We start from the raw sequence: 115343 nt of genomic DNA, 5'->3' as shown, positions 1-115343 counted from the left end.
TGAGAAGACGGCGCAGCGCAGTTCGCTGGTGTACCGGTGGCCGTCCACCTCCAGCCAGCGCTGGTCGGGGGCGGGCAGCATCTCGGAGACCTCCAGGGTGCCGTCGGCCCCGCCGGCCAGCCGGACCAACTGCCGTACCAGCAGCGGGGAGTCCCAGTCGACGTAGACCGGCTTGGGCTCGCCGGGGACCTTGACGAAGACGTGCCGGGGCAGCCGGTGCTCGGCGCGCAGCCGGCAGGCGGCGACGAACCGGGCGGCGTCGTCCCGGCCCTTCTGCCGGCCGAGGGCGCCGGTGTCGCGCAGCCGTTCGGCGGGGATCCGCCAGGTCTCGCGCTGCAGCACGACCCGGCCGCAGCGGATCCGCGGGATGTGCGCCAGCTCGGGCGCGTCCAGCCCGGCGCCGCCGAAGTGCCGGGGGAAGGCGAACGGGGAGAGCGGGTCCTGCCGGATGCTCGGACCGCCGGCCGGGGGCGCCATCAGGCGCAGCCGGCCGGCGACGCCGTGGGCGCGCAGTTCCAGCCGGTCGCCGCGCAGCACCAGGTACAGCTGGGAGGGCTGCAGCACCCGGTCGCGGGACTGCCCGGAGCGGCCGTAGACCTCCAGGTCGTGGCAGGGGTAGACGAGTTGGGTGGAGGACTTGTCGGGGTGGCCGCGGGACAGGTTGGCGAGCACCTCGTCGTCCGCGAGCAGGGACCGGTAGCCGCGGTACACCTCGGGGAGCAGCTCGGGGACGTGCTCCTGGACCAGCGGGCCGAAGCTGGTGTGGGTGATGACCTCGCGCACCGCGTGGCAGTCGCCGATGACGGCGGTGAACCGGCCCTCGGCCAGGTCCTCCCGGCTCCGCGCGGCGAACAGGATGTCCGGGTCGCAGAGCGCCGGCGGGCCGCCGGGCCGCGCGGCGAGGACGGCCGCCACCCGCTCCCGGTCCACCACGACCTCGGAGCGGTCCGGGTCCGTCGCGGCCTCGCCGAGCAGGGCCGCGCCGATCGCCCGGTCGAGTTCGGCGAGTTCGGCCTCGACGGCGAGGCACTCCCGGGCGATGGCGTCCCGGTCGCGGAAGAACTCGGCGTAGAGCAGGTCGAGCGGGATCTCCACCCCGGGGCCGAACCGTTCGGCCACCCACCGGGTGAGGACGGCCAGTTCGCGCCGCATCCGCAGGCGCGGGCCGGCCAGCACGGTCTCGTACACGACGGCCAGCTCGTCGGTGATGAAGCGGGCGAGGTCCGGGCCGACGGTCAGGTCGGCCGGCCGGCCGAGCGCCTCCTCGAACAGGATGCTGCGGTCGGCGTAGTGCAGGCCGCTGTTGCGGTTCGCGGGGCCGCCGGTCAGCTGCTCGAACCGGGCCTTGGTGGCGGCGAGCGCGGCCGCGCGCTCGGGCAGCGGCAGCCGGGCGAAGCGGGTCAGGTCCGCCTCGAAGCCGTCGATCGCGGTGAGCAGCGGGGCGGCCAGGTCGGCGGGGGCGGCGAGCAGCTGCTCGCGCAGGGCGGCCAGCGGGCGGTGGTCGCCGATCGGGATCTCGAACTCGACGACCACCCATTCGTGGTCGGCGAGCGCGGCGAGCACCCGGTCGAACGGGGCGGGGCAGCGCAGCTCGTCCTGCCAGGCCTGCCGCAGTTCGCGCAGGGTGCGTTCGCCGTCGCAGTGCCGCCACAGCCAGGCCTCGTACGGTTCCACCGGCCGCCCGCCGAGGTGCCGGAAGTCCCAGTCGGTGTCCAGGCCGTCGCGGGTGGTGAAGGCGTAGAGGTCGATCCTCCCGTCGCGCAGGAAGGACAGCGGGCGGCGCCGGGGCCGGGCGTGGTCGAGCAGGCCGGGAACGGCGGCGGCGCTCCGGGCGAGCCGCTCCGCGGCCCAGTGGCTGAACAGCGCCCGCCGGTCCAGCTCCCGTTCACCGGACCAGGCGATGCCGGGGGCGGTGCCCAGGCGGCCGGGGGTGAAGGGGCCGAAGTGCGAGTGGGTCTCGTTCTTGGTGGTGACCCGCTGGAGGTACATGGTCAGCAGGTCGGTCATCTTACGGGTGCGCCGGCCCGTCCCGCCGTCGTGGCCGTCGAGCCAGGCCGCGAAGGTGGGGTAGGCGGAGTCGTTGGAGAGCAGCAGGACCTGCCGCAGCCGCTCGTCGGCGAAGGCCTCGACCACGGCGGCCCCGGCCCGGTCGAGGCGGTCCCGGTGCCGGGCGGAGAAGCGCTCCTGTTCCTCGGCGAAGTGCCGGGCGGCGTCCTGGTAGGCGTGCAGGACGGTGGCGGCGTCGGCGGGTACGGCGGCGGCCGCGGCGGCCAGTGCGGGCCCGGGGACGGGCAGCAGGAAGCCGGCCGTGGAGGACAGCCGGGCGGCGCCGGGCACCGGGTGCCGGCGCAGGACGGCCTTCAACTCCTCGGCCAGCTCCCGCAGTCGACGGCCGTGGGCGACGAGTGCGTGGGCCTCCTCGGCGGCGGCCGGGTCCACCAGGGGCGCGAGCAGCTCCATCGGGAAGCCGGCCTGGCGGAGCACGACGACCGGCGCGAGCTGCCAGGCGGCGTGCCCGGAGCCGGTCTGGGGGTCGTTGACGGTGGTCACAGCCTCACCTGGGAGTGGAGTGGACGGGCGGACGGCGGTCGTGCAGGGCGTCCAGGACGGCGAGCGGATCGGCGGGGAGCGCGGGCAGCAGGCCGGGGCGCGGCGCCCAGGGCTTGACCCGCGCCCCGTGGTAGTCGGACCCGGCGGTGGCGACCAGGCCGAGCCGCCCGGCCGCCTCGGCGAGCCGGGCGCTGTCGGCCGGGGTGTGCCAGCTGGTCCACACCTCCAGGCCGGCCAGCCCGGCGGCGCGCAGCGGCTCCAGCAGCGCGGCGCACTCCGGGGCGTTCAGACCGGCGGTGAGCGGGCCGGGGTGGGCGAGCACGGCGACCCCGCCCGCCTGCTCGATCCAGCGCAGCACGTCCACCAGGTCGGGGTAGCAGGGGTGTTCGACGTGCAGCGGCCGGCCGGGCCGGCACCAGTCGGCGGCGAGGCGGGCGAACCGGTCGCCGCCCTCGGTGTACGGGGCGAACCTGGGGTCGCCCCGCGCGGCGTCCAGCAGCAGGGCCAGGTAGTCGTCGACGTGGGCCACCCGGTCGCCGCCGATCCACCGTTCGACCCCGGCCCGGTCCAGCGGCACGCCCAGGGCCCGCACCCGCTCGGCCCAGCCGCGCCACCACGCCAGCTCGGCGTCGTGGACGCGCCCGATCCGCCGCCGGAACGGCCCGTCGCCGGGGTCGACGAAGTAGGCCAGGCAGTGGGCCTCGCCGCCGCGCCAGACGGTGGTGATCTCGCAGGCCGGCACCACGGTGAGGCGCCCGTCGGCCGCCCGCTCGAAGGCGGCGACGCCCGCGAGGGTGTTGTGGTCCGTCACGGCGGCGACCCTCAGCCCGGCCTCCACGCACCGCCGGGCCAGGTCGGCCGGCGCCTCGTCCCCGTCCGAGTGCCGGGTGTGCAGGTGCAGGTCGACCGGGGTGGCCAGGGTGGCGGGCGCCCCCCGCGTCGGCGGGCTCCCGGCCATCAGCGAGCTCCGGGCAGGGTGCGCCGCCAGGATGCGGCCAGCCAGCGCTCGTACGCGGGGCCGGACGGCTCGTCCACGACCAGGCAGAGCGGCTCGATGATCCGCCCCGCGCCGCCGGCCAGGCCGCCGTGCAGCATGGTCAGGTTGTGGCCGAGCAGCAGGTCGCACTGCTCGCCCGGGGCGAGCACCTCCCAGCGGCGGCGGAACCGCGCCCAGGTCAGGCCGGTGGCCATCAGTACCAGGTGGCAGAAGAGCCGGGCGGCCTCGCCCCGGCACTCGCCGCAGGGGCAGTCGCGGGCCAGTGGCGCGGCGGCCGGGTAGCGACGGCGCTCCTCCTTCGTCAGCTCCGCCTCGCCGTGGTGGAAGGACAGGCCGTGCCAGAGCGGCTCCTCCAGCCCGAGCATGGCGCCCACCGAGGGGTAGGCGCAGCCGTGCTCGGGCTGGCGCTCCAGGCCGCGGTTCAGGTTGTCGCCGAGCCAGCGCGCGGCGGACGCCACCGGGTCCGCGCCCCGGTCGACGCCGCGCCGCTCCAGCACCTCGCTGATCACGCCGAGCCAGTCGTAGTACGTGGTGACGCTCAGCCCCTCGCCGACCTCGGGCAGGAAGATGCCCTGGTACATCTTGTGCGCGGGGGTGGTGGTGTACCCGGAGTCACCGTAGGTGCGCCGGGCCGGGTCCCAGTCGGGGGCGTCCCGGAGGCTGGGCGTCAGGTACGAGCAGTGCTGCCCGTCGTGGTGGGGCAGCAGGGTCCGGGTGGGGTAGCCCTCGGGCACGTACGTCTGCTGCGCCCGGTCGACCTCCAGCCGCATCCGTTCGGGGGCGCCGCGGGCGATCAGCGCGGTGCGGACGCGCTCGACGATCCCGGTGGACAGCCGGCGGCTGTCCTCGACCCCGAGCCGCAGCCGGCCGATCCGGAAGACCGCGTAGCCGACCCGGTGGACGACCTCGACGGCCTCGGCGGCGAGCGCGTCCAGCGCGCGCTCGCGCTCGGCGGGGGCGCCGGAGACCAGCGGGGTGCAGTCGAACTGCGCTTCGTGGGGCGTGAATCTCACCGGTGCTCCCGGGGTGCGGAGGGGGTGCCGCCGGTGGCCCAGGGCGCGAGTTCGGCCGGGGCCACCTCGGTGCGGAACAGGAACTCGAAGAGCAGCCGGGCGGCGATCTGCGCGGTGCCGCCGGACGGGTCGTAGCGGGGCGCGATCTCGGCGACGTCGAGGGCGCCGACGGGCAGCGCCCGCAGCTCCTCGTAGACGTCGAGGAGGTCGCCGATGGTGATGCCGCCCATGGTGACGTGCCCGGTGCCGGTCGCGGCGGCGCTGTCGAGCACGTCGATGTCGAGGGAGACGTAGACGGTGTCGCAGCGCGAGCCGAGCTCCTCGATCACCGGGCGCAGCGCCGCGGCGGCGCCGTCCCGGGTGATCGCGGAGCCGGGCACGACGTGGAAGCCGCGTTCGAGCAGGCCGCGGAACTGGTCGTACTTCGTCACGTCCCCGACACCGACGAAGGCGATGTCCTCGGGGCGCATCCGCGGGATCTCGCTGATCCGGCGGGAGTTGGAGCCGTGGTAGAGCGGGCCGTGCAGGGTGCTCCAGTTGCCGAAGTCGAAGTGGTGGTCGATGTTGACGAACCCGACCCGGCCGGCGCCGCGGTCGAGGCGTCCGGCGCGGAAGCCGGCGAAGGTGGGGAAGGTGCAGGAGTGGTCGCCGTTGAGGAAGACCAGGCGCGGGGCGTCGCGGCTCAGGCGGCGGCTCTCGGCGGCCACGGCCTGGAAGGTCTTCACCGTGTCGGTCGGGTAGACGTGCAGGTCGCCGGCGTCCGCGACGCGGGGCGCGCGGTAGCGGAAGGTCCGGCCGGTGCGGGTGTCCAGCATCCGCCACTGGCCGAGGCTGGTGAGGTAGCTGGAGAAGACCAGGCTGGCCTGGCGGACGGCGCGCGGCCCCTCCGCGGCGCCCGGCCGGGAGCTGGCGGTGGCGTCGAACGGAACGCCGGACACCACCCAGCCCGCCCCGCCGACGTCCACCCGGTCGGCGGTGGTGGTCGGGGCGCCGAACAGGGTGCCGACGCCGGCCCAGCCCGGCAGCGGGTCCTGCTCGAAGTCCTCGGGCGAGACGCTGTGCTGCAGGGCCTCGAAGTCGGGGAGTTCGGTCATGTCAGTCCTTCCGCACGGCGGGCACGGGGACGGGTGCGGGCCGGGGGCCGCGGATGACGTCGTGGGCGGTGGCGATCTTCTCCTGGAACAGGTCCCAGCTGTCCTGCGGGGACAGGTGCCGCGGCCGGTAGACGACCGGGGCGTCCTCCCGCCAGTCGGCGAAGTCCCAGTTGAAGATGCGCTCGCGCAGCCTGGGGAAGTCCGGGGTCAGCGGGTACGGCACGAAGTTGTACAGGTTGAAGAGCCACAGCGCCGATTCGTTCTCCCGCATCCAGGTGACGGTCTGGCCGTGCGAGGCCTCCGTCTCCTCGTCGAGGCCGCCCATCATGTTGAGGACGACCTTCAGCCCGGCGTCGCTGAGTTGACGGATCTTCGAAGTGTAGTCGTCCAGGCCGCGGGAGAGCTTGTCGAGCCGCTTCAGCATCTGCGAGTCGGCCGACTCGAAGCCGAGTTCGACGGCGACGACGCCGAGTTCGAGCATGGCGTCGACGATCCACTCCTTCACCTGCATCACGTGGGTCTGCACGATGAACCGGTGGCCGGGGCGGTCGCGGAAGACGTCCAGCAGGTTGCCGACGGCCTCGCGGGACTGGCCGAAGGTCTTGTCGCCGATGTAGAAGAGCCGGGTGTCCGGGAACCGGGCGGTCAGCTCGTCCACCTCCCGGGCGAGCGCGTCCCTGGCGACCAGCGTCAGCTGCCTGCTCCAGGCGTCGCCGCAGAACGAGCACTGGTACAGGCAGCCGTGGCTGGCGTTGAGCCGCAGCAGCGGCACGCGGCCCTGGTAGCCGGCGAGGTGGCGGTAGTCCGGCGCCCAGGTGATCCGGTCGGACACCAGCCCGGGCAGCAGGGGCTTCTCCAGGCTTCCGCCGGAGCCGGAGGCGAGTTCGACCAGCCGGTGTACGAAGGCGGCGTCGAGCTGGCCGCGGTGGACGGCGTGCACGGCACCGTCCGGGGCCAGCGGGGCCATGTTGCCGCCGAGGACGACGCGCCGGCGGGCTCGTTCCAGCCGCTCGGCCACCTCCAGCGCGAGGCGCAGGTTCTGGGCGAGCGGGGACATCAGCACGAGGTCTCCGGCGGCGGTCGCGTCCAGGAGCGGCTCGGCGCACCGCTCCGGCTCGGCGGGGGTCCGGGACAGGTCGCGGAAGACGGAGTCCAGGCCCGCGGTGTCCAGCAGGGCGGTCAGGTGGGCGACCCACAGCGGCATCTCCCACAGGCCGTCGGTCGGGATGAAGTACTCGGGCAGCATCGCCCGGAAGCGCCGGTCGTAGTCGTCGTAGTAGCGCGCCAGCTTCGGGTCGGGGTCGTGGCTGGAGGGGAAGGGCAACTGGACGATGCAGCTCTTGGTCATGGCGGTGCCTTCGGTCGGTGAGGGCGTGGCGTCCTCGACGTGGAGCACTGGTGGTGGAGCACGGGAGACGGAGCGCTCGGCGTGGAGCGCTCAGGGGGAACGGCGTGAGAAGACCGCACAGCGCAGCTCGCTGGTGTAGCGTTCGCCGCCGATGTCGAGCCAGAGGTGTTCCGGGGCGGGGAGCATCTCGGTGAACTCCAGGGCGGCGGCCGTCCTCCGGGCGAGCCGGAAGACCTGCCGGACGACGAGGGGCGATTCCCAGTCGACGTAGACCGGTTTCGGCTCGCCGGGGATCTTCAGGAAGCCGCGGCGCGGCAGGCCGAGTTCGCGGCGCAGCCCGCGGGCGGCGGCGAACTCGGCGGCGTCGCCCCTGGACCGGTGGACGCCCGGGCTCCAGCCGCGCAGCGCCCCGGCGGGGATGCGCCAGCGCTCCCGGTGCAGCACGACCCGGCCGCAGCGGATGCGGGGCAGGTGGTCGCGGTCCCGGTCCCGGACTCCGACGCCGCCGAAGTGCCGGGGGAAGGCGAACGGGGAGAGCGGGTCCTGGCGGATGCCGGGGCCGCCGGCGAGCGGGGCGAGCAGCTTCAGCCGGCCCGTCAGGCCGTGGGCGCGCAGCTCCACCCGGTCGGCGGTGGCCACCAGGTACAGCCGGTCGGGCCGCAGGACGTCGCCGCGGGCTTTCGGGGAGCGCCCGTACACCTCCAGGTCCGGGCAGGGGTAGGTGAGTTGGGCGGCGGTCTTGTCGGGGTGCGAGCGGGAGAGGTCGACCAGCACCTCGTCCTCGTCGAGCAGCCCCCGGTACCGGGCGTGGATCCCGTCGAGCAGCTCCGGCGCCTCGGCCTGGAGCAGCGGGGCGAAGCTCGAGTGGGTGAGCGCCTCGCGGACGGCGTGGCAGTCGCCGACGACGGCGAGGAACTCGCCACGCCCGATCGCCGCGGCGTCCGGCGCGGCGAGCATGACGTCCGGGTTGCACAGCGCGGGCGGGGCGGCCGGGTGGCGGGCGAGCAGCTCCTCCAGCCCGGCCCGCTCGACGACGCTCTCCGGTCGGCCGTCCTCGGCGCCGTCCAGCAGCAGGGCGACGACCTCCCGGTCGAGCGCCGCGATCTCCCGGTCCACCTCCTCGCACCGGGCGGCGAGCAGCGGCCGGTCGGCGAAGAAGGCGGCGTAGAAGTCCGCCAGCGGTACGGGCGTGCCGAGGCCGAAGCGCCGCGCCGTCCAGTGGTGCAGGATCGCCAGTTCGCGGCGGACGCGCAGTCGGGGGACGAGCAGCGTCAGGTCGTAGACGGGGGAGAGCTCGCGGCTGACCAGTTCGGCGACGTCCGGGCCGAGGACGACGTCCCGCACCGGGCTGTAGGCCTCCTCGTGGAGGATGCCGCGGTCGGCGTAGTGCCGGCCGCCGGAGCGGTGGGCCGGCGTCCCGGCGACCTCCTCGAAGGCTTCCTTGAGTTCGCCGAGCAGGGCCGCGCGGCCCGCCGTCGGGCCCTCGGCGAAGCGGCGCAGCCCGTCCTCGAAGCGGCGCACCACGGCGAGGTCGGGGGAGCCGTCGGGGAGGTGCCCGGCGAGCGAGCGCAGCACGTCGGTGGATCCGATCGGGATCTCCCAGCGCCCGACCAGCCAGTCCTGGTCGACGAGTTCGGCGAGCACCCGGTCGAAGGTGCGGTCGGCCGGGCGGTCCGGCCGTCCGGCCCAGTCGGCGCGCAGCCGCGCCACCGTGCGCTCGCCGTCGCAGCGCTCCCAGAGCCAGCGTCGGTGGGCGTCGAAGGTGTCGGTCCTCACCGCGACGAAGCACCAGCCGTCCGGCATGCCGGTGGTGGCCTCGAACGCGTACAGCCGCACCACCGGGCCCTCGGCGAAGGCCAGCGGGCGCCGGCGGGGGCGCACCGTCTCGAAGGCCTCCGGCCGGGCGCTGAAGACCGCGGCCATCGCCTCGCCCGCCCAGTGGCTGAGCCGGGCGACCCGGCGCAGCGGGCCGGTGGACCAGGTGATGCCGGCGGGGCCCCGCGGGGACGTTCGGGCGACGGCGAGCGGGCCGAAGTGCGCGTGGGTCTCGTTCTTGGTGGTGACCCGCTGGAGGTACATGGCGAGCAGGTCGGTCATCCGCCTGACGTGTCCGTCCGAGCCGGCGCCGCCGGAGGCGATCCAGGCGGTGAACTCCCCGAAGCGGGCGTCGTTGGACAGCAGCAGGACCTGCTGGAGGGAGGGCTCGCGGAAGAGGTCCAGGACCGCCCCGCGGGCGGCGGCGAGGGCGGCGCCGTGCTGCTGCTCGAACGCCGCCCAGTGGGTGTCCAGGGCCCGTACCGCGTCCTGGTAGCGCTTGGCCGAGTCCAGGGCGGCCGGGCCGAGTTCGGCCTCGAGCCGGGCGAGGTCGGCGGGCGGGAAAGGGCGGAGCATGCCGACACCGGAGGCGAGGTCGCCCCGGGTGCCGGCCCGCTCCGCACGCAGGGCGGCCTTCAACCGCCGCCCCAGCTCGACGGCTTCGTCGCGCAGGGCGAGCACGGTGTCGGCGGCCCGGGCGGTCGGGGAGTCGACGACGCGGTCCAGCAGGGAGAGCGGGTAGCCCGCGTGGCGCAGCATCGCGACCGGGGCGAGCGACCACCCGCCGCCGCCCCGGAGGTTCCGAGCCTCGTCCATGATCGCCCCCAACGGCCGTTCCGGTCACGACGGTTCGCGACCAGACCATTCTGGCGGCAATCCTTCGTGTCGGCACCGTCCGGACGGGGGAAAGCGGCCGCGGTCGGTGCGTCGGGAGATCCGCGCGCGGGTGGCCGTCGGACGCGGTGGTCGGTCAGTCGGCGGCGACCGCTCGACGCGTACGCCGGAAGGGGCGCCCTCGACGGGACGCCCCTTCCGGGTGGGCCGGGGCCCCGCGGGTCAGGAGTGCGCGGTGAGCAGCGCGGCCAGCCCGTCCAGCCCCCGGTCGACGGTGGCCGGGTCGACCTGGCTGACGGAGAGCCGCAGTTGGTGCTCCCCGCCCGCCCCCGGGTAGAAGTGCGACATCGGCGTCCAGATCACCCCGTACTCCGAGGCCGAGCGCTCCAGCAGCGCGTCGTCCACCACGCACGGCACCGTGAGCACCAGGAAGAACCCGCCGCGCGGCTCGTTCCAGGTCACCCCGCTGCCGGGCGGGAAGCGCCGGGCCAGGCCCTCCAGCACCAGCGCGAGGTTGCGCCGGTAGAGCGCGGCCACCTCCGTGTTGGCGGCCCGCAGGCTGTGGCCGTGCTCCAGCAGCGCGCCGCCGATCACCGCCTGGGCGATCGGCGAGGTGTTCACCGTGGTCATGCTCTTGACCATGCCGAGCAGGTCGGCGAACAGCGCGGTGCCGCCCTGCCCGTCCGCCACCAGCTGGTCCGCCACCACGTACCCGACCCGGGCACCCGGCAGGGCCGTCTTGGCGAAGGAGCCGAGGTGGACCACCCGCCGCCCGGTGTCCAGCGCCTTGAGCGAGGGCAGCCGCTCCTCACCGGCGAAGACGCAGTACGGGTTGTCCTCCAGCAGCAGGAAGTCCTCCTCGCCGGCCAGCGCCAGCAGCTCCCGGCGCAGCTCCAGCGGCAGGCTGGCCCCGCTCGGGTTGGCCACGTCCGGCACCAGGTACAGCGCCCGCGGGCGCAGTCCCTCGGCCCGGGCGGCGGCCAGCTGCCGGCGCAGGTCGGCGAGGTCCACGCCGTCCGGGCCGTCGGCGACGGCCCGCACCGGCAGGTCGGCCAGCAGCGCCGCGCCGGTCAGCCCCACGTAGGTGGGGGAGACGGCCAGCACCACGTCCTCGGGGCCGCGGCGCAGCGCCCGCAGCACCAGGAACATCGCCTCCTGGCAGCCCACCGTCACCACGATCGACTCGGCGGGCACCTCGATGCCCTCGTCCGTCGCGAGGTGGGTGGCGATCAGGTCGTGGATGATCCCCTTGGTCCGCCCGTACTGGAGCACCTGGCGGCGGGCTTGCTCCTCGGTCAGCCCGCGCTCGGTGCGCAGGTGGTCGAGGTAGCGGTCCAGGTGGCGGTGGACGGCGTCCGTCTCGAAGAACTGCTCGGCCGGGCGGCCGGCCGCGAAGGAGACCGCCTCCGGGTAGCGGATGGAGATCTCGTTGAGCAGGTTCATCGAGGTCATCGCCGGGTCGGCGAGCGAGGTGTGCAGGCCCGCCAGCAGCAGGTCGTGCGGTGCGGAGGTGGTGGTCACGGGGTGCTCCAGGTGGTGCAGGGCAGGGTGGTGGTGCGCAGTTCGGCGGCGGTCCGGAGGTCGGCGCAGCCCGCGAGGCCGAGCGCGTGCCGCAGTTCGGCGGCGAGCAGGTCGAGGACCTCGGTGCAGCCCGCCTCGCCGCCGGCCGCCAGGCCCCAGATCAGCGGGCGTCCCAGCAGCACCCCGGTGGCGCCGAGGGCCAGCGCGGTCAGCACGTCCGAGCCGCCGCGCACCCCGCTGTCCATCAGTACCTGGCAGTCCTCGCCGGCCAGCGCCTCGGCGACGGCGGGCAGGACCGTGAGCGCGGGCACGGCCCGGTCGAGCTGGCGGCCGCCGTGGTTGGAGACCACCACGGCCGCGGCGCCGATGCCGGCGGCCCGCCGCGCGTCGGCCGGGTCGAGCACGCCCTTGACCACCAGTGGCAGCTCGGTCTCCCCGCGCAGCCACTCGAGATCGGCCCAGGTGACGCCGGGGGAGAGCAGCTCGGCGGTGTGCGCGGCCACCGCCGAGACGGCGGTGGTGGACCGGTGCGCCCGCCCGGCGGCGCCGCCCTCCAGCAGCGCCGCGCGGACGCCGTCTGGCAGCGCGAAGGCGTTCCTGGCGTCACGCAGCCGGCGCCCCATGTACGGCACGTCGGCGGTGACCACCAGGGCCTCGCAGCCGGCCTCCTCGGCCGCCCTGACCAGGTCGAGCAGCCGGCCGCGGTCGCGCAGCCAGTACAGCTGGAACCAGAGCGTGGCACCGGTCTTCGCCAGCTCCTCGAAGCCGACGCTGCTGAGCGTGCCGACGGTGAACGGCACGCCGGCGGCGGCCGAGGCGCGGGCCGAGGCCAGCTCGCCCTCGGGGTGGAACAGCCGGTGGTAGGCGACGGGTGCCACCGCCACCGGCAGCGCCGCCCGGCTGCGCACCAGGGTGGCGGCGGTGTCCCGGGTGCCGACGTCGGTCAGCACCCGGGGCACCAGGCCCACCCGGTCGAAGGCGGCCCGGTTGGCGGCGAGGGTCAACTCGCGCTCGGCGCCGCCCTCCAGCCACTCCCAGACCTCGGGCGCGAGCACGGCCCGGGCCCGGTCGGCGTACTCCGCGACGGACAGCGCCGGGCGCACGTCGGCCGGGGGTTCGCTGCGGACGGACGCGCTCATCCGGCCACTTCGCCGGCGTTGCGCTGGAGTTCCACGGCCTCGTAGAGGGCGCGGATGTTGTTGCTGCCGAAGTTGCGGGCCCGGATGCGCTCGATCACCTCGAAGAAGAAGGTGTTCCGCGGGTGCTGGGAGCGGGTGAAGATCTGGAACAGCTGGCCGTCGTGGTCCTGGTCGACCAGCAGGTTCAGCTCGCGCAGCTGCTCGAAGGAGTGCCGCAGCGGCGTCAGGCGGTCCGGCAGCGCGTCGTAGTAGGTCTGCGGGGTGCGCAGGAACGGCACGCCGCGCTCGGCCATGACGGAGACGGAGTGCACCGCGTCCTCGGCGGCGAAGGCGACGTGCTGCACCCCGGCGCCGTCGTGGCCGGCCAGGAAGGAGGCGATCTGGCCGCCCGCGTCGGCGGTGAGCGGCTCGATCAGGGTGAGGGTGACGCTGCGGTCGGCGCTCTGCACGACGGCCGAGTCCATGCCGAGCGCGCCGACCTCGACCCGCTCCTCGAAGATCGTCCGGAAGCCGAAGACCTCGCGGTAGCGGTGCTCGGTCTTGCGCAGCTCGCCGAACGGGACCAGGACGGCGAAGTGGTCGACGGAGCGCAGGCCGACCTGGCCCTCGCCGGTCAGCGGGGCCGGGTCGGGCAGGCCGGGGATGCGGCCGGCCGGGACCTCGGGGCCGCGCTCGATCAGGGTGTGCACCACGTCGCCGAAGGCGTCGACCACCGCGGTGACGCAGCCGTCGGCGGCCTGCGGCTCGCGCAGGGCGGCGGCGCCGCGCGCGGTCAGGACGTGGAAGGCGTCGGCGGCGTCCGACACCCGCAGGCCGAGGGCGCCCACGCCGTCGCCGTGGCGCTCCAGGTAGTCGGTGGCCGGGTGGCCGGCGGCCAGCGGCTGGGTGACCAGCAGCCGGATGTCGGCCTGGCCGAACAGTGCGGAGAGGCAGCGCTCGGCGGCGTCGCCGCGCTCGGTCGGCGGGACGAGCAGCTCGAAGCCGTACTCCGCGGTCAGCCGGGTGGTCTCGGCGCCCAGGTCGGCCACGTAGAACTCGACGTGGTCCAGCGCGACGGGGATCGGGGTGGCGGCGGGAGAAGAACGGTCGGTCATCGGAGGAGCTCTCTCGTGAGGAGGACGGGAGGTGCTGAGGGGTGATCGGGTGATCGGACGTGCGGGGTCGTGCAGGTATGTGGGGTGGGGCGGGGCGGGTACGCCGGGGCCGGTCAGCCGGCCTGGAGGTCCTTGGCGTCCTGCCGCTCGGCCGGGCCCTCGGGCGCGGGCGCGCCCTCGGGCCGGGGCTCGGATGCGGATTCGGGCCGGGGCCGGGGTTCGGGCAGGGGTTCCGGCCGGGGCTCGGTTTGGGGTTCGGTCCGGGGCTCGTCCTTGTCCTCGTCCTTGTCCTCGGACTTGGACTCGGACTCGGCGCCCGGCGGCTCCGTCGGGGCCTCCGGCTTGCCGATCAGGTGGGCGGCCGCGAGCAGCGCGCCGACCACCATCACGCCCAGCACCACCCGGAAGTCCAGGGCGGCCACCAGGCCGGAGCCGACGCCGACGGCCAGCGCCTGCGGTGCGGTGAGCGAGAGGTTGACGGCCGCCTGGGCGCGCCCCATCAGCTGCGGCGGGGTGGACGCCTGGGCGGCGGTGGCCAGCCCGACCATGGCGGCCGGGATGCCCGCGCCCGCGATCACCAGGCCGACCTCCACCACGTACAGCGACGAGGCGAGCAGCAGGACGGTCCCGAGGCCGAACACCGCCGACCCCGCCATGACCGTCCGGCGCGGCCCGAGCCGGCCGATCAGCAGACCGCCGACCACCGAGCCGCCCAGCGCGCCGACCGCCTCGGTGGTCTCCAGCACGCCGAGGAACTGCGGCGAGCGGTGCAGCCCGTGCTGGGTCAGCGCGAACAGCACCGGCTGGAGCAGGCTCAGCACGAAGCCGGAGACGGCGGTGGCCGCCACCAGCGACCGCAGCCCGACCGAGGCGCGCAGGTGGACGAAGCCGGCCAGCACCTCGCGGCGCCACCGCAGGCCCGAGGGTTCCGGCTTGACCTCCTCCACCCGCAGGGTGAGGAAGCTCAGCGCCGCCAGCAGCAGCACGAGGAGGTCGGCCACGGCCACCGCGTGCCCGCCGAACCAGCCGTAGAGCCCCGAGCCGACCAACGGCGCCACCAGGGTGGTGCCGGCCCGAGCGCTCTGGGTCAGCCCGGCCGCCGCGCCGAAGTCCTGACGCTCCGTCAGTATGCTGCGCAGCAGCGCGCTCTGCGCCGGAGCCAGGACGGCCCCGGCCAGACCGCAGACCGTGGCGGTGCAGTAGATGATCCAGACCGTGTCCCGGCCGTCGACCAGCAGCAGCGGCAGCAGCGACAGCGCCACCGCCAGGTTGACCCCGACCAGCAGCGGCCTGCGGCGGACCCGGTCGGCGAGCAGGCCGCCGAGCGGCAGCAGCAGCAGCGGCGCGGAGAAGCAGAACAGCACCAGACCGGCGGCGGAGTTGCTGCCGGTCAGCACCTTGGCCCAGATGCCGAGGGCGATGGAGAGGGCGCTGTCACCGAGGACGGACAGGGTCTGCCCGACGAGGTAGCGCCGGAACTCCGGGCGGGCCAACAGCGGGTGCATGGCGGTTCCTTCGCTGCGCCGACGGCGGCGCTTCGGGGTGTGCGTGGGTGTGCGGTGGTGCGGCGTGCGGGAGGTGCAGGACGTGCCTCAGGTGCGGGCAGTTCCGCAGGCGCGGGCGGTTCCGCAGGTGCGGGGAGTGCCCGGGGTGCGCCCTGACGCACCCGGGGTGCTCAGGGCGCCGGGCGTCAGGGTGCGACGGGGTGGGCCGGGGCGAGCGGGGCGACGGCGGCGAAACCCTCGATCACCGCGTCGTTGGCGTCCTTCTCGCCGATGGCGACCCGGATGCCGAGGCCCGGGTAGTAGCGGACGGCCACGCCCAGGCGCTCCAGCTCCGCGCGCAGCGGCAGCTGGTCCCCGGGGGCGTCGACCCACAGGAAGTTGGTGACGCTGGGCGCCACCGTCCAGCCGAGCCGCAGCAGTTCGGCCCCGGTGCGCTCCCGCTCCGCGGCGATCTCGGCGATCCGGTGCGCCATCTCGTCCCCGGCGGCGACGGAGGCGAGCAGGCCCGCCTCCTGGAGCCGGTTCACCGCGTACGGCACCTGGTGGTCCCGCACCCGCTGGGCCACGGACTCCTCCGCCAGCGCGTAGCCGACCCGCAGCGCCGCGATGCCGTGCGACTTGGACAGCGTGCGCAGCACCACCAGGTTCGGCCACTCGGCGATCCGGGCCGGCACGTCCGGGGCCTGCCAGCCCTGGGCGAAGTCGACGTACGCCTCGTCGAGCAGGATCAGCGCGGTGGACGGCACCCGGCGGAAGAACTCCGTCAGCTCGGCCCAGGAGTAGACCGTGCCGGTCGGGTTGTGCGGGTTGCACAGCACGACGATCCGGGTGCGCCCGTCCATCCGCTCGGCCATCGCCGCCAGGTCGTGCCGGGCGTCGGGGCCGAGCGGGACCGGCCGGGCCTCGGCCCGGGCGATCTCGCAGAACAGCGGGTACGCGTCGAAGCAGGGGTCCGAGTGCACCACGTTGTCGCCGGGCTCGACGACCGTGTGGAAGAGGTCCAGTGCCACGCCCGCCGAGCCGTGGCCGACCACGACCTGGCCGGCCGGGACGCCCTGCCAGTCGGCGACGATCCCGGCGATCCGCTCCGGACGGAAGTCAGGGTAGCGGTGCACGTCGGCACTGGCCTCGGCGAGCGCGGCCCGCACCGACGGCAGCGGCGGGTACGGGTGCTCGTTCTGCGCCAGCAGGTATCTGGCGCCCGACGGGGCGGCCATCAGTCGGCCTGGAGGACGTAGAGCCAGGAGTGCGGGGTGGCCAGCGCCTCGACGCGGTCGATCCGCAGGCCGGCGTCGGTGAACAGCTGCTCGTAGGTGGCCTTGGTGTGCAGCGGCACGCCCATCATCGCGTGCGCCAGCTCGAAGCCGACCGAGAAGACCGGCTGGGCGCCTTCGGAGGTGCCCGGGTCGCGCAGCATGGTGTCGCCGAGGACGAAGGTGCGGGCCTTCGGGAAGGCCTCCCGCATCCGGGTGAAGATCGAGGAGCGGGTGGTCGGGTCGGCCAGCAGGTCGTGCAGCAGGAAGAAGCTCATCACGGTGTCGACCTCGGCCACCTCGGCGGCCTCGGCGTCGTTGTCGATCTGGGTGCCGAGCAGGCCCAGCACGTCCGCGCGGACGGCGGTGACCCGGTCCTGCATGCCGGCCTCGACGATGTCGCGGCGGGCGATGTCGGTGGCCGGGCGGCTGATGTCGATGCCCAGGCCCCGGGTGCCCTCGCGCTGCGAGACCACGCGGCGCACCCGGGCGGAGGTGCCGGAGCCCAGGTCGGCGATGGTGCGGAAGTCGATGCCGTTCAGCACGTCGGTCAGCTGGGCGGCGAACATCGACTGGTCGCACTGGGCGGAGCCGAGGGCGACCATCGCCTCGTCGCGGAAGACGTCCTCGTTGTAGCGGTGGGTGCCGGCGCTCAGGTGGCCGGCGCGGCCGAACACGTCGTGGTAGCCGCCGACGGCCCAGGTGAAGTAGCCGCGCGCGGCGGCGATCTCCAGGCCCGCCTCGGTGGGCAGGTAGGCGTCGCCGTCGGCCTTGAGGTAGCCGTAGTCGGCGGCGGCGCGCAGCACGGCCTCGGTGCGGGCGGTGTCGCCGGCCTGGGCGGTGGCCTCGGCGGCCGAGAGCGGCTCGCCGCGCCCGATCGACTCCAGCAGGCCGATCCGGTCCAGCGCGAAGATCACGTTGGCGGCGATGAAGCCGTTGTAGGCGTCGGTCGAGGTGATCGGCGACGGGGTGATGCCACGCCAGGTGTCGGGGATGGCCGCAGTGGTCATGGTGGTGTCCGTTTCTCCGTGGGCGGGCCGGGTGCGGCCCGCGTGGTGTGCGCAGGTCGGTTGCCTGCGGTCGGTAGGGGTGCTGAGTCGGTGGGGCGGACTGGTCAGGGAGTCAGGTGGGCGGCGAGCACCGGGCCGATGACGGCGAGCGCTTCGGAGCTCGTCATCGCGCCGTGGGTGCTCGACACCTCGTGGACGTCGAGCCGACCGCCCAGGTACGGGCGCCAGCTCTCCGGGTCGGGGGCGTCGGTGGGCCGGTCCTTGGCGGCGGTGAAGAACACCGCGTCGCCGTCGTAACCGGGCAGCGGGAGCGCGTGGGACAGCTCGGCGTTGGCCTGGAAGACCGAGACCACCCGGGCCACCCCGGCGCCGCTGAGGCCGGCGAGCGGGCCCTCGCCGCCCCGGACGAGCGCGGCGTAGCCGTCCTCGTCCGCGGGCCAGGCGGTGACCTCCCCGACCGGGTGGCCGAGCGAGTCGAGGATCAGTTCGAGCTGCGCCGGGTCGTCCCGCCACTGCTCGGGCCCCGGCTCGCCGGTGCCCGGGTAGGCGTCCAGCAGGGCCAGCAGCCGGACCTCCTCGCCCTGTTCGCGCAGCAGCGCGGCGATCGCGTGGGCGACGGCCCCGCCGAAGGACCAGCCGAGCAGGGCGTACGGGCCCTCGGGGCGGACGGCGCGGATCTGCGCGAGGTAGGTGCGGGCCAGTTCCTCGACGGTGGCCGGGCGGGCGCTCGGGTCGGCCAGGCCGGGGGCCTGGAGGCCGTAGATCGGCTGCTCGGCGTCGAGGTGGCGCAGCAGGCCGGTGTAGACCCAGCTGATGCCGGCGGCCGGGTGGACACAGAACAGCGGCGGCCGCGAGCCGCGGGTGCGGATCGGCAGCAGGACGGGGAAGCTCTCGGCGGCCGGGCCCAGGGTGAGCCGCTCGGCCAGCCGGGCGACGGTCGGCGCCTCGAACACCGCGCGGACGCCGATCTCCTCGTCCTCGCCGACCAGTTCGCGCAGGCCCGCGACCAGCCGGCTGGCCAGCAGCGAGTGCCCGCCCAGCTCGAAGAAGTTGTCGTCGACGCCGACCTTCTCCAGCCCGAGCAGGTCGGCGAACAGGCCGCAGAGCAGTTCCTCCCGCGGCGTCGCGGGTGCCCGCCCGGAGCCGAGCCAGGTGGTGTCGGGGGCCGGGAGGGCCTTGCGGTCGACCTTGCCGTTGGCGGTCAGTGGCAGGGCGTCCAGGGCGACGACCGCCGAGGGCACCATGTAGTCGGGCAGGGACGCGCCGACGTGGGCCCGCAGCGCGGCCTGGTCGACGCTCTGCCCGGGGTGGGCGACGGCGTAGCCGACCAGCCGGCGGTCGCCCGGGCGGTCCTCCCGGACCAGCACGAACGCCTGGGCCACCGAGGGGTGCCGGGCGAGCACGGCCTCGATCTCACCGGGCTCGATCCGGAAGCCGCGGATCTTGACCTGGTGGTCGGTGCGGCCCAGGTACTCCAGGGTGCCGTCGGCCTGGCGGCGGACCAGGTCGCCCGAGCGGTACATCCGGCTGCCGGGGGCGCCGTACGGGTCGGCGACGAAGCGCTCGGCGCTCTGGCCCGGCCGGTTGAGGTAGCCGCGGGCCAGGCCCGCGCCGGCGATGTACAGCTCCCCCTCGACCCCGGCCGGGACGGGCTGCAGCGCCGCGTCCAGGACGTAGAGCCGGGTGTCCAGCACGGGCCGGCCCATCGGCGGGGCGATCCGGCCGCTGAGCGGGCTGCTCATGCTGGCGCAGACGGTGGACTCGGTCGGGCCGTAGGCGTTGACCATCCGCAGCCGGGCCGACCAGTGCTCGACCAGGTCGGGCGGGCAGGCCTCGCCGGCGACCACCAGGGTGGTGCCCGGGGGCAGCGCGTCCGGGGCGAGCACGGCCAGCGCGGTCGGCGGCAGGGTCAGGTGGGTGACGCCCTGTTCGGCGATCAGCGCCGTCAGCGAGGGGCCGGGCAGCAGCTGGTCGGCGTCGCCGAGGACGGCCCGGGCGCCGGTGAGCAGGGCCATGCCCAGCTCCCAGACGGCCGCGTCGAAGGACGGCGAGGCGAACAGCAGCACCCGGCTGTCCGGGGTGACGGCCAGGTTGCGTCGCTGGCTCTCCACCATGGCGGCGAGGCCGCTGTGGGTGACCACCACGCCCTTGGGGCGGCCGGTGGAGCCCGAGGTGTAGATGACGTACGCGGCGGAGTGCGGGGTGATCGCGGTGCCGGTGAGGTCGTGCGACGGGTGGCCGGAGGCGTCCAGGTCCTCCAGCAGCAGCCGGGGGACGGTGCTGTCGCCGAGCACGCCGTCGGCCAGCGCCTTGCTGGTGAGGACGAGCGCGGGCGAGGCGTCGTCCAGCATGTAGGCGATCCGGTCGGCCGGGTAGCGCGGGTCCAGCGGCTGGAAGACGGCGCCGGCCTTGAGCACCGCGAGCTGGGCGACGATCAGTTCGACCGAGCGCTCCAGGGCGATCGCGACGAACCGCTCGGGGCCCGCGCCGTGCTCGGTCAGCAGCCGGGCGAGGCGGTTGGCGCGCTCGTTCAGCTCGCCGTAGGTGACCCGCTCGGTGCCGAAGGACAGCGCGACGGCCTCCGGCCGGGCGGCGGCCCGCGCCTCGAACAGCGCCGGGAAGGTGCCGAGCGGGAGGTCCTCCCGGGTGTCGTTCCAGCCGGTGAGCAGCTGCTCGCGCTCCTCGGGCGCCAGCACCTCGACCCGGCCCACGGGCTGGTCCGGGTCGGCCAGCACGGCGCGCAGGGCGCGCTCGAGGCGGGCGGCCGTCGCCTCGGCGGTGGCCCGGTCGAACAGGTCGACGGCGTACTCCAGCGTCAGGCCCAGCCCGGCCGGCCCGCCGTCCGCGTCGAAGCTCTCGCTGAAGGCGAAGGTCAGGTCGAACTTGGCGAGGTCCGAGTCCAGTTGCTCGACCCGGCCGGGCAGGCCGCCGAGGCTGATCTCCCCGGCCTCGCCGCCGGAGGTGAGCATCACCTGGCAGAGCGGGTGGCGGGCGGTCGAGCGCACCGGGTTGAGCAGCTCGACCAGCCGCTCGAAGGGCACGTCCTGGTGCTCGAAGGCGTCCAGGGTGGCGACCCGGACGCGCTCCACCAGCTCGCGGAAGCTCGGGTCGCCGCTCAGGTCGGTGCGCAGCACCAGGGTGTTGACGAAGAAGCCGACCAGGTCCTCCAGCGCCTCGTCGGTGCGGCCGGCCACCACGGTGCCGATCGGCAGGTCGGTGCCCGCGCCGATCCGGCCCAGTGTGGTGGCCAGCGCGGCCTGCATCACCATGAACACGCTGGCCCGGCTCTGCTGCGCCAACTCGACCAGGGCGGCGTGGAGTCCGGCGTCCATCCGGAGCTCCACGGCGGCGCCGCGGCGGCTCGGGGCGGCGGGGCGGCGACGGTCGAAGGGGAGCGTCAGCTCCTCCGGCAGGTCGGCCAGGGCCTGCTGCCAGTAGGCGAGTTGGGCGTTCAGCAGGTCGCTGGGCCGCTCGTCGGTGCCGAGCAGCTCGTGCTGCCAGAGGGTGTAGTCGGCGTACTGTACGGGCAGCGGCTGCCACTGCGGCGCGGTGCCGGCGAGGCGGGCCCGGTAGGCCTCGGCGAGGTCGCGCAGCAGCGGGACCACGGACCAGCCGTCGGTGGCGATGTGGTGCATCAGCACCAGCAGGACGTGCTCCTCGCCGGGCAGCGAGAACAGGGTGGTGCGCACCGGAAGGTCGCGGGCGAGGTCGAAGACCTCCGCGCCGGCCTCGGCGAGGGCCTGGTGGAGTTCCTCCTCGTCGGCCACCGCCGCGGTGCGCAGCGGGAGTTCGGGGCGTTCCAGGATCAGCTGGTGCGGCTGTCCGTCGGTGGTCGGGTAGACGGTGCGCAGCACCTCGTGGCGGTCGAGCACGTCCGCCAGGGCCGCGTGGAGGGCGGCGGCGTCGACCGGGCCGGTCAGCCGGAGGGCGCACGGGGTGTTGTAGAGCGTGCTCGGGCCCTCGAACTGGTCGATGAACCACAGGCGTTGCTGCGCGGGGGAGAGCGGGACGCGCTCGGGCCGCGCGGCGGGCCCGAGGGCCGGACGGGCGACCGGCTCCTCGGTGCCCGGGGTGGGCAGGGCGGCGGCCAGCGCGGCCACGCTGGGGGCGTCGAACAGTGCCCGGACGGGCAGTTCGGTGCCGAGCGCGGTGCGGATGCGGCTGACCAGCTTGGTGGCGAGCAGCGAGTGGCCGCCCAGGTCGAAGAAGCTGTCGTCGATCCCGATCCGGTCCAACCCGAGGACGTCGGTGAAGAGTTCGCACAGCGCGCGCTCGGTGTCGGTGCGCGGGGAGCGGCCCTCGGCGGCCCCGGTGTAGTCGGGGGCGGGCAGGGCACGCCGGTCGACCTTGCCGTTGGCGGTCACCGGGAGGGCGTCGAGGACGACCACGGCGGCCGGGAGCATGTAGCCGGGCAGGCTGTCGGCGACGGCGGCGCGCAGCTCGGCGGGGGTGGCCCCGCCGGTGGCGTAGACCACCAGGCGCTTGTCGCCGGGCCGGTCCTCGCGCACCACGGCGAAGGCCTGGCCGACGGCCGGGAGGGCGGTGAACGCGCCCTCCACCTCGCCGAGTTCGATCCGGAAGCCGCGGATCTTCACCTGGTCGTCGGCCCGGCCGAGGAACTCCAGCACGCCGTCGGCGGTCCAGCGGACCAGGTCGCCGGTGCGGTACATCCGGCTGCCCGGCTCGCCGAACGGGCAGGCCACGAAGCGCTCGGAGGTCAGCGCTGGGCGGCCGACGTAGCCGCGGGCCAGGCCCTCGCCGGCGATGTACAGCTCCCCGGCCACACCGGCCGGCACCGGCCGCAGCGCGGTGTCCAGCACGTACGGCCGGGTGTTGTTCAGCGGGCTGCCGAGCGGCACCACGGCGGGGACGGGCTCGCCCGGGCGCATGGTGAAGACGGTCTTGATGGCGGTGGTCTCGGTGGGCGCGTACACCGCGAGCACGTCGGTGTCAGGGCAGGCCCGGTGGATCCGGCGGACGGACTCCGGCGGGACGACGTCGCCGCCGGTCCACACCTGGCGTACGTCGCGGAAGGCGGCCGGGTTCTCGTCGGCCATCAGCCGCAGCAGGCCGGACGGGGCCTGGACCAGGGTCACCCGGTGGGTGGTGACGGTCTCGGCGAGGCGGCGGATGTCCAGCTCGCCGGGCTCGGCGAGGACGATCGCCCCGCCGGTTACCAGCGGCGCCCAGATCTCGGTGGTGGAGGCGTCGAAGGCGGTGGGCGAGTGCAGCAGCACCCGCTCGTGGTGGCCGGCCCGGAAGTGCGGGTTGCCGAGCAGGTCGACCACGTTGCGGTGGGTGACGGCGACGCCCTTGGGCACCCCGGTGGAGCCGGAGGTGTACATCACGTAGACCAGCTGGCCGGGCAGCACCGGCACGGCCGGGTTGTCCGCCGCGGGGGCCTCGTCGAGCAGCTCCCCGGTGAGCTCGACGGTGGCGAAGCCGCCGGTGGCGAGCACCGGGTGGCCCCGGTGGGCCGGGTCGACGAGCAGCAGGCCGGTGCGGGTGTCGGCGAGGATGTGCTGGAGCCGGTCCAGCGGGTAGCGGTCGTCCAGCGGGACGTACGTGCCGCCCGCCTTGGCGATCGCGAGGACGGCGGTGAGCAGCCCGGCGGAGCGCTCCATCAGTACCGCGACCGGCTGCTCGGTGCTCAGCCCGCGCTCCAGCAGCAGGGCGGCGAGCCGGTTGGCGCGGTCGTTCAGCTCGGCGTAGTCGAGCCGCTCGGTGTCGGAGACCAGGGCGAGGGCCTCGGGGGTGGCGGCGGCCTGGGCCTCGAACAGCCGGGGCAGGCTCTGCTCGGCGACGGGCGCGGCCGGCCCGTTCCAGCCGGTGAGGAGCCGCTCGCGCTCGGCCGGGTCGAGGATCTCGACGGTGCCGATCGGCGCCCCGGGGGCGGCGACGGCGGCGCGCAGCACGCGTACCAGCCGCTCGGCGAGGGAGACGGCGGTGGCGTGGTCGAAGAGGTCGGCGGCGTAGTCGACGGCGGCGCGCACGCCCAGGCAGGTGCCGTCGGGCGCGAGCCGCTCGACGAAGTTGAAGTTGAGGTCGAACTGGGCCTGCGCCTCGCCGACCTCGACGGGGGTGCCCACGGCGGCGCCGAAGGCGAGGTCGCCGGCCCGTTCCGCGTTCAGCGTGACGACGGTCTGGAAGAGCGGGTGGCGGGCGGGGGTGCGGGTCGGGTTGAGGTGCTCGACCAGGCGCTCGAAGGGGATGTCCTGGTGGTCGTAGGCGTCCAGGTTCGCCTGGCGGACCCGGTCGAGCAGCTCGTGGAAGCTGGGGTCGCCGGAGGTGTCGGTGCGCAGCAGCAGGGTGTTGACGAAGAAGCCGACCAGGTCGTCGAGGGCCTCGTCGGTGCGGCCGGCGACGGGGGTGCCGAGCGGGAGGTCGGTGCCGGCGCCGAGGCGGGTGTAGAGGGCGGCCACCGCGGCCTGCAGCGCCATGAACAGGCTGGCGTGCCGTTCGGAGGCCAACTCGGTGAGGGCGGTGTGCAGTTCGGAGTCCAGCTCGAAGTCGGCGGCGCCGCCGCGGCGGCTCGGCAGGGCCGGGCGCGGCCGGTCGTAGGGGAGTGCCAGCTCCTCCGGCAGGCCGGACAACTCCTGCTGCCAGTAGGCGAGTTGCAGGGAGACGACGCTCTCGGGGTCGTCCTCCTCGCCGAGCAGTTCGCGCTGCCAGAGGGTGTAGTCGGCGTACTGCACCGGCAGCGGCTCCCACTGCGGCTCGGCGCCGGCGAGGCGGGCCCGGTAGGCCTCGGCGAGGTCGCGGAAGAGCGGGGCCACCGACCAGCCGTCGCTGGCGATGTGGTGGGTGAGCAGCAGCAGGACGTGCTCGTCCGGCGAGGGCAGGGCGTACAGCCAGGCCCGGACCGGGAGGTCCGCGGCGAGGTCGAAGACCTGCCCGGCGGCCTCGCGCATCAGCTCGTGCAACTCGGCCTCGCCGGCCGCCGCCACCCGGTGCAGCGGCGGGCGCCCCTCGGCGAGGACGTGCTGGTGGGGCTGGCCGTCGGTGGTGGGGAAGACGGTGCGCAGCACCTCGTGCCGGTCCACCACGTCCCCGAGCGCGCCCTCGAGGGCGGCGGCGTCGAGCTCACCGGTCAGCCGGAGGGCGAACGGAGTGTTGTAGAGGGCGCTCGGACCCTCGAACTGTTCGATGAACCAGAGCCGCTGCTGGGCGAACGACAACGGGATCAAGGTCTGCCTCCGACTGGCGACGTACGGCTGCTGTGGCTGGTGGGGCCGCTCCGCCCGGTGGGGCGGGGCGGTCGAGGGGCGGGGCGGGCCGCCGCCGGTGGGCGGCCCGCGTCCCGCCGCCGGTCAGGCCTGCGGGCGGCGCATCGGCCGCAGGGCCGGGCGGGCCTTCTTCGGTGCGGGCGCCTGCTCGCCGCCGGGCAGGACGGCGGCGAGGGCGGCGACCGTGGGCGCGTCGAACAGGGTGCGGATCGGCAGCTCCGCACCGAGGGTGGCGCGGATGCGGCTGACCAGCCGGGTGGCGAGCAGGGAGTGGCCGCCGAGGTCGAAGAAGCGGTCGTCGATGCTGACCGTCGGCACGCCCAGCACCTCGGCGAACAGGGCGCAGAGTGCCCGCTCGCGCTCGGTGCGCGGGGCGCGGCCCTCGGCCGCCCCGGCGTACTCGGGCGCGGGCAGGGCCCGGCGGTCGACCTTGCCGTTGGCGGTGACCGGCAGGCTGTCCAGGACGACGACGGCGGCCGGGAGCATGTAGCCGGCGAGGCGGTCCGCGACGAAGGCGCGCAGCTCGCCGTCGGTGGCCTTGCCGGTGGCGTACACCACCAGGCGCTTGTCGCCCGGCTGGTCCTCGCGGACCACCGCGAGCGCCTGGCCGACGTTCTCGTGGGCGGTGAACGCGGCCTCGACCTCGCCGAGTTCGATCCGGAAGCCGCGGATCTTCACCTGGTCGTCGGCCCGGCCGAGGAACTCCAGGACGCCTCCCCCGGCGCCCCCAGCCTGGCGGCTGGGAGGTGCCCCCACCGGCCGGGGGGACCCCCATGCCGTCCAGCGGGCGAGGTCACCGGTGCGGTACATCCGGCCGCCCGCCTCGTCGAACGGGCAGGCGACGAAGCGTTCGGCGCTGAGCGCCGGGCGGCCGACGTAGCCGCGGGCCAGGCCGGCCCCGGCGATGTACAGCTCGCCCGCCACCCCGGCCGGCACCGGGCGCAGCCCGGCGTCCAGCACGTACAGCCGGGTGTTGGCCAGCGGGCGCCCGATCGGCACCGTGCCCGGTACCGCCGTGGCGTCCGGCATCGGGTACTGGGTGGCGCACAGGGTGGTCTCGGTCGGTCCGTAGAGCGCCCGCACCGCGATGCCGGGGACGGCCTCCAGCACCCGGCGCACGGCCGGGGCGGAGACCACGTCGCCGCCGGTCAGCACCTCGCGCACACCGGCGAAGATGGCCGGGTCCTCCTCCGCGATGACCCGGAACAGGCCGGCGGTGACGTGCACGTGGGTGAGCGCGTGGACCCTGACCAGGTCGCGGATGGCGGCCGCGTCCAGGTCGCCCTGCGGCGCGACGACCACCCGGCCGCCGGACAGCAGCGGCACCCAGATCTCGTAGGTCGAGGCGTCGAAGGCGTGCGGCGCGTGGAACAGCACCCGCAGGCCCTCGTCGTGCCGCCAGCAGGGGTCGGTGGCGAGCTGCACCACGTCCCGGTGGGTGATCGCGATGCCCTTGGGCTCCCCGGTGGAGCCGGAGGTGAACATCACGTACGCGAGCTGCTCCGGGTGCGGCGCGGCCCGGTGGGCGAGCCGCTCGCGCGGACCGTCGAACCAGCCCTCGGTGAGCGGCAGGACGGGGCAGGGGGCGTCGGCGGCCAGCGGGTGGTCCCGGTGCGCCGGGTCGACCAGGACGAGCGCCGCGGCCGTCTCGGCGGTGATCCGCCGCAGCCGCTGGGCCGGGTGCCGGTCGTCCAGCGGGACGTACACGCCGCCCGCCTTGGCCACCGCGAGGATCGCCGTCAGCAGGTCGGCGGAGCGGTCCATCAGCAGCACCACCGGCGTCTCGGCGCCGACCCCGGCGGCGGCCAGGTGGGCCGCCAGGTGCTCGGCGCGGGAGTCCAGTTCGGCGTAGCTGAGGGTGGCGTCCGCGGTGACCACGGCCGGCGCGTCGGGGGTGGCGGCGGCCTGGGCCTCGAACAGCTCCGGAAGGGTCGCGTCCGGGACGGGCGCCGTGGTGCCGTTCCAGCCGGTGAGCAGCCGCTCGCGCTCGGCCGGGTCGAGGATCTCGATGCCGCCGATCGGCGCGTCCGGGGTGTCCACGGCGGCGCGCAGCACCCGCAGCAGCCGCTCGCCGAGGGCGGCGACGGTGGCGTGGTCGAAGAGGTCGACGGCGTACTCGACCGCCACCGTCAGGCCCGCCTGGGGGCCCTGCTCGGTGAAGCGGAAGGACAGGTCGAACTTGGCCACGTCCAGCTCGAAGGGGTGCTCCGCGCAGCCCAGGTCGCCGAAGGCGGCCGGCACCGGGACCCGGCTCTCCAGGGCCACCAGGGTCTGGAAGAGCGGGTGGCGGGCGGGGGTGCGGGTCGGGTTGAGGTGCTCGACCAGGCGCTCGAAGGGGATGTCCTGGTGGTCGTAGGCGTCCAGGTCGGTGCGGCGGACCCGGTCCAGCAGCTCCCGGAAGCTCGGGTCGCCGGAGGTGTCGGTGCGCAGCAGCAGGGTGTTGACGAAGAAGCCGACCAGGTCGTCGAGCGCTTCGTCGGTGCGGCCGGCGACGGGGGTGCCGAGCGGCAGGTCGGTGCCGGCGCCGAGGCGGGTGTAGAGGGCGGCCACCGCGGCCTGCAGCACCATGAACAGACTGGCGTTCTGTGCCGCTGCCAACTCGCCGAGCTTTCCGTGCAGTTCGGCGTCGACGGCGACCTCGACCAGGCCGCCCCGGTGCCCCGGCACGGCCGGGCGCGGCCGGTCGTAGGGCAGCGCCAGCTCCTCCGGTGCGTCGGCCAGGGCCTGCTGCCAGTAGGCGAGTTGGGCGTTCAGCAGGGCGCTGGGCCGCTCGTCGGTGCCGAGCAGTTCGCGCTGCCAGAGGGTGTAGTCGGCGTACTGCACGGGCAGCGGCCGCCACTGCGGCTCGGCGCCGGCGCAGCGGGCCCGGTAGGCCTCGGCGAGGTCGCGGAAGAGCGGCTCGACCGACCAGCCGTCGCTGGCGATGTGGTGCATCAGCACCAGCAGGACGTGCTCGTCGTGCGGCAGCGACAGCAGGGTGGCGCGCACCGGCAGGTCGCGGGCGAGGTCGAAGACCTCCTCGCCGGCGGCGACCAGTGCGGTCCGCAGCTCCGCCTCGTCGGCGACCCGCACCCGGTGCAGGGCCAAGTCGTCCGCACCGGTGACCAGTTGGTGCGGCTGTCCGTCGACGGTCGGGAAGACGGTGCGCATCACCTCGTGCCGCTCCACCACGTCCCGGACGGCCCGCTCCAGTGCGGCGGCGTCGACGGCGCCGGTGAGCCGGACCGCGACCGGGGTGTTGTAGAGCGCGCTCGCGCCCTCGAACTGCTCGATGAACCAGAGGCGTTGCTGGGCGGAGGAGAGCGGCACGCGCTCCGGCCGCCCGGCCGGCCGCAGGGCCGGGCGGGCCGCGGCGGAGTCGGGCAGCGCGGCGGCCAGCAGGGCCACCGTCGGATTGTCGAAGAGCGCGCGGATCGGCAGCTCGGCGCCGAGCCCGGCGCGGACGCGGCTGACCAGCTTGGTGGCGAGCAGCGAGTGCCCGCCGCGCTCGAAGAAGTTGTCGTCGATGCTGATCCGGGTGAGCCCGAGGACCTCGGCGAACAGCTCGCACAGGGCCCGCTCGGTGGCGTTGCGAGGCTCGCGTCCGCCGTCGGCGCCGTTGTAGTCGGGCGCGGGCAGGGCCTTGCGGTCCACCTTGCCGTTGGGGTTCACCGGCAGCTCGTCGAGGACGACGATCGCGGCCGGCAGCATGTAGCCGGGCAGCCGGTCGGTGACGAAGTCGCGCAGCTCCTCGGCCCGCACCTCGCCGGTGACGTACGCGACCAGGCGCTTGTCGCCCGGCTGGTCCTGGCGGACCGCCACGCAGACCTGGCCGACCGCCGGGTGGGCGGTGAACGCCGCCTCGACCTCGCCGAGTTCGATCCGGAAGCCGCGCAGCTTGACCTGGTCGTCCGCTCGACCGACGAACTCCAAGTCACCCGAAGGGGTCCAGCGGACCACGTCGCCGGTGCGGTACATCCGGCCGCCGGGCTCGCCGAACGGGCAGGCCACGAAGCGCTCGGAGGTCAGGCCGGGGCGACGGACGTAGCCGCGGGCCAGGCCGTTGCCGCCGATGTACAGCTCGCCGGCCACCCCGACCGGCACCGGGCGCAGCCCGGCGTCCAGCACGTACAGCCGGTTGTTGGGCAGCGGCCGGCCGATCGGCACGACGGCGGGCACCTCGGCGGCCGAGGTCATCGGGAAGTGCGTCGCGAAGGTGGTCGTCTCGGTGGGCCCGTAGACGTTGACCAGCCGCAGTCCGGGGCAGCTGTCCAGGACCCGCCGCATGGCGACCGGCGAGGCGATGTCCCCGCCCGTCCACACCTCGTGCAGCCCGGCGAAGGTCTCCGGGGCCTCGGCGGCCAGCACGTTGAACAGGCCGACGCTGATCCAGGCGGAGGTGGTCCGCTCGTGGCCGATCACCGCCGCCAGCTCGGCGATGCCGAGCCGGCCGGCCGGGGCGATCACCAGCTGGCCGCCGGAGAGCAGCGGGGTCCAGATCTCGTAGGTGGAGGCGTCGAAGGCGGAGGGCGCGTGCACCGGCAGCCGCTCGTGGCCGCCGCCGGTGAACTGCCCGCCGAGGGCGAGGTCCACCACGCCGCGGTGGGTGATGGCGATGCCCTTGGGTACGCCGGTCGAGCCCGAGGTGTGCATCACGTACACCAACTGGTCGGCGCGCTGCGGAAGTCCGAGGTTCTCCGGGTGCTCCTCGGCGTGCGGGTCGAGCACCGTGAGGCCGGCCAGCGCGGGGTGCTCGCGGTGCGCGTCGTCGGCCAGCACCAGCTCGGCCCCGGCGTCCGCGAGGACGGTCCGCAGCCGCTCCGTCGGCTGGGCGTCGTCCAGCGGCACGTAGAGGCCGCCGGCCTTGAGCACCGCCAGGATCGCCACCACCTGGGCGGCCGAGCGGTCGATCATCAGCGCGACCGGCGTCTCCCGGACGACCCCGGCCTCGACCAGCCGCAGCGCCAGGCCGTTGGCCCGGGCGTTGAGCTGGGCGTAGGTCAGCTCGGCGTCGTCGGCGGTGAGCGCGATCGCGTCCGGGGCGGCGGCGGCCCGCGCCTCGAACAGCTCGGGCAGCGAGCCCTCCGGCAGCGGGGTGCCGGTGCCGCTCCACTCGGTGACCAGCTCGGCGCGCTCGGCTGCCGTCAACACCTCGACGGTGCCGACGAGTTCGGCCGGGTCGGCGACGATCCGGTCGAGCAGGGCGAGGAAGCGGTCCAGCAGGGCGCGGGCCTCGTCGGCGGTGAAGGCGTCTGGCTGGTGGTCCAGGCGCAGCTGGAGGCCGTCGCCGGGGGTGAGGGCCAGCACCAGCGGGTAGTGGGCGCTGTCGACGTCCTCGACGAGGGTGACGCCGGTCGCGCCGCTCGGGTCGGCGCCGTCCAGGGCGGACGGGTCCGGGTAGTTCCCGTACACCGTGACGGTGTCGAACAGGCTTCCCATTCCGGCGAGTTGCTGGATCTCGGTGAGGCTGAGGTGCTGGTGGTCCAGCAGTGCGGACTGCTCGTGCTGCAGGCGCAGCAGCAGCTGGCCCCAGCTCTCCGCCTGGTCCAGCCGCACCCGCACCGGCACGGTGTTGATGAGCAGGCCCATCATCCGCTCCACGCCCGGCAGGTCGTGCGGGCGGCCGGAGACGGTGGTGCCGAACAGCACGTCCTCGCGGCCGGTGAGCCGGGCCAGCAGCACGCCCCAGGCCGCCTGGACCAGGGTGTTGAGGGTGACGCCGTAGCGGCGGGCGGTACGGGCGAGGGCCTCGGTGCGCTCCGGGGTGAGCCCGGTGTGCAGGCGCAGCGGCAGCTGCGGGGTGGCGGCCGAGCGGCCGGGCGCGAGCAGGGTGGGCTCGTCGGCGCCGGCCAGCGCCTGGGCCCAGGCGGCGCGGGCGGCCACGCCGTCGCGCCGGGTGATCCAGCGCAGGTACTCGCGGTACGGGGCGGCCGGGGCCATCGGCTGCTCGAAGTACAGGCCCCACAGCTCCTCGGCGAACAGCGGGGTGGACCAGCCGTCCAGCAGGATGTGGTGCGCGGAGGCGATCAGCTGGTGGCGCCCGGGGGCGAGCCTGAGCAGGGTGTAGCGCAGCAGCGGTGGGCGGTCGAGGTCGAAGCGGCGGCCGTACTCGGCGGCGGCGACCCGGGCGGCCTCCGCCTCCGGGTCGGCGTGCCCGCTCAGGTCGAGGACGGTGAAGGGCAGTTCGACGCCGTCCGGGACGACCTGCACCGGCGGGCCGTCGTGCCGCTGGTGGAACGCGGCCCTGAGGTTCGGCTGGCGGACCAGCAGCGCCTCGGCGGCGGCGCGCAGCCGGTCGGCGTCCACCGGGCCGGTCAGGTCGAAGGTCACCACCGAGGTGTAGACGTCCGCGCCCTCGGCGTCGTACGCCGAGTGGAAGGCCATGCCCTGCTGGAGCGGCGAGGTGGGCCAGACGTCCACCAGGCGGGCCGGGGCGTGGTGGGCGGCGAGCGCGTCCACCTCGTCCTGGGTCAGCTCGACCAGCGGGAAGTCGGAGGGGGTGTGCCCGCCCGCGTCCGGCCGCTCGGCGTGCTCGGCGAGCGCGCCCAGCGCGGCGAACCAGGCCTCGGCGAAGGCGCGCACCCGCTCCTCGGAGAGCAGCCCGGAGGCGTACGACCACTGGGCGACCAGCAGCGGGCCCTGCGGGGTGTCCACGGTGGTGGCGTCCAGGCCGAGCACCCGGCCGAGCGCGAGGCCCGTCGCGGCGCCCTCGGACATCGCCTCGGTGCCGGCCAGCACGTCCTCGGCGGTGACGCCCTCGGGCGCGAAGCGGCCCAGGTAGTTGAACTCGATCTGCGGGTCGGCGCGGTCGGCAAGGACGGCGGCGGTCTCCGGGTTGAGGTGGCGCAGCAGGCCGAAGCCGATGCCGTTGTCCGGGACGGCCCGCAGCTGCTCCTTCACCCGGCCGAGGGCCCGGCCGAGCGCGGGGCCGGCCGCGATGACCTCGGACCACTCCAGAGCCCCGGGGGCGAGCCGGACGGGGTAGACGGAGGTGAACCAGCCGGCGGTGCGGTGGAGGTCGACGCCCTCCACGATCTCCTCGCGGCCGTGTCCCTCCACGGTGACCAGCACCGCGCCGTCGGGCCCGGTGGTCTCCCGGCCGCGCCAGTGGCCGAGGGCCAGCGCCAGCGCCGTCAGCAGCACGTCGTTGACCTGGGCGTGGTAGGCGGCGGTGACCTTGGTGAGCAGCGCCTGGGTGGTCTCGGCGGGCAGCACCAGCCGCAGCAGGCCCTCGGTGGCGTAGGTGTCCCGCGCCGGGTCCAGCGGGCGGTCGCCGAGCAGCGGGTCCGGGGTGGCCAACGCGGCCTGCCAGAGTGGGAGTTCGGCGGCGCGGCGGTCGGTGTTGGCCTCGGCGGTGAGGCGCTGGGCCCAGCGGCGGAAGGAGGTGGGCACCGGCGCGAGCTCGACGGCCCGGCCCTCGCGGAGCGCGTCGAGCGCGCCCAGCAGGTCCTCCTCGACGATGCGCCAGGTGACGCCGTCCACCACCAGGTGGTGGATCACCAGCAGCAGCTGCGAGGGCAGCTCCGGGCCGGCGTCGAAGCGCACGGCCCGCACCATCCGGCCGTCCTCGGGCGACAGCCGCTCGCGGGCGGCCTCGGTCGCGGCGCGCAGCGCCTCGGCGGTGGCCGGGCCCTCGACCAGGCTCAGCACGTCGGCCGCGGCGACGGCGCCGGGCTCCGGCACGTGCAGCGTCCAGGGGCGCTCGGCGAGCGGGGAGGTGCGGGCGCGGAACAGGTCGTGGTGGTCGAGCAGGGCCTGGACGGCGGCGGCCAGGTGCTCCCGGGTGGTGCCGGCGGGCAGGGTGAGCAGGGTCGACTGGTAGAAGCTCTCGACCGCGCCGTGCTGCGCGGCCAGCCAGTGCACGATGGGCGTCGGCGGCACCTCGCCGAGGCCGGCCCCGGCGGGTTCGACGACGACCGGGCCCTCCAGCGGACGGGCGATCAGCGCCAGCGCCTCGACGGTGGGGGCGAGGAACACCTCGCGCGGGGTGAGCTGGAGGCCCGCGTGCCGCGCCCGGGAGACCAGCTGGATGGCGACGATGGAGTCCCCGCCGAGTTCGAAGAAGGACTCCGTGACGCCCACCCGGGGCAGGCCCAGCACCTCGCCGAACAGCCGGACCAGGGTGTGCTCCAGCTCCCCGACGGGGGCGCGGCCGTCCTCCTCGCCGGCGCCGAACACCGGCGCGGGCAGGGCGCGCTTGTCCACCTTGCCGTTGGGCGTCAGCGGCAGCCGGTCGAGCACCACGACGGTGGGCACCATGTGGTCGGGCAGCCGCTCGGCGCAGTACGCCCGCAGCTCGGCCGGGTCGGCGGCGCCGACGGTGTAGCCGACCAGGCGGCGCTCGCCGGGGCGGTCCTCACGGACCAGCACCACGGCCTGGCGCACCTCGGGGTGGGCGGAGAGGGTCTGCTCGATCTCGCCGAGCTCCACCCGGAAGCCGCGGATCTTCACCTGGTCGTCGGCCCGGCCGAGGAAGTCCAGCTGGCCGTCCGGGCGGTAGCTGCCGAGGTCGCCGGTGCGGTACATCCGGCTCCCGGGCTCGCCGTACGGGTCGGCCACGAAGCGCTCGGCGGTCAGACCGGGGCGGTTGAGGTAGCCGCGGGCCAGGTGCGGGCCGGCCAGGTACAGCTCGCCCACGGTGCCCGGCTCGACCCGGCGCAGCCGCTCGTCCAGCACGTGGACGCGCACGTCCTGGCAGGGCCGGCCGATCGGCGGCTGCTCCTCGCCGGTGAGCGGCTCGCTCATGGAGACGATGACGGTGGCCTCGGTCGGCCCGTAGCTGTTGAGCATCAACCGGCCGCGGCCGCAGCGGGCGGCCAGCTCGCGGGAGACGGCCTCGCCGCCGCCGATCAGGGTGCGCAGCGAGGGCATCGGCAGGTCGGGCAGGGTGGAGATCATCGCGGTGGCGATGTCGGCGTGGGTGACGCCGAACCGGTCGATCAGGGCGGCCAGCGGCTCGCCGACCAACTGGCTCTGCTCGCGCGGCAGGACGAGCGCGGCGCCGGTGGTGAGCGCCACGGACAGGTCGGAGACGGAGACGTCGAAGCTGAGCGAGGAGGCCTGGAGCACCCGGCTGCCGGGGCCGACCCCGGTGGCGGCGACCTGGGTGCCGATCATGCTGGGCAGCCCGGTGTGGGTGACGGCCACGCCCTTGGGCACGCCGGTGGAGCCGGAGGTGTAGATGACGTACGCGGTGTTCAGCGCGCTCAGCGGACGCACCCGCTCGGCGGCGGTGAACGGGGCGTCCGGCTGGGCGTCGAGTTCGGCCCGGTGCTCGGGGGAGTCGAGCAGCAGGAGCGGGGCGCCGGTCCCGGGCAGCTGCCCGGCGGCCTCGGCGGTGGTGAGCACCAGGGCGGCGCGGGAGTCGGTCAGCATGTGGCGCAGCCGCTCGGCCGGGTAGGCCGGGTCGGCGGGCAGCCAGGCGGCGCCGGTCTTGGCGACGGCGAGGATCGCGGCGATCGCCTCGGGGGACTTCGGCAGGGCCAGCGCGACGACGTCCTCTGCGCCCAGGCCGCGGGCGGCCAGCACCCGGGCCAGCCGGTTGGCGCGGGCGTCCAGCTCGGCGTACGTGAGGGTGGTGCCCTCGGCGTACAGCGCGGGGGCGTCGGGGGTGCGGGCGACCTGGGCGTCGACCAGCTCGGTGAGGGTCGGACGGGCGTCGGGACGGGCGCGGCACAGGACCTCGGCCGATTCCGGCCGCTGCTCGGATCTGTGCGTCTGCTGGACCCCGGACATGTGACTCTCTCCCTCGTGCGGCTGGCCCCCGCGGTGGCGGGAGCGGCGAGCTGGGTTGACCTCGGGGCGGTCAGCCCGGCGGTCGGCGGAGCGATGTTGCGGTCGTCTTGCGGTGCTGGGGGTGTGCTTCGGGTGACGGCCGTGCGGCGCGGTGTGGCGCGGTGTGGTGGTGCGGCCGTGCGGCGCGGTGTGACGGAGCGGAGGATGCCGGCGCGCCGGCGCTGTTCGATACACGCGCGTAGATGTCGGACACGGGACCGCGCCGACGGCATGCCGGGGCCGTACGGCGGGGGTGGGGTGCTGCGGTGGCTCGCGAGGATGAGGCGGCTCGCGGTGGTGCCAAGGCTCGCGGCGGTGCGGTGCGGTGCGGTCCGTGCCGCAGTGGTGCGGTGCGATCCGTGCTGTGGGTGGTGCCGGCGGCCGGGGGAAGGGCCGGGGAGCGGCCGGGTGAGCGGCGGCTCGGGCGCGGTGCTCCGCCGGGTGAGCGACGGGCTGCTCCGCGTTTCTTCTCCGCGGTCGGCGCAGAGGCGGTGTGGCCGGGTGAGCGGCCGCTCGGCGGGGATCCCCGTACGGAAGCCGGGTGTTCAGCCCTCCGACGGTCGGTGGGCGGTGGCCGAGGTCAGTGCTCGGACAGCTGCGCGATCAGGCTCTTCGGCCGCAGGTCCTGCCAGTTCTGCTCGACGTAGTCGAGGCAGTCCTGCCGTCCGGCGGCACCGAACACCTGCTGCCAGCCGGCGGGCACCGGGCTGAAGGCCGGCCAGAGCGAGTGCTGGCCCTCGTCGTTGACCAGGACGAGGTAGCTGGCCTCGGGGTCCTCGAACGGGTTCGCCATCGTCGGTTCCTCTCTGATCAGGTCTGTTCGGAGCAGTGCGAGAAGGTGAGGATCGGGTGGTCGACGGAGCCGAGGCTCACGGACCCCAGCCGGAGTCCCCGCAGAGGGAGTCGTGGGCGGTGAGGGAAACCACGGACAGGCGCGGCCGGTCGTGGAGTCGCAGGCCCACCACGGCGACCGGTCGAACGGTGCGCATCCCGGGCATCTTGTGGACGCGGACGGCAAGGCTTGGCATCGCGAATTCCTCTTCCTGAGGAGGGCGGTCTGCCCTCTTCGCTCTGGAACGCATCCTGCCGAAGGCCCAAACGTGCTTGGAAGCTCTCTTTGTGATCGTGAACACGCAATGCGGGAACCGGAAGCCCGGGCAGATCGTGTCAAAAACAGACAGACATGATCCAACCCCCGCCTGGCTCTGTCAGATCAGTGGTGGGAGCCGTGCGGAGACGGGCACCCCGGCGCGCCGCAGCGAGCCCCGGCGCAGCTCCCCGCGGACGGCGGGCCAGTCCTCGACCCCCGGCCGCCCCGCCCCGGCCGGCGACTCCAGGGCGAGCGTCGCCAGGTAGGCGCGCTTGAGCGCGGCCCGTTCGTCCTGCACCCGGCCCGCGGACTGCTCGATCCGGCGCAGCCGGGCGTGCAGCCGCTCCAGCGCGCCTCCGCCCGTCAGCAGCCGCCGCGCCTGCGGGCCGAAGCGGAAACCGGGCGCCAGCAGCGGCCAGCCCGAGCGCCACACCCGGAACACCTCGCGGTGGCTCGGCCCCCACTGCCGCTCGGCCTCGGCCAGCCGCTCCAGCGCGGCCGCCTCGGTCGCCGCCGTACAGGTCCCGCGCAGCGCCCGCGACAGCGCCGCCCAGTCCTCGCCGGGCGCGTGCCGCAGCGCCGCGTGCAGCAGGTGGGCCACCGAGCCGTGCACCACGGTGCTCGGCCACTGTTCGGCCGCCGCCTCGGCCAGCGCCGCACCGGTGCCGCCGACCAGCACCCAGACCTCTCGCACTCCGCGCTCGGCGAGCCCGGCCAGCACCTGCGGCCACTGCTCCCCGTCCGCGGCCGGCCACAGGCCCAGCACCTCGCGCCGGCCCTCGACGGAGACCCCGAGCGCCAGGTGCACCAGCGGCCCGCCCGAGCGGCCGCTGCGCACCGAGTCGACGAAGACCACCGGGTAGACCGGGTCGAGCCGCCGCCCGCGCCGCTCGGCGAGCTCGTCGAGCACCTGGTCGGTGATGGCCGAGACGGTCTCCCTGCTCAACTCCACCCCGTACACCTCGGCCAGGTGCGCCACCAGCTCGCCCGAACTGAGGCCCCGCGCGGTCAACGAGATCACCAGCCGGTCGAGCCCGGGCAGCCGCCGGGCCCGGGGGAGGACGGCCTTGGGGGTGAAGCTGCCCTCGCGATCCCGGGGCACCCGCACCTCGACCGGGCCGATCTCGGTGAGCAGCCGTCTGGCCCGGGCGCCGTTGCGGCCGTTGGTGCCGGGACCGGGCCCGGAGCCGGAGCCCGACCCGGAGCCGGGGTCCGAGCCGGAGCCGCGCAGGTGCTCCTGGAGTTCGAGCTCCAGAGCACCCTCGATCAGCTGCTTGGCGAAGGCCTGGAGGATCCCGCCGTCGCCCAGCAGCCGGACCGCGCCGGAGCCGACCTGCGCGGCGGCGGCCTCCGCGAACTGTCGTACCAGGCGCTGGTCCACCAGGCCGGCGAGGGCGGCGGGCGGTGTCGCTGGGTCGGAATCAGCTCGCAACTGGGGGTGCCTTCCGTCTGTAGGCCGTTCCACGCGCCGACCGCCCGCTCCGGGCACCCCGCCGGGGCGCCAGGTGCGCTGCGCCGGCAATCCCCCGGGTCACCGCTGCCGGGCGCGGCCGTGATCGTGACCGCCACCGTCGGCTCCCCCTCCTGCGTGCTCACCCGACTACTGTCAGCCGATGATTTCCGCGCCCATTGGGCGTACACTCACGGCTGTCGGAGCCCGGGGGGCGGCGTCCGAACGGCAGTCACCTCCATCTTGCCGGTTCTGATGCCTGGCGGTAGCCGGTACGGGCATTCGTGAAACCGCAATGCCGAAGCCGGAAGGATGCCCAGATGTGCCCAACCCAGGACAACTGCGCGGAAAGGGGAACACCCCAGCTCTGCGACCGGGGCATCGAGTTCTACCGCACGGCGCTGGCCGAGGGGGAGGCGACCGGCGAAGCCCCCGAATGCCTGCTCGCCATGGGGCTGCTGCGCCCGCTGCCCGGCTCCGGTGACCGGCTGGCCCCCGTCCCGCCCGACATCGCCGTCACCGGGTTGGCGCGGCCGCTCGAACTCGCCGTACTGGAGCACCAGGAACGGCTCGCCGCGCTGCACACCTCCTTCCACGCCGCCGAGCACGCCTACCGCGACGTCATGCGACGGGCCAAGCTGCCGATCCGGCTGCTGGCGGGCGAGGAGATCAACCCCGCGCTGGAGAAGGCCGTCGCCGCCTGCTCCGAGGAACTGCTCACCGCCCAGCCGGGCGGCGGCCGCAGGACCGAGCAGCTCGCCGACGCGCTCCCGCGCGACCTCGCCCTGGCCGGCCGGGGCGTGCGCCAGCGCACCCTCTACCAGCACACCGTGCGCTCGCACGGCCCGACGCTGGCCTACATCGAGCAGGTCACCGCCCAGGGCGCCCAGGTGCGGACCCTGAACGAGGTTTTCGACCGGGTGATCATCTGCGACCGCACCACCGCCTTCATCCCGGCCGGCGCCGACCGCGAGGCCGCCGCCATGCTCATCGAACTCCCGCCGCTCGTCGAGTACCTGCTCAAGATCTTCGAGCTGATGTGGGAGCGCGCCGAGCCCGTCACCTACCAGCAGGGCCACCACCGCCCCCGGCTGCTGACCGCCCGCACCCGCCAGAACGTCCTGCGCCTGATGGTCAACGGCTACACCGACGAGGCCATCGCCTCCCGCCTCGGCATGAGCACCCGCACCGTCTCCAGCCACATCCAGAAGGCCAGCGAACTCCTCGGCAGCCGCAGCCGCGGCCACCTCGGCTACATCATCGCCCGCCAGGGCGTCCTCGACGAGCCCCTCGACGAACTCTGACGAGGAGGCAGCCGGCCCGGGGCCTGGAAACGCCGCCGCCATCTCGTAGGTGACGAGGACGATCGGGTAGGCGTTGTCGGCCTTGGTGCCGTAGTCGAGGGAGGGCGCGAGGTCGCCGTCGGTGCCGGCCACGGTTGAGGAGGCGGTGGTGGCTTCGACGGGCTTGGCGGCGCCGGTGGAGATCCTGGCGCTCTTCAGGTTGTTGACCTGGGCGTAGGACGGCTCCGCGTAGCCGATGGAGTTCTTGACCTGCTTGATCTGGGCGGAGACGCCGGCGCTGCCGTTGGCGGACTGGCCGTCCTTGCCGTTCCAGGCCTTGCTCAACCGGGGGCGGTCGGCGCGGAGCGCGACGGCCGGCGCACGGGTGCGCCCTTATGACAACAGCATTGACGTGTGCGGGCGCCGCCGGTTTCATGGCTCGCACTTCCCGCCCGGGTCACCCCCTCCGACCGGTGCGGGAGCTCCCCCCACACGCGCACCCCACTACCAAGGCGGTGATCCGTTGGCATCGACGGTGAAGGACACGGGCGGCAGTCCGAGAGCGGACGCACGAGCCTCCCACGTCGCGATGCGACAGTCGCTCGGCCTGCTGGACGGAGCGGCGATCGCCGCCTCCAGCACGGCCGCCACGAGCAGCATCGGGATCGGCCTGGGCCTGATGGCCGGGGTGGTCGGCCTGCACCTGCCGGCGATCATGCTGCTGGCCTTCCTGCCGGTGCTCGCCATCGCCGGCGGCTACGGGCGGCTGAACGCCGTCGATCCGGACGCGGGCAGCAGCTACCGCTGGGTCGGCCGCACCCTCAGCCCCTGGCTGGGCTTCCTGACCGGGTGGGTGAACACCGTGGGGACCGTGGTCTTCATGGCGTACACCACGACCGTCACCGGCTCCTCGGTCATCCAACTGCTCGACCAGGCCCACCTGCGCAGCGTCGCCGGCCTGCGGCTCGACGCCGACTCGACCGTCCAGTGCACCCTGCTCGGCCTGGTGGTGCTGGTGGCCGCCGCACTGGTCGCGGTGCGCGGGCTGGAGCTGGCGGCCCGGCTGCAGAAGGCACTGCTGGTCTTCGAGTACGCCGTGCTGCTCGGCTTCTGCGGCTACGGGCTGTTCGCCGGGGACCAGCCGTTCTCGCTCCAGTGGTACAACCCCTTCGACATCCCCTCCTTCGACGCGGTCGCGCAGGGCATGGTGCTCGCGGTCTTCTGCTACTGGGGCTTCGAGTCGGTGTTCAGCGTCGGCGAGGAGGTCCGCGACCCGCGGGACGCCTCCCGGGGCGGCCTGATCGCCCTGGTGGTGATGCTGCTGCTCTTCCTGCTCGCCGGCACCGCGTTCCAACGGGTGCTGCCGTTGGACGAGTTGGCCGACAACGGCGCCCACGGGCTGACCTACTTCGGCACCAAGCTCGCCCAGCAGCCGCTGGCCGCACTGCCGTTGATCGCGCTGATGTTCTCCGCGGTGGCCTCGCTGCAGTCCTCGGTGATCCCGACCGCGCGCGGGATGTACGCGATGGGACGTGACCGGGTGCTCGGCCCGGTCTGGACCCGGCTGCACCCCCGCCACGCCACCCCCGCCGCCGGAACCCTGCTGATCACCGGGATCGCCGTCCTGCTGGCGCTCTGCTCGGTCGCCATCCCGACCGTCAACGACCTCATCTCGGCCGCCGTCAACGCCATCGGCATCGTCGTCGCGCTCTACTACGCGCTGACCGCCGTCGCCGCCGCCGTCCGGTTCCGCGGCCTGCTGCGCACCGCCCCGCTGGAGGGGCTGCGCGCGGTGGTCGGACCGCTGCTGGGCGCGGCGGCGCTGCTCGCCGTCGGCGGCTACCTCGCCTGGACCTTCTACGACTCCGCGGACCACTTCGAACTCGCCGCCGACAACGGGTGGTTCGAGCTGTCCGTGGTGATCCTGATGATCGTCAGCGGGCTGCCGGCGGCGGCCTGGGCCCGCTGGCGGCGGCGCTCGCCGTACTTCCTGGGGGAGACCTCCGGGTAGGACCCGTACGGCGCATGACGCGTGAAGCACGAAGCACGACCAAGCACGACCACCCGAGAACGGAGCACCACCCATGACCGAGGCCGATCTGGTCTTCACCCACGGCCCCGTCCACACCGGCGACGCCGCCCGCACCCGGGCGAGCGCCCTGGCCGTGACCGGCGAACGGATCACCGCCGTCGGGCACGACGAGGTCCGGGAGCTGATCGGGCCGAGGACCGAGGTCGTCGACCTCACCGGCAAGCTGCTGCTGCCCGGCTTCCAGGACGCCCACATCCACGCGGTGGGCGGCGGCGCGGAGCTGGCGTCCTGCGACCTCACCGGCACCGTCGGCGTCGACGACTACCTGGCGCGCATCCGGGTGTACGCCGAGGCGAACCCGGAGCAGGAGTGGATCACCGGCAGCGGCTGGTCGATGGAGAGCTTCGAGGGCGGCCTGCCCACCCGGCACCTGCTCGACTCCGTCGTCCCCGACCGTCCGGTCTACCTCACCAACCGCGACCACCACGGCGCCTGGGCCAACACCCGGGCGCTGGAACTCGCCGGCCTCACCGCCGACACCCCCGACCCGGCCGACGGCCGGATCGAGCGCGAGGCCGACGGCACCCCCGGTGGCACCCTCCAGGAGGGCGCCACCGCCCTGGTCGCCCGACTGATCCCGTCCTCGACCGCCGCCGACCGGCTCGACGGACTGCTGCGCGCCCAGCGCCTGCTGCACTCGCTCGGCATCACCGGCTGGCAGGACGCCCTGCTCGGCGAGTTCAACGGCATGCCCGACCCCTCCGACGCCTACCTGGCCGCCGCCCGCTCCGGCGCGCTGACCGCCCGGGTGACCGGCGCGCTCTGGTGGCAGCGCGACCGCGGCGCCGAGCAGATCCCCGAACTCGTCGGGCGCCGCGCCGAGTTGAGCTACGGGCGGTTCCGGGCCGGCTCGGTGAAGATCATGCAGGACGGCATCGCGGAGAACTTCACCGCCGCGATGACCAGCCCGTACCTGGACGGCTGCGGCTGCGCCACCGCCAACACCGGCCTCAGCTTCGTCGACCCGGCGGCGCTGCGCGGGTACGTCACCGAACTGGACGCGCTCGACTTCCAGGTGCACTTCCACGCGCTCGGCGACCGGGCCGTGCGCGAGGCCCTGGACGCCGTCGAGGCCGCCCGCACCGCCAACGGCCGGCGCGACACCCGCCACCACCTCGCCCACCTCCAGGTGGTCCACCCGGACGACCTCCCGCGCTTCGCCCGGCTCGGCGCCGTCGCCAACATCCAGCCGCTCTGGGCCGCCCACGAGCCGCAGATGGACGAGCTCACCATCCCCTTCCTCGGCCCCGAACGCGCCGCCTGGCAGTACCCGTTCGGCGCCCTCCAGCGGGCCGGCGCCACCCTGGCGGCGGGCAGCGACTGGCCGGTGAGCAGCCCGGACCCGCTGGCGGGGCTGCACGTGGCGGTCAACCGGATGGAGCCGGAGGCCACCGACGGGCGGGTCTTCCTGCCCGAACAGCGGCTCGACCTCTCCTCCGCGATCGCCGCCTACACGGCCGGCAGCGCCCACCTGAACGGGCACGACGACGCCGGGGTGCTGGTGGCCGGGAACCTGGCCGACCTCGTCGTGCTCGACCGCGACATCCTCACCGGGCCGCCGGAGGAGATCGCCCACGCCCGGGTGCTGCGGACGTACGTCGGCGGGGAACTGGTGCACGCGGCGCAGTGAGCCGGCCCGGGGCCGGAACGGCCGTCGGTGGTGAGCCCCCGGGCTCACCACCGACGGCCGGCCGCGTTCCCGCGCGCCCTCGTCCTCAGTCGCCCGCCGCCCGCAGCCGGGCCTCGGCGGCCTCCAGCAGCAGGTCCAGGGCGTACGGGTACCCGCTGCGGCGCATGTCGGTGGTGAGCAGGTGGGCGGTGGCCGCGATGTGCGGGTGGTCGGCGGCGTCGAGCCGGGCGTAGGAGCCCTGCCAGACGTGGAGGTCGGCGTTCTGGGCGGCGGCCGGGAGGGCGAGCGTGGCGGCGTCCAGGGCGGCGAAGCCGAGGCTCTGGTCGACGAAGGCGTGGTAGATCCGGACGGCCTCGGGGTCGGGGAAGCCCGCCGTGCGCAGGACGCCGAGGATCGCCTCGACGGCGGCGATCTCGTGGGTGCGGCCGGTGGTGCGGTGGGCGGCGAGGATGGCGGCCTGCGGGTGGGCCTGGTAGCTGGCGTGGATGCGCAGACCGATGGCGCGCAGGTCGGCGCGCCAGTCGCCGGTGGGTCGCCAGCCGCGCTGGGCACGGCCGATCAGTTCGTCGGCGATGGCGAGCAGCAGGTCGTCGGTGCTGTGGAAGTAGCGGTAGACCGCGCTGGGGTCGGCGCCGAGGGCCGCGCCGAGCCGCCGCACCGTGAGCGCCTCGGCGCCGTGTCCGCCGATCAGCCGGATCGCCGTGTCGACGATCAGTTCGGCGGACAGCACCACGCCCTGCTTGGTGGGGCGGCGCCGGCGTCGCTGCGGTTCGGGCACTACGCGGTCGGTCATCCACCGAGGTTATGCCAACACCGTTGACATGGACCAGAGGGCGGATGACGTGTCCGGAGGGCGGGCACCTTCCGCCCCCGGCCGGCGGTCGGGCTCAGCCCTCGTCGTGGTCCGGGGCCCAGGCGGTGCCGTTGTGGAAGTAGGTCGGCGCGCCGTGCCTGCCCACGGTCCGGAACGGCTGCTGGTCGCCGAGGCCCACCCGCATGGTGCCGCTGCGGCCGTCCTTGCCGGTCCACACCAGTTCGAGGAACCAGCTGACGTCCTGGGACCGGGTGGAGGCGTCCACGTCGATCACCTGCGGGTCGTTGGCCGAGATCCGGTACGGGAAGTCCGTCGTGGCGGTCTTCCGTTCGCCCTCCTTGCCCGGGACGGGGACGGCGCGCGGCGTGGCCGCGTCGAGGTCCACCGCGAAGGCCGCCGGTTCGAGCCCGCCGCCGCAGCCGGACCCGGGCGTGTAGGCGTTCCACTTCGGTGCGGGCCGGGTGCTGACCACCTGCACGTACATGGCGTTCAGCACGACGGTGTCCGAGTCGGCGCCCAGGGCGGTCAGCTCGATGCGCAGGTGTCCGGCGGGCACCATGCGCTGGGAGGCCGCCCAGCTGTCGATCCGGCCGGAGGACGACGGGGGCGGGGTCACCTGGGCGGGGGAACGGGCGGAGAGGAACCACTGGCTGCAGAGGCTGCCCCAGTTGTTGTTGAGGACACTGACGTGGAACGGCGGGGGGAGCTCCTCGGGGATCGCCGAGGCGGTCGCGGACGGGGTGTCCGCGGCGGCGGGGTCCGAGGGGGCGGGCGGAGCCGGGGCGTCGGTGGGCGCGGTGCCGGCCGCCGCACCGGCGGCGACGGGCGGTGCGGCAGCCGAGGGGGCGGAGGTGCGCGGGGTGCCGCCGGCTTCGCGCAGGACGAGGCCGGAGACCACGGCGGCCAGCACGGCGACGGCGGTCGCGCTCAGCAGCACCCGGGTGCGGGTGCGGGTGCGGCGGCGCGGCCCGGCGGGCGGGGCCGAGGGGGTCGCGCTCGTCACCTCCGTTCCCTCCTCAGGTAGGGCGGCTGACGGCCGGTCGGGCCCGGCGGCCGGCCGAGGCTCCGGCCCCTGGCCGGGTTCCTGGCCGGGCGTCGGATCAGGTTCGGGTTCCGACTGGGCCTCCGGCCGCGGTGCGGGCGCCGGTCCGGTGCCGGCCGGGGTGCCCGCGGCGGAGGACTCCCGGCGGCGGGCCGCGTCGGCCAGGATCCAGCGGCGGTGCAACTCGACCAGTTCCTCGGCGCCGGCCCCGCAGACCCGGGCCAGCCGTTCCACCGGCGCGTACTCGGTCGGTACGGCGGCGCCGTTGCAGTAGCGGTGCAGGGTGGAGGTGCTGACGTGCAGCCGAGTGGCCAGGGCCCCGTAGCTGCGGCCCGAACGCTCCTTGAGTTCGCGCAGCATCGCCGCGAACTCCTCGGTCTCCACACTCATTCGCTGCCCTTCCCCCCACCCCGGGCCGGCCCGGGATGCCGTCGATCCGCGGATCACCGTACCGGTCACCGTACCGGGAGCGGGGGGAGCGCGACGCAGCAGGTCAGCTCCGGCCGGCCGTCTCGGTGGAGGAGGCCGCGTCGGCGACGTTGTCCCGGTACAGGCCGACCTTGGGCTGCTTGCCGACCTTCGCGCCGGCGCCGAGCGGGAAGGTCCGGGTGTCGGAGTTGGGCATCTGGTCGTCGGCCAGGACGTTCAGCTGGTCCACGTCGGCCACGCTGCCGCTGCCGGGGTTGAGGTCCACCACCGCGTAGGTGCTCTTGCCGGGGGCCAGCGCGTGGGCCGGCGGGCCGCCCAGCCCGCCCGGAACCAGCGGAGTGAGGTCGCCGCCGTGGTCGGGGGCCTTCGAGCTCCCGAGGTTGACGAGCGGGTAGTAGCTCAGACCGCAGTAGGTGCCGCCCTGGTTGTGCACCTCGATCACCCGCTGGTCGGGCGACCCGGTCCTGGTGGTCACCCTGACCGTCAGCTTGTCGGCCTTGCAGGAGTGGGTGTAGGCGTAGGCCTCATCGCCACCGGCCGCGGCCGCGCCGCCCGTGGCGGGGACCACGGGGGTCTTGGGGCGGGCCGTGCCGGCTCCGGCGGGAGCCGCCGGGGCGGGAGCAGCGGCCGTCGGCTGGGCGGCGGGGGCCGCCGGAGCCGGGGCCCCGGGAGCGGGGGCGGCGGTGCCGGGCGAGGCGGCCGAGGCGGACCGGGCGGGCTTCGCCGCGTCGCCGCCGCCGTCGGGCCCACAGGCGGTCAGGGTGAGGGCGGCGCCCAGCGCGAGGGCGGCCGGGACGAACAGGGCACGGCGGGCGGACACGGCACGGCGAGCGGACATGGAGGTTCCCCCGTAACGGATCGCGGACGGAGCCGCGGATGAAGGAGTGGACGGGGCGGCGGGCCATCGGCACCGGCCGCTGGGCAGAACTCTGGTCCGCCGTCCGCCCGGTCCGCCAGGCTTCCCGGCCAGGCCGGGACACCGGAACGGTTCCACGCCCTCTGACCTGCGGTTTCGTGCCCGCCTGGAACGGACTTCCGGAACGTTCCGCAGGCCCTTCGCGGGGGCCGGGGCGGGAACGGAACCACCGGGGACCGGGTGAACCGCGTGAACCGGGGGAACTGCTGTGTCGTCAGATGTCATCAGCCGGAACTGATGGGAGACAGAGATGATTCTGGTCGTGTTCAGGTCGCGCTTCTCGGAGCAGGTCGACGGCGACTACCGGATGACGGACGACCACCTCGCCGAGAAGGCGCGGGCGGTCTACGGCGACGACCTCGTCCGGGTCAAGAGCTACGAGGCCGAGGACGGCGAACGCCTGACCCTGGTGTGGTGGCGCAACCCGGAGACGCTGGCGCAGTGGCGCGCCGACCTGGAGCACCGGAACGCCCAGCAGCAGGGGCGGGACAAGTGGTACTCGTTCTACGAATTGAGCGTCACCGACGTGCTCCGGACCAGCTCGACCCTGGAGCCGGAGGCGTACCCGGCGCGCTGACTCCGGCGCGAAAGCCCGGCGCGAACGCCCGGCGCACGCCCCGGGGCCGCCGTCGGATCTTCCCGGCCCCGGGCGCGCGGGCGCACCTCGGTACGATCCCTGTATGGGTGGTGCGCGGGATGAGGCCTGGGACGCCGAGGCGGCGGAGCGGGCGGTGGCGGTGCTGAAGGCGGTGGCGGACCCGTCGCGCTACCGGCTGCTGTGGGCGCTGAGCGGCCGGGAGCTGCCGGTGAGCGAGCTGGCCGAGCTGTTGGGGGCGCACGTGGCGGCGACCTCGCAGCACCTGGCGAAGCTGCGGGCGGCCGGACTGGTGGTGGCCCGGCGGGAGGGCACGCGGATCTTCTACCGGGCCACCGAGGTGCGCGGGCTGCTCACCGAGGCCGCGCTGATCGCCCAGGACCTGCCCGACCGTCGCGACGGCGGCGACGACGGAGCCGCTCCGGCCGGTGCGACCGCCCCGCAGCCCTTCGCCCGCGCGGCCCGCGCGGTGCGCCGCCGCCCGGCGACCGGATAATCGGCGGTCCGGTCCGGCCACTCGGTCGCGGCGGCGGTTCCGAGGAAGGAGCGCCTGTTGTCCGACATCGCTGTGGTTCCGTCCGGTCGACGTGTCGGCACGACGGGTGCGCCTGGGTTCGCCGCTACCGCCGGCCGCCGGTCCGTACGCCCCCCGGTCCGGGAGCCGCTACTGCAGCCGGTACTCCTGCCGGTCGGCGTCGTACGCGAAGAGCCCCGCGTAGCGGCCCCAGTCGGTGGCGGTCTCCAGTTGCCGGTCGGTCTGCTCGACGGTGTAGTGGCGGCCGAGCAGGTCGCGCAGGAAGCCGGTGCGGACGGTGGCGCCGGGCCGGCCGCCGAGGCTGTTGGCGATCAGCTTGACCAGCGGGACCTCCAGGGCCGCGGCGGCGAACACCGCGCGGGAGTCCTGGGCGTCGGCCCCGGCGTAGGCGGCGCCGGTCTCGGTGAGCAGCAGGTCGTCGCCGTGGACCTCGGCGAGCCCGAGCAGGTCGAGCGCGTCGACCTGGGGGAGCAGGTCGTCGATGTCCAGGCCGAGTTCGTCGGCGAGCCCGGCCAGGTCGCAGCTCCCGCCGCGGTGGGCGACCGTCTCGGCGAGACCGGAGAGGCCGTCGACGCTCGCCGGGGGTAGCGGGGTGCTGGCGACGGTGCGCCGATCGGGGTCGGGGTCGTGGCCGGTGCGGCCGGCCGGTCGGGTGTCCATGGGCCGGCCGGTCATGATCCGGTACACCCGGTCCACCAGTTCGTCGAAGGCCGCCGATTCGCGGTCCCGCGGCCGCTCCAGGGCGACCTCGACGGTTTCCCTGATGGTCCCGTACGGGCGGGCGCCGAGGACCACGACGCGGTCGGCCATCAGCACCGCCTCCTCGATGTTGTGGGTGACCAGGACGACGGCCCGGGTGGGGAACTGGCCGGAGTCCCACAGCTCCATCAGCTCGCCGCGCAGGTTCTCGGCGGTGAGCACGTCGAGGGCGGAGAACGGCTCGTCCATCATCAGCACGTCCGGTTCGACGACCAGCGCCCGGGCGAAGCCGACCCGCTGGCGCATCCCGCCGGAGAGCTCCTTGGGGTAGGCGGACGCGAAGCCGGTCAGCCCGATCAGGTCGATGGCCTGGGCGGCGGCCCGGGCACGCTCCCGGGGCGGCACCCCGCGGGCCTCCAGGCCGAGCTCGACGTTCTGCCGGACGGTCAGCCAGGGCAGCAGCGCGAAGGTCTGGAAGACCAGCGCGGTGCCGGGGTTGGCACCGGTGAGCGGGGTGCCGCGGTAGCGGACGGTGCCGGAGCTGGGCGGGATCAGCCCGGCCAGGCAGCGCAGCAGGGTGGACTTGCCGGAGCCCGAGCGCCCGAGCACGGCGACGATCTCGCCGGCCCGCACGGTGAGGTCGATGCCGGAGAGCACCGGCAGTTCGCCGGCCGCCCCGGCGTAGGCCTTGGTCAGGCCGACGGCCTCCAGCAGCACCTCCTCGTCCCCCTCGGGAACGGGAGCGGGGCCAGGAACGGGAACGGGAGCGGTGGGAACGGCGGTGGTGGCGCGGAGGCGGAACGGGAAGCGCATCGGCGGACTCCGGACTACAGCGAGTAGCGGCGCTCGGCCAGCCGGTACAGCCGGCGCCAGAGCAGACGGTTGAGGACGACGACGTACAGGCTCATCACCGCGACCCCGGCGAGCAGGCGCGGGTGGTCACCGTGCTCGGCGGCCCGGGCGATGTACGCGCCGAGGCCGGTCGCGGTCAGCGTGGTGGAGCCGAAGGTGACCACCTCGGCGACGATGGACGCGTTCCAGGCGCCGCCCGAGGCGGTGATGCCGCCGGTGACGTACGCCGGGAAGACCGCCGGGATGATCAGCCGCCGCCAGCGCTGCCAGCCGCGCACGCCGAGGTCGTCCATCGCCTCGCGCAGGTCGGTGGGCACGGCCATGGCACCGGCGATGGCGTTGAACAGGATGTACCACTGGGAGCCGAGGGCCATCAGCAGGATGCCGCCGAGGTCGATCGACACTCCGGTGCGCAGCAGCAGCCAGACCACCAGGGGGAAGAGGAAGTTGGCCGGGAAGCCGGCCAGCACCTGGACGACGGGCTGGGCGATCCTGGTCAGCCGGGGCGAGAAGCCGATCTTCACACCGATCGGCACCCAGACCACGGTGGCCACCGCGACCAGCACGAGCACCCGGGCGAGGGTGGCCACGCCCAGCAGCAGCGGCTCGCCGAAGACGCCGAGGCCGGTGCGGTCGGCGAGGTAGCGGCCCAGGTCGAGGACGCCCCACAGCACGATGCCGCCCGCGACCAGGGCGAAGGCCACGTCCCCGGCCCGCCGTCGGCCGGGGCGGGCCGCCGGCGGGCGGGCGGCGGTGCCGAAGACCCGCCCGACCCGGTTCAGCACCCGTCCGGCCGGGCGCAGCGCCCCGCCGAGCGCGGCGGGCAGCCGGGAGCGGCGCAGCAGGTCCAGTACAACCGAGCGCTGCACCTCGGTGGCCTCGGACTGCTCGTTCTTGAAGCGCTCGGCCCAGGCGGTGAGTGGCCGCCAGAACAGGAAGTTGACGCCGATCACCAGCACCACCATGGTGGCGATCGCCCAGCCGACCCGGCCGAGGTCCCCGGCGGCGATGGCCGCGCCCGCGTACGAGCCGACCCCGGGCAGCGCGTACCGCCGGCCGTCCACGGTGATCGCCTCGGAGGCGACCAGGAAGAACCAGCCGCCCCCGAAGCCGAGCATGCCGTTCCAGACCAGGCCGATCATCCCCGAGGGCAGCTCGACCTTCCAGAACCGCGTCCACCGGCTGAACCCGAACGAGCGGGACAGCTCGTCGAGTTCGCGCGGCATCGACACCAGCGCCTGGTAGAAGGCGAAGGTCATGTTCCAGGCCTGGGAGGTGAAGATGGCGAACACGGCGGCGCACTCGAGGCCGAGCACCGAGCCGGGGAAGAGCGCGAGGAAGCCGGCGACCGCGACGCTCAGGAAGGCGAGCACCGGCACCGACTGGAGGATGTCCAGCGCCGGGATCAGCACCCGCTCCAGCCGGCGGCTGCGGGCGGCGGCGTAGGCGTAGCAGAAGGTGAAGACGACCGAGACGGCGAGCGCGGCGAACATCCGCAGCAGCGAGCGCACCGCGTCGTACGGCAGCCGGGCCGGGTCGGTGTCGACGGCCGCGTCCCGGACGGCGGAGAACCGGACGGAGCCGCCCTGGCCGAGCCGCAGCACCAGGTAGAGCAGCACCAGGACGGCGGCCGCGACGACCAGGTCCACCCACACCCGCCCGCCGAGGAGGCCCGCCGTCCGGACGGGCGACAGGCCCGCGGACCGGCCGCCGGGCAGCGGGCTCCGGGAGCGGCCGCCCGGCAGCGGGCCCCGGGAACGGCCCGGGGCGGGCTTCAGCAGGGTCATGGCGGTACCTCCGGCGCAAACCCGGGCAGTCTGCTCCCTCGGTACGTCCGTATGCAAACCCGTCCCGCATGTCGTACCGCATGGCGTACCGCCCCGGGGCCCGTCCGGCTAGGGCCTGCCCGACGACTGCCGCCGCCCGCTGCCGGCCAGCAGCAGGGCGAGCAGCAGCCCGGCGACCGAGGCGCCGACGAGCGCGCCGGACAGGAACAGTCGCGGCGGGTGGGGCGCGAGGCCGACGGCGAGGCCCTCGATGGTGATCAGGAGCAGGACGCCGCACAGCGCGGTGCCTCTGCCGGTCCGGGGGAACAGGACGGTTCGGGTCATCGCGGGGCCCTCCTTCGACGGGTGTCGTGTCCTCTGCGGGACGGTCAGGCGGTCAGGCGGTCAGGCGGTCAAGTGGTCGGGCGGTCAGGCCGTCCGGGCCAGCCGGGGGTCGTACTTGTAGCCGATCTGCCGGACGGTGGCGATCGCCTCCCGGTGCCCGGGCCCGAGCTTGCGCCGGATCCGGGCGATGTGGGTGGCGACGGTGCGGGAGTCGCCGGTGTCGGTGCGGCCCCAGACGTTCTCCATCAGCTGGCGCCGGGAGTGCACCCGCAGCGGGTTGCCGACCAGGTGGGCGAGCAGTTCGAACTCCAGGTACGGCATGGTGACCTGGCGGCCCTCGACGGTGACGGTGCGCTGCTCGGTGTCCACCACCAGGCCGGGCGCGGGGAAGGGGCGCGGGGCCGGGCGCCGGTTCGGGGCGGGTGCGGGGTGGTCCGAGAAGAGGGCGTCGAGCCTGGGGTAGCGCAGGGCCATGGTGGTCGGACTCCTTCGGGGTCGGGGCGAGCGGGGTGGACGTCGGGGCGGACGGGGGCGGCGGGGGCGGCGGTCCGCCGGCCCGGCCCGCGGCTCAGTGGTCGAGTGCGGTCTGGACGATCTTGACGACGACCATCGCCATCGCGAGCAGCAGGTAGGCGCGCAGCGCGCCCATGCCGACCTTGCGGGCGGTGGACATCACCGGCTTGTCGAGGGTCTCCAGCGGGGGCATCCGCCAGTTCTCCCGGCCGGTGCGGTCGACGGGGTCCTCCTTGGTGCCGCGGCGCCCGGCGGTGAAGGAGTACCCGGCGACGAGCACCCCGGCGACGCCGCAGCCCGCCATGATCCACAGGATGGCCCCGGAGCTGATGTCCGGCCAGACCACAGCGGCGGTGAGGATCAGCGAGAGCATCACCAGGACGCCGACCACCGCCGAAGTGAAGGCGTTGGTCCTGGGGCCGTTCACCCAGGGGCCGAGCACGGCCCGGTCGTTGCAGAGCAACAGCAGGAAGACGGTCGCGGACGGCAGCAGCACCCCGGCCAGCACCTGGACGAACTGGGTCATCAGGCCCTGGGTGTAGTCGGTGGAGAGCAGCGTGATCGCCGCCGCCGCGACGACCAGGCCCGCGTAGATCCCGTAGAAGCCCTTGGCGCCCTTCACCCCGCGGTGCAGCGAGTGCCTGATGCCGAAGACGTCGCCGATCGCGTACGCGGTGGACAGGGAGACCGCGAAGGCGCCGATGATCGAGGCGTCCAGCAGCGCGACGGCGAACAGCACGCCGGCCAGGTGTCCGGCCTTGTCCTCGATGCCCCTGGCGACGGCGGCCGCGTCGGAGAACCGGCCGAAGCCGTCGGTGCCCGTGAAGGCCGCGGCGGTGAGGCCCATCATGGCGGCGGCGCCGACGATGACGATCACGATGCCGATCCAGAGGTCGGCCTTCTCGTACTTCATGAAGCGGGGGGTGATCCGCTTGTCGATGACGTAGGACTGCTGGAAGAACAGCTGCCACGGGGCGACGGTGGTGCCGACGATGGAGACGATGACCAGCATCACGGCGGCGAGTTCGCCGGCGCCGCCGGGCATGCTGGGCACGACGAAGTCGTGGGCCAGCTGCGAGGTCCTGGGGTGGATCATGAAGTAGATCGGGACCAGCAGCAGCGAGCCTATGCACAGGGTGACGGCGACCCGCTCGAAGCGCTGGAAGGAGCCGGTGAAGGCCGAGGCGATGATGATCCCGGCCGCCAGCACCACCGAGGCGACCTTCGGCAGGCCCAGGTACCCGGCCGCGAGCGTCACCCCGATGAACTCGGTGACCAGTGTCAGGGCGTTCAGCAGGAACAGGTCGATGACGCTGAAAGCGCCCCAGAACTTGCCGAAGCGCTCCAGGATCAGCCGGGCGTGGCCGACGCCGGTGACGGCGCCCAGACGCAGCACCATCTCCTGGTTGACGTAGAGCACCGGGACGAGCATCAGCAGCGTCCACAGCAGCTTGGTGCCGTAGTTCTGCCCGGCCTGGCCGTAGGTGGAGAAGGCGCCTGCGTCGTTGTCGCCGACCATCACGATCAGGCCGGGGCCGACGATCGCGAGCAGGGTCTTCAGCCGCGCCGACAGGCCGTGGCGCGGGGTGTCGTCGTCGAGCCTGATGGTGCCGAGCGCACCCTTGATGTCGCCGACGTGCGCGTCGTCGAGGACGGCCGAACGCGGCTCGGGGACCGTGGAGTTGAGAGTGGCGTGGGTGGTCATGAGGTTTCCTCCCTGGGCCCCGGGCAGGCGGGGCGGGTCGGAGGCAGGCGGCAGCGCTCCCTGCAGGCGGGCACGGCGCATCGACCCGCGGTGGCGCGGCCCGTACGCAGGCGTGCGGGCACGGCGGAACCGCGTGTGGAAACGACGTGTCGTCGTGGCTGACTGTTCGTCAGAGCGTTGTGCAGGGAAAGGTGTTACCGCATGCCGGAGGTGTACGAGGGCAAGCGGGGGTAGGGGCAACTGTGGCCCGGACTACTGCAATCCATGTCTCTCGCCTCCTCCCGGCCGGCGCACCCCGTGGTGCGTGTCATCGACGCGGCAAGGAGTTCACCGGCCCGCGGAACGCGACCGCCGGTTCACCCCAACTCGTCCGAGCTTAGCCCTGCTCGGCGGCGATACTTGCGCACTTGGTTAAATCTTTACCTTCGGGTCGCCCTCGTCACGGTCACCTTCAGGCGCTTCATGATCGGCTGGTCGCTCTGGGTGCTGTAGTCGCCGATCGCGCACAGCACGTTCAGCTCCGGCCTGTACCCGGCCGCGCAGCCGGGGCAGTCGAAGCCGCCGTTCTCGTGGTTCATCCGCATCACGACCCCGGTCCGGCGGTCCGGTCCCGCGCGTCGAGCGGTCACGCCGTCGGCAGGCTGCCGAGCACGGCGGCCACCTCCGTGCGCCGGGCGACCTCCAGCAGCGCGCGGGCCATCACCGAGCCGGGCTCCCGGGCGGCGATCACCAGCCCGATCGGCGCGCTGTGCGCCGGCTCCGCGAGCGGGACGGCCCGCATCCCGCGCGGCACGCCGAACACGTGCAGCCACGCGTACGGCACCACGCTCGCCCAGTGCCCGGTGCGGACGTGGGCGAAGAGCGAGGCCACCGAATCGGTCTCGACCCGCGGCGTCGGCTCCAGCCCGAGGCCGGTGAACACCTCGTCCAGCACCCGGCGGCCCTGCAGGCCCGGGTGCAGCAGGCACAGCGGCAGCCGGGCGGCCTGCGCCCACGTCACCCGCGGGTGCTGGGCCGGCTCGTCGGCCGCGCCGGTCAGCAGGACGTACCGCTCCTCGTACAGCGGGAGTGCGCGCAGGTCCTCGTGGCCCGGCCCGGGCAGGTAGGTGACGCCCGCGTCGATCTCGAAGTTCCGTACCAGGCACAGGAGTTCCTCGGAGCGCAGATCGGTGGACAGCTCCACGGCGGCCAGCGGGTGGGCGGTGCAGAACGGCCCGGTGAGCAGCGACACGGCGCCCGAGGCGGTCGGCACCGAGCCGATCCGCAGCCGTCCGCTCAGACCGGTGCGCAGCGCGTCCACCTCGTCCCGCAGGGCGTCCCGGTCGGCCAGGATGCGCTGCGCCCGCAGCACGATCCGCTCGCCCTCGGGGGTCAGGCCCTCGTAGGCACGGCCGCGCCGCACCAGCAGCACCCCGAGCTCGTCCTCCAGCTTGCGCAGCGCCTCGGACAGGGCCGGCTGGGAGACGTGGCAGGCCTGGGCGGCGCGCGCGAAGTGGCGCTCCCGGGAGAGCGCCACGAGGTACTCGAGCTGGCGGAACAGCATCGCCTACTCGATCCCGGGGACGGCGGTGCCGTGGCCGTCGGTGCGGGTGGCGGCGGTCGTGGGGCCGTCGGTGTCGACGCGGTCGGTGCGGGTGTAGACGTTCATCGAGTCGCCGCGCAGGAAGCCGACCAGGGTCAGCCCGCTCTCCTCGGCGAGGTCCACGGCCAGCGAGGACGGCGCGGAGACCGCTGCGAGCAACGGGATGCCCGCCATCACCGCCTTCTGCACCAGTTCGAAGGAGGCCCGGCCGCTGACCATCAGCACCGTGCCGCGGGCCGGCAGCAGGCCCTCGCGCAGGGCGTGGCCGACCACCTTGTCCACCGCGTTGTGCCGGCCCACGTCCTCGCGCAGGCAGAGCAGCCGCCCGTCGGCGTCGAACAGCCCGGCCGCGTGCAGGCCGCCGGTGCTGTCGAAGACCTTCTGGGCGGCGCGCAGCCGGTCGGGCAGCGCGGAGAGCAGTGCGGGGGTCACCCGCAGCCCGTCCTCGGCGACGCTCCACGGCGCGGTGGTGCGCACCGCGTCCAGGCTGGCCTTGCCGCACAGGCCGCAGGAGGAGGTGGTGTAGAAGTTGCGCTCCAGCGAGGCGTCGGGGGCGGGCACGCCGGGGGCGAGCAGGACGTCCACCACGTTGTAGGTGTTGCCGCCGTCGGCGGTGGCGCCGGCGCAGTAGCGGATGCCGGCCACCTGCTCGGCGGCGTGCACCGCGCCCTCGCCGACCAGGAAGCCGGCCGCCAGGTCGAAGTCGCTGCCGGGGGTGCGCATGGTCACCGTCAGCGGACGCCCGCCGACCCGGATCTCCATCGGCTCCTCGGCCGCCAGGGTGTCGGGACGGTACGAGGGCTTGCCCTGGCGCAGGCGCAGCACTCTGCGGGGTACGGTCACTCGGCCCATGCTCGTCGGCTCCTCGGTGCTCTCCGTCAGGTCTGTACGGATGAATCCTCCCTCCTGACGGCGGTGCGCGGCTCCGGCGGGTCCGGCAGGTGGCGGCGGCTGTGTGTCGCGGTGACCGCCAGGCAGAGCAGGCCCACGGCCGCCATGCCCGCGAGCAGTGCCGGGTAGGAGGCGTGGCCGGCGGTGCCGGCGAGCAGCAGCGGGGTGAGGAATCCGCTGGAGGTGGTGCTCTGGTAGAGCGAGGCGGAGGTCGGCCCGGAGGCGGGCGGGGTCAGCCGCTCCACCTCGTGCAGCCCCGCGCCGAGCGTCAGCCCGTACCCGGTGCCGAGGACGACGGCGGCGGCCACCACCAGGCCCACCGAGTCCCGGGCGGCGGCGAGCGCGCCGAGCAGCAGTCCGGCGATCACGGTGGCCATCGCGGTGAGGGTGGCCCGGGCGCTGTCCGCGTCGTCCAGCCGGGCGGCGAAGGGCTGGGCGACCACGCCCGTGGCCAGGGTCAGCGCCGCGACCAGACCGCTGAACAGCGGCGCGTAGCCGGGCACCCGGTCGGCAACCAGCGGCGGCAGCACCACGTACGCCACGGTGGCGGCGCCGAGCACGGCCGGGCTGGCGGGCAGGACGACGTAGCGGAACCGTGGGTGGCGGACGGCGGCCGTGCGGGGCGGCGGCGGTGTGCCGTGCACCGGTCCGGTGCGGTCGCGCTTGCCGGGTCCCGCGCCGAGTCCGTTGCCGCGGCCGCGGGCGGTCTCCGGGAGCCCGCGGGTGGCCCGCAGCACCAGCAGGCAGCCCAGCGCCTGGGCGAGGGCGGGCAGCACCGTCGGGGCGGGCAGCCACTCGGCGATCACCCCGGAGGCCAGCGCACCCGCCGCGAAGCCCGTACCGGTGGCGTACATCGCCCGGCGGGCGCTCCGCTCGGCCGGGACGCCGGGCCCGGACAGCTCGCGCAGCCAGGCCGTCCCGGCGAGGAACACCAGCCCGGCCGCGAAGCCGGTGGCCAGCCGGGCGGCGTACACCGACGGCTCGTCCGGCAGGGCCAGCACCACGCTGGCGGCGGCGGACAGGCCCAGCGCACCGCGCACCGTCCGCCGCCGTCCGCACCGGTCGGCGGCCGGTCCGCCCAGCAGCAGACCGGGCACCAGGCCGAGCAGGTAGACCGAGAACATCGCGGCGAGCGAGAGCGCCGACCAGTCGGTGCGCGCCCGGTACACGGAGGCCAGTGCGGTGAACTGATTGGCGCCCCAGGCGGCGACGGCGACGGCGGCGGCCGCCGGGAGCCAAGCGCTGGTGGGGTGCGGCACGGACATTCCATCGATACGCATTCCATCGGTACCGCCCATGCGATGTTCTGCCCCGTTCCCGACTTTCCGGCCATTCCTGGATTTCCGCAGGTCCAGTGTGTGGTCCATCGTTCCGGAGCGTCAAAGAAGCAGTTCCTGTGAGCTGATAGGCGACACCTATCGGTGAATTCCCGAACGCCCTTCCACGAATATCCCGGAAGTGCGATCGGGAATTCCGCGATTCCGCCCGGGCTACGCCGTGTCGCCCACCGACAGCACCATCGCGCTGGCCGCGCCGGCCGGAGTCTCGTAGTGCACCGTCTCCCCGGCGTGGCGGCCCAGCAGCGCCTTCCCGAGCGGGCTGTCGAAGGTGACCAGGGTGAGGTCCCGTTCCTCCGCCAACTCCGAGATCTCGACGGTCTCCTCCGTGCCGTCGCCGAACCGCACGGTCACCGTCGACCCCACCCCGACCACGCGCGTGGACGGCTCCCCGGCCACCTCGGCCTCCCGCAGACGCGTCTCCAGCTCGGTGATCCGCCGGTCCAGGCGGGTCACCTCCGACGCCCGCTGCAACTCGTCCGCCGCGTCCGCCCGGTCCCCCGTCGGCTCCACCCCGCGCAGCGTCGCCGCCACCTTCCCCCGGTCCGCCCGCAGCTGCGCCAACTCCTCCCGCACCGCACGCAGACCCTCGGCACTGATCGGTTCCGGCCCACCGCTCATCCCAAGCTCCCGGGGCTGCTCGTCAACGCTCGAACACCGGCCGCCTCCCATTACCCCACCCCACGGAGACCGGGGCAACTTCCGGGCGGATCGACCGCCTTCGGCCCCTCACCGAGCGTCACCCGCAGTCCCGCAGCCCCGCGGTCCCGCAGTCCCACGGCCGCGCGGGTCACCGGGCGGGCGAGTGCGCCGGGACGACCGGTTCGAGGAAGTCGCTGGGTGCCCCGTGCCAGGAGACGAAGAGGGCTTCCCGTGCGCGCGTGCACGCCACGAAGAGCAGGCTCAGTTCGCTGTCCAGGTCCTCGCGGTGCTGCAGCGGATCCGTGTCCTGCGGGGTGACCGCGCTGGGCATGGGCAGCATCCCGTCGCTCACACCCGCCACGGCGACGCAGCGGAACTCCAGCCCCTTCATCCGGTGCATGGTCCCGACCCGGACACCGGGGGAGGGCACGTCGCCGAGCAGGTGGGCCGGCGTCCCGCTCCGCTCCAGGGCCCGGGCGATGTCGCGGCCGAGTCGGGCGGTGCGCACGGCGACGCCGATGTCCGCCGGGCTCACGCCCGAGGCGGTCCACTCCTCGACGCGCGCGACCAGGGCCCGGATCTCCTCGGCCTGGTCGGGGTGGCCGACCACCTCGGGGTGCGCGCCGTGCAGGGTCGAGTGGTAGCCGGCCAGCGAGTCCTCCCCGCCGTCCATGTCGTCCGGGTGTTCGCCGGTGAGCAGGGACGCGGACCAGCTGAGGATCTCCTGCGTGGTCCGGTAGTTGATCCGCAGGCGGAAGGAACGGCCGACCACCTGGATGCCGAGCGAGCGCAGCGAGACCTTGTTCCCGTAGATCCGCTGGTGCGGATCGCCGGCGAGGAACAGGTCGTCCGGCCCGACGGCCACGAGCGCCCGCAGGAACCGCCACTGGACGGGGTGCAGGTCCTGCGCCTCGTCGATCACCACGTGCCGGAACGGGCGGGCGTCCTGGTCGTCGAGGGCCCGCGCGGCCTGCGCGCAGACCTGGAGGTACGTCAACTCCCCGGCCTGGCGCAGCTCCTCCTCGAACGCGGCCACCACCCGCCAGAGCCGGGTCCGCTCCGTGGCCCCGAGGGCCTTGCCGCGTCCGGAGCGCGGTGCCCGCAGGTACTGCTCGTGGCTCTCGATCGCCTGGGCCAGGACGACCTGTCGCCACTCCTGGTCGAGGAACACGTCGGTGAACTCGGCGCCGAGCCGACGGACGACCCGTCCCCAGCGGGCGAGGACCGCGGGCTGCTGGAAGAGGACCTTCGTCGGGGCGCCGCGGGGGGACCGCCGCAGGACCTCCTCGGCCAGCGCGTCGACGGTGACCACCCGGACCTTCGCCAGGATCCGCTCGTTCGTGACGAGCAGTGCGAGGCAGCGCTCCAGCTCCGCGGCGAGGTCCTCGGAGAAGGTGGTCAGCAGAATCGATCCGTCAGGTGCGTCCTGCGGCAACCGGCGTGCCAGGTGGTACGCCCGGTGCAGGGCCACCACCGTCTTCCCGGTCCCGGGGCCACCCGTCACCCGGGCCGGCCCGTTGTACGACTCCCGGTAGGCGACCCGGTACTGGGCCGGGTGCAGGAAGATCCGCCAGGCGTCGAAGGGGCGTTCCAGGATCTCCAGCAGCTCCTCGGGCCCGGACACCAGGGCGACCCGGCCGCGCGCGCGGGCCATGGCCGAGACCAGACCGTCGGCGGGCTGTTCGTCGCTCGTGGGGGCGGCCGCCCGGGCGTACGCCTGGACGATCTCACGGTCGATCTCGGCCGGCTCCATCCCGCTCGCGAGGCCGATCAGGACGTCGAACTGCTGCTCCGGCAGCACGCGGTGGAGCGCCTCCAGGTGGGCCTCGTCGGGGAGCAGCCGGATGATCGGCAGGATCTCCTCGTCGACGCCCAGGCTGCGCAGGACCTTGTCGGAGCGGTCGGCGAAGAGCCTCCGGGGTTCGTCGGCGGCCAGCACCCTCAGTGACCGGGAGGCCCGTTCCAGCGCGACGTCGTTGCGGATCTCGACGCCCTGGGTGGCGGCGTTGACCGAGGCCCGGTGCTTGGCGGCCCAGTCGTTGGCCTTGTCGTGCGGAAGGACCTTCAGCAGGAGGTAGCCGTCGCCCCGGTCGGCCTTGAGGACGACCCCGCGCCAGAAGTCGGTGATCCGGATGGTCCGGATCCGGGGGTCCCGCTGGTTGGTGAGCTTCTCCAGGTGCACGCCGGTGTGGGTGGCCTCGGTGAACTTCTCGAAGGTCTCGAAGACCCGCCGCTGCACCGGCTTCTCCAGCGCCGCGAACTCCATCAGGAAGTCCCGGTGCATGCCCAGCGTCGCCACCCCGGCCCCCCTCGCGCTCCCGGCCCGTCCGCGCGGCCGGGCAGTGCGCCTCACTGTACTGGCCCCGGTGATCACTCGCGGCGGGCCGCCCGGCGGAAGCCCCTGCGGGGTGGCGGTGATCACCTTCGGCGGTGGGGCGGGGGGGCGAAAGCGCAGGTCGGGGGCGTGGGCGGAGAGGGCCGGGCGGGGACCGGCGGTCGGGGCGCGGGCGGGCGAAGCTACCATGTGGGCAACACCCTCAGCTCGAAAGATGGACTTGTGACTGTCAACGACGACGTGTTCACGGACTGGAAGAACCGCGAGGAGATCGCGGAGTCGATGATCCCGATCATCGGGCGCCTGCACCGGGAGCGGGACGTCACCGTCCTGCTCCACAGCCGGTCCCTGGTGAACAAGTCGGTGGTCAGCATCCTCAAGACGCACCGCTTCGCCCGGCAGATAGCCGGCGAGGAGCTCTCGGTCACCGAGACGATGCCGTTCCTGGAGGCCCTGACCGCCCTGGACCTCGGCCCCTCGCAGATCGACCTCGGGATGCTCGCCTCGACCTACAAGGCGGACGACCGGGGCCTGTCGGTGGCGGAGTTCACCGCCCAGGCCGTCGTCGGCGCCACGGGCGAGAACAAGCTGGAGCGCCGGTCCGCGCAGGACGTCGTGCTGTACGGGTTCGGCCGGATCGGCCGCCTGGTCGCCCGCCTGCTGATCGAGAAGGCGTCCGGCAACGGTCTGCGGCTGAAGGCCATCGTCGTGCGCAACGGCGGCGGCGACGACCTGGTCAAGCGCGCCTCGCTGCTGCGCCGGGACTCGATCCACGGCCAGTTCCAGGGCACGATCACCGTCGACGAGGCGAACAACAAGATCGTCGTCAACGGCAACGAGATCACGGTGATCTACTCCAACGACCCGAGCGAGGTCGACTACACGGAGTACGGGATCAAGGACGCGATCCTGATCGACAACACCGGCAAGTGGCGTGACCGCGAGGGCCTGTCCAAGCACCTGCGCCCCGGCATCGCCAAGGTCGTGCTGACCGCCCCGGGCAAGGGCGACGTGCCGAACATCGTGCACGGCGTCAACCACGACATGATCAAGCCGGACGAGCAGATCATCTCCTGCGCCTCCTGCACCACCAACGCCATCGTCCCGCCGCTGAAGGCGATGGAGGACGAGTACGGCGTGGTCCGCGGCCACGTGGAGACCGTCCACTCGTTCACCAACGACCAGAACCTGCTGGACAACTACCACAAGGCCGACCGTCGTGGCCGCTCGGCGCCGCTGAACATGGTGATCACCGAGACCGGTGCCGCCTCGGCCGTCGCCAAGGCCCTGCCGGACCTCAAGGCGAAGATCACCGGCAGCTCGATCCGCGTGCCGGTGCCGGACGTGTCCATCGCGATCCTGAACCTGCAGCTGAAGCGCGAGACCAACCGCGAGGAGGTCCTCGACTACCTGCGGGAGATCTCGCTGACCTCGCCGCTGAAGCGCCAGATCGACTTCACCGACTCGCCCGACGCCGTCTCCAGCGACTTCATCGGCTCGCGCCACGCCTCGATCGTGGACGCCGGCGCGACCAAGGTCGAGGGCGACAACGCGATCCTGTACCTGTGGTACGACAACGAGTTCGGCTACTCGTGCCAGGTCGTCCGGGTCGTGCAGTACATCTCGGGCGTCGAGTACCCGACCTTCCCGGCTCCGGCGGTCTGATCCACCGGTAGGGCAGGACGACACGGCAGTGCGGTGGGGCGGTGACCGATCGGTCACCGCCCACCGGCGTTCGGGGGCGGCGGGGCTGCGGCTATCTTGAGCAGTCACTGACAGGACTGGGGAGGCGACGGGGATGGGTGGTCGGAGGGTGCTCGCCGCGGTGGCGGCGGCCGGGGTGCTGACGGGTGTGCTGGCCGGGTGCTCCTCCGGGGGATCGAACAGCCCTGGCGGGACGGCGGCTTCGGCCGCGTCCGGTCCGGCGGCGGCGCTGTCGGCGGCGCCCACGGCGGCCTCGGCCGTGGCCGCCCCCGGGTCCGCCCCGGCCGCCGCCGACGCCCCCGGGACGCCCCCGGCGGCCGCCTCCGCGTCGGCCCCCGCACCCGCCCCGGCCGCCGAGGCGCCGCACGGGGACCTGGAGGCGCCGCTGCTGGACGACAAGGTGGTCGGACAGGTGCTGCCGGACGGCAAGGCGATGCCCGGGTGGGAGGAGGAGAAGCGCAGGGTCGACACCGCCGACCACAAGGTCACCTGCACCGGCGCCGCGGCCGCCTCCTGCGCCGGAAAGCCGCTGAGCGGGTCGGTCCGGTACTCCTCGGGGGACGTCGTCGTGCGCTTCCTGGTGGACACCCTGCCCAGCCGGGACGCGGCGGCGCAGCGGCTGAAGGAGAACTACGCCTCGTACGCCGCCGGGCCGTTCAGGAAGGTCGACACCCCGGCGCTGGGCAGCGAGAGCCAGGCCTTCCAGGGGCCGCTGGCCGAGGGCGAGGGCGTCGGGATCGTGGTGCGCTCGGGCACCGTGGTGGCCAGCGTGACCAGCGAGGGCGGTCCGGTGGACGTGGCCGCCACCCGGCGGTTCGCGGTGATGCTGGTGCAGCGGATCGAACAGGCGCAGGCCGGGAGGACACCGGACGCCGGGCTCGCCGCGGGCTGAGCGACCCCCTCCCCGCACGCGCAGGGCGCTGGGCTGGGCAAACGGATGTCAGTCGGCCGTGATATGTACCTATCTCGTGGTCACAGTGCGGCCATGCGAAAGATGCCGATGACGTTCGAGGGGGCCAGACATGCCGCTGTTCCGACGCCGCTCCGGTGGGGAGGGCGCGCAGGACAGAGCCGGGCGGCGCGGGTTCGGCTTCGGCCGCCGGGGCACCGGATCGCCCGCGGCGGCCGGTGGCGGCGAGCCGCGGCTCGACCCGACGTACGGGGACGAGACGGCCCGCCTGGCGCTCCGCCAGGCCGCCGCCGGGGACTGGCCCGCGCTGCGCCCCGTGCTGGCCGCCGCCGACGGCGCCGACCTGTCCTTCCTGGTCGGGGCGATATCCGACGTGCCCAGGGTCGAGCAGTGGACGGCCCGCGCGCTGGCCGACACCCCGGACGACGCGCTGCTGCTGGTGCTGTCCGGCGCTCGGCACGTCGTCTGGGCCTGGGAGGCCAGGACGGGCGCCCGGGCCAAGGACGTCACCGAGGAGCGCTGGAAGGTGTTCCACGAGCGGCTGGACACCGCCGAGGAGCAGCTGCTGGAGGCCGCCGAGCGCGAGCCGTCCTGGCACGCCCCCTGGAGCTTCCTGCAGACGAGCGCCATGGGGGCCTCGCTCGGCGCGGACGTCGCCACCGTCCGCTTCGAGGCCGCCGTGCGCCGGGCGCCCGGGAACGTCGGCTCGCACCGCGCCCGGCTGCAGCAGCTGAGCGCCAAGTGGGGCGGCTCGCACGAGGAGATGCACGAGTTCGCCCGCACCGCGATGCTCGCCGCGCCCGAGGGCAGCCAGCTCGGCGAGCTGGTGGCGCTCGCGCACCTGGAGCACTGGCTGGCCCTCCCGGACGGCGAGGACCGCGCGTACCTGACCAGCCCCGCCGTGGTCGGCGAGCTGCAGGAGGCGGCCTTCCGGTCCGTCCTGCACCCCGACTTCACGCCGGTGCGCGGCTGGCAGACGAGCTTCAACGCCTTCGCGATGGCCTTCTCCCTCGCCGACCAGCCCAAGACGGCACGCCTGCTGTTCGAGGCGCTGGACGGCTTCGTGACCAAGGCGCCGTGGCACTACCTGTCGCGCGATCCGGTCAAGGCCTTCCGCGCCCACCGGGACCGCTGCACGTCGTACTGGCGCTGAGCCGTACCCCGTCAGCGCCACCCGCCCGTCACGGCACCGTCCGTCACCCGTCGACCACGTCATCCACCGTCACCACCGTCATCCACCCCGCGATCGAAAGAGCCTCCGGTGTCCCCTACCGACAACCCGACGAGTGCGCACACCTTCCAGGTGGACCTGCGCGGCCTGGTGGACCTGCTCTCCCACCACCTCTACTCCAGCCCGCGGGTCTACCTGCGCGAGCTGCTGCAGAACGCCGTGGACGCGATCTCCGCCCGCCGCGCCCTCGACCCCGGGGCGCCGGCCAGGATCACCGTCCGCGCCGACGACGAGCTGTCCGTCACCGACACCGGCATCGGCCTGACCGAGCAGGACGTCCACACCTTCCTCGCCACCATCGGCCGCAGCTCCAAGCGCGACGCCGACGGCCGGCTCGACGGCGCCGGGCTGGCCCGGGCCCGCGGCGACTTCATCGGCCAGTTCGGCATCGGCCTGCTCGCCTGCTTCGTGGTCGCCGACGAGATCACCGTGGTCACCCGCTCCGCCGCCACCCCCGACGCCCCGGCGATCGAGTGGCGCGGCAGCTCCGACGGCAGCTACACCATCCGCACCCTGCCCGCCTCGGCCAAGCCCGAGCCCGGCACCACCGTCACGCTGGCCCCGCGCGCCGACGCCGCCGAGTGGACCCGCCCCGGCCGGGTCGTCACCCTCGCCCGGGACTTCGGCAGCCTGCTGCGCCACGACGTCACCGTGATCGACGGCAACGGCACCGAGCACCGGATCAACCGCACCCCGCCGTGGGCCGAGCGCCACGCCTCGCCGATCGCCCGGCGCGACGCCCTCACCGAGTACTGCCGCGCGGCCTTCGACTTCACCCCGCTCGACACCATCGAGCTGGACCTGCCGCTGGTCGGCCTGCGCGGCGTCGCGTACGTCCTGCCGGACGCCGCCCCGCCCTCGCGCCGCAACGGCCACCGGGTGCACCTCAAGGGCATGCTGCTCTCCGACCAGGCCGACGAACTGCTGCCGGACTGGGCGTTCTTCGTCCGCTGCGTCGTCGACACCGACGGGCTGCGCCCCACCGCGTCGCGCGAGGGCCTGTACGCCGACGAGACGCTGGCCGCCGTCCGTGACGCGCTCGGCGCCCGGATCCGCGACTGGCTGACCGGCCTGTCCGCGAGCGACCCCGCCCTGCTGCACCGCTTCCTGTCCGTCCACCACCTGGCCGTCAAGGAACTCGCCCGCTACGACGACGAGTTGCTGCGGATGATGCTGCCCTGGCTGCCGTTCGAGACCACTGACGGCAACGTCACCCTGGACGAGTTCACCCGCAGCCACCCGGTGGTGCTGGTGACCCGCACGGTCGAGGAGTTCCGGCAGGTCGCCCCGATCGCCGGCGCGGCCGGACTCGGCGTGGTCAACGGCGGCTACACCTACGACCACGACCTGGTGCGCCGGCTGCCCGAGATCCGCCCCGGGGTCTCCGTCTCCGACCTCGACCCGGGCACCGTCACCGCGCACCTGGACACCGTCGACCCGGCCGCCGAACTGGCCGCCAACGCCTTCCTGGCGATCGCCCGCGAGGTGGTCGGCCGGTTCGACTGCGACGTCGCGCTGCGCAGCTTCCACCCGACCAACGCGCCCGCCCTGCTGCTCGACAACCGGGAGGCCAGGCACGAGCGCACCCGCGCCGAACTCGCCGACGAGGCCGACGGGTTGTGGGCCGACATCCTCGGCTCGCTGCGCGCCGAGGCGCCCCGCGCCCAGCTGGTGCTCAACCACCTCAATCCGCTGGTGCGCCGCGCCGCCACCGTCACCAGCCGCGAGCTGGCCGTCACCGCCGTCGAGGCGCTGTACGGGCAGGCCGTGCTGATGACCCGCCGTCCGCTCAAGGCCAGCGAGTCCGCCCTGCTCAACCGCTCGTTCATCAGCCTGCTCGACCACGCGATGCTCGGCCATGAGGCGGCCGGCGCGGCGGGTTCCCCCGGCGGGGAGAAGTCCGGTGGCGAGAAGTCCGACGGCGAGAAGGAGGCGTGATGCTGGACACCCCCGACGCGGTGATGGCCGCGCTGCGCGAGAACGACGCCCGCCCGTACGGCCGCACCAGGACCGTCACCGCCGAGGAACTCGTCGATGCCGCCGAGCAGTTCGAGGACACCGGGGTCCGCTCGATGGCCCTGCTGGAACTGATGGAGGCCTACGAGTACGACGGCGAGCGCAGCAAGAGCCCGGTCGTCTTCGCCCGCATCCTCAAGCTCTGGGACACCGACCCGGACGGCTTCGGCGAATGGGCCCGGCACCAGGTGCTCTGGCGCTTCAAGTGGGTCGCCGACGCGCTCAAGGACACCCCGGACGTCCCGCTCACGGCGATCCGGCGCTGGCACACCGAGCTGCGCGACCGCTACCGCGCGGCCGGCCACGACCTCCAGCCCTACTACGCCCAGCGCTACCACCTGGCCGTGCAGACCGGCATCGGGGTGCAGGACGCCTACGAGCTGTGGGCGGCGCGCCGGCGCTCCGAGCTGAGCGACTGCCACGCCTGCGAGACCCGCGCCCGGGCCCGGCACTTCATCGCCGCCGGGGACGACGCCCGGGCGCTGGAGGTGCTCGCCCCGGTGCTGGACGGCCGCAGCGGCTGCGAGCAGGAGCCCCACCTCAGCCAGGCCACCGCGCTGCTCGCCCAGCTGCGCCAGGGCCGGCTGGACGAGGCCGTCTCCGGCCACCTCGCCGGCTACCGCAACTCCCGCGGCAAGGCCTCGATGCTGAGCGCCCTCGGCCTGCACATCGAGTTCTGCGCGCTGTCCGGCAACGAGCCGCGCGGCCTGGAACTGCTCGCCGAGAACCGCGGCCTGTTCGCCGTCACGGGGGACCCGGCGGCCCTGCTGGACTTCCTGACCGGCGTCGAGGTGCTGCTCGGCCGGCTCGCCCGGACCGGCCACGGCGACCTGGCGGTCAGCGGGCCGGCCGGCACCACCTGGACGGTGGACTCCCTGCTCGCCCACGTGCGCACCGAGGCCGGCGCCCTGGCCGCCCGCTTCGACGCCCGCAACGGCACCGACGCGGTCGGCGCCGGGCGGCGCGCCCGGCTGGCCGCCGAGCCGCTGCTCGCCGAGCCGCTGGCGCTGGGCGTGCGGGCCGCCGCGGCGCCCGGGCTGTCCGCCGCCCCGGCCGTCGCCCCCGCGCCGCGCCGGGAGGTCGAGCCGGAGCCGGAGGACTTCACCGCCCTGGTGCTGCGCGCCCGCGAGCTGGAGGTGCTCGGCCACCCGGACTCCGACCGGCTGTGGAAGCGGGTCGCCGAGCGCGTCGAGGCCGCGGACTTCGTCCATCCGGAGAGCGCCGAGCTGGGCGGTCCCGAGCGACTGCGCGCCGAACTCGCCGAGCAGCGCGCCCACGAGGCGCTCCAGCGCGACGCGTACGCCGAGGGCAAGGCCGGACTGTTGGCGGCCGCCGACCTGTTCGAGGAGGCGGGGCTGGCCGGGTCGGCGCTGATGTGCCGCACCCGGACCCTGATCGCGGACCTGGACGAGAGCGACGGCGACGGCGACGTCAAGGGTGACGGCGAAGGAGGCGGCAATGGTGACGGGGAGGGCAGCGGCGCCCGGAGGCCCGACTGGGCGGCGCTCGACGCGGCGCTCGTCCGGGCCGAGGAGCTGCGCGCCCACGGCGAACTGACCGACGACGACTACCTGATCGTGCTGCAGACCCGCGCCTACGCCGCCCACCACGACCTGGTCGAGACGCTGCCCGAGCCCGTTGCCGAGGTGGCCGAGCGCTTCGAGGCGGCCGTCGGGGCGTACCGGCGGGCGGCCGTGGAGCTCGGCTCCGAGCGGCGGGCCGCCACCTCCCGGCAGTACACCGCGGACGCCGCCGCCCGGGCGGGCCGGCTGGCCGAGGCGGAGACCGAACTGCGGGAGGTGCTCGCTCAGTTGGACGCCGCCGAGCTGCCCTGGCACACCCCGCGGGTGCTCGGCCTGTTGGGCCAGGTGCTGCTGCAGGGCGACGAGCCCGGCCAGGCGGTCGAGGTGTTCCACCGGGCGCTGGCCGAGGCCGTCCGCTGGGGCGACGACTCCTACCCGTTCGCGCCGACGTACATGATGCTCGGTCACTCCTGCCTCCGGGTGGGCGACCTCGGCGGCGCGGTCCGCGCGCTGTCGGAGGCGGCCGCGCGCTACGACCGCAAGGGCGCCGAGGCGGTCGAGGAGGCCGCCCAGGTGCGCCTGCAGCTGGCCGACGTGCTGCGCGACACCGGCCGGGCGGCGGACGCGGTGGCCGTGCTGGAGTCGGTGCTGCTGGACGCGTCGGCGGCCCGGCTGGACGGCCGGATGCTCGCCCAGGCCCGGCTGGACCTCGCCCGGGGCCTGTCCGAGCTGGAGGAGTACCGGGACGCCGCCGAGGAGTACCTGCGGCTGGCCGACCAGGTGGCCGGCTGGGAGGAGCAGGAGACCCACACCATGGTCGCCTGCGAGGCCACCGTGGCGCTCGCCCGGGCCGAGCGCTGGGACGCCGCCGACGCGGCACTGGCCCGGGCCCGCGAGGCTCACGGCAAGGCCCCCCAGGTGGACCAACTGGCCGCCACCCTCCGGGAGTTGGTGCGGCTGACGACGCGGGCGAAGGGCGCGGAGGGGCTGCCGGCCGCGCTCGCCCTGCTGGCCGAGGCGGACGCGCTCGGCGAGGCCGCCGAACGGGCCGGCATGGAGTACAACTCCTGGTACCTGCGCGGTGGTTCGCACTACGAGCGGGCACGCGCGCTGGCCGTCGCCGGGCGGCACGAGGAGGCGCTGGCCGAGGTCGAGCGGGCCATCCCGGAGTACGAGGCGGGTGGCGGGCAGGCCGAGTCGCCACGGGCGGAGGCCGTCCGGCTGGCCGCGCTGATCGAGGGCAGTGACCTCGGCCGCACCGACGCGGCGGTGGCCCGGCTGACGGCCGGCATCGCGCGCTGCGAGGCGGCCGGTCTGTCGGAGGCCGCGGAGATCCTGGCGGACCTGCGGGAGCAGTTCGCGGGCGAGTGACGCCCCGCGTCCTGCCGGTGGGGCGGGGCCCGGGCCCCGCCCCACCGGCGGTCGTTCCGTCGCAGGGCCCGTCGTCGGCCCGGACGCCGCACTGGCCGCCGGCGCCCGGCACCTCGTTCCCCGTCCAGCGGCGACGGCAACGGCCGTGGGCGCCGAAACGGCGTGGATCAGCGCATTCCACCCCACCGCTCCGCCACCCCACAGCTCCTCCACCCCACCGCTCGCCCCCTCGCCGGGCGCCCCGTCAGCCGCCGGTGAATCCACCCGACCGGTGGGGGAGCCGTTGCGGCAGCTCAGGCCCTGGCGGCGGGGCTCGGTCAGGCCCTGGCGGCGGGCTCGCTCAGATCCTGCCGACGAGGTCCGCGCCCACGCCCGCCAGCAGACCGCTGACCGCCGGGGACCACGGGCGGCCGCTCGGCCCGGTGAGCGTCAGCGTCCGGTGGACGGCGGGGCGGATCGGGATCAGCACGCAGTCGGCGGGGAGCATGGTCAGCGCCAGCGCGGGCATCACCGACACCCCGAGGCCCGCGTGCACCATGCCGATCAGGGTGTTCAGGTCGCGGATGCGGTGCCGCGGAGTGAAGCGGACCCCGGCCCGTCGGTAGGCCTCGCGGACGTGGCGCTCGCAGCCGCCCTCCGAGAGCAGGAAGTCGTCGTCCTCCAACTCGGCCACGTGTACGGTCGGTTCACCAGCCAGCGGGTGGTCGCGGCGCAGCAGCACGTGCATGGAGTCGGCGCCGAGCGCGACCGCCCCGGGCGGCAGCCGGCCGACGTCCATCAGTACGGCGGCGTCCACCATCCCCGCCTCCAGCCAGGCCGGCAGCTCGTCGTCCTCGCCCTCGAAGACCCGGACGGTCAGCTGCGGGTGGGCCGCCCGCCAGTCCTTCAGCAGTCCGGGCAGCAGTGCCTGGCAGACGGTGGTCGGCGCCGCCAGCCGTATGGTGCCGGTCAGGCCGCCGGAGTGCCGGGCGGCGATCGCGCGGACGGCGGCGGCCGAGGCGACGGCCGTCCGGGCGTGCGGCAGGACCTGTTCGCCCAGTGGGGTGGCGCGGCACGGGCTGCCGCGCCACAGCACGGGCGCGCCGAGGGCCCGTTCCAGGGCGGCGACGGCGTGCGAGACCGCGGACTGGCTGATGCCCAACTCGTCGGCGGCCGTGCCGAAGCCACCGGTGTCGGCGACCGCGACCAGGGCCCTGAGCTGGGCCAGGTTGACGTCCGAGGTCATGAGACTTCCTCATCGCCGGTGCAGTGCCACTTGTTGGACTCATGGTGTGGCGCCGGGCCAGTCTCTGTCCAGCTGATGGCACGGACTCGGACACGGGAGTCGGACATGGAGGTGGTGGGGATGCGGCGCTGGCTGCCGGGCTTCGTGGCCCTGTCGGCGATCTGGGGCGCGAGCTTCGCCCTGATCAAGGTGGCGGTCGACGCGGGGGTGCCGCCGATCTGGGTGGCTCTGTGGCGCTGCCTGCTGGGCGCGGCCGCGCTGTGGGTGATCTTCGCGGTGCGCGGCGAGCGGGTCCCGCGCGACCGGGCGCTGTGGGGCCACTCGGCGGTGGTGGCGGTGCTGCTCAACGCCGTGCCGTTCACCCTCTTCCCGTTCGGCGAGACCAGGGTCAGCTCGCTGCTCGCCGGGGTGGTGAACGCGACCACCCCGCTGTTCACCCTGCTGTTCGCGGTGCTGACCGTCCCCGAGGAGCGCCGCCCGGGCGCCCGGCGGCTGGCCGGACTCGGGCTCGGCTTCCTCGGCGTGCTCACCCTGCTCGGGGTCTGGCACGGCCTCGGTGCCGGCGCGACGACCGGGGCGCTGGCCTGCCTGGCCGCCACCTGCTGCTACGGCGCCGGCTACGTCTATCTGCGTCGCTTCCTGTCCGGCCGCTCGGAGTCGGTGGCCGCTCTGTCCGTGCTCCAGATCACCTGTGCCGCCGTCGAGCTGGCCCTGGTCGCACCGCTCGCCGCGGGCGTCCCGCACTGGCCCGGGGCCGGCGCCGCGCTCGCCCTGCTGGTGCTCGGCGTGCTCGGCACCGGTCTGGCGTACCTGCTCAACATCGCGCTGGTGCGCAGTGCGGGGACGACCGTGGCCTCCGCCGTCACGTACGCGATGCCGCTCTGGTCGACGGCGCTCGGCGCGGCCGTCCTGCACGAGCCGGTGGGCTGGAACGCCCTGGCCGGCGGCGCGCTGGTGATCGTGGCCGTCGCGCTGACCAGGCCGCGCCGGGCCCGGGCGGAGGCCCAGGGGGCAGCCCGGGAGGCAGCCCGGGCGCAGGCCCCGGCGGAGGCCCAGGCGGCGGCCCCGGGCGGAGCCCCGAAGGGCCGTCCGACGCTCCGTTAGGGTTGACCGGGTGAGCGAGGGGAGCAGCGAGGGGGAGCGGCGGCCGGCGTCCGTCCGCGAGGCGCTGTGGGCGCACCCGCTGCGCTTCCCCTTCACCGGCCGGGTGCCGCGCTGCTGGGCGTACCTGCTGGGCAGCGCCCTGCTCGGCCCGGTGCAGCTGGTGGTCCTCGCGGTGCTGCTGGTGCTCGGCGTGGGCCTGTCGGTGGTCGGCATCGGGCTGCCGGTGCTGCTCGCCCTGGCACTCGCGGGCATCCCGGCCGCCACCGCGGCCCGGTGGCGGCTGCGGCTGGTCGAGCCGGTGCCGCTGCCCGACCCGCACCGAAGCCTGCCCGGGGCGGGCCGTCGCGCCCGCATCCGCACCCGGCTGCGCGAGCGCGCCACCTGGCGCGAACTCGCCCACACGGTACTCGCCTCGACGGTGCTGGCCGCCGCCGCGCTCGGCTTCACCGTCCTCCTGGTGCTCTCCGGCCTGTACGTGCTCTCCCCGCTGGTGGTCTGGGCGCTCGCGCCGGAGACGGTGATGCTGATCCCCGGGCACACCGTCCACGGGCCGCTCGCCGCCCTGCCGTTCGCCGCCGCCGGGCTGGCCGGCCTGCTGCTCTGCGCCTACGCCGGTGCGCTGCTGACCGCCGCCGAGGTCGCCCTGGCCCGCTTCCTGCTCGGGCCCCGGGAGGACGACCTCGGCCGCCAGGTGCTCGAACTCACCCGCTCCCGTGCCCGGCTGGCCGATGCCTTCGAGGCCGAGCGGCGCCGGATCGAGCGCGACCTGCACGACGGAGCGCAGCAGCAGCTGGTCGCGCTGAGCATGACCCTGGGGCTCGCCGAGTACGAGCTGCGCGAGCGGGACGGCCGGGCGGCGGAACTCGTCACCCGGGCGCGCGGCGAGGCCCGGCAGGCCCTGGAGCAGCTGCGCGGGCTGGTGCGCGGCATCCACCCGCAGGTGCTCACCGACCACGGGCTCGCCGCCGCCGTGGACGAGGTCGCCCAGCGCCACCCGATCCCGGTGGCCACCGACATCGAGCTCCCGGAGCGGCTGCCCGCCCCCGTGGAGACCACCGCCTACTTCACCGTCACCGAGGCGCTCACCAACGCCGCCAAGCACAGCGGTGCCACCGCGATCACCGTCCACGGGCGGGTCTCGCACGGTCGGCTGGTCGTCCAGGTGACCGACGACGGCCGCGGCGGGGCCGACCCGGCCGCCGGGGCCGGGCTGGCGGGGCTCGCCGACCGGGTGGCACTGCTGAGAGGACGGCTGATGGTGACGAGCCCGACGGGCGGCCCGACGACGCTGCGGTTGGAGGTGCCGTGCTCCGGGTCGTGATCGCCGAGGATGCGGTGCTGCTGCGCGCCGGACTGGTCGAACTCCTCGCCCTCGGCGGCCACGTGGTGACCGCCGCCGTCGGCGACGCCCGGGCGCTGGCGGCGGCCGTCGACGCCGACCGTCCCGACATCGTGCTCACCGACGTCCGGATGCCCCCCGACCACACCGACGAGGGCCTGCGCGCCGCCCTCGCCCTGCGCGAGCGCCACCCGGGCCTGCCCGTCCTGGTCCTCTCCCAGTACGTGGCCACCCCGTACGCGACCCGGCTGCTCGCCGCCGCCGGTGTCCAACCGGCCGGTCTGGGCTACCTGTTGAAGGACCGGGTCGGCGACGTCGCGGAGTTCCTGGACGCGCTGCGGCGGGTCGCCGGAGGGGAGACGGTGATCGACCCCGAGGTGGTCCGGGTGCTGTTGCGCGGCCAGTGCGCCGACCGCCCGCTCGCCCGTCTCACCCCGCGCGAGCGCGAGGTGCTCGCGCTGATCGCCGAAGGCCTCAACAACCAGGCCGTGGCGGGCCGGTTGAGCATCACCGAGGCCTCGGTGGTGAAGCACTGCGGGAACATCTTCATGAAGCTGGACCTGGATCCGACGGAGGGCAACCGGCGGGTGCTCGCGGTGCTGGCCCACCTGCGCGGGGAGTGAGCGACCGGCCCGCCGGATGACGGACCACCCCCTTGTCAGGGCGGTCGCGGTGCCGGAACGATGGCGTCATGGCAAGGACACGGGAACCCCAGAGCGCGATCGTCAACCGACTGCTCAAGGGCGAGGCGACCAAGGACGACACCACGACGGCCCAGGCGAACTTCCTGCTGTGGCTGCGCCAGGAGTGGGCCGGGGACGGCGACCAGGCGCTGACGGCCTGCCAGGACATGCTGACGCAGGCCGGCGGCGAGGAGTGGCGGGCACTGCCGGAGCGTGATCTGTCCGCCCACGTCTGGCTGTTCAGCTTCTCCTGCCCGAGCCGGGACGACCTGGCCGGCCAGGCGCGGAACTGGGTGACGGCGGTCCACGCCAACGGCGGGGCCCCGGCGATCGCCCGCCTGGTCAGGCACCTGCGGGGGCAGCCGGAGTGACGTGCGCGGCCGGAGCGCCGCCCGCAGTGGCCGGGGCGTCCGGAGCGGCCGGGGCGCTGCCCGCAGTGGCCGGGGTGTCCTGAGCGGCCGCTTCCGGCAGGGGCACGGCGGGGTCGAGCAGGTCGGTGAGCCGCCGGGCCGAGGCCTCCCAGGTCCAGTGCTCCTCGGCCCAGCGCCGCCCCGCCGCCCCCATCCGGGCGCGCTCGGCGGGCGGGGCCAGCAGGATCCGGGTCAGGGCGGCTGCCACCTCGGCGGGGGCCCGGCCGTCGACCACCGCGCCGGTGACACCGTCCAGGACGGTGTCCGGGGCGCCGCCGGAGCGGCCGGCCACCACCGGGAGGCCGGCGGCCGCCGCCTCCAGGAAGACGATGCCCAGGCCCTCGGCCTCCAGGCCCAGCCGGCGGGTGCGGCACGGCATCGCGAAGACGTCCGCCCCGGCGTAGTGGACGGCGGTCGCGGCATGGTCGAGGCCGCCGGTGAACACCACGCTGCCCGGCTCGGTGAGCCGGCGGGCGAGGCCCCGCAGCCGGCCCTCGTCCGGGCCCCGGCCGACCAGCACCAGGGTGGTCCCGGGCACGGCCCGGCGGACCGCGGGCAGCGCCCGGATCAGCGCGTCCTGGCCCTTGCGCGGGACCAGTCGCGCCACGCAGAGGACCACCGGTGCGGTCGCCGGGCTCCCGGCGCCGGTGGGCCGGAACACCGACGGGTCGACCCCCGGCACCAGGCGCGTCAGCCGGGCGTCCGGCCCGAGCGCGGGCGCGATCCGGGCCCGGGTGTAGGCGCCGAGGTAGGTCACCACGTCCGTACCGCGGCCGATCCGGCGCAGCAGGCCGCGGGCGCCCGGGGTGCGGGCCCACCAGATCTCGTGGCCGTGGGTGGTGGCGACGGTGCGGCGGATGCCCGGGGCCAGCCGCCGTAGGTCGGGCGCCATCGCGGCGAGCGGGGCCGCGGCGCCGAACCAGACCCGGTCGCAGCCGTGGGCGCGGGCGATCTCCGCGGCCCGCCGGGTGGCCCGCGGGGTCGGCAGCAGCACGCGGGCGCGGTCGCGGATCACCGGGTAGGGGAGAGCGGCGTCGTGGCGCTCGGCGCCCGGTTCGGCCGAGGTGTAGACCACGACGTCGTGACCGGGGACGCGGTCGGCCATCGCCCGGACGAAGGTCTCGATGCCGCCCTGGCGCGGCGGGAAGTCGTTGGTGACGACGAGGGTGGTGCCCATGGCAGGCCTTTCGGAACGGAGGACGAGGAGGAGAGCAGGACGAGGACGAGCGGCAGCGCGAGGTAGCCGAACCGCCCGGCGGGCGCCAGCAGGAAGGCCGCCGACAGCCCCAGGGCCAGCCGGTGCGCCGCGGCGGCCGCGGTGCGGGGCGGGCGGGTGAGCAGTGAGGCCCCGACGGCGAGCCCGGCGAGCAGCAGCAGGCCGACGGCGGCGTACCAGCCCACCGGGCCGAGATCGGCGAGCAGCCGCCCGGGCAGCGGGCTGGCGGCCGGGGTCGCCAGCCGGCCGCGACCGGTGGGGAAGGCGAACACCTGCTCCACCAGCGGCCCGGGCGCGCGCAGCGCCACCGGCAGCACCGCCACCGCCGCCGCCCCCACCGCGACGGCCGTCCCGCGCAGCGCCGCGCGCCGCCCGGCGGCGGCCGCCAACAGGGCCGCCATCACGGCGAGCGCCGGCCAGGCCGTCCACTTCAGCGAACAGGCGGCGGCCAGCGCCGACCCGGCCGCCACCGGCCGCCGTTCGGCGGCGCGGACCAGGGCGAGCCGGCACAGGCCGATGAGCGGCAGGTCGACCCCGCTGACGCAGAGCGGCAGCGCGACCACCGGCGAGGCGGTGAGCGCGGCGGCGCCGAGCCGGCGCCCGGCGGGCACCGTCCGCAGCACGCAGACCAGGAAGACCGCCGCGCACCAGAGCCGGGCGTCACCCAGCGGCGAACCGCCCAGCAGCGCCCGGGGCAGGCCCAGCAGGGCCATCCCCGGGAGGTACGGGTCGTACTCCTCGACGGCCTGCGGGTCGGCCCGGTACGGCGTGCCGGTGTGCAGCAGCAGTGACCCGGAGCGCTCGATCACCCCGACCTCGCTCTGCCCCTGCCCGGTCGACAGCAGCACGAGCAGCGGCACCAGCACCGCCCCGACGGCCGCGACGGCCACCGACAGCTCGGGCCCGCGCCGCCGTGCCGTCGCCACGACCAGCGCCGCGAGCAGGTACCCACCGGCCGCCCAGGCCCCCCAACTCCGGTGCGGCCCGAGCCCGGACACCAGCGGGAACGCCCCCGCCCACCCCGCCGCGGCCAGCCATCCACCGCACCACCACCACGCCCGTTTCGTCACCCCTTCATTGCATCGCCGCAGGCCGGCGGGGTCAGCAGGGTCAAGTCGAGTCCCGTGGTCGGGTTTCCCCTACCTCCGCCCGGGCGCCGCACGTGTCCGCGGCACCGGCCCACTGCCGCGGGCGGCGAGCCGGTCCGTCCGGCCCGGGAGCCGAACGCCCCCGGCCCGCACTGACGTTCGGTGGCAGGTGGATTACTGATCGTCCCGACGGGCCCGCTATCCTCGCCGTGTGCTGAGGTCGTGGGATGCGGCGGTGGAGCGGGCGCAGGACCGGCTGGCGGCGGGGCCGCGGCTGCGGGCGGCCGGTCCGGGGGAGGAACGGCGGTTCGCGCTCTGGGACTTGGCGTCCCTGGTGGAGGGCGGGCTGGGCGAGCTGGTGGACCCGGACGGGCTGGCGCCGCAGGCGGAACGCGGGTGGCGGGAGCGGCTGGGGGAGAGCGGGCGGGAGTGGCCCGGCGGCGAGCTGTACCGGCGCCGCTACTGGATCCAGGGCGACGGCGGCACGGTCGTCGGTACCGTCGCGGTGGACAACTGGACGAAGGGCCCGAGCCAGCTCGCCGTCTCCTCCCTCTACGTGACCCCGGAGGCGCGCGGCCGCGGCCTGGCCGCCGCCGCGCTGGACGAGGTGTACGCGGCGGCCACCGCCGAGGGCCTGCCCGGGTTCCGGCTGGAGGCGCACTGGGCCTGGCAGCCGGCGGTCCGCTACTACCTGCGCCGGGGCCTGTGGGTGGTGGGCTGGAAGCGCTCGCTGTCCTTCGCCCGGATGCCCCAACTCCCCGCGCACCGCGTGCGGGAGGAGGACGGCCGGCTGCTCCTGCTGGTCGAGGACCGGCTGCGCGGCTGGGTGCCGATACTGGCCGCCGGGCAGGAGGGCCGCTGGCTGCGGCTGGACGAGACGGCGGACTACCGGGGCTGCGACGGCTGGGTGCACGAGTACGCCCGCTCCACGCTCGCCCTGTACCTGGCGCTGGCCGGCCGGCCGCTGGTGCGCGGCCCGCAGTGGTGGGCGGAGGCGTGGCGCTGGTCGGACGCCGGGGAGCCGGAGGGCCTGGCGTACCGGATCGAGGAGTTCGAACGGTTGGCCAGGGCGGCGGGACGGCCGGTGGCGAGCCCGTACCGCCCGGTGCCGCTGCCGGAGTCCCCGCTGCCGGAATCCCGTCTCCCGGAGCCCCCGCTGCCGGAGCAGGCCTCGCCCGGGCGGGCGGCGCCGGAGCAGGTCCCGCCGGTTTCCTCGCGGCTGGCAGACTCGGGGGATGGCTGAGATCGAGATCGACGGCGCCCCCGCCGACCCGGCGCGGCTGGCCGCGCTGGGGCTGCTCAACTACGGGCACTTCACCACCCTGCGCGCCGAGGCGGGCCGGGTGCGCGGTCTGGCGCTGCACCTGGACCGGCTGGTCCGGGACTGCCGGCTGCTGTTCGGCACCGAACTGGACCGGGCGGTCGTGCGGGAGCGGATCGGTGCGGTGCTGCCGGCCGACGGCGCGCCGGTGATCGTCCGCGTCACCGTGTACGACCCGGCGCTCGGCCTGGAGCGCCCCGCCGCCCCGGCCGCACCCGCCCTGCTGGTGACCACCCGCCCGGCCGCGACGTCCGACCCCGCCCCGCTGCGGGTCCGCACCACCCCCTACCGGCGGGAGCTGCCGGAGGTGAAGCACGTCGGCCTGTTCGGCCTGGTGCACCACCGCCGGCAGGCCCAACTGGCGGGCTTCGACGACGTGTTGCTGGTCGACGAGGGCGGCCTGGTGGTCGAGGGCGCGACCTGGAACGTCGGCTTCCTGGCCGGGGACGAGCTGGTCTGGCCGCAGGGCCCCAGCCTGCCCGGCGTCACCGAGGCCCTGCTGTCCGCCGCGTACCGCGGCCCGCAGTCCCGCGCGCAGCTGCCCGCCGACGCGCTGGCCCGCTTCACCGCCGCCTTCGCGGTCAACGCGGGCGCCGGGGTGCGTCCGCTGGCGGCCGTGGACGGCACCGCCTTCGACCCCGCGCACCCGGTGCTCGCCGAGCTGCGAGCCTCCTACCTGGGGATTCCCGGCGAACGGGTGGGGGGATAACCCCACCTCAGGTCCGCCGGTGGCCTGCATGGTCCGCGGAGCCCGCGCTTCCTAGGTTTGAGCGCGTTGACGACGAGCGACGCAGAACCGAAGGAAGGCCCACCCATGGCACGCCGCCAAGACCACCGCAGGACCGACGAGTTCGGAACGGACCGGTACGGCCACGGCCACGGCCACACCGCGGACCGGTTCGGCGGCGCCCCGTACGCCCCGGCCCCGCAGGCGGCCCCCGCGATCGAGCTGCGCGGGGTGCGCCGCGCCTACGGGCGCGGCGAGGAGACGGTGCAGGCGCTGCGCGGCGTCGACCTGGCGCTCGCCCACGGAAGCTTCACCGCGGTGATGGGCCCGTCCGGCTCCGGCAAGTCCACCTTCCTCCAGTGCGCGGCGGGCCTGGACCGCCCGGACGCCGGGCAGGTCCTGCTGGGCGGCGAGGACATCACCGCGCTCGGCGAGAACCGGCTGACCAAGCTGCGCCGCAGCCGGATCGGCTTCGTCTTCCAGTCCTTCAACCTGCTGCCCTCGCTGACCGTCGAGCAGAACGTGCTGCTCCCGCAGCGCCTCGCCGGGGAGCGCCAGGACCGCGCCCGGGCGCGGGAGCTGCTGGCACGGGTGGGCCTCGGCGAGCACGCCGGGCGGCGGCCCGGCCAGCTCTCCGGCGGCCAGCAGCAGCGGGTGGCGATCGCCCGCGCGCTGATCACCCGCCCGGACGTGGTGTTCGCCGACGAGCCGACCGGCGCGCTGGACACCCGGACCGCGCACGAGGTGCTGTCCCTGCTGCGGCAGGCCGTGGACTCGCTCGGCGCGACGGTGGTGATGGTGACCCACGACCCGGTGGCGGCCTCCTTCGCCGACCGGGCGCTGTTCCTGGCCGGCGGCGCGATCGTCGACGACCTGCCGCACCCGACCCCGCAGGCCGTCGCGGACCGGATGGTCGCGCTGACCGCCCGCCCGGTGGGAGCGGCGGCATGACGAACGGACTCGCGCGCGCCTCGGTGCGCTTCCGGCCCGCGTCCTTCGCGGGCACCCTGGTCGCCCTGCTGCTGGGCGCCGCCGTGGTGGTCGCCTGCGGAGTGCTGTTGCAGACCGGCCTGACCGCGAGCCTCGCGCCGACCCGGTACGCGGCCGCCCCGGTGGTGGTCGCGGCCGAGCAGACCGTGAAGTTCCAGCGGAAGATCGGCGAGGACACCGAGACCGAGGGGCAGGCCGTCCCGGAGCGGGCCCGGACGGACGCCGCGCTGGTCGCCCGGCTGGCCGCCCTGCCCGGGGTCGCGGCCGCCCGCCCGGACACCGCCTTCCCGCTGCCCGCCACCGACCGGGCGCCGGCCCTGACCGGCCGGGGCTTCGCCGCGCTCGGCATCGCCGGGCCGGGCGACAAGCTGGTCGAGGGCCGCGCCCCCGGCGCGAACGAGGTGGTGTTGGACGCCGACACGGCGCACGCCGCCCATCTCGTGCCCGGCGCGAGCCTCACGCTCACCGCGCCCGGCGGCACCGCGGACTACCGGGTCTCCGGCCTGGCCGCCGCCCAGCAGGCCGGCCCCACCGCCTGGTTCGCCGACGCCACCGCCGACCGCCTCTCCGGCCACCCCGGCCGGATCGACGCCGTCGCCGTACAGCCCCGCGAGGGCGTCACCACCGCCGCGCTCGCCGCGCAGGTCCGCCAGGCCGTCGGCGGCGACGCCAGGACCTTCACCGGGCACGACCGGAGCGCCGTCGAGCACCCCGCCCTCGGCGACGCCCGCACCATGCTGATCGCGCTCGGCGGCACCTTCGGCGGCTACGCCACCATGACCGCGGTCTTCGTGGTGATGAGCACCGTCGCCCTCGCCACCGGCCAGCGCGCCCGCGAGTTCGCCCTGCTGCGCGCCATCGGCGCCACCCCGCGCCAGATCCGCCGCACCATCGCCGCCGAGGCGATGCTGGTCGCACCGCTCGCAGCGGTCCTCGGCGTCCTGCCCGGACTCGCCCTCGCCCGCTGGTGGTTCGGCCAGCTGGTCGAGCGCGGCGCCGTCCCCGCGGACGTCCGCCTGGACGTCGGTCCGCTGCCGGTGCTCGCCGCCGTCCTGGTCTGCACCCTCGCCGCGCTGACCGCCGGCTTCCTGGCCGCCCGCCGGCCGTCTCGGATGCGGGCCGCCCAGGCGCTCGGCGAGGCCGCCGCCGAGCCGCCCCGCCCGGGCCGGGTGCGCACCGTCCTCGGGCTGGTCTTCGTCGCCGGTGGCGTCGCGGCTGCCGCCGTCGCCACCTCCCTGGACGGCGCCAAGGCCGCCCAGACCGCGATCGGCGTGGTGATGTGCTTCATGCTGGCCGTCGCCCTGCTCGGCCCCTGGCTGGCCCGCGCCGCCGCCGTGGTGCTCGGCGCCCCGCTGCGCGCCGGCGGCGCGCCCGGCTCGCTGGCCGCCGACAACACCCGCGCCAACGCCCGCCGGCTGGCCTCCGCGATCACCCCGATCGTGCTGGTCACCGCCTTCTGCGGCACCCTGCTGATCCTCCAGAGCACCGTGCGCCACACCACCGGCGAGAACGTCCGGGCCGGTGTCACCGCCGACCACGTGATCGCCTCCACCGGCCCCGGCCTGCCCGCCGGGACGGCCGAGCGGGCCGCCCGGGTGCCCGGCGTGGACACCGCCGTCGGCGTGCTGCGCACCGGAGTCGTCTTCGAGAACCTCGGCCAGCCGGGCTCCGCCCCCGTGCTCGGCGTCGACGGCGACCCGGCCCGGCTGCCGAAGGTGCTCGACCTGGGCGTGCGCAGCGGCTCGCTCGCCGACCTCGGCCGCGCCCCCGACACCATCGCGCTGAGCGCCACCATGGCCGACGCGTTCGGCGCCGGGGTCGGCGACCGGGTGAAGCTCTGGCTCGGCGACGGCACCGCCGTGCGGCCCGCCGTGGTGGCGGTGTACGACCGTGGGCTCGGCGTCGGCCAGGCGCTGCTGCCCCGGGCCGCGGTGGCCACGCACGTCACCACCGGGTACGACAGCCAGGTGCTGGTCGCCGACGCGCCGGGCGCCGACCCCGCGGCGGTGACCGCCGGACTGGGCGCCCTGACCGGGGTCACCGTGACCGACCGGGCCGGTTTCGTCGCCCAGGCCGACAGGGGCCTGGAGCTCAGCGGCTGGGCCAACACCGTGATGGCCGCCGTGCTCGGCGGGTTCGCCGCCGTCAGCGCCGCGAACACCCTGGTGATGACGGTGCTGGACCGGCGCCGTGAGGTCGCGCTGCTGCGACTGGCCGGCACCACCCGGCGCCAGGTGCGCGGCATGATGCGCTGGGAGGCGCTGCTGGTCGCCTCGGCCGGGCTGGCGGTCGGCGCGGCGATCGCCGGGATCACCCTGGTGCCGGTCACCCGGGGCGTCGCCAACTCCGCCCCGTACGTGCCGCCGATGCTCGCCCTGCCGCTGGCCGCCGGAGCCGTGCTGCTCTGCCTCGCGGCGACCGGGGTGCCGGTCCGGGCGCTGCTGCGGACCCGGCCGGCGACGCTGGGCACGGCACGCCAGTAGCGGCGGAGCGGAAGCGGGACGCGGTGAGAGGGGTGCGCTCGAGGACGACTCGGGCGCACCCCTCGTTCGGGCGAGGGCGACGGCCCGAGTGGGTGGCAGACGAAACCACCGGAAGAGCCAACGGGCCCTATTCGGGCTGATCGTGACGTCCGATCAGTTGGTACCACGACCGCCGGATGGGCTTCACCGGTCCTGCCGTCTGGCGCGGACTGGCCGGCTTCCACCTCGGGCACGACGACGAGGAGGCCGCGCTGCCGCTGCCGCGCGGTGAGCGGGACCTGGGCCGCCCCGGCCGCCGGAGTGCCACAGGGCGTGCCGTGCCCCGCGGCACTCGCGTTCCGGCGCCGCCGGACTGCGGCTCCTCAGCCGACCGGCGGCCGTGCCGTCGCGACCAGCAGCGCCGTGGCGACCAGCAGGCCGGCGGCGTAGTACGGCCCGAGGCCGCCGGCCGCGGTGCCGAGGGTCGCGGCGGCGAGCAGCGGGCCGGCGGTGGCCCCGAGGTTGAGCGCGGCGGTGGCGTAGGCGCCCGCCAGGGTGGGGGCGTCGGCCGCCTCGTACAGCACCCGCGTGATCAGCGTGCCGCCGACCGCGAAGGACAGCGCGCCCAGCAGGAACACCAGCGGCAGCAGCGCGCCGGGTACGTCCGCCAGGACGGCGAGCACGGGCCAGCCCGCGAGCAGCAGCGGGCCGCCGACGGCGAGGAGCCGGCCGGGGTGCCGGTCCGCGAGCCGTCCGGCGACGGTGACCCCGGCGAACGACCCGGCGCCGAACAGCACCAGGGCGACCGGCACCCACGGCTCGCCCAGTCCGGCGGGGCCGGTCACCACGGGAGCGAGGAAGGTGAAACAGCCGAAGGTCGCCGCGTTCACCAGCGCGGCGACCAGCATCGCGCGTCGCAGCCGCGGGCGGCGCAGCTCGGCGAGCTCCGTGCGCAGCGCGAGGGCCGGGGGCGCGCTCGGGGTCGGGATCAGGGGTGCCGAAGTGACCGTCGGCGGAAGGTACGCGGCGATGCCGGCGGCGGCCGGAAGGCAGAGCAGGGTGACGGCCCAGAACGTGGCCCGCCACCCGAACAGCGCGCCCAGCGCCGCCCCGCCGGGGACGCCGGCCACCGTCGCCACCGTCGTTCCCGACAGCAGCACGGCGATCGCCCGCCCCTTGCGGTCCGCCGGGACCAGCGCGGCGACGGTGGTCAGGGCCACCGCCAGGAACCCGGCGTTGGCGAGCGCGGCCACCACCCGGGTGGCGAACAGCACCGGGAAGCTCGCGGTGAGCGCCCCGACGGCGTGTGCCGCCGCGAAGGCCAGGACGAACCCGAGCAGGCTGCCGCGACCCGACCGGTTGCGGACGAGCACGGCCATCAGGGGCGCGCCGACCGCCATCCCGACCGCGAAGGCCGAGGTCAGCCCGCCGGCGGTGCCGACGGGGACGCCGAGGTCGGCGGCGAGGTCGGGCAACAGCCCGGCGAGCATGAACTCCGAGGTGCCCATGGCGAACACCGCCAGGGCGAGCAGGTAGAGCGGAAGAGGCATGGAGAGGCTCCGAGGAGGGCGGTGGGAACGAGGAACGGACGTCTCGTCACCGCACGCTCAGCCCCCGGACGGCGCGGACGTGGCGCTCGCCCGGACCGGAACTCGGTGGTTCGGTTCGGGGGTGGCGGGTTTCAGGGGGCTGACGGCGTGTGACCGAAAGCCCCCACCTTGGATGCCTCAGGGCTCGACATGCCCGCAGGCTACCCGACCGTCCGCTGTCGGAGCACCCGGTTCCGACCCACCAGGGCGGCGTGAAGAAGATCGAAGAAGATCATCGCCGCGCTGGACTCCCGCGGCGTCCTGTCCGTCGCCGGCCGGGCGTTCACCAACCAGCAGAACCTGACCCACTGGCGGTACCGGGGCTCCGCGCACTCACCGGAGTGCGCGGACCCTCCGCCGTTCGCCGTTCGCCGTGCGTCGTTCGCCGACCCGGCCGCCGTCGGGCGGCGCCGGTCACCGGCTCACGGCACCAGCACCCGCAGGGCGTCCTTCGCCACCGCGACGTCCACCGGGAGCGAGGTGATGAACTCCCCGTCGGCGTAGGCGGTGATGCCGGGCGACTCGATCCGCAGGGACTCGGTGCGCAGCGTGGTGACCTCCGGGTGGCTGATGTGGGTGCCCTTGAAGAGCGTCGGGAAGAAGCGGGCGATGCGCAGCCGCGGCATGGCGTCGACGAGGGTGACGTCGAGCAGCCCGTCGTCGGGCAGGGCGGCGGGGCAGATCAGCATGCCGCCGCCGTAGCTGCGGGTGTTGCCTACGGCGGCCAGCGTCAGGTCGCGTTCGATGACGGTGCCGTCGGCGAGGGTGATCCGGAACGGCAGCGGGCGCAGGTTGGCGAACTCGACGGCGATGGCGAGGTTGTAGCGCATCCGGCCGCGCGGCCAGCGCAGCCGGTTGGCGCGGTCGCTGACGAGCGAGTCGAAGCCGGTGGCGAGGACGGAGCCGTACCAGCGGACGGCGCCGTCCGGGCCGGTGACCCGGCCGAGGTCGATGCCGCGGGTGCGCCCGGCGGCGATGACGTCGGCGGCGGCTTCGGGGGCGCCGAGCGGCAGCCCGTACTCACGGGCGTGGTCGTTGCCGGTGCCGGCGGGTATCACGCCGAGTGGCACGGGGGTGCCGGCCAGGGCCTGGAGGGCGAGGTTGATCATGCCGTCGCCGCCGACCACGGCCACCGCGTCCACCCCGTCGGCCGCCGCCTCGCGGGCGAGGCGGACGGCGTCCTCGGGGGAGCGCCCGGCGTGCGGCTCGACCTCGACGCCGAGGGCCCGCAGCCGGGCGGTGGCCCGGTGGGCGGCGGGCTCGGCATGGCCGACGCCCGCCGCCGGGTTGGTGAGAACGGCGACCCTGCGGACGGTTCTCACCCCGTTCACGGGATCAACTTGCCCGGGTTGAGGATGCCCGCCGGGTCGAGTTCGGCCTTGACGGCGCGCAGGATGCGCACGCCGAGATCGCCGACCTCCTCGGTCATCCAGGGCCGGTGGTCGGCGCCGACGGCGTGGTGGTGGCTGATGGTGCCGCCCGCGCCGATGATGGCGTCCCCGGCGGCGCGCTTGGCGACGCCCCAGCGGGTCAGCGGCTCCTCGCCGAGCGCGGCGACGACGGTGAAGTAGAGCGAGGCGCCGGTCGGGTAGACGTGCGAGATGTGGCAGAGCACGAGGGCGCCGGGCAGGGCCCCGGTGAGCGCCTCGGTGACGGCGGTGCGCAGGGCCGGCAGCCGGCTCCAGCTCGTCGCGGTCTCCAGGGTCTCGCACAGCGCGCCCGCGCTGAGCAGGGAGTCGCGCAGGTAGGGGGCGTTGAACCGGCCGTGCTCCCAGGCCCGGGCCGGGGCCTCGCCGAGCGAGGTGCCGCCGGCGGCGAGCAGGGCGTCGCGGGTGAGCTGCTGCCGGGCGGCGACCTGGGTGGCGCTGCCCTCGAAGACGGTGACGGCCAGGCAGCCGCTGACCGCCGGGGCGCCGCCGATCTGCTCGGTCATCGCCAGGTTGATCATGGTCTCGGCCTCGTCGGAGAGCCGGATCACGGTCGGGCCGGTGCCCTGCTGCTCGACGGCGCGCAGCGCGGCCGCCCCGGTGGCGAAGTCGGGGAAGCTCCACGCCTCGTACGCCTTGACGGCGGGCAGCGGGTGAACCCGCAGCCGGACGGCGGTGATCACGCCGAGGGTGCCCTCGGAGCCGAGGAAGAGCTGGCGCAGGTCGGGGCCTGCGGCGGAGGCGGGGGCGCGGCCGAGGTCGAGCACGCCGGCGGGGGTGACGACGCGCAGGCCGCGCACCATCTCGTCGAAGCGTCCGTACCCGGCGGAGTCCTGGCCGGAGGAGCGGGTGGCCGCGAAGCCGCCGATGGTGGCGTAGCGGAAGCTCTGCGGGTAGTGACCGAGCTCCCAGCCGCGTTCGGCGAGCAGCGCCTCCGCGGCCGGGCCGGTGAGGCCCGCGCCGAGGACGGCCTCGCCGGAGGTCTCGTCCAGGTCGAGCAGCCGGTCGAAGCGGCGCAGGTCGAGCGAGACGACGGCGTCGAGGCCGCCGCGCTCGGGGTCGAGGCCGCCGACCACGCTGGTGCCGCCGCCGAACGGGACGACGGCGATGCGGAGTTCGGCGCACACCGCGAGGACGGCGGCGACCTCCTGCTCGTCGCCGGGCAGCACGACCGCGTCGGGCGCGTCCTGCGCCTCGCGGCTGCGGCGGCGCAGCAGGTCCGGGGTGGACTTGCCGCCGGCGCGCGGCAGCCGGTCGGCGTCGGCGGCGCTGACGTTGGCCTCGCCGACGGCGGCGGCCAGGGCGGCGAGGGCTTCGGCGGAGAGCCGGGACGGGCGCAGCACGACCTCGTCGGCGCTCGGCCCGGGGGTGGCATCGCCGGTCACCCCGAGGGCCGCGGCGAGCAGTCCCTTGATGTCGGCGGACAGCTCCTTGGCCAGGGCCGGGTCGCCCCAGGCGTCCCACTTCATCGGGGGGAGCGGAAGTGCGGCGCCGGCCGGTCCCGCTTGCGTTTCAGGTGCCATGCGTTACAGTTTCACACATCATGTCAAGTAGTAACGCCGAGCCTCAGCCCCCGGCCGCCGGGGAGCGCAGCACCGACGACGCGATCCTGGACGCCGCCGCCGACCTGATCGTCCACCTCGGCGTGCGCCGCACCCAGCTGGCCGAGATCGCCCGCCGCGCCGGGGTCAGCCGCCCGACCGTCTACCGCCGCTGGCCCGACGTCCGGGCGGTGATCGGCGCACTGCTCACCCGGGAGATCATGACCACCCTGGAGGGCGCCGGGCTGGACGTCCACGACCGGGAGACCCTCGTCGACCGGGTCGTGGAGATCGCCGTCCGGCTGCGCGACCACCCGGTGCTCGGCGCACTGCTGCACTCCGACGACTCCGACCTGCTCCTCCAGTACGTCGTCGAGCGGCTCGGCGCCAGCCAGCGCGGCCTGCTGGAGGCACTGCGCACCGGCATCGAGCAGGGCCAGGAGCACGGCTCGATCCGGGCCGGCGAGCCGCTCGAACTGGCCGCCATGGTCCTGCTGATCGCCCAGTCCACCGTCCAGTCGCACCGCATGGTCGCCTCCCTGCTGCCCGAGGCGGCCTGGCGGCGCGAACTGGCCAGAGCACTGAACGGATACCTCGCTCCATGACCCCCACCGCAGGCCCGTACGCCGGGACCTCCCGACTCGACGCCGCACGCCGCACGCTGGAGCTCGAAGCGCTCGCTGACGGCCCCCGGATCGACCTCCTGGTCATCGGCGGCGGCGTCACCGGTGCCGGCGTGGCCCTGGACGCGGCCTCACGCGGCCTGCGCACGGTGCTGGTCGAGGCCCGCGACCTGGCCTTCGGCACGAGCCGCTGGAGCTCCAAGCTGGTGCACGGCGGCCTGCGCTACCTCGCCTCCGGGCGGATCAAGGTGGCCAGGGAGAGCGCCGTCGAGCGCGGCGTGCTGATGACCCGCACCGCCCCGCACCTGATCCGGGCGCTGCCCCAACTGGTGCCGCTGCTCCCCGACCTGCTGCGCCCCGGCCAGGCCACGCTGATCCGCACCGGCTTCCACGCCGGGGACGCGCTGCGCCTGACGGCCGGCACCCCGGGCGCGCTGCTGCCGCGGGTGCGCCGGATCGACGCCGACCGGACCCGCCGGCTGGTGCCGGGCGTGCGGACGGACGGGCTGCGCGGCGCGCTGGTGGCGCACGACGGCCAACTCGTGGACGACGCCCGACTGGTGGTCGCCCTGGCCAGGACCGCCGCGCAGTACGGGGCGAGCGTGCTGACCAGGGTGCGCGCCGAGCAGGTCACCGGCACCTCGGCCCGGCTGGTCGACACCCTCACCGGGCAGGAACTGGCCGTCCGGGCCGGCGCGGTGGTCAACGCCACCGGCGTCTGGGCGGGCGAGGTGGACGCCTCGATCAGGCTCCGGCCCAGCCGGGGCACCCACCTGCTGGTGGACGCGCAGGCGCTCGGCAACCCGACCGCCGCCCTCACCGTCCCGGTGCCCGGCTCCACCAGCCGGTTCGTCTTCGCCCTGCCGCAGCAGCTCGGCCGGGTCGCGATCGGCCTGACCGACGAGGACGCCCCGGGCCCGATCCCGGACGAGCCCCAGCCCACCGAGGCCGAGCTCTCCTTCCTCCTCGACACCGTCAACGCGGCCCTCGAGACCGCTCTGACCAGGGCGGACGTGCGCGGGGCCCACGCCGGGCTGCGCCCGCTGATCGACACCGGGGACGGCAGCACCGCCGACATCTCCCGCGAGCACGCCGTGCTGGAGAACCCGGACGGGGTGGTCACCGTGGTCGGCGGCAAGCTCACCACCTACCGCAAGATGGCCGAGGACGCGGTGGACGCCGCCGTCCGGCTGCGCGGCCTGTCGGCCCGGGCCTGCTGGACGGCCCGGCTGCCGCTGATCGGCGCCCCCGGCCACCGGGACAGCCGCCCGCTGCCCACCGGGGATGGGGGCGCCGGTTCGGTGCCCGCCTCGCTGCTCGCGCGCCACGGTGGTGCGGCCCACGAGGTGCTGGCGGCGGGGGAGTTGACGCCGGTCGCGGAGGGCCTGGACGTGACCCGCGCCGAGATCGCCTACGCCGTCAGCCACGAGGGCGCGCTGGACGTGGCCGACGTGCTCGACCGCCGCACCAGGATCGGGCTGGTCGCGGAGGACGCCGAGCGGGCCTGCAAGACCGTCGAGGAGATCCTCGGAGAGTGCCGCGAGGCGGGTCAGGAGGGCTGAGCGGCCCGGGGGAGGGGCGCGAGGTTCGGCTCGACCCGGCTCGTCCGGGCCCGCTCGTCCGCGAGCGTCCCGGGTCGGTGGCGGCGGACGCCGAGCCAGGTGAGCCGGACGTGCTGAAGCGGGACCGGCGGGCCGTCGGGGTCAGCGGGCCGTGCGCTCGGGCATCGGGTGTTCGGCGCCGGACAGCTCCAGCACGCAGGAGAGCGGGTGCTCGGCCCGGCCGGTGCGCTCCAGCCGCACCGCGAGCGGCTTCGGCGGCTCCTCGGCGACCTGGGTGGCGAGGGTCAGCGGGTAGGTGCCGTGCCCGTGGACGCGGTGGAAGGCGCACTCCTTGCCGTCGACCAGCACCTCGGTCTCGGTGATCCGGCCGGAGCGGATGTTGACGGTCACCGAGTGCCCGCCCTGGTCGAGGTGGAAGCTGTACCGCTGGCGCATCGGGACCTCCGGCGACCGGGCCGCGACGAGGGGGAGCGAGGGGGCGGGGGGAAGATCCGACGAGGGGAAATCCACTGACAGTTTAAGGCCTGTCTTCGAACTCGCGTCTGCGGGGCGCCCGCCCTCCGGGCGGACGAAGGGGGTTGGAGGACAGGCCCAGGGCGGCGGGTCGTTAGGGTGCTCGGCATGCGGAGCACAGCGGGTGGCCTGCGGCCGTACGGGCCGGACGACGAGGTGGCGGAGCACGAGTACGTCCTCGGGCTGTACCGGGTGCCGGTCAAGGTGAGGACGGGGCGGAAGGCCGGCCCGCCGCCGCGGTCCGGGCGGCTGGAGGCGTGGGTGGACGGGGGCGCGCTGCGGGCCGTCCTGCGCCGTCTGGGTGCGCGGGCGCTGCCCACCCTCGCCCGGCACGAGCCGGACCTCGACTTCAGCAGCCGGATCGGGCGGCCGTCGATGGCCGGGCTGGTCCGGGAGGTCGAGCAGGTGGACCTGACCCGGCTCCCGGCCGCCGAGCGCGAGGTGCTGAGCCTGCTGCTGGGCTGGGGCCGCAGGTCGCTGGCCGAGGACGGCGCGCTGCGGATCGAGATCGACGCCGTGCAGTGAGCGTGAGCAGTGAGCAGTGAGCGGTTCCCGTGCGCGACCCGGAGAAATTCCCGGGGCGGGCCCACCCGCAGACGGATTCTCGTGATCTCTACAGTGTTGTAGATTCGTCCACAGGGAGAGATCAGAGGAGGGCATTGTGGGAGTTTCGCTGGCCAAGGGCGGCAACGTCTCGCTGAGCAAGGAGGCGCCCGGCCTGAGCGCCGTGATCGTCGGTCTCGGCTGGGACGTGCGCACCACCACCGGGGCCGACTACGACCTGGACGCCAGTGCGCTGCTGTGCAACGCGCTGGGCAAGGTGGTCTCGGACCAGCACTTCGTCTTCTTCAACAACCTCCGCAGCCCCGAGGGTTCGGTCGAGCACAGCGGCGACAACCTGACCGGCGGCGGGGACGGGGACGACGAGCAGATCAAGGTCGACCTGGACCGCGTCCCGGCCGACGTGGCCAAGGTGGTCTTCCCGGTGTCGATCTACGACGCCGACGCCCGGCTGCAGAACTTCGGCCAGGTGCGCAACGCGTTCATCCGGATCGTCAACCAGGCCAACGGCCTCGAGATCGCGCGCTACGACCTGACCGAGGACGCCTCCACCGAGACCGCGATGGTCTTCGGCGAGCTGTACCGCAACGGCAACGAGTGGAAGTTCCGTGCCATCGGCCAGGGCTACGCCTCCGGCCTGCGCGGCATCGCGACCGACTACGGCGTCAACGTCTGATCGTCCGCGGTGATCTGACGGGGTTTCGACGGCCGCGGCGAGTGCTCAGCCCGTCCGGCCGAGTACGTGGCCGCCGAAACCCCCGCCGCCGGTGAACTGTTGCTGCCACCAGGCGGTCATGGCCGGCTCGTCCATCCCCGACCAGTCCGGCGCCGCGGTGACCTGGGCCCGGCCGAGGGTGCGGCCCAGATCGACCAACTCCCGCCCGGACACCGTCCGTTCGCGGTCGTAGGCGGCCAGCAGGGCCGGCCAGGAGCCGTGCTCCCGTCCGGCCAGCTCGAAGGCGTGGGCGTCCTGCATCGCCTTCACCACGCCGCTGGTGTTGTGCGGGCGCACCACGGTGGCCGCGTCCCCGCCGATCAGCAGCCGGCCGGCCGTGCGGTGCGGGGCCGCCAGGTCGTAGATCGGCTGCAGGAAGGTCCGTTCGCGCGGGGTCAGGGTGACCAGGCCGGCCCAGTACGGCGGCAGGTGTCGCTCGGCGAGCTGCCGCAGTTCGTCCAGCTGTCCGTCGCCGAGGGTGCCCGCCGGGATGCTGGTCGGGCCGTAGAGCCGTAGCCAGGCGGGGGTGGGGGCGTAGAAGACCCAGTTCACCCGGGTGCGGCCGGGCTCGACCCCGGGGATGCGGTAGATCACCACCTGGCCGCCGGGGTAGCAGGCGGTGACGCACTGTTCCTCGGGCCAGGGCGCCGCACCGCCGGGCAGTTCGGCCAGCAGGGCGGAGTCGTAGCTGCCGCGCCAGCACACGTACCCGGCGTACTCGGGCCCGGCCTGTGGGCAGACGGCGGCGCGGACCACCGAGCGGTAGCCGTCGGCGCCGATCACCAGGTCGTACTCCTCGCGGCCGCGACCCGCTTCGGCCCAGGCGCCGTCCCGGCCGTTGCCGACGGCCGTCACGGTGGTGCCCAGCCGGAACTCGACCTGCTCGGGCGTCCGTTCGCGCAGCGCCTGCCAGAGCACGCCCCAGTGGTGGGAGTGGAACGGGAAGGGCTGGGCCCAGAGCAGCCGCCCGCAGCCGTCGGGTCCGTCGCCCTCGCCGACCGCGCCGCGGGTGACCCAGCGGCGGACGGTGAGCCGGTGGCGGCGGGTGTCGGCGTCGAGGTGCCCGGCCCGGACCAGCTCGTCGAAGCGGTCGTTGTGGGTGCACAGCCCCACGCCGCGGTCCTCCGGACGGTCGGGGCTGCGTTCCAGCACCACCACCCGTTCCGCGCCGAGCCGGGCGGCGGCGCCGGCGAAGGCGCTCCCGGCGATGCTGCCCCCGACCACGGCCACCGAGCCACCCCGCACAGTCGCCCCTCTCCCGAGCTCGCGATGCGCCCACCCTGTCCGGGACACGACGATACGCCGCCCGTCCGCTCCGGGTGCCGTGTTCTGCGCCATGCGGAGGGCGCACCGGAGCGGGCTCCAGGCTTTATGCAACTAGTTGCATATCCCGCAGCCCGTCCCCTACTCTGCGGTAACCAACGACCCCCGCCCGCGCCCCAGGAGACGTCGATGAGCGCCCACCCCGGCAGCAGCCGCTACCCGCACCTGCTCAGCCCGCTCGACCTCGGCTTCACCACCCTGCCCAACCGCGTGATCATGGGCTCGATGCACGTCGGCCTGGAGGAGGCCCCCGGCGGCTACGAGCGGATGGCCGCCTTCTACGCCGAGCGGGCCCGCGGCGGCGTCGGCCTGATCGTCACCGGCGGCATCGCCCCCAACGAGGCCGGGCGTCCCTGGGAGGGCGGCGCGATGCTGACCACCGAGGAGGAGGCCGACAAGCACCGGACGGTCACCGACGCGGTGCACGCCGCCGGCGGGAAGATCGCCCTGCAGATCCTGCACTTCGGCCGCTACGCCTACCACCGCGACCTCGTCGCCCCCAGCGCGATCCAGGCCCCGATCAGCCCGTTCACGCCCAACGAGCTCACCGCCGAGCAGGTCGAGCAGACCATCGAGGACTTCGCCCGCTGTGCCGAACTCGCCCGCCGCGCCGGGTACGACGGCGTCGAGATCATGGGCTCCGAGGGCTACCTGATCAACGAGTTCGTCGTCGCCGCCACCAACCACCGCGAGGACGAGTGGGGCGGGGCGTACGAGCAGCGGATGCGCTTCCCGGTGGAGATCGTCCGCCGGGTCCGCGAACGGGTCGGCGAGGACTTCATCATCGTCTACCGGCTCTCCATGCTCGACCTGGTCCCCGGCGGCTCCACCCTGGAGGAGGTCGTGCGGCTCGCCCAGGCCGTCGAGGCCGCCGGGGCGACCATCATCAACAGCGGCATCGGCTGGCACGAGGCCCGCATCCCCACCATCGCCACCTCGGTGCCGCGCGGCGCCTTCGCCTGGGTGACGAAGGAGGTGATGGGGAAGGTCGGCATCCCACTGGTCACCACCAACCGCATCAACACCCCTGAGATCGCCGAGAAGTTGCTCGCCGAGGGCAGTGCCGACCTGGTCTCGATGGCCCGCCCGCTGCTCGCCGACGCCGACTTCGTCGCCAAGGCCAGGGCGGACCGCGCCGAGGCCATCAACACCTGCATCGGCTGCAACCAGGCCTGCCTCGACCACACCTTCAGCCTCCAGATCACCTCCTGCCTGGTCAACCCGCGCGCCTGCCACGAGACCGAACTCATCCTCGGGCCCACGCGGTCGCGCAAGCGGATCGGCGTCGTCGGGGCGGGCCCGGCCGGACTCGCGTTCGCCGTCTCCGCCGCCGAACGCGGCCACGACGTCACGCTGTACGACGCCGCCGAGACGATCGGCGGGCAGCTGAACATCGCCCGGCGCATCCCCGGCAAGGAGGAATTCGACGAGACGCTGCGCTACTTCCGCACCCGGCTGACCGAGTTGGCCGTCACGCTGCGGCTCGGCGCGAGCGTCACCGCCGAGCAGCTGGCCGGGCACGGCCATGACGAGATCGTGCTCGCCACCGGCGTCACCCCGCGAACTCCCGCCGACATCCCGGGAATCGACCACCCCAGCGTGCTCGGCTACCTCGACGTGCTGCGCGACGGCGCGCCGGTCGGCGAGCGGGTCGCCATCCTCGGCGCGGGCGGCATCGGCTTCGACGTGGCCGAGTTCCTCACCGACCCGGGCGACGCGGCGAGCCTCAACCCGCCCGCGTTCCAGGCCAAGTGGGGCATCGACCCGGAGTACCGCGAGCGCGGCGGCCTGCGCGCCCCGGAGCGGCCGAAGCCCCCGCGCAGCGTCCACCTGCTCCAGCGCAAGACCACCAAGGTCGGCGCCGGCCTCGGCAAGACCACCGGCTGGATCCACCGCACCGAACTCAAGCACCGCGGCGTGGTGATGGTCCCCGGTGTCACCTACGAGCTGATCGACGACGCCGGGCTGCACCTCACCGTGGACGGCGAGCGCCAACTCCTGCCCGTGGACACCGTCGTGCTCTGCACCGGCCAGGAGCCGCGCCGCGACCTGTACGAGGCGCTGCGCGAGCGCGGCCTGTCGGTGCACCTGATCGGCGGCGCGGACGTGGCCGCCGAACTGGACGCCAAGCGCGCCATCAAGCAGGGCACCGAGCTGGCCGCCTCGCTCTGAGGCCCCGCGCCCCCCGGGCCCGGACGACTCGCGCGGGCCGGCGCAACCGGCTGTTCCTGAACCTGATCGCGGTGGGCACCGTGGTCGTCAGTGCGCTCAAGATCGCCACCGGGGAGGGGATCGACTCCGCGTTGGTGGCCCTGCTGGTCGCCGCCGTGGGCCTGATCCTCGTGCTGCCCCGGCTCCAGGCGAGCCAGTTCGACCGGCTGGCCGCCGACAAGGGCGAGTACGAGGTCACCGCCGAAGCCGCCGGCGTGACCATCGCCAACCGCCACTCCACCAGCACCCTGACCTTCCGCGCCCGCCCGGGGCTGAGCCGGGCCCGCCGCCCGCGACGGGCCCCGTACGATCGACGGCATGTCGCTGCCGCACGCCATCCTCACCGCCCTGCTGGAGAAGCCGTCCTCGGGGCTGGAGCCGACCAGGCGGTTCGACAAGTCGATCGGCTTCTTCTGGCCCGCCACCCACCAGCAGATCTACCGCGAACTGGGCCGGCTGGAGGCCTCCGGGCACATCCGGAACCTCCAGCCGGAAGGACCGGTGCGCGGGCAGCGGAAGGAGTACGAGGTCCTGCCCGAGGGCCGCGCCGAACTCGCCCGCTGGACCGCCGAAGGCGCCGAGCCGCGCGCCGTCCGGGAGCCCCTGCTGCTGCGGCTGCGAGCGGCCGCGGTGGTCGGCACGGGCGGGCTGACGGCCGAGCTGGAACGCCATCTCGCCCTGCACCGCGAGCAGTTGGACGACTACCGGGAGATCGAGCGGCGCGACTTCCCGGCCGAGCGGGCGGACGCCGAGAACCGGCTCCAGCACGCGGTGCTGCGGGCCGGCATCGGGCTGGAGACCTTCTGGGTGCAGTGGCTCGCCGAGACCCTGGAAGCGCTCGGAGCGCTACCGGCCACAGAGCCGGCGGAAGGTGCCTGACCTGCGCGGATCCCCGCCCGCGCGCCCCCTCGGAACCCCGGTGGGACACTGGTGGCTGTCCCTGCCCGAACTCTCGACCGGGGGCCCCGCATGTCCCGTCCCAGGCCCATCCACACCCTCGCCGCCGCGGCCGCCGCCCTGGCGGTGCTCCTGGGCCCGGCAACCCTGCCGGCGTCCGCCGCACCGACCGAGGACCTCCCCTCCGCCGACCAGCTGAAGTCGGCCCTGCTGACCGCGTCCGACCTCGGCCCCGACTGGACCGAGATCCCGGTGACGCAGAGCCCAAGCCCCGGCGCGAGCCCGTCGTCCCCGGTGACCGGCTGCGCCGCGCTCAACGCCCTGATCAACATGTACGTCACCCAGCCGGGCGCGCCGATCCCGCGCGCCGAGACCGAACTCGACGGTCCGGACGGCAACCCGATGGTCACCCAGGCCCTGGCGGCCGAGGCGCCCGACCGGCTCACCGCCGACCTCAACTCCGCCGCCGACGCCCTGAAGACCTGCCACACCATCACCTTCACCTCCGGCACCGCCGACACCGTGACCTTCACCGCCACCCCGGTGACCCTCGGCGAGCGCAAGGACGCCCCCGCCGTCCACCTCGACGGCACCCTGGCCGGCGTCCGACTCGACGGCTACGTCGGCGTCGAGCGCTTCGGCACGGTGGCCATGGTCTTCGGCTACTTCGAACGCCAGGGCGGCACCGAGCAGAACGCCCAGGACGCCTCGATGCGGTACCGCACGGCCGTCGCCAAGGTCGAGCACACCCTCGGCACCCAGGCCGGCAGCACCACCGCCCCCACCGCCGTGGCCTCCGAAGGCCAGCGCGTCTGAGCGGTCGTGACCACACCGGTCGCACCCGGTGGAACCGCCCGAAGCCGGGACGCGCCTTCACGCGGGCGTAGTCACCGGGGAGCCGGGTTGACGGGCCGGGACCCGCCCGGTGGGCGGCCGCACCCCCGTGACGGCCGCCCACCGGGCGGGTCCGCCGGCGCCTACGGGTGGTAGACGACCTCGGGGAAGGCCTTCGACGGGCCGTCGAGCAGCCTGCCGTGGTGGCGGTTGCGCAGGTGGAGGTCGAAGAAGGCGAGCGGGTAGGCCTGTTGGACGAGGATCCCGCGCTGCGGGTCGAGGGTGCCCACCTGGGACCGGATCTGCTGCTCGGTCATGCCGAGCAGCCTGCCCGCCTGGGGGATCAGCGTCATGGTGTCGCCGTACGAGCCGTGCACGGCGCCGGTGGCCTGGACGTCCAGGCGCCAGCCGCGCAGGTGGCCCCAGAAGGTCTCGGCGTACGGGTTGGTGGCCCGGGCGAAGTCGGCGGTCATCATCATGAACGGCCGGTCGATGTCGGTGGTGATGGCGGGGTTGCACGCCATCGGCCCGTCCAGCGAGAGCCCGGCGCGGATGCGCCGGTCGGCGACCATGGCGAGGGCCGTTCCGGTGCCGCCCTTGGACCAGCCGAAGGCGCCGATGTTCCGCGCGTCCAGACCGCCGAGCAGGCCGGACGGCAGGGCGCGGCCGTCGACGTCCGGGTTGCGTCCGTCGGCGAGGCCGACGACCTGGTCGAGCAGGAAGAGCAGGTCGGCGGCGTAGTCCCTCGGGTACAGCCCCGGGAAGGGGGCGTCACGGGTCACGACGGTGCCGTCCGGGAACTCGGTGAACCCGTCGTGGGTGTGGTCGACGGTGACGACGGCGAAGCCGTGGCTGGCCAACTCCTGGACCACGACTGTGTGGTCGGCGCGGTGGCTGCCCGCGCCGTGCGAGTAGAGGACGACGGGCAGCGGCCGGCCGGACCGGTGGACGGGCGCGCCCTGGTGGCCCGAGGTGAGCGGGGCGAGCGGGAGGGGCAGCGGGTAGCCGGCGTCGTCGAGGAAGGCCTTCAGGGCGCCCTCGGTCATCCAGGGCGCCGGCGGGTACGAGTCGGCGTCCGCGGCCCGGGCCGGGTACCAGACGGTGGCCATCAGCTCGCGGAACCGTCCGGGCCTGGCGTTCGGGTCCGGCCGGGACTCGTCGCGCAGGTGCAGCGGCACCATGCCCACCGGGAACGGGCCGGTCGGCGCGGGCAGGGTGAGCCGGGAGGGGGCGGCGGTGCCGGAGGAGGCGGGAGCGGTGGCGGCCGAGGCGGTGCGGGCGAGGCCCAGCGGAGCGACGGCGCCCAGCGCGAGGGCGGCGCCCAGCACCCGGCGGCGGGTCGGTCCGGAAGGGGAGGCGGTCGTCGTGGTGTCCATGCGCGGAACGCTGTCACGGGCGCCGAGTGGGCGGCATCGGCCCACCGATTGATCCTCCGTCACCCCGCGTCGGCCCACGGATTTACATCCCCGGGCCGATGCGGACGGGGAGGCTCGGATGAAATCCTTGTCGATCAGCATCTGCAGCACATTGACGTGGAAGTCCGGGAAGTCCGCCGCAGGTGGCGGCCCGGGGCCCGGCCGGGTGAAGATCGAAATGCGCGGGCGGCCGCCGCCCGCCACGGTGGGACCGTGGCCTCGATCGTCGTCCTCTTCGAACTGGGCCCGGACCAGGCCCTCGGCCCCGAGGGTGTCGGGCCGGGCGTGGTCGCGGTGCACGCCGCCGGCCAGGACCCGGACGTCCCGGAGGACCCGCAGGCGCGAACCCTCTGCGGACTGGACACCGCCCCGATGGAGCACGCCCACTACCGCCCCGCCCGACCCGGCGAGCCCTGGTACCCGCCCGAGTTGGAGCAGCAGCGGTGCCGGCTCTGCGAGGCGGCGCTGCACCGGCTCTGAGGGCGGCCGGGCCCGCCCCGGTCGGCGGGCCCGCTCAGGCGAAGCCGACCTCGGTGAAGCGGCAGCCTCCGCGCTCGGCGTGGGAGAGGACCGGGCCCGGCGAGAGCCGCGGGGCCTCGCGGAAGTACTGGCGGAAGCCCGACGCGCGGAACCTCAGGTCGAAGGAGTGGCCCTCGACGTGCCAGTGCGGCGAATCCCGGTTGCCGTCGTCCGGGGCCCGTCGGTGCAGGTCGGCGATCTCCAGCTCCGGGGCGGTCCTCCTGAAGTCGAGACCGCCGTCCAGGTCCCACACCCCGTCGAAGACGAGCGTCGCGGGGGCGACCCAGAAGGAGAAGGTCTTCGCGGGCCGGACCGGGTCGACCCAGCGGACGACGTAGTCGAGGTCGAGGAGGAGTCGGGCCTCGAACTCGTCACCCTGCTGCACGTACAGGCCGTGGACGGTGGCGTCGTGCCAGCCCATCTCCTCGAAGTCGGCGTCGCTCCAGACGCTCTTCGAGAGACCTGATTCCGGATGGGCGGCGCTGTTCACGCCCCTATCCAACCAGACCGGGGACGGGCGGCCCTCATTCGGCCGTTCCGGGACCCTGAGCACTCCTTCCGCGTCACACTTCCTCAGCAGACCTTTGCGCCCGGTGTCCGGGACGGCGGAACCGGGTCTCATCCCTCGACGGGAAGGCTTGACCATGAGTCGATCTGGTACGCGTCCGAGAGTCCTCATAGTCGGGGCGGGCCTGGCCGGTACCGCCACGGCGATCCGGCTGCTCTGCTTCGCGCGCAGACCGCTGGAGGTCGTCCTGCTGGAGCGGCGCTCCGACTACCGCTGCGCGGGCGTCGCCTACCACCGGGACGGCAACCCCTGGGACTACGTGTTCAACATCCAGGCCGGCCGGATGTCGGTGTTCCGCGAGGACGTCCTGGACTTCGTCCGCTGGGCCAACCACGAGGCGGACCGCGGTGGTTGGCCGGAGCCCTGGGCCGGGCTCCGGTTCGTCGAACAGGGGCCGGCGCCGCGGCGGATCTTCCAGGACTACCTGGACGACCGGCTGGCCGAAGCGAGACGCGAAGCCTGTCCGGGGGTGGTGCTCGTCGAGGCGGACGGCGACGCGGTCGATCTGGAGGTCGGCCCCACCGGCGTCGACGTGACGGTCGAACAGCCGGCCCCCGACGGGCCCCCGGTGGTGACCGTGCTACGCGCCGACCACGTCGTCCTGGCGACCGGCCTCGAACTCCGGGAGCCGGCCTTCGCCTCCGAGGTCCGTACGCACGCGTCCTTCATCCGCAACCCGTACTCCGCGGCCGGGATCCGCAAGCTCGTCTCGCTGCCCTCCGGGGCGGACGTCGCGATCGTCGGTTCCGTCCTGAGCGCCTACGACTCGGCGGGCCTCCTGCTGCGCCGGGGCCACACCGGGAGGATCCGGCTGATCTCCAGGACCGGGACGCTGTTCCGGACGTACCCCGACGGCCACGAGCACGGCGTGTTGAGCCTGCCCTGTCCGAAGACCCTGTTGCAGCCGTACCGGAACCGCGCGGAGTTCCTCGACCGGGTCCGGGCCGAGTGGGACACGGCGTGCTCGACGGTCGTCCGGGAGCATCCCGAGGTCTCCCCGGTGGTGGTCGCCGAGCGGGTGGTCAAGGCGTGGGAGCCGCACCTGCCCGAGGCCATCGAGCGCATTCCCACCGCCGAACTGCGCGGCTTGCTGGATGAGTTCGGCACCGCGCTGGCCGCGCTGCGGGTCGGGGTGCTGGAGTACACCATGGCGGTCATCGAGCGGGCGCTGGACCGGGCGGACGGGACGGACGGGGCGGTGGAGCTGGTCGTCGGCAGGGTGGAGGCGGTCGTCCCGGCGGAGTCGGGCCGGCTGCTGGTGTCGGTCGTCTCCGGGGAGGAGAAGCACGCGATCGAGGCCGACCTGGTGGTGTCCAACTTCGGCCGGGAGTCGGACTACACCAGGGTCGAGCAGCCGCTGTGGCGCAACCTCCTGCGGCGCGGGCTCGCGGTGCCCCACGAGCGCACCGGGCGCGGCCTGGAGGTCGACGGGCGGGGGGCGCTGCTGGGCTCCGGCGGGGAGTCCGGACCGGTCTCCGCGGTCGGCGCGCTGCGGGAGGGCGACGAGATCGTGCGCAACGGCCGGACGGGTGCGTTCACCTTCAACCTCGCCGCGATCAAGAACCATTCGATCGCGGTCGCCGCCCACGTGGTCGAGCGGCTGGAACCGGAGGAGGACGTTTCGTTCGAGGAGGTCTCCCAGGGCCTGGTCCGGCGCCCCGGCGCCCTCGGCAATCTGGAGGAAGCGGTCCGGGAGGGATTCGAGGACGCTGTGTTACTGGAGGCCAGGAGAATGGCCTCGCGCGGTCGGATCGAGCGTGAACTGCTCGATTCCCGGCTGGACGCCCGTATTCGGTCCATGGATGACCGTCCGACCCGTCCGACGGACGCCGCCCGGTACGACCGCCTGATGAGGGCGGTCGTCAACCGGGTCGCGGTCGAACGGCTCACCGATGTTTCCGTGACACCACGGCAACTGCGTCGACAGCTGGGAATGGCGACCGCCGGAGAACAGGAGGACTAGTTGAACGGGCGACGGATTCAGGGATCCCTGCTGACCGGTGGCATTCAGAGCGAAGTGCGCGGTACCTGCAATCGCACGAGACGTCCACTCGACGGATCCATCCTCGTCGCCCCCTCCCTCCACGCCGGCCTGTACGACGCGATCGTGGCGGCGGCCGCCGTCGTCTGCGGTTCGGGCGGGCTCACCGGCCACATGCAGTCCCTCTGCCGCGGCCGGGGCATACCGGTGCTCCGGGTCGACGAGGCGGACCTCGCCGACCTGGTCGGCGAGGCGGTGCTGGACCTCGACAGCGAGTCGATCGTGGTCGAGTCCGGCGCCGCCGCCGGGAGCGACCCGGGCTCCGGGGTCGGGAGCCCCTCGCTGGACGACCTCGGCTCGGCCTGCGCGGTCATCGCGGACATGCAGGACATCCGGACGATCAACTCCTGCGGGCCGAACGCGAAGCGGGTCGACTGCTTCTTCATCCGGGAGGAGTTCCTCTGCCTGGCGGCGGCGCTGAGCCCGCTCGACGCCCTGGAGGGCGGCCCGGCCGAAGCGGCGGCCTACGGTCGGGCCCTCGCGGACCGGCTGTGCGGCTTCGTCGAGGCGCTGCTGCCCGGCCAGCGGCTGGTCCTGAGGCTCCTGGACCTGCGCTCCGACCACGCCGCCAGCGTCACCGAGCTGGCCCCGGTCGCGGTCGAGCCCAACCCCGAACTGGGCCTGCACGGCGCCCGCTGGCTGCTGGGGTCGGCCGCCTACCGGGACGCGCTGCACGCCATGCTCGGTTCGCTGCGCGAGCGGCTCGGCGAGGACGCCGGCCTGGTGCGGCTCTCCGTCCCGTTCCTCAACGACGCGCAGGAGTTCGCCCGGCTCAGGGCGCACCTGGAGCTGCCGGCCGAGGTGCCGCTGTCCGCGTTCATCGAGACGCCGGCGGCGGTGCACGCCACGGCGGAGATCTGCGCGGCCGGGGCCAGCGAACTGTTCGTCGGGGTCAAGGACCTGGTGCAGTTCTACCTGGCCGCGGACCGCGGCAACCACCTGGTGGCGGAGTCCTACCAGACCCGGCACCCGGCCGTCCTGGACGGCGTGCGCAGGGTGGTGGAGTCCGCGCGTGCCGCGGGCACCCCGGTGCGAGTGTTCTCGCTGGGCACGGACCTCGCCCACTACCTCGCCCATGTGCCCACCCCGGACGGCTACATGATGTGCACCGCCGAGCTCCGTTCCCTCGTGCTCCGGTCCTGAGCGAGGCCGGTGGACGGAAGTCGGGGGCGCGAATACTACAACCCTCTTGTCATTGTCGGGAGTTGGCCCAAGGCTCCACCCGTATCGGTGAATCTTACATGCAGTCAGTTTCCTTCCGGTCGGATGTGATCAGGATGCGGTCAGTAATCCGTCCACGGAAAGGGTTGTTGGTATGACCAGCATCAGCGGAGAGCCGATCCCGGCGATCACCGAGGCCACGCTCACCGACATCGCCACCAACGGCATCTGGGGCGACGGCCTCACCCCCAGCGCGTCCACCCTCGGCGTGGCCGAGGCGCTGCTCGCCGCGCTGCGGGGTGAGGAGGTGCAGCTGCCGCCGGTGCTGGCGGAATTGGTCGGGGAGGTACGGGCGAAGGCCGAGACCGACCTCCACGGCATCGACGGCGCCGGTGACGTCCGGCTGTCGGGGCTCGCCATCAAGCTCCGCGACGGCGAGCCCCACCCGGCGGTGATCGTCCCGGCCGGCTGGAACCCGTTCGGCTGGCTGCCCTTCCTGTACCTGTACCTCAAGCTGGCGCAGAAGGGGTACCACGTCCTCGCGTACACCCCTCGCGGGATCGGCTACAAGGGCTGGCTGTCGACCTCCGGGGGCCACATCGACGTCGGCGGCGACAAGGACTGGGCCGACGGCTCGAAGGTGATCGACTTCGCCGAGCGGTACTTCGGCCCCACCAAGATCGGCTTCTTCGGCGAGTCCTACGGCTCCGGGATCAGCCAGCTGGTCGCCGCCCACGACCCGCAGAACCGCGTTGCCGCCGTCGTCGCCCTGAGCACCTGGGGCAACCTCGCCACCAGCCTCTACGCCAACGGCACCCGGCACCTGGCGGCCGTCGAGGCCCTGATCGGCTTCACCGGCGGCGCGATGGAGGAGAAGTTCGACGAGGAGGGCCGGCGGATCCTCACCGACTTCCGCAACGGCGTGAACCTCGACGCCGTGGTGGAGTGGGGCGCCAGGCGCTCCCCGCAGACCTACGTCGACAGGACGAACGAACGCGGCATCCCGACCTTCATCTCGAACACCTGGCACGAGACGCTCTTCCCGGTCGGCCCGGTGATCGAGACCTTCGACGCGCTCACCGTGCCGAAGCACCTGAACCTGTGGATCGGCGACCACGGCGCCCCCGAGGGTCCCGGCCTGGTGGGCGTGCCGCTCGGCTGGCCGTTCCCCGGGCTGGCGGTGCCGATCCAGGAGGCCTACGACTGGCTGGACCACCACCTGCTCGGGGCCGCCAACGACGTGCCGAACTGGCCGCAGGTGATCAACCAGTCCATGTTCACCTACGAGACCACCGGCACCGGCATCGGCGGCAGGCGGATCACCGTCCCGGCGCACCGGGAGTCGTACTCCTCCTGGAGCGAGGTCACCACCGGCGGCGAGACGTGGAACCTCACCGGCGAGGGCACGCTGAGCGACAAGCCGACCGCCGGGTGGTCGCAGGACTTCATCGCCGGCAACCCGACCGAGGCCAACGCGGGTGAACTCCTCAAGACAGGGGAGAAGGAGTGGTTCGGCAACCCCAAGCGGTACGACTCGGAGCAGTTCGAGCCGTCGCGGCTGCTGTCCTGGTCGACGGAGGCACTGACGGCCCAGGGCGGTGCCGCGGCCCGCCGCATCCGGGGCGCCGCGGAGGTCCGGCTGACGGTGCGCAGCACCGGGGACACCGCGACCCTGGTGGCCTACCTGTTCGACATCGCCCCGGACGGCAGCGCGCGGATCATCACCCACGAGCCGTACACCGCGACCGGGCTGACCCCGGGCGAGGACGCCACCGTCAGCTGGAAGCTCCAGGCCACCTCGTACGACGTGGCGGCCGGACACCGGCTGGCGCTGGTCGTCACCAGCGCCGACCCGCTGTACCTGCCCGCGGCCTGGGCCCAGGTCGCCAGCACCACCACCATCGGCTCGCCGCGCGGCAGCGAGTCCCGCCTGGAGCTGCCGCTGGGCTGATTCCGGACCGTGCTCGACGACGACGGCCCGCCGCCTGGCCGCGGCGGGTCGTTCCCGGCCCCCAGGCTCCCCGCGCCGCGCCCCTCAGGTCAGTTCGTGGGCGGTCCCGCGGACCAGGGCGCGGGCCCTGGGGGAGTCCATGGGGTGGGCGAAGAGGTACCCCTGGCCGAGCGGGCAGCCCATGGCGGTGAGCAGGTCGCGCTGATCGGGGGTCTCGATGCCCTCGGCGATCACCTGGACCCCGAGGGTGTCGGCGATCCGGGTGATGCCCTCGACCAGGGCGTACTGCTGGGGCGAGTGGCCGAGCCCGTCGATGAAGGACTTGTCGATCTTGAGCAGGGAGATCGGGAACTCGCGCAGGTAGGACAGCGAGGAGTAGCCGGTGCCGAAGTCGTCGATGGCGATGCCGACGCCGAGGTCGGACAGGGTGGCCATGTCGGCGTGGATGCGGTCGTCGCGGCGCATCAGCACGGTCTCGGTGAGCTCCAGGACGAGGGTGCGCGGGTCGATGCCGGTGGTGGCCAGCGCCCGGCGGACCACGTCCACGAAGCCGGCGTCGCGGAACTGCCGGGCGGAGACGTTGACGTTGACCCGCAGCGGCGGCCGGCCGGCGGCCATCCGGACCGCCGAGCTCGTGGCCTGCCAGGCGGCGACCTCCTGGGCGGCGCGCTCCAGCACCCAGGCGCCGAGCGGGACGATCTGGCCGCTCTCCTCGGCGAGGGCGATGAACTCGTCGGGCAGCACCATGCCGCGCCGGTCGTGCGGCCAGCGGACCAGCGCCTCGAAGGCGACCAGATCGCCCGAACGCAGGTCGACGATCGGCTGGTAGTACAGCTGGAAGGCCGACTCCGCGATCGCCGAGTCCAGGTGCTCGTTCAGTTCGAGCCGCTCCACCATCCCGGTCTGCAGGGCCGGCCGGTAGTGGCGCCACTGGCGGCGGCCGGCCGCCTTGGCGGCGTAGAGCGCGAGGTCGGCGTGGGCGAGCAGCTCGGTCGCGTCCACGCTGTCCTCGGTGGTCGCCACGCCGACGCTGGCCGTCACCCGCACCGCGCCCGACTTGAGCCTGAACGGCTCGGCGAACACCGCCAGCACCCCGTCCGCGATGGTGTCCACGTCCTCCGGCCGCCGCGCGTCCTCCACCAGCACCGCGAACTCGTCGCCGCCGAGCCGGGCGGCGGTGTCCGAGGCGCGCAGCGCGGTGGAGATCCGCAGCGAGACGGCGACCAGCAGCTCGTCGCCGACCGCGTGGCCCTGGGTGTCGTTGACCACCTTGAAGTCGTCCAGGTCGATGAAGAGCACCCCGGTGACGGCCCCGCTGCGCTCGCCCCGGGAGAGCGCGTGGCCGACCCGGTCCTGGAACAGCACCCGGTTGGCCAGCCCGGTCAGCGAGTCGTGGAAGGCCCGGTGGGTCAGCTCGCGCTCCATCTGCCGCTGCTCGGTCACGTCGCGCAGGGTGAGCACCAGGGCGCCGACGGTCGGGTCCGCGCGCAGGTCGTTGAAGCGGACCTCGGCCTCGATCGGGGTGTGGTCCTGGCGCAGCAGCCGCCAGTGCTCGCGCGGCTGCTCGCCCCGGGGCTGGTCGGCCGCCTCGCGCATCTCGCGCATCCGGGCCAGCGCCTTGCCGACCTCCCGGCTGTCCTCGGGCGGCACGAGGTCGGTCAGCGGGGCGCCGGCCAGGTTCGGATGGCCGAGCACCGTCGCGGCGGACGGGGAGGCGTAGCGCACGCCGTCGTCGGCGTCGAGGATCAGGATGACGTCGCTGGAGTTCTGCACCAGGGTGCGGAAGTACAGCTCGCTGTTGCGGCGGGTGACCTCCTGGCTCAGCACCACCCGCTCGACGGCCAGGGCCGCCTGGGCGGCGAGGATCTCCAGCGAGCTCCAGAGGCTGGTCAGCTCCTGCTCGGTGCCGGTGACGATGAGCGCGCCGATCAGCGGGTCGCCGGAGGGGCGCTCGGCCAGGGTGAGCGGGCAGACCAGGGCGTACGGCATGCCGCCGGGGCGGGCGGCACCGGCCCTGGCGGCACCGGGTCCGGTGCCGTCGGCCTTCGCGCCGCCGGCCTTCGGGGCACCGGGCGGGTCGTCGGCTGCCAAGCCCAGGGCGGCCACCGGCAGCAGCAGGGTCTCCCGGACGGCGGCGAGCCGGAGCACCTGGTCGGACGGCGCGGCGTCCCCCGGCGGACGCCGGGCGGTGCCGCTACCGGCGTGCCGGACGTGCAGCACGCCGTCCTCGGTCACCGCGAGCAGGGCGACGTGCCCGGCCTCGGCCGGCATCAGGGTGGAGGCGGCGGACTGGACGGCGTCGGCCACCTCCTCCACGCTGACGGCCGCGGTCAGCCGGGCACCCGCCTCGCGCAGCGCGCGCTCACGGGCCACGGCCTGCCGACGGGCGGAGGCCACCACCGCCAGCCGGGCCAGCACCAGCAGGTAGAGCAGCGCGGAGAAGGCGCCGATCACCCCGGCGTTGCCGGTGTTGCCGGCCAGCGCCTCGATGATCAGGATCGCCGGGGCGATCAGCGAGGCGAGGGTGAGCAGCACCAGCCGGGCGGTGCTCAGGTCCGGCTGCTGGGTGGGCACCGGCCGGGTCAGCTCGACCATCGACGGGTGCAGCGCCGCCGCGCCCCAGGCGGTGTGGAAGGCGGCCCAGCCGAGTTCGACGGGGGTGCCGATGTGCCAGGTGCCGTGCAGTTGGATCAGGCCGTACAGCACGTCGGAGACCAGCAGGCCGAGCGAGCCGAAGGCGAGCAGCCGCAGCGAGCGGGAGGTGCCCCCGTGCGGGGTCAGCAGACGCAGCAGCAGGGCGAGCACGACCACGTCGCCGAGCGGGTAGGCGATCGAGACGGCCTTCTGGAACCAGTCGAGGTCCGGGTTCCGGGCGTACGGGAGGATCAGGTAGATCCAGGCGAGCAGGCCCAGCCCGATGGTGGGGATGAGCGCGTCGAGCAGCCCGGCGCGGTCCTGACGGGCCGTGCGCCAGCGGATGAAGCCCAGCACGCCGACCGCGTACAGCACGTACTCGGCGAGGTAGAAGGCGTCCGCGACGGACGGGAACGGGTTGGGCAGGTGCAGGATGTCCAACTGGACGGCCTGGATCACCTCGCCCACGGTGAAACTGAGGTTGGCGAGCGCCAGCACGTACCAGAACCGCGCGTGCGCGGGCCGGTTGAGGCGGACGCCGACCACGATGGCGGCGACGCCGCCGAGGCCGATGCCCGTCCACCAGATGATCCGCTGGCTCGGATTCGCGTAGTAGATGCCGGTGAACAGCACCATCCAGAGCAGGTAACAGACCATCAGGCGTCGGCACCGGCGAGTCAACGAGGCTACCTCCTCCGCGACATCACCCCGCCGGTCGGGCGGGGGAGTTCGGGCGAGGGCGGGCCGGGTCGGGCGTGCGGCGCCGGCCCGGATGGGACGGATGAGCGCTTTCGCGCAGCAGTGAGGCGTCCGGTGGGGGTGCGACCGGACGTCCTCGACGGTGTAGGAGTGCGTATAGTCGGAAATGTCGCACTCCCCAGCATTCTGCCGCCACAGCACGAGGTCAAGCCGGTGGACGACGCAGCAGACAGCGCACAGGGCGTACGAACGGATGTGAGCTCCGGTCGTCACGCCGTGGTCCGCAACGACGACGGTCAGTACGCGATCTGGCCGGGGGGCTTGACCGTTCCGGCGGGCTGGTGGCAGGTCCACGGGCCGGCCGGACGGGCCGACTGCCGGGACTGGGTCGAGCGCGAGTGGCGCCCGGCCGAACTGGGCTTCCCCGAGGGCACCCCCGTACGGCGCGCGGCGGCCGGATTCGCGGACACGGTGCACGGACTGTTCCGCGCGCGGGCGGCGCACGACCCGGAGGCGGCCGCCGTCGTCGCCGACGACGTCACGCTGAGCTACCGCGAACTCGACCTGGGCAGCGACCGGTTGGCCGCCGCGCTGCGGGCCCGCGGGGTCGGTCCCGAGCAGGTGGTGCCGGTCTGCCTGGAGCGCGGGGCCGGGCTGGTGACCGCCTGGCTGGCCGTGCTCAAGGCGGGCGGGGCCTTCCTGCCGCTGGACCCGGCCCACCCCCGGCGGCGGTCGGCCCGGCTGGTCGAGGACTGCGGGGCGCGGGTGGTGGTCTGCGACGGCGAGGGCTTTCCGGGGACGGACCGGGTGCCCGTCCCGGCCCCGGTCCCCGACCCGCGCGGCGGCGGCCCCGGGGGCTCACCGTACGCCGGGGACTCGCCGTACGCGGGAGAGCTGCCGCACGTCGGGGAGTTCCTGAGCGACGACGGCGCCGTCCCCGACGACCTCGCCTACCTGATCTACACCTCGGGGACCACTGGCCGCCCCAAGGGCGTGCCCGTCACCCACCGTGCACTGCTGTTCACCCTCGACCGGATCGTCCAGGCCTACCGGCTGCGCCGCGGTGAACGCGTCCTGCACCTGGCCGCGATGGGCGCCGACACCGCGCTGGAACAGGTGCTCGGCGCGCTGCTGGCGGGCGCGACGGTGGTACTCGGCGGCGGGAGCGCGGGCGGCACCTGGGCCCCCACCGAACTGGCCGGCCGGCTACCCGGGCTGGGCCTGGCCGTCGCCGACTTCACCCCCGCGTACTGGCACCACCTGCTCGACCTGCTCCCGCCCGGCGGGCCCGGCCCCCGGGAACTGCGGCTGGTGGTGGTCGGCGGGGACTCCGTCCACGCCGACGACTGCCGCCGCTGCCTGGAGCGGCTGCCGGGCGCCCGGCTGGTCAACGCGTACGGGGTCACCGAGGCGGCCGTGACCTCGACGCTCTGCGAGGTCACGGCGGACCTGCTCGGCGGGGCGCCGCACGGTGGCGGGCCGGCGGGCAGCCCCGTCGCGTCCGTGCCGATCGGACGGCCGCTGCCCGGCGTGCGGGTGCACGTGCTCGACGCCCGGCTGCACCCCGTCCGGCCCGGCGAGAAGGGGCAGATCCACCTCGGCGGACCGGGCCTCGCCCGGGGCTACTGGCGGCAGGCCGGGCTCACCGCCGAGTCCTTCCTGCCCGACCCGTACGCGCTGCTGCCCGGTGAGCGGATGTACCGCACCGGCGACGCCGGGCGGTGGCGGGCGGACGGGCAGCTGGAGATCCTCGGGCGCTATGACGACCAGGTGAAGGTGCGTGGGTACCGGGTGGATCCGGCCGAGATCGAGGCCGTCCTGGCCGCGCACCCCGACGTCCGGCAGGCCGGGGTCACGGCCCGCGGCGGGGCGGCGGACGGCGGCCGCGCGCTCACGGCGTACTACACGCTCGTCCCCGGGGCGAGCGGCGGGGCGGCCGGAATCCGGGCGTTCCTGGCCGAGCGGCTGCCGGAGTACCTGGTGCCGACCGCGTTCGTGCCGCTGGAGGCGATGCCGCTCACGGCGGCGGGGAAGATCGACCGGGGGCGGTTGCCGCGCGCCGAGGCGGCCGGGCCCGTCCGCGTCCCTGGGCCTGTGCCCGTCCCCGCGCCTGTACCCGTCCTCGCGCCCGATCCCGACCGGGTGGGAGCCGGGGCGGTCGAGGCGGCCGTCGGGCAGCTGTGGGCCGAGCTGATCGGCGTCGAACACGTCGGCCCGGAAGGCGACTTCTTCGCGCTCGGCGGTACCTCGCTGCTCGCCATGGAGATGCTGGCACGGGCCCGGATCATGTTCGGCGTCGAGGTCGGGCAGGTGCGGGCCCTCACCCGGGCGCTGCTGCGCGAGCCCGTCCTGCGGGCCTTCGCGGGGGCGCTGCGGGCGGCGCGCACGGACGCCCCCGCCGGCGCCGTACGGGACACCGACGTCGACTGGTTCGCGGAGGCCCGGCTCACCGAGGACCCCCGGCAGTCCTGGAACCCGGCGCCCTCACGCGCCGACCCCGCCGAGATCCTGCTCACCGGCGCCACCGGCTTCTGCGGCGCCCACCTGCTGGACGCGCTGCTCGCCACCACCCGGGCGCGCATCCACTGCCTGGTCCGCGCACCCGACGAGGAGCACGCGCTGGAACGGCTGCGCGCGGCGCAGCAGCGCTTCCTGCGGCACGACCTCGCCGACCGGCGGGTGGTGCCGCTGGTCGGCGACCTCGCCCGGCCGCGGCTCGGGCTGACGGACCGCCGGTACGACTGGCTGGCCGGGCGCCTGGACGCGATCCACCACCTCGGCGGGCAGGTCAACTTCCTCTATCCGTACCACCAGTTGCGGCAACCCAACGTCGGCGGCACCCGCGAGGTCGTCCGGCTCGCCGGCCACAGCCGGGGCATCCCGGTGCACTACCTCTCCACGCTCGCCGTCCTGGCCGGCTTCGGCGCGGCCGGCATCGCCAAGGTCACCGAGCGGACCCCGCTCGCCCACCCGGAGCGGCTCGGCGTAGGCTACGTCGAGAGCAAGTGGGTCGCCGAACAGCTGCTGCACAACGCGGCCGCCGCCGGGCTGCCGGTCACCGTGCTGCGCACCAACGACGTCACCGGGGACCTCGTGGGCGGGGTGATGAACACCGGCACCGAACTGTGCGCGCTGATCGCCTACCTGGCCGACAGCGGGACCAGCCCGGACGTGCAGCTGCTGCTCGACTTCGTCCCCGCCGACCGCTTCGCCCGCGCCGTCGCCCACATCGCCGCCCACGCGCCCGCCGCCGGCGAGGTCTACCACCTCACCTCCCCGCGGCCGGGCGTCCTCGCCGACCTCGCCGAGCGGCTGCGGGCACGCGGCCACCGGGTCGCCCGACTGCCGTACGGGGACTGGGTGCGGCGGCTGGTCCGGTTCGCCGCCGGGAACCCGACGCACCCGATCGCGCCCTTCGTCCCGCTGTTCGTGGACCGGGCGCCGGGGGCGGAGCTGTCGATCAGCGAGATGTACTTCCGGCCGACGTTCCCGCTGTTCGAGCGGGCGGCAGCGGACGCGGCGCTGGCCGGGAGCGGGATCGAACTGCCGCCGGTGGACGCGGGGTTGATCGACCACTACCTGGCGGGGCTGGAGCGGGAGGGCTTCCTGCGGGCGGCGGCGTCGTGAGGCCCTTCGAAGGGTCGGAGGGGCTGTCGGGGTCGGAGGCGTTGGCGGGGCTGGAGGCGTTGGCCGGACTGGGGAGGCTGGACGTGCGGCGCGGGCCCGGGGACGGCCCGGTGGCCTTCGGCGGGTCGCTCGGGGCGCTCGGCCCAAGGGGCCTGCTGGCGGCGTACCGGCGCGGGTTGTTCCCGCTGCCGGCGGCGGACGTGTACGCCGGCGCGTACAACGAGGCGGTGTACGGGGACGCGGTCGAGGCGGGAGAGGTGGCGCTGCTGCCGGGCGGGGCGGACCCGTACGCGCTGGCCTGGTGGTCGCCCGACCCCCGGCCGGTGATCGCCCCCGACGGCGTCCGGCTCGGGAGCCGGCTGGCGCGGCGGCTGCGCAACCGGTCCTCGTGGTGGACGAGCGCGGACCGGGCCTTCGGCCGGGTGCTGGAGGGCTGTGCCGAGGGGCGCCAACCGGTCTGGCTCACCGGGGAGTTGGCGGACGTCCTGCTGCGGCTGCACGAGCTGGGGGCGGCGCACAGCGGGGAGGTCTGGGAGGGGGAGGAGCTGATCGGCGGGGTGTTCGGGATCGCGGTCGGCCCGGTGCTGAGCCTGGACTCGATGTTCCACCGCCGCCCGGACGCCGCCCGGGTCGCCGTCGCCGACCTCGGGGCGCGGTTCGCCGCGGCGGGCGGGCGGCTGCTCGACGCCCAGTGGGACGGGCCGCACGTGCGGAGCCTCGGAGCCGAGCCGATGGCGCGCTCGCGGTACCTCGCGGAGCTGACGGACGGGGGCGGGGGTGGAGTTCCCGATGGGGTGCCGCTGCCGGCGGCGCGGCTGGGGAAACCTGCCTGACCTGTGGTTAAACCTGATCGGGTTGGCTTTTTTGGCCTGTCTTCGACAAACTTATTCCTCGTCAGTAACATGACGCCGCGTGTTCAAGCGCTCCATAGGCAGGGCCGCCGGCCCCGCCGTCCTCACCCTCGTCCTCGCCGGGGCCGCCGCGTGCGGGCCGACCAGCCCCGGCCCCTCCCAGGCCGGTGCCGCACCGGCCGCCGCCACCGTCGCCGACCCGGCCGCGACCGCCGCCGGGGGCAGCCCGGCCGCCGCCGCGGCGCCTTCGGGCGGCACCCCGCGCGCCAAGGCGGGCACCCCCGCCGCCGGCCGTCCGACCACGGGCAAGGCGCCCGTCACCGCCGCGCCCGCCGGCGACCGGCAGGCCGCCATCGGCAGCCCGGGCAAGGACGGCGGCGCCGTCACCGCGGCGACCAGGAACCTCCAACTGACGGCGTACGACCCGGCGGCCGGGACGGCGGTGCTGTCGGCGGCGGAGCCGGCCGCCACGCCCTCGGCCACGCCCTCGGCCCCGGCTTCCGCCTCCGCGTCCGCTTCGGCTTCCGCCGCCTCCGCCTCGCCCGGTGCCGGCCCGACCGCGGCCACGGCGGCCGTCCAGCCCGGGCAGCTGATCGCCAGCCCGCCCACCGCCGCCGCACCACAGGGCGCCCTGGTCGCCGTCACCGGCGTCCGCCCCGCCCCGGGCAACACCCTCGCCCTGACCACCCGTCCGGCCACCCTGGCCGAACTCCTCGGCGGCACCGAGGCCGACGGCAACGTCCCCGTCGACCCGCGCGGCATCACCGTGACCCCGCTGGTCAAGGACCTCAAGGCGACCGCGGGCCTGACCGCCGGCGGCATCCAGGCCGACGCCTCCGGCACCCTCGAGGTGAACGTCAAGGCCCCCGTCCCGCTGCCCGACGGCGCGAGCCTCGACGCGTCCGGCTCGCTCCAGCTCCACCCCGCCGTCCACTTCGCCTACCACGGTGCGGCGGCCGGCAGTCCGCGCACCGCCTCGATCGGCTTCGACCTCGGCGCCCACGCCCAGTGGAAGGTCGCCGGTGACGCCGCCCGCGGCACCGGCGCGGCGCCCGTCCGGGTGCCCTTCGCCAAGCTGCAGGCCAGCCCGGTGCTGACCGTCGCCGGCCTGCCCGTGGTCGTCAACCTCGGCCTCACCTGCTACCTGGAGGTCAGCGCCGACGGCCAGGTCCACCTGGAGGCCGAGCAGGACGCCACCGGCACCTGGGCGGTGCGCGCCGACTACACCGGCGGCAAGGGCTGGACCCCGGTCACCGATGCCGAGACCAAGGTCGCCCCGGTGCACGTGCGGCTCAACGGCAAGGCGGGCGTGCGGGCCGCGCTCGGCGCCGAGATCAGCCTCGGCCTGTACGACACCGTCGGCGTGGAGGCCCGCGTCGCCCCCTACCTGAGCGCCCGGGCCGAAGGCTCGCTGGTCGCCGACTCCTCCGGCAACCCGCCGCAGGTGACGGGAAGTTGGTCCCTGGTCGGCGGCATCGACCTGAACGGCTCACTGCTCGCCCACCTGAAGGTCTTCGGCACCCCGATCATCGAGGGCAAGCTGCCGCTGCCGCCGTTCCACCGGGAGTGGCCGCTGCTCGCCGGCTCGGCCACGCTGCCGGCGCCGCAGCACGGCTGAGCCACTGACCTGCCGTCATCCCACGGGCCCCTCGGTCGAGTTCTCCGACCGGGGGGCCCTCGTCGTGGGTAGGCTCGGACCGACGGAAGGGGGAGCGAGGTGGGGAACAGGCGCCGGGTGTTCGGCGGGGTGGCCGTCCTGGTCTGGGTCGGGACGCTGGTGCTGCACGCCGCCACCGGGATCGGCTGGTGGGTGGTCGTCCCGGCGGTGGCGGCGGCGGTGCTGGCCGCGTTGGCGCTGCCGGCGCCGGACCGACCGGGCGCGTGGGGGGCCAGACGCCGCAGAGGCACGCGCGCCGCGCTGTCGAGCGGCCCCGTACCCGCGGGCAGGGCGTTCACCGCGCCTTGGGCCCCTCCTGTGGGCCGAGCGCCGACTCCGGGCACGGGGATGGTTTTTCACCACGGCGACGTCGGCGACCTCGGCGTCGTCGCCGGAAGCGTCTTCACCTGGGCGGACGACGCGGTGGTCGCCGGGGACGGTTCCGGGGCCCGGTACCGGCCCCTGCTCGACTACGCCGACGACCCGCTCACCCCCGTGGCCGCCGAGACCGTCACCGACGGCCTGGAGCGGCTCTTCCTCCGCCTCGGCCCGCCGCCCGGCGCCGCCCGCAACCCCGACCGAACCGCCCCCACGCCCCGAGGTGACGACCGGTGACCACCCCCGAGGAGGGCCGCACCCGCCGCCCGACGGCCCTGGAGATCGCCACCCAGTGGGCCCGACTTCCGCCGGAGCACCTGCGGGTGGCCCTGGAGCACCTCGAGCTGGAACTCCAGCGCGAGCACGCCAGGGAGAGCGCCAGGGAACGCCACCAGGCGGCGTTGGAACGCGACCGGGCGGCGTCGGCCTCGGCGCTCGAGGCGGCCCGGATACGGGAGGAGCACGTCACCGAGCGCGCCCGGATCGCCGCCCAGGAGGGCAAGGAGCGGCGCGCCCACCAGCTCTACCTCGGCGGCCTGGTGGCGGGCTTCGTGCTCGCGGCCGGGATGCTCGTCGGCTCGGTGGTCGTCGGTCTGGCCGGCCGCCAGTGGCTGGCCGGCCTGCTCGCCGGGCCCAGCCTGATCGCCCTGCCGGTGGTCTTCGTCCTGCGCCGCAGCGACCGCCTCACCGCCCGCCCGCGGATGCTCCCGATGCCCTCCACGCCGGAGCAACTCCCGGGCGACCAGCCCGCGTAGCCCGGGAGCGGCGTCCTCCCGACGGGGGATGCGGCGGACGCGGGGACCCGGGCGCGCTCCCCGGGCCCGTACACGGCGGAGCCGGTCCGCTCCGCGCCCGGTGGCTCCCGGAGCGTTCCCGCGGCCGTGGAGCCGACCGGCCGCCGGGCCCCGGAACGCGGCGTCAGGTGCCGGCGGTCGGGGCTTCGTCCTTCTTGACGCCCAGGAGGATCTGGTCCAGCACCGAGACGTCCGGGGCGGCCGGGTCGTCGTCCACGCCGCCGTCGAAGACCACGTAGCCGCCGCCCTTCGCGGGGAGGGCGGCCAGCAGGACGTAACCCTGGGTGCCGTCGGCGTTGGTGATGTGCCAGCGGGTGGCGTAGCCGGCCACGCCGGCCACGGCGAGGCTGCCGGAGCCGTAGTCGGTCTGCGAGGTCATCCCGCTGAAGATCTGCTTGGCGACGGCCGGCATGGCGGCGTCGGCGGCCGCCTTGGGGGTGTCGCCCTGGATGGTGTTCTTCTCCACCGAGAACCGGCCGCGGATGCAGGCCTTGCCGTTCGCACAGGTGTAGCGGCCGCTGCCGAGGTAGACCGACCACTGCGGGGTGTCCTTCGCCGCCACGTCCCAGCCCTCGAACACCGGGAGGGTGATCGAGTGCTGCTGGTCCGCGACGGTGGTCCTGAGGACCGGGGCGGGCTTGGGCGTGGACGGCTTCGGGGCGGGGGTGGGGGTGGGGCTCGGGCTCGTCGTCGGCTCGGTGCTGCGGCTGACGGAGACGGTGGGGTCGGTGGTCGGATCCGCCACCGGGTCACCGCCGTGGCCGAGCGCGAGCCCGGCGATGCCGCCGCCGACCGCCAGGACGGCGACCGCGACGGCGATGACCACGCCCGGCCTGACCCGCTGCGGGGAGGGGGCCACGGGCGGGTAGCCGGGGCCGGGGTGGCCGTGGTTCACGGCGGGGTACGGCTGCGGCTGCGCGGGGTAGGCCGGGTAGGGCTGTTGCGCGGGGTGGGGCTGCTGTGCCGGGTAGGCCTGGGGCCCGGGGTGCGCCTCCAGGCCCGGGTAGCCGTAGCCGCCGCCCTGGACCGGCCGGACGTCGTTGGTCCAGGCCGTGCCGTCCCACCAGCGCTCGTGGCCGGGGGCGCCGTCCGGACCGGGGACCGGGTACCACCCGGGAGGCGTCGCGTTGTTCACGGCCGTACGGTACCCGGCGGCGGGCCGCCCCCCGGTGGGAGGGGTGCCGTGCTCGTCGCACCCGACGGGCGGTGTCGGTGTCGAGGGTTACGGTGCCGACCATGACCGACTACGACTGGATCCACCAGGGCCCGATCGACTGGCTGCGCGAACGGCACCACGGCGAGGACGAGACCGTTCTGGTGTACTTCAGGGGCACCACCCCGGCCGCCGTGGCCGACGGTCTGATCGCGCAGCGCCGCCCGCCGTTCGCCCGGGGTGCGGACCCGGCGCCCGGCGACTGGGGCGTGATCGTGCACCCGTTGTTCGACCACGCCCGCGACGACTACGGCGTCGTCGACTACCGCGGGCTCTGCCCCGAGGGCGCAGAGTTGGCGGTGTTCGTGCCCAACCCCTGCATCGGCAAGGCCCACGGCCCGGAGGCGTACCACTTCCGGGACGGTCGGTTCTCCTTCTCCGTCAGCTACGAGAACACCCTGTTCACCGAGGAGTACCTGCCCGAGGGGCTGGTCTCCCTCGTCACGGCGGCCGGGCTCGACCCCAGGGGCGAGTGCTCCGGGGCCCAGGACCGCGAACAGCGGCTCACCGCCCTGATCTGCGACCACCTGGGCCTGCCCGCGCTGGACCGGGCCGCCATGGCGGTGGACCACGAGCTGATGGCCGACTACTGGTAGGAGCGCCCGGGCAGACGACGGGTGGTGGACCGGGCACGCACCCGCCTGGATAGCATCACCCGATGATCTCCTCCAACGCCCGCACCATGGTCTTCGACATCGACGGCACGCTCTGCTTCGACGGGAGGACGATCGACAGCAGGATCCTCGCCGCCCTCGACGCCTGCGAGCAGGCCGGCCACCAGCTGGTCTTCGCCTCCGCCCGGCCGGTCCGCGACCTCCTGCCCGTCCTCGACGGGGCGTTCCCCGCCGCCACGCTCATCGGCGGCAACGGCAGCCTGGTCTCCGTCGACGGCCAGGTGCGGGCGCGGACCGCGTTCGAGGCCGACGAACTCGGCCGGCTGCTGGGCGAGGTGGAGCGGTTCCGGGCTGGCTACCTCGCCGACGGCCCGTGGGACTACGCCTACACCGGACCGGCCGACCACCCGATCCGCGGCCGGGTCGACCAGGGCGGCCTCGCCCGCCGGGTGGAGCTCGCCGAACTCTCCGCCGTGGTCAAGTTCCTGGTGGTCGAGGCGACCGACCTCCCGGGCCTCGCCGAGGCCTGCCGCGCGCTCGGGCTGAACGTCAACCACCACCTCGACGAGGCGATCATCGACTTCGCCCCGGGCACCACCAACAAGTGGGAGGCGCTGACCTCGCTGGGGATCGACGCCTACGACGCCTTCGGCAACGACATCAACGACCTCGACCTGCTGCGCAACGCGCGGCACTCCGTCCGGGTCGGCACCCACCCGGGCCTGGACGGCGTCGCCGGCGTCACCGTCGCCGCCGAACCGGAGGCCGTCGCCGCGGAGATCTCCCGGCTGGCATAGGGGTCGTCGGGTCGGGGCGCCCGTGCCGTCCGCGTCAGGCCGCCCGCCGGCCGGCAGTGATTTCCGGGCGCGTGATCAAGACGTGCGAGGGTTGGGGGAGATGACCGCCGCGCGACCCCCTGGGGGAGAGCATGTCCGCACCTGCCGACCCGGTGCAGAGCCACCGGGCGATCGAGGCCCTGATCGCGCGCTACGCCGAACTCGTCGACGACGGTGACTTCGCGGGGCTCGGCGCCCTGCTCGCCGACGCCGTCTTCGTCGGCGGCGGGGAGCCGGTGAGTGGGAGCGAGGCGATCGAGGCGATGTTCCGCGGGATGATCGTCGTCCACGCCGACGGCACGCCGCGGACCCAGCACGTCACCACCAACGTGGTCGTCGAGGTCGACGAGCGCGCGGGGACGGCGGTCGCCCGCTCGTACGTCACCGTGCTGCAGGCACTGCCCGACGTGCCGCTGCGGACCATCGCCGCCGGCCGGTACCACGACCGCTTCGCGCGCGGGGAGGACGGCCGGTGGCGGTTCGCGGAGCGGCGGGTGCGGATCACCCTGGTCGGCGACCTGAGCCGCCACATCCGGCAGTAGGCAGTAGGCGGCGGGTAGTCGGGTGGTCGGCG

79 protein-coding genes and 1 pseudogene (1 of these 80 running past the window's edge) are annotated in these 115343 nt (G+C 74.8%); 37 read left to right on the top strand and 43 right to left on the bottom strand.

Translation table 11 applies throughout. The features are described from left to right. From ACWDBB_RS07620 to ACWDBB_RS07540, 17 genes and pseudogenes are all read right to left on the bottom strand, one after another. Positions 1-2550, bottom strand: the 5' portion of a protein-coding gene (locus ACWDBB_RS07620; RefSeq protein ID WP_449788680.1) for a lantibiotic dehydratase. 72 nt of this gene lie to the left of the window's left edge; the window shows 2550 of its 2622 coding nt (coding positions 1-2550); it begins with the start codon at positions 2548-2550; its stop codon lies off the left edge, out of view. A gap of 4 nt (positions 2551-2554) precedes the next feature. Continuing rightward, complete coding sequence (locus ACWDBB_RS07615) at positions 2555-3508, bottom strand: PHP domain-containing protein (RefSeq protein ID WP_449788679.1); 954 nt, start codon at positions 3506-3508, stop codon at positions 2555-2557. Beyond that, positions 3508-4560: a hypothetical protein gene (locus ACWDBB_RS07610; protein WP_449788678.1), complete on the bottom strand. Its 1053-nt coding sequence runs from the start codon at positions 4558-4560 to the stop codon at positions 3508-3510. The genes ACWDBB_RS07615 and ACWDBB_RS07610 overlap by 1 nt, the downstream gene beginning before the upstream one ends. Further along, entirely contained in the window at positions 4557-5654 is a 1098-nt protein-coding gene (locus ACWDBB_RS07605) for an arginase family protein (RefSeq protein WP_449788677.1), read from the bottom strand. Before ACWDBB_RS07605 ends, ACWDBB_RS07610 begins: the two co-directional genes overlap by 4 nt. A 1-nt stretch (position 5655) precedes the next feature. Next, a complete protein-coding gene (locus ACWDBB_RS07600; RefSeq protein ID WP_449788676.1) occupies positions 5656-7002 on the bottom strand; it encodes a B12-binding domain-containing radical SAM protein in 1347 nt (448 codons plus the stop codon). Between the two features lie 90 nt (positions 7003-7092). After that, complete coding sequence (locus tag ACWDBB_RS07595) at positions 7093-9633, bottom strand: lantibiotic dehydratase (RefSeq protein WP_449788675.1); 2541 nt, start codon at positions 9631-9633, stop codon at positions 7093-7095. Between the two features lie 240 nt (positions 9634-9873). Beyond that, entirely contained in the window at positions 9874-11103 is a 1230-nt protein-coding gene (locus ACWDBB_RS07590) for an aminotransferase-like domain-containing protein (RefSeq protein ID WP_449788706.1), read from the bottom strand. A 65-nt stretch (positions 11104-11168) separates the two neighbouring features. Further along, positions 11169-12311, bottom strand: coding sequence for an alpha-hydroxy acid oxidase (locus tag ACWDBB_RS07585; protein ID WP_449788674.1), 1143 nt, complete (start codon positions 12309-12311; stop codon positions 11169-11171). Then, positions 12308-13405 carry a 4-hydroxyphenylpyruvate dioxygenase gene (gene hppD, locus ACWDBB_RS07580; protein WP_449788673.1) on the bottom strand — a complete coding sequence of 366 codons (1098 nt, stop codon included), beginning with the start codon at positions 13403-13405 and terminating at the stop codon, positions 12308-12310. The genes ACWDBB_RS07585 and hppD overlap by 4 nt, the downstream gene beginning before the upstream one ends. A gap of 113 nt (positions 13406-13518) precedes the next feature. Further along, entirely contained in the window at positions 13519-14910 is a 1392-nt protein-coding gene (locus tag ACWDBB_RS07575; RefSeq protein ID WP_449788672.1) for an MFS transporter, read from the bottom strand. Between the two features lie 185 nt (positions 14911-15095). Further along, a complete protein-coding gene (locus ACWDBB_RS07570) occupies positions 15096-16127 on the bottom strand; it encodes a pyridoxal phosphate-dependent aminotransferase (RefSeq protein ID WP_449788671.1) in 1032 nt (343 codons plus the stop codon). Further along, a complete protein-coding gene (locus tag ACWDBB_RS07565; protein WP_449788670.1) occupies positions 16127-17173 on the bottom strand; it encodes an SAM-dependent methyltransferase in 1047 nt (348 codons plus the stop codon). Before ACWDBB_RS07565 ends, ACWDBB_RS07570 begins: the two co-directional genes overlap by 1 nt. A gap of 104 nt (positions 17174-17277) precedes the next feature. Next, a pseudogene (locus tag ACWDBB_RS07560) lies at positions 17278-24360 on the bottom strand (amino acid adenylation domain-containing protein); the annotation flags it as partial. Positions 24361-24483: 123 nt separating this feature from the next. After that, on the bottom strand, positions 24484-34113 hold the full coding sequence (locus tag ACWDBB_RS07555) for an amino acid adenylation domain-containing protein (RefSeq protein WP_449788669.1): 9630 nt from the start codon (positions 34111-34113) through the stop codon (positions 24484-24486). Between the two features lie 619 nt (positions 34114-34732). Continuing rightward, complete coding sequence (locus ACWDBB_RS07550) at positions 34733-34945, bottom strand: MbtH family protein (protein WP_392872619.1); 213 nt, start codon at positions 34943-34945, stop codon at positions 34733-34735. 76 nt (positions 34946-35021) lie between these two features. Then, positions 35022-35180: a hypothetical protein gene (locus tag ACWDBB_RS07545; RefSeq protein WP_449788668.1), complete on the bottom strand. Its 159-nt coding sequence runs from the start codon at positions 35178-35180 to the stop codon at positions 35022-35024. Positions 35181-35360: 180 nt separating this feature from the next. Beyond that, entirely contained in the window at positions 35361-36674 is a 1314-nt protein-coding gene (locus ACWDBB_RS07540; protein ID WP_449788667.1) for an IS256 family transposase, read from the bottom strand. Between the two features lie 338 nt (positions 36675-37012). Here ACWDBB_RS07540 and ACWDBB_RS07535 point away from each other — a divergent pair, with 338 nt between their 5' ends. From ACWDBB_RS07535 to ACWDBB_RS07525, 3 genes are all read left to right on the top strand, one after another. Then, positions 37013-37996 (top strand): LuxR C-terminal-related transcriptional regulator, encoded by a 984-nt coding sequence (locus tag ACWDBB_RS07535; protein ID WP_449788666.1) that lies wholly within the window; start codon positions 37013-37015, stop codon positions 37994-37996. Between the two features lie 568 nt (positions 37997-38564). Then, positions 38565-39986 (top strand): APC family permease, encoded by a 1422-nt coding sequence (locus tag ACWDBB_RS07530; protein ID WP_449788665.1) that lies wholly within the window; start codon positions 38565-38567, stop codon positions 39984-39986. A 73-nt stretch (positions 39987-40059) separates the two neighbouring features. Continuing rightward, positions 40060-41697, top strand: a complete 1638-nt coding sequence (locus ACWDBB_RS07525; RefSeq protein ID WP_449788664.1) for an amidohydrolase — start codon at positions 40060-40062, stop codon at positions 41695-41697. Between the two features lie 85 nt (positions 41698-41782). Here the strand turns inward: ACWDBB_RS07525 and ACWDBB_RS07520 are convergent, their stop codons facing one another. From ACWDBB_RS07520 to ACWDBB_RS07510, 3 genes are all read right to left on the bottom strand, one after another. After that, positions 41783-42490, bottom strand: coding sequence for a TetR/AcrR family transcriptional regulator (locus tag ACWDBB_RS07520; protein ID WP_449788663.1), 708 nt, complete (start codon positions 42488-42490; stop codon positions 41783-41785). 94 nt (positions 42491-42584) lie between these two features. Continuing rightward, positions 42585-43943, bottom strand: a complete 1359-nt coding sequence (locus ACWDBB_RS07515; protein WP_449788662.1) for a helix-turn-helix domain-containing protein — start codon at positions 43941-43943, stop codon at positions 42585-42587. A gap of 103 nt (positions 43944-44046) precedes the next feature. Beyond that, positions 44047-44820: a DUF4232 domain-containing protein gene (locus tag ACWDBB_RS07510; RefSeq protein WP_449788661.1), complete on the bottom strand. Its 774-nt coding sequence runs from the start codon at positions 44818-44820 to the stop codon at positions 44047-44049. A 340-nt stretch (positions 44821-45160) separates the two neighbouring features. On the opposite strand from ACWDBB_RS07510, the gene ACWDBB_RS07505 reads away from it, so the two are divergent. Next, a complete protein-coding gene (locus ACWDBB_RS07505; protein ID WP_449788660.1) occupies positions 45161-45475 on the top strand; it encodes an antibiotic biosynthesis monooxygenase family protein in 315 nt (104 codons plus the stop codon). Between the two features lie 103 nt (positions 45476-45578). Next, positions 45579-45989 carry an ArsR/SmtB family transcription factor gene (locus ACWDBB_RS07500; protein WP_392919885.1) on the top strand — a complete coding sequence of 137 codons (411 nt, stop codon included), beginning with the start codon at positions 45579-45581 and terminating at the stop codon, positions 45987-45989. Between the two features lie 168 nt (positions 45990-46157). On the opposite strand, the gene ACWDBB_RS07495 is transcribed toward ACWDBB_RS07500, so the two are convergent. The 11 genes from ACWDBB_RS07495 to ACWDBB_RS07445 form a co-directional block, all read right to left on the bottom strand. Then, entirely contained in the window at positions 46158-47540 is a 1383-nt protein-coding gene (locus ACWDBB_RS07495) for an ABC transporter ATP-binding protein (protein WP_449788659.1), read from the bottom strand. A 14-nt stretch (positions 47541-47554) separates the two neighbouring features. Further along, on the bottom strand, positions 47555-49366 hold the full coding sequence (locus tag ACWDBB_RS07490) for an ABC transporter permease (protein ID WP_449788658.1): 1812 nt from the start codon (positions 49364-49366) through the stop codon (positions 47555-47557). Positions 49367-49474: 108 nt separating this feature from the next. Beyond that, a complete protein-coding gene (locus tag ACWDBB_RS07485) occupies positions 49475-49690 on the bottom strand; it encodes a hypothetical protein (protein ID WP_449788657.1) in 216 nt (71 codons plus the stop codon). Positions 49691-49774: 84 nt separating this feature from the next. Further along, positions 49775-50164 carry a winged helix-turn-helix domain-containing protein gene (locus tag ACWDBB_RS07480; protein WP_402400731.1) on the bottom strand — a complete coding sequence of 130 codons (390 nt, stop codon included), beginning with the start codon at positions 50162-50164 and terminating at the stop codon, positions 49775-49777. A 94-nt stretch (positions 50165-50258) separates the two neighbouring features. Beyond that, positions 50259-51908 (bottom strand): NRAMP family divalent metal transporter, encoded by a 1650-nt coding sequence (locus tag ACWDBB_RS07475; RefSeq protein ID WP_449788656.1) that lies wholly within the window; start codon positions 51906-51908, stop codon positions 50259-50261. A gap of 419 nt (positions 51909-52327) precedes the next feature. Beyond that, on the bottom strand, positions 52328-52537 hold the full coding sequence (locus ACWDBB_RS07470; protein WP_449788707.1) for a hypothetical protein: 210 nt from the start codon (positions 52535-52537) through the stop codon (positions 52328-52330). After that, the gene (locus tag ACWDBB_RS07465; protein ID WP_449788655.1) at positions 52534-53451 is read right to left on the bottom strand and encodes a LysR family transcriptional regulator; all 918 of its coding nucleotides are present in this window, start codon (positions 53449-53451) and stop codon (positions 52534-52536) included. The genes ACWDBB_RS07470 and ACWDBB_RS07465 overlap by 4 nt, the downstream gene beginning before the upstream one ends. A 3-nt stretch (positions 53452-53454) precedes the next feature. Continuing rightward, the gene (gene fdhD, locus ACWDBB_RS07460; RefSeq protein WP_449788654.1) at positions 53455-54342 is read right to left on the bottom strand and encodes a formate dehydrogenase accessory sulfurtransferase FdhD; all 888 of its coding nucleotides are present in this window, start codon (positions 54340-54342) and stop codon (positions 53455-53457) included. A 26-nt stretch (positions 54343-54368) separates the two neighbouring features. After that, complete coding sequence (locus tag ACWDBB_RS07455) at positions 54369-55646, bottom strand: MFS transporter (protein WP_449788705.1); 1278 nt, start codon at positions 55644-55646, stop codon at positions 54369-54371. Between the two features lie 225 nt (positions 55647-55871). Next, the gene (locus ACWDBB_RS07450) at positions 55872-56339 is read right to left on the bottom strand and encodes a GreA/GreB family elongation factor (protein ID WP_449788653.1); all 468 of its coding nucleotides are present in this window, start codon (positions 56337-56339) and stop codon (positions 55872-55874) included. Between the two features lie 169 nt (positions 56340-56508). After that, a complete protein-coding gene (locus ACWDBB_RS07445) occupies positions 56509-58659 on the bottom strand; it encodes a UvrD-helicase domain-containing protein (protein ID WP_449788652.1) in 2151 nt (716 codons plus the stop codon). A 258-nt stretch (positions 58660-58917) separates the two neighbouring features. On the opposite strand from ACWDBB_RS07445, the gene ACWDBB_RS07440 reads away from it, so the two are divergent. The 5 genes from ACWDBB_RS07440 to ACWDBB_RS07420 all read left to right on the top strand — a co-directional run bounded on the left by ACWDBB_RS07440 (position 58918) and on the right by ACWDBB_RS07420 (position 67450). After that, positions 58918-60360, top strand: coding sequence for a glyceraldehyde-3-phosphate dehydrogenase (locus ACWDBB_RS07440; protein ID WP_449788651.1), 1443 nt, complete (start codon positions 58918-58920; stop codon positions 60358-60360). 133 nt (positions 60361-60493) lie between these two features. Next, a complete protein-coding gene (locus ACWDBB_RS07435; protein WP_449788650.1) occupies positions 60494-61291 on the top strand; it encodes a hypothetical protein in 798 nt (265 codons plus the stop codon). A gap of 130 nt (positions 61292-61421) precedes the next feature. Beyond that, on the top strand, positions 61422-62462 hold the full coding sequence (locus ACWDBB_RS07430; protein WP_449788649.1) for a hypothetical protein: 1041 nt from the start codon (positions 61422-61424) through the stop codon (positions 62460-62462). A gap of 108 nt (positions 62463-62570) precedes the next feature. Next, positions 62571-64478: an HSP90 family protein gene (locus ACWDBB_RS07425; RefSeq protein WP_449788648.1), complete on the top strand. Its 1908-nt coding sequence runs from the start codon at positions 62571-62573 to the stop codon at positions 64476-64478. Further along, positions 64478-67450: a hypothetical protein gene (locus tag ACWDBB_RS07420; protein WP_449788647.1), complete on the top strand. Its 2973-nt coding sequence runs from the start codon at positions 64478-64480 to the stop codon at positions 67448-67450. The genes ACWDBB_RS07425 and ACWDBB_RS07420 overlap by 1 nt, the downstream gene beginning before the upstream one ends. Before the next feature lie 340 nt (positions 67451-67790). On the opposite strand, the gene ACWDBB_RS07415 is transcribed toward ACWDBB_RS07420, so the two are convergent. Continuing rightward, positions 67791-68675, bottom strand: a complete 885-nt coding sequence (locus ACWDBB_RS07415) for a LysR family transcriptional regulator (RefSeq protein ID WP_449788646.1) — start codon at positions 68673-68675, stop codon at positions 67791-67793. A 105-nt stretch (positions 68676-68780) separates the two neighbouring features. Here ACWDBB_RS07415 and ACWDBB_RS07410 point away from each other — a divergent pair, with 105 nt between their 5' ends. From ACWDBB_RS07410 to ACWDBB_RS07395, 4 genes are all read left to right on the top strand, one after another. After that, entirely contained in the window at positions 68781-69779 is a 999-nt protein-coding gene (locus ACWDBB_RS07410) for a DMT family transporter (protein ID WP_449788645.1), read from the top strand. A 10-nt stretch (positions 69780-69789) separates the two neighbouring features. Continuing rightward, positions 69790-71100, top strand: a complete 1311-nt coding sequence (locus tag ACWDBB_RS07405) for a sensor domain-containing protein (RefSeq protein WP_449788644.1) — start codon at positions 69790-69792, stop codon at positions 71098-71100. After that, positions 71085-71741: a response regulator gene (locus ACWDBB_RS07400; protein ID WP_449788643.1), complete on the top strand. Its 657-nt coding sequence runs from the start codon at positions 71085-71087 to the stop codon at positions 71739-71741. The genes ACWDBB_RS07405 and ACWDBB_RS07400 overlap by 16 nt, the downstream gene beginning before the upstream one ends. A gap of 68 nt (positions 71742-71809) precedes the next feature. Next, on the top strand, positions 71810-72172 hold the full coding sequence (locus tag ACWDBB_RS07395) for a hypothetical protein (RefSeq protein WP_449788642.1): 363 nt from the start codon (positions 71810-71812) through the stop codon (positions 72170-72172). Here the strand turns inward: ACWDBB_RS07395 and ACWDBB_RS07390 are convergent. Continuing rightward, the gene (locus ACWDBB_RS07390; protein ID WP_449788704.1) at positions 72144-73316 is read right to left on the bottom strand and encodes a glycosyltransferase family 4 protein; all 1173 of its coding nucleotides are present in this window, start codon (positions 73314-73316) and stop codon (positions 72144-72146) included. The genes ACWDBB_RS07395 and ACWDBB_RS07390 overlap by 29 nt on opposite strands. Then, entirely contained in the window at positions 73223-74497 is a 1275-nt protein-coding gene (locus ACWDBB_RS07385; protein ID WP_449788641.1) for a hypothetical protein, read from the bottom strand. Before ACWDBB_RS07385 ends, ACWDBB_RS07390 begins: the two co-directional genes overlap by 94 nt. A gap of 229 nt (positions 74498-74726) precedes the next feature. Here ACWDBB_RS07385 and ACWDBB_RS07380 point away from each other — a divergent pair, with 229 nt between their 5' ends. The 4 genes from ACWDBB_RS07380 (at position 74727) to ACWDBB_RS07365 (ending at position 80036) form a co-directional block, all read left to right on the top strand. After that, complete coding sequence (locus tag ACWDBB_RS07380; RefSeq protein ID WP_449788640.1) at positions 74727-75758, top strand: GNAT family N-acetyltransferase; 1032 nt, start codon at positions 74727-74729, stop codon at positions 75756-75758. Next, positions 75751-76545 carry an aminotransferase class IV gene (locus ACWDBB_RS07375; protein ID WP_449788639.1) on the top strand — a complete coding sequence of 265 codons (795 nt, stop codon included), beginning with the start codon at positions 75751-75753 and terminating at the stop codon, positions 76543-76545. Before ACWDBB_RS07380 ends, ACWDBB_RS07375 begins: the two co-directional genes overlap by 8 nt. A gap of 105 nt (positions 76546-76650) precedes the next feature. Continuing rightward, a complete protein-coding gene (locus ACWDBB_RS07370) occupies positions 76651-77514 on the top strand; it encodes an ABC transporter ATP-binding protein (protein WP_449788638.1) in 864 nt (287 codons plus the stop codon). Next, positions 77511-80036, top strand: a complete 2526-nt coding sequence (locus ACWDBB_RS07365) for an FtsX-like permease family protein (RefSeq protein WP_449788637.1) — start codon at positions 77511-77513, stop codon at positions 80034-80036. Before ACWDBB_RS07370 ends, ACWDBB_RS07365 begins: the two co-directional genes overlap by 4 nt. A gap of 362 nt (positions 80037-80398) precedes the next feature. Here the strand turns inward: ACWDBB_RS07365 and ACWDBB_RS07360 are convergent, their stop codons facing one another. From ACWDBB_RS07360 to ACWDBB_RS07350, 3 genes are all read right to left on the bottom strand, one after another. After that, positions 80399-81565 carry a Cmx/CmrA family chloramphenicol efflux MFS transporter gene (locus tag ACWDBB_RS07360; RefSeq protein WP_449788636.1) on the bottom strand — a complete coding sequence of 389 codons (1167 nt, stop codon included), beginning with the start codon at positions 81563-81565 and terminating at the stop codon, positions 80399-80401. A gap of 461 nt (positions 81566-82026) precedes the next feature. Continuing rightward, positions 82027-82935 (bottom strand): diacylglycerol kinase, encoded by a 909-nt coding sequence (locus tag ACWDBB_RS07355; protein WP_449788635.1) that lies wholly within the window; start codon positions 82933-82935, stop codon positions 82027-82029. Next, positions 82932-84500: an FAD-binding oxidoreductase gene (locus ACWDBB_RS07350; RefSeq protein WP_449788634.1), complete on the bottom strand. Its 1569-nt coding sequence runs from the start codon at positions 84498-84500 to the stop codon at positions 82932-82934. Before ACWDBB_RS07350 ends, ACWDBB_RS07355 begins: the two co-directional genes overlap by 4 nt. 74 nt (positions 84501-84574) lie before the next feature. On the opposite strand from ACWDBB_RS07350, the gene ACWDBB_RS07345 reads away from it, so the two are divergent. Together ACWDBB_RS07345 and ACWDBB_RS07340 are read left to right on the top strand one after the other, a co-directional pair. Then, complete coding sequence (locus tag ACWDBB_RS07345; protein WP_449788633.1) at positions 84575-85177, top strand: TetR/AcrR family transcriptional regulator; 603 nt, start codon at positions 84575-84577, stop codon at positions 85175-85177. Next, entirely contained in the window at positions 85174-86757 is a 1584-nt protein-coding gene (locus ACWDBB_RS07340; RefSeq protein WP_449788632.1) for a glycerol-3-phosphate dehydrogenase/oxidase, read from the top strand. Before ACWDBB_RS07345 ends, ACWDBB_RS07340 begins: the two co-directional genes overlap by 4 nt. Before the next feature lie 141 nt (positions 86758-86898). On the opposite strand, the gene ACWDBB_RS07335 is transcribed toward ACWDBB_RS07340, so the two are convergent. After that, positions 86899-87192 (bottom strand): hypothetical protein, encoded by a 294-nt coding sequence (locus ACWDBB_RS07335; RefSeq protein ID WP_449788631.1) that lies wholly within the window; start codon positions 87190-87192, stop codon positions 86899-86901. 186 nt (positions 87193-87378) lie between these two features. On the opposite strand from ACWDBB_RS07335, the gene ACWDBB_RS07330 reads away from it, so the two are divergent. Together ACWDBB_RS07330 and ACWDBB_RS07325 are read left to right on the top strand one after the other, a co-directional pair. Further along, complete coding sequence (locus ACWDBB_RS07330) at positions 87379-87795, top strand: hypothetical protein (protein ID WP_449788630.1); 417 nt, start codon at positions 87379-87381, stop codon at positions 87793-87795. 136 nt (positions 87796-87931) lie between these two features. Further along, positions 87932-88507, top strand: coding sequence for a TerD family protein (locus ACWDBB_RS07325; RefSeq protein WP_049650185.1), 576 nt, complete (start codon positions 87932-87934; stop codon positions 88505-88507). A gap of 45 nt (positions 88508-88552) precedes the next feature. On the opposite strand, the gene ACWDBB_RS07320 is transcribed toward ACWDBB_RS07325, so the two are convergent. Further along, positions 88553-89776 (bottom strand): FAD binding domain-containing protein, encoded by a 1224-nt coding sequence (locus ACWDBB_RS07320; protein ID WP_449788629.1) that lies wholly within the window; start codon positions 89774-89776, stop codon positions 88553-88555. 222 nt (positions 89777-89998) lie between these two features. Here ACWDBB_RS07320 and ACWDBB_RS07315 point away from each other — a divergent pair, with 222 nt between their 5' ends. The 3 genes from ACWDBB_RS07315 (at position 89999) to ACWDBB_RS07305 (ending at position 93793) form a co-directional block, all read left to right on the top strand. Then, entirely contained in the window at positions 89999-92041 is a 2043-nt protein-coding gene (locus tag ACWDBB_RS07315; protein WP_449788628.1) for an oxidoreductase, read from the top strand. 357 nt (positions 92042-92398) lie between these two features. Further along, positions 92399-92959 (top strand): PadR family transcriptional regulator, encoded by a 561-nt coding sequence (locus tag ACWDBB_RS07310; RefSeq protein ID WP_449788627.1) that lies wholly within the window; start codon positions 92399-92401, stop codon positions 92957-92959. A 90-nt stretch (positions 92960-93049) separates the two neighbouring features. Beyond that, positions 93050-93793: a hypothetical protein gene (locus ACWDBB_RS07305; RefSeq protein WP_449788626.1), complete on the top strand. Its 744-nt coding sequence runs from the start codon at positions 93050-93052 to the stop codon at positions 93791-93793. 161 nt (positions 93794-93954) lie between these two features. On the opposite strand, the gene ACWDBB_RS07300 is transcribed toward ACWDBB_RS07305, so the two are convergent. Beyond that, positions 93955-95187 carry an alpha/beta hydrolase family protein gene (locus ACWDBB_RS07300; protein WP_449788625.1) on the bottom strand — a complete coding sequence of 411 codons (1233 nt, stop codon included), beginning with the start codon at positions 95185-95187 and terminating at the stop codon, positions 93955-93957. Between the two features lie 252 nt (positions 95188-95439). Here ACWDBB_RS07300 and ACWDBB_RS07295 point away from each other — a divergent pair, with 252 nt between their 5' ends. Beyond that, positions 95440-95706: a hypothetical protein gene (locus tag ACWDBB_RS07295; RefSeq protein ID WP_402400610.1), complete on the top strand. Its 267-nt coding sequence runs from the start codon at positions 95440-95442 to the stop codon at positions 95704-95706. A gap of 34 nt (positions 95707-95740) precedes the next feature. Here the strand turns inward: ACWDBB_RS07295 and ACWDBB_RS07290 are convergent, their stop codons facing one another. Next, a complete protein-coding gene (locus ACWDBB_RS07290) occupies positions 95741-96235 on the bottom strand; it encodes a hypothetical protein (protein WP_449788624.1) in 495 nt (164 codons plus the stop codon). A gap of 154 nt (positions 96236-96389) precedes the next feature. Here ACWDBB_RS07290 and ACWDBB_RS07285 point away from each other — a divergent pair, with 154 nt between their 5' ends. From ACWDBB_RS07285 to ACWDBB_RS07275, 3 genes are all read left to right on the top strand, one after another. Next, positions 96390-98276 (top strand): FAD/NAD(P)-binding protein, encoded by a 1887-nt coding sequence (locus ACWDBB_RS07285; RefSeq protein ID WP_449788623.1) that lies wholly within the window; start codon positions 96390-96392, stop codon positions 98274-98276. Beyond that, positions 98277-99497, top strand: a complete 1221-nt coding sequence (locus ACWDBB_RS07280) for a putative PEP-binding protein (protein ID WP_449788622.1) — start codon at positions 98277-98279, stop codon at positions 99495-99497. It begins immediately after the preceding gene. A gap of 172 nt (positions 99498-99669) precedes the next feature. After that, the gene (locus tag ACWDBB_RS07275; RefSeq protein WP_449788621.1) at positions 99670-101466 is read left to right on the top strand and encodes an alpha/beta fold hydrolase; all 1797 of its coding nucleotides are present in this window, start codon (positions 99670-99672) and stop codon (positions 101464-101466) included. Between the two features lie 84 nt (positions 101467-101550). On the opposite strand, the gene ACWDBB_RS07270 is transcribed toward ACWDBB_RS07275, so the two are convergent. Then, entirely contained in the window at positions 101551-104781 is a 3231-nt protein-coding gene (locus ACWDBB_RS07270; protein WP_449788620.1) for an EAL domain-containing protein, read from the bottom strand. Positions 104782-105054: 273 nt separating this feature from the next. Here ACWDBB_RS07270 and ACWDBB_RS07265 point away from each other — a divergent pair, with 273 nt between their 5' ends. The 5 genes from ACWDBB_RS07265 (at position 105055) to ACWDBB_RS07245 (ending at position 112067) form a co-directional block, all read left to right on the top strand. Further along, positions 105055-108426, top strand: a complete 3372-nt coding sequence (locus ACWDBB_RS07265) for an amino acid adenylation domain-containing protein (RefSeq protein WP_449788619.1) — start codon at positions 105055-105057, stop codon at positions 108424-108426. Continuing rightward, entirely contained in the window at positions 108423-109259 is an 837-nt protein-coding gene (locus tag ACWDBB_RS07260) for a leucyl/phenylalanyl-tRNA--protein transferase (protein ID WP_449788618.1), read from the top strand. The genes ACWDBB_RS07265 and ACWDBB_RS07260 overlap by 4 nt, the downstream gene beginning before the upstream one ends. Positions 109260-109338: 79 nt before the next feature. Then, the gene (locus ACWDBB_RS07255; RefSeq protein WP_449788617.1) at positions 109339-110895 is read left to right on the top strand and encodes a hypothetical protein; all 1557 of its coding nucleotides are present in this window, start codon (positions 109339-109341) and stop codon (positions 110893-110895) included. A gap of 99 nt (positions 110896-110994) precedes the next feature. After that, a complete protein-coding gene (locus ACWDBB_RS07250; protein ID WP_449788616.1) occupies positions 110995-111549 on the top strand; it encodes a hypothetical protein in 555 nt (184 codons plus the stop codon). Continuing rightward, positions 111546-112067 carry a hypothetical protein gene (locus ACWDBB_RS07245; protein ID WP_449788615.1) on the top strand — a complete coding sequence of 174 codons (522 nt, stop codon included), beginning with the start codon at positions 111546-111548 and terminating at the stop codon, positions 112065-112067. Before ACWDBB_RS07250 ends, ACWDBB_RS07245 begins: the two co-directional genes overlap by 4 nt. A gap of 163 nt (positions 112068-112230) precedes the next feature. On the opposite strand, the gene ACWDBB_RS07240 is transcribed toward ACWDBB_RS07245, so the two are convergent. Beyond that, a complete protein-coding gene (locus ACWDBB_RS07240) occupies positions 112231-113241 on the bottom strand; it encodes a DUF2510 domain-containing protein (RefSeq protein ID WP_449788614.1) in 1011 nt (336 codons plus the stop codon). A 101-nt stretch (positions 113242-113342) separates the two neighbouring features. On the opposite strand from ACWDBB_RS07240, the gene ACWDBB_RS07235 reads away from it, so the two are divergent. From ACWDBB_RS07235 to ACWDBB_RS07225, 3 genes are all read left to right on the top strand, one after another. Beyond that, positions 113343-113915 (top strand): hypothetical protein, encoded by a 573-nt coding sequence (locus ACWDBB_RS07235; RefSeq protein ID WP_449788613.1) that lies wholly within the window; start codon positions 113343-113345, stop codon positions 113913-113915. 62 nt (positions 113916-113977) lie between these two features. Then, complete coding sequence (locus tag ACWDBB_RS07230) at positions 113978-114730, top strand: HAD hydrolase family protein (protein ID WP_449788612.1); 753 nt, start codon at positions 113978-113980, stop codon at positions 114728-114730. Between the two features lie 131 nt (positions 114731-114861). Next, positions 114862-115311, top strand: a complete 450-nt coding sequence (locus ACWDBB_RS07225; protein ID WP_449788611.1) for a nuclear transport factor 2 family protein — start codon at positions 114862-114864, stop codon at positions 115309-115311. The last annotated feature ends 32 nt before the right edge of the window (positions 115312-115343 follow it).

It is taken from the genome of Kitasatospora sp. NPDC001095 (assembly GCF_053598615.1).
This window is presented reverse-complemented; position numbering and strand designations above follow the sequence as displayed.

What these genes read in the sequence shown, in the direction of transcription:
- ACWDBB_RS07615 (WP_449788679.1), bottom strand. Translation starts at nt 3,508, where the DNA reads ATGGCCGGGAGCCCGCCGACGCGGGGGGCGCCCGCCACCCTGGCCACC.
- ACWDBB_RS07605 (WP_449788677.1), bottom strand. Translation starts at nt 5,654, where the DNA reads ATGACCGAACTCCCCGACTTCGAGGCCCTGCAGCACAGCGTCTCGCCC.
- ACWDBB_RS07600 (WP_449788676.1), bottom strand. Translation starts at nt 7,002, where the DNA reads ATGACCAAGAGCTGCATCGTCCAGTTGCCCTTCCCCTCCAGCCACGAC.
- ACWDBB_RS07595 (WP_449788675.1), bottom strand. Translation starts at nt 9,633, where the DNA reads ATGGACGAGGCTCGGAACCTCCGGGGCGGCGGCGGGTGGTCGCTCGCC.
- ACWDBB_RS07590 (WP_449788706.1), bottom strand. Translation starts at nt 11,103, where the DNA reads ATGACCTCGATGAACCTGCTCAACGAGATCTCCATCCGCTACCCGGAG.
- ACWDBB_RS07585 (WP_449788674.1), bottom strand. Translation starts at nt 12,311, where the DNA reads ATGAGCGCGTCCGTCCGCAGCGAACCCCCGGCCGACGTGCGCCCGGCG.
- hppD (WP_449788673.1), bottom strand. Translation starts at nt 13,405, where the DNA reads ATGACCGACCGTTCTTCTCCCGCCGCCACCCCGATCCCCGTCGCGCTG.
- ACWDBB_RS07575 (WP_449788672.1), bottom strand. Translation starts at nt 14,910, where the DNA reads ATGCACCCGCTGTTGGCCCGCCCGGAGTTCCGGCGCTACCTCGTCGGG.
- ACWDBB_RS07570 (WP_449788671.1), bottom strand. Translation starts at nt 16,127, where the DNA reads ATGGCCGCCCCGTCGGGCGCCAGATACCTGCTGGCGCAGAACGAGCAC.
- ACWDBB_RS07565 (WP_449788670.1), bottom strand. Translation starts at nt 17,173, where the DNA reads ATGACCACTGCGGCCATCCCCGACACCTGGCGTGGCATCACCCCGTCG.
- ACWDBB_RS07555 (WP_449788669.1), bottom strand. Translation starts at nt 34,113, where the DNA reads ATGTCCGGGGTCCAGCAGACGCACAGATCCGAGCAGCGGCCGGAATCG.
- ACWDBB_RS07550 (WP_392872619.1), bottom strand. Translation starts at nt 34,945, where the DNA reads ATGGCGAACCCGTTCGAGGACCCCGAGGCCAGCTACCTCGTCCTGGTC.
- ACWDBB_RS07545 (WP_449788668.1), bottom strand. Translation starts at nt 35,180, where the DNA reads ATGCCAAGCCTTGCCGTCCGCGTCCACAAGATGCCCGGGATGCGCACC.
- ACWDBB_RS07535 (WP_449788666.1), top strand. Translation starts at nt 37,013, where the DNA reads ATGTGCCCAACCCAGGACAACTGCGCGGAAAGGGGAACACCCCAGCTC.
- ACWDBB_RS07530 (WP_449788665.1), top strand. Translation starts at nt 38,565, where the DNA reads ATGCGACAGTCGCTCGGCCTGCTGGACGGAGCGGCGATCGCCGCCTCC.
- ACWDBB_RS07525 (WP_449788664.1), top strand. Translation starts at nt 40,060, where the DNA reads ATGACCGAGGCCGATCTGGTCTTCACCCACGGCCCCGTCCACACCGGC.
- ACWDBB_RS07520 (WP_449788663.1), bottom strand. Translation starts at nt 42,490, where the DNA reads ATGACCGACCGCGTAGTGCCCGAACCGCAGCGACGCCGGCGCCGCCCC.
- ACWDBB_RS07515 (WP_449788662.1), bottom strand. Translation starts at nt 43,943, where the DNA reads ATGAGTGTGGAGACCGAGGAGTTCGCGGCGATGCTGCGCGAACTCAAG.
- ACWDBB_RS07510 (WP_449788661.1), bottom strand. Translation starts at nt 44,820, where the DNA reads ATGTCCGCTCGCCGTGCCGTGTCCGCCCGCCGTGCCCTGTTCGTCCCG.
- ACWDBB_RS07500 (WP_392919885.1), top strand. Translation starts at nt 45,579, where the DNA reads ATGGGTGGTGCGCGGGATGAGGCCTGGGACGCCGAGGCGGCGGAGCGG.
- ACWDBB_RS07495 (WP_449788659.1), bottom strand. Translation starts at nt 47,540, where the DNA reads ATGCGCTTCCCGTTCCGCCTCCGCGCCACCACCGCCGTTCCCACCGCT.
- ACWDBB_RS07490 (WP_449788658.1), bottom strand. Translation starts at nt 49,366, where the DNA reads ATGACCCTGCTGAAGCCCGCCCCGGGCCGTTCCCGGGGCCCGCTGCCG.
- ACWDBB_RS07485 (WP_449788657.1), bottom strand. Translation starts at nt 49,690, where the DNA reads ATGACCCGAACCGTCCTGTTCCCCCGGACCGGCAGAGGCACCGCGCTG.
- ACWDBB_RS07480 (WP_402400731.1), bottom strand. Translation starts at nt 50,164, where the DNA reads ATGGCCCTGCGCTACCCCAGGCTCGACGCCCTCTTCTCGGACCACCCC.
- ACWDBB_RS07475 (WP_449788656.1), bottom strand. Translation starts at nt 51,908, where the DNA reads ATGACCACCCACGCCACTCTCAACTCCACGGTCCCCGAGCCGCGTTCG.
- ACWDBB_RS07465 (WP_449788655.1), bottom strand. Translation starts at nt 53,451, where the DNA reads ATGCTGTTCCGCCAGCTCGAGTACCTCGTGGCGCTCTCCCGGGAGCGC.
- fdhD (WP_449788654.1), bottom strand. Translation starts at nt 54,342, where the DNA reads ATGGGCCGAGTGACCGTACCCCGCAGAGTGCTGCGCCTGCGCCAGGGC.
- ACWDBB_RS07455 (WP_449788705.1), bottom strand. Translation starts at nt 55,646, where the DNA reads ATGTCCGTGCCGCACCCCACCAGCGCTTGGCTCCCGGCGGCCGCCGCC.
- ACWDBB_RS07450 (WP_449788653.1), bottom strand. Translation starts at nt 56,339, where the DNA reads ATGAGCGGTGGGCCGGAACCGATCAGTGCCGAGGGTCTGCGTGCGGTG.
- ACWDBB_RS07435 (WP_449788650.1), top strand. Translation starts at nt 60,494, where the DNA reads ATGGGTGGTCGGAGGGTGCTCGCCGCGGTGGCGGCGGCCGGGGTGCTG.
- ACWDBB_RS07430 (WP_449788649.1), top strand. Translation starts at nt 61,422, where the DNA reads ATGCCGCTGTTCCGACGCCGCTCCGGTGGGGAGGGCGCGCAGGACAGA.
- ACWDBB_RS07420 (WP_449788647.1), top strand. Translation starts at nt 64,478, where the DNA reads ATGCTGGACACCCCCGACGCGGTGATGGCCGCGCTGCGCGAGAACGAC.
- ACWDBB_RS07415 (WP_449788646.1), bottom strand. Translation starts at nt 68,675, where the DNA reads ATGACCTCGGACGTCAACCTGGCCCAGCTCAGGGCCCTGGTCGCGGTC.
- ACWDBB_RS07410 (WP_449788645.1), top strand. Translation starts at nt 68,781, where the DNA reads ATGGAGGTGGTGGGGATGCGGCGCTGGCTGCCGGGCTTCGTGGCCCTG.
- ACWDBB_RS07395 (WP_449788642.1), top strand. Translation starts at nt 71,810, where the DNA reads ATGGCAAGGACACGGGAACCCCAGAGCGCGATCGTCAACCGACTGCTC.
- ACWDBB_RS07390 (WP_449788704.1), bottom strand. Translation starts at nt 73,316, where the DNA reads ATGGCCGACCGCGTCCCCGGTCACGACGTCGTGGTCTACACCTCGGCC.
- ACWDBB_RS07375 (WP_449788639.1), top strand. Translation starts at nt 75,751, where the DNA reads ATGGCTGAGATCGAGATCGACGGCGCCCCCGCCGACCCGGCGCGGCTG.
- ACWDBB_RS07370 (WP_449788638.1), top strand. Translation starts at nt 76,651, where the DNA reads ATGGCACGCCGCCAAGACCACCGCAGGACCGACGAGTTCGGAACGGAC.
- ACWDBB_RS07365 (WP_449788637.1), top strand. Translation starts at nt 77,511, where the DNA reads ATGACGAACGGACTCGCGCGCGCCTCGGTGCGCTTCCGGCCCGCGTCC.
- ACWDBB_RS07360 (WP_449788636.1), bottom strand. Translation starts at nt 81,565, where the DNA reads ATGCCTCTTCCGCTCTACCTGCTCGCCCTGGCGGTGTTCGCCATGGGC.
- ACWDBB_RS07350 (WP_449788634.1), bottom strand. Translation starts at nt 84,500, where the DNA reads ATGAAGTGGGACGCCTGGGGCGACCCGGCCCTGGCCAAGGAGCTGTCC.
- ACWDBB_RS07345 (WP_449788633.1), top strand. Translation starts at nt 84,575, where the DNA reads ATGTCAAGTAGTAACGCCGAGCCTCAGCCCCCGGCCGCCGGGGAGCGC.
- ACWDBB_RS07340 (WP_449788632.1), top strand. Translation starts at nt 85,174, where the DNA reads ATGACCCCCACCGCAGGCCCGTACGCCGGGACCTCCCGACTCGACGCC.
- ACWDBB_RS07335 (WP_449788631.1), bottom strand. Translation starts at nt 87,192, where the DNA reads ATGCGCCAGCGGTACAGCTTCCACCTCGACCAGGGCGGGCACTCGGTG.
- ACWDBB_RS07330 (WP_449788630.1), top strand. Translation starts at nt 87,379, where the DNA reads ATGCGGAGCACAGCGGGTGGCCTGCGGCCGTACGGGCCGGACGACGAG.
- ACWDBB_RS07315 (WP_449788628.1), top strand. Translation starts at nt 89,999, where the DNA reads ATGAGCGCCCACCCCGGCAGCAGCCGCTACCCGCACCTGCTCAGCCCG.
- ACWDBB_RS07310 (WP_449788627.1), top strand. Translation starts at nt 92,399, where the DNA reads ATGTCGCTGCCGCACGCCATCCTCACCGCCCTGCTGGAGAAGCCGTCC.
- ACWDBB_RS07305 (WP_449788626.1), top strand. Translation starts at nt 93,050, where the DNA reads ATGTCCCGTCCCAGGCCCATCCACACCCTCGCCGCCGCGGCCGCCGCC.
- ACWDBB_RS07300 (WP_449788625.1), bottom strand. Translation starts at nt 95,187, where the DNA reads ATGGACACCACGACGACCGCCTCCCCTTCCGGACCGACCCGCCGCCGG.
- ACWDBB_RS07285 (WP_449788623.1), top strand. Translation starts at nt 96,390, where the DNA reads ATGAGTCGATCTGGTACGCGTCCGAGAGTCCTCATAGTCGGGGCGGGC.
- ACWDBB_RS07275 (WP_449788621.1), top strand. Translation starts at nt 99,670, where the DNA reads ATGACCAGCATCAGCGGAGAGCCGATCCCGGCGATCACCGAGGCCACG.
- ACWDBB_RS07235 (WP_449788613.1), top strand. Translation starts at nt 113,343, where the DNA reads ATGACCGACTACGACTGGATCCACCAGGGCCCGATCGACTGGCTGCGC.
- ACWDBB_RS07230 (WP_449788612.1), top strand. Translation starts at nt 113,978, where the DNA reads ATGATCTCCTCCAACGCCCGCACCATGGTCTTCGACATCGACGGCACG.
- ACWDBB_RS07225 (WP_449788611.1), top strand. Translation starts at nt 114,862, where the DNA reads ATGTCCGCACCTGCCGACCCGGTGCAGAGCCACCGGGCGATCGAGGCC.